This is a genomic window from Ochrobactrum sp. Marseille-Q0166 (genome assembly GCF_014397025.1).
Lineage (GTDB): Bacteria > Pseudomonadota > Alphaproteobacteria > Rhizobiales > Rhizobiaceae > Brucella.
In genome coordinates, this window is the sequence record NZ_JACJUO010000001.1 from 402,075 (window position 1) to 516,752 (window position 114,678).

The window sequence follows — 114,678 nt, forward strand, 5'->3', positions numbered from 1 at the left end:
TCCGTCAAGCGCGGAGCACTCGCGGCTCTCGGCTTCAACTATTACGACGTTGGTAAGCAGACGGGCGCTGTCGTTGTGAAAATCCTCAATGGCGAAAAGCCTGGCGATATTGCAGTCGATATCGCCAAGGGCACGGACCTCGTCATCAATCTTGCTGCTGCAAAGAAGATGGGCGTCGAGTTCCCGCAGGCTGTTATCGACCGTGCAACCAGCAAGGTCGAATAATTGCAATTTCTATCCTAAAGAAAAGGGTTCTGATGGGATGGACGCCCTCCGACGGCCTTGATGTGGCAGAATGGGTTCGTTGAGCACCATTGAGGAGGATGCGTCCATCCCATCAGAACCCTTGACCTTGCCCCTGGCGTCTTCTGCGAGTCCGTTCGCAAGCTTCGCGCTCGTCTCAAGAATCCGCCATACAGCGTCGAGGACTATCTCGGCACACTGACACAGCAGGGCCTCGTTGCTACGGCGGCCGAGCTCGAAGCGTTCGCCGCTCTCCTATGAACCCTCGTGATCCACAACCGTAGGGATTGCTATCCGCTGTCCTGGGGTCACGCGATCCGAGTGCTACCGTTTCCACATCCATTTCAACAGCATGGCTGTGGAAATGAGGAACCGCGTTGTCGGCTTCCTGGGATCGCATGTCGCCTATGGCAATGACAGTTTCTGCGCGGCAGACCAAGGCAAAGAAGCGGGAGCGAATAGCGTCCATGTTCCATGGCAACCGAGTACCTCTGGCCAATCGCGGTATCGTCTTCAAGTCGCCGACCGAAGTGCTGGCGATGATCCCGTGACCGTGCATGATGTAGATATTAGGGAAGATAACCTGAAGCTAGAAGGCAAGCAGCAAGCGAGCTGGAACGAAATTGCGCACGCCAGCCACTACTTCTTGGGCCCCGCTGAAAGGAAAATGCACGCTTACGGACCAGTGACCGGCACGTGTTGGCCCCTGTGATTACCGCTTCTAAAGAGCCAGACCCTAAAACCAACTGTGCGCTACCCACCCCATCCCAGATGATCCCAACTCAGTCTTGCTAGGGCCGCTTCGGGTTCCGACCTCCCGCAGCTCAAGTCCACGGCGTCCTTCCCTGTTCATATAGTCATGGAAAGCCCGGTAGCGCTTCTCCCAGACAGTGCCGGCGATATGGCCTCGGCCTTATCCCAGTCCGCAGTCTTCACCGAGCCGCGACAATCACGACCGGATTACGGTCCCGTGGTTGCCGCTCCTTGGTCTGGCTCGTGCTGATAAAGGGAAGAAACCGCCCTATGATAAAAAACTACAATTTATTTGACATGTGTAGTTTTAGTACTACTATCCATTTGGAACGACAAAAAGGGGGAACCAACAATGACAACCTTCCATCTAAAAACTGCTGGCTATGCGGCCGCTTTACTCCTCTCCATGGGAGTTGGCGCTCAGGCCGACAACCTGACCGTATATTGCCCCATGTCTGAAGACGACTGCACATCCGTGTTGCAGGCCTTCAAGGATGACACGGGCATCAGTTCTTCGTTTGTTCGTATGGGAGCGGGCGAGGTTCTTGCCCGCATTCGTGCTGAGGCCGCAAATCCGCAAGCGGCCCTCTGGCTTGCGGGGGCCGCAGATCTCTTCATTCAAGGCGCCACTGAAGGTCTCCTCGAGCCCTATGCATCAAAGAACATTACGAACGTCGACGCAAAATTTCTTAGTCCGGATAATGCTTGGACGCCGATTGCCGTTTCGCCCGTAGCCTTCTTTTACAATCCCGATTATCTAAAAAGGCTCGGGAAGGAGCCGCCGACAAGCTGGAAGGACTTTTCCGATCCCGCTTACAAAAGCGCCATCGTGCTGACCCACCCAGCCTCCTCCGGCACTGCCTTTGTCGTCCTGTCAACGCTCGTGCAGATCTACGGAGAGGATGAGGCATTCCAGATTCTCAAGGCAATCGATGGCAACGTCCTGCAATATGCCCGCTCGGCAGGCAGCCTGACGCAAATGGTCGCCAGTGGCGAGGTGGCAATCTCTATGGCCTACACGCACGGGCTGGAAGTGGCGATCAAGCAGGGGTATCCAGTCAAGGTGTCTTTTCCAGAAGAGGGCACGGGGTACGAACTAAACTCTGCCGCCCTCATTGCGAATGCGCCAGCAGACCAGCGCGATGCCGCTAAAGCCTTCCTTGACTGGGCAGTCTCGGAGAAAGGTCAGCATGCGCTTGGAGTCACGCATCGTGAGGCGGTGGTCGCTGGCATCTCCAACCCCGATCTCCAGATCAACACAAGTTCGGTCAAGCTGATCCGCTACAATTCCGAGTGGGCTGGGAAGAGCCGCGCCGCTCTTCTCGAACGCTACGAAAAAGACGTGCGCAACGCCTCAGCGGCAAAATAATAGGAAGTATTCATCCGGCGCGGAATGCGGTGTGTGTCTCGATGCGATCACGTCTCGCCCGTGCCGATGTCAATCCCGTTCTGACTGTCTTTCCCACGAGGAGAAAACCTGTGGCCCATGAAACGGTTCACCGACGGCTATCCGATTCAAGAGGAAAAATTCTCGCAGATCCTTGGCTTTTCGGTATTTTCCTGCTTTTGACGGCGTCTGTGCTCCTCTTTGCCGTCCTGCCGGTTCTTAGCGTATTACGGTTGGCTGTAACGACGGGAGAGGGCTCGGTTGCCCAGCTTCTCCTTCACCGCCTGCGCGCTCCCCTTCTGTGGAGGACACTTGGTAACACCCTTCTGTTGGGGGTGGCGTCCGCCGTTGTCTCGACCATTGTTGGCTTCATTCTGGCCTTTGCGTTAACCCGCACCAACTTGCGGGGAAAAGCCTTCATTCATCTCATCGCGCTATTGCCGATCATTTCCCCGCCTTTCGTAATAGCTCTTTCGATGATCCTTCTATTCGGGCGCAGCGGCCTCGTAACCAAAGAGCTTCTGGGAATTATGGGGGCGAATGTCTTCGGCTTCCACAGCCTGCTGTTCATCCAGGTGCTGGCGTTCACGCCAATTGCGTATCTGAACATGCGTGGCATGCTGATGGCGATCGACAGCACTCTCGAGGATGCTGCAGCCGTGCTCGGAAGCTCGCAATGGATGATCTTCTCGAAAATCACGCTGCCCCTCTCCGTGCCAGCGATTCTCAGTTCCATGCTACTGGTTTTCGTCAAGTCCATCGAGGATTTCGGCAACCCTCTCGTTATCGGCGGAACGTTCAGCACGCTGGCAGTGGAAGCGTATTCGCAGTTCATCGGCTATTTCAATGTCGGTGTCGGCGCCATGTTCGCCAGTATTTTGCTCTTTCCGTCACTGCTCGCCTTCATGATCCATCGGTACTGGATTAGCGCCCGCAGTTACGTGACCGTGACGGGTAAGCCCGCCGCTCAGTCCATTAGACTCGTGAGTCCGCTCCTCGTCGGGCCGCTCGGGTTGTTCTGCTACGCTTTCGTCGGCCTGATCCTGGCGCTGTACGGCACGGTCGTCGCGATCTCCTTCACCCATATACCCGGAATCGACTGGTCTTTCACCACGGAACATTACACGCGTGTGTTCACTGCGGGATTGCGGCCGCTGTGGAACTCGATGACCCTGGCGGGCGTTGCCACCCCGGTAACAGTATTCGGTGGCATCGCCATTGCCTATATTCTCACCCGCTGCTCGTTTGCAGGCAGCGCTCTGCTACGCTGGGGTACGCTGATTTCGTTTGCCGCACCGGGCACGATCATCGGCATCGGTTATGTCTCGCTATTTAACACGCCGCCTCTGGTTTTGACCGGTACCGCCCTGATCATAGTCGCAGCCATCGTCGTCAAGACGCTTCAGGTCGGTATCGAGGCCGGCTCCAACCAGCTCAGGCAGATCGATCCGGCAATGGATGAAGCGGCCCTGACACTCGGTGCATCTCGCATGAGAACCATCGGAAAGATCACCTTGCCTTTGCTCAAACCGGCGATCTTCACCGCCACGGCCTATGCCTTCACGCGGTCCCTCACGACATTAAGTGCCGTCATCTTCCTCGTTTCAGCCAACTGGACGCTGATCACGGTTACCATCCTCAATCAGGTCGAAACATTGCGCATGGGGCTTGCTGCCGCCTACAGCGTCGTTCTCATCGCCATCGTGCTCGCCCTTCTCGGGGCCCTGCAGATAGTGATGGGCCGAACCACCTACAACGACAGGTAAAGCCATGACGCGGGTCATTCTCGAGAATATCGACAAGATTTATGCCGGACGCCACGGGGCCGCCGGTCCCCATGCGGTCCGGGGGATTAACCTGACGATTGGAAGCGGTCAGCTCGTGACACTGCTTGGCCCGTCCGGTTGCGGAAAGACAACCACGCTGCGCATGCTGGCGGGCTTTGAAACTCCCACTTCCGGGCGAATCTTTATCGATGACCAAGATATAACCAACAAACCGGTTAACCAGCGCGGCATCGGAATGGTTTTCCAGAGCTATGCGCTCTTTCCGCATATGAGTGTCCGTGAAAACATCAGCTTCGGCCTCAATGTCCAGCAACTGTCCCGGGATGAAATCCACAGCCGGGTCGAGGATGTTATGGACATTATGGCGCTTCGGCGCTTTGCCGATAATGCGCCCGCTCAGCTATCTGGTGGACAGCAGCAGCGCGTGGCGCTGGCGCGGACGGTCGTGACTCGGCCCCGGGTACTGCTGTTCGATGAACCGCTGTCCAACCTCGACGCCCAGTTGCGCGAGCGCATGCGCGACGAGTTGCGCATGCTTCAGCAGCGCCTCGGTATCACCAGTCTCTACGTCACGCATGATCAGAACGAGGCCATGGCGATTTCGGACCGGGTGATCGTCATGAACGGCGGCGTTATCGAACAGGACGACGCGCCGACGAATATCTATGCTCGGCCCGCGACAGCCTTCGTCGCCGAATTCATGGGCAAGGCCAACATCCTCAAAGCCGCGGTTGAAACGACCGAAGAGGATAGACCGGGCGTTCGCATCGGAGGAGCGATGCTGCAATTGGACTGGCCGGGCCACACGCTGCGGGCGGGTGAGACGATCGATTGCGTGATCCGGCCCGAGCAGATCTCCATCGACCCCACCGGACCCGTCGAAACCTCTGTTGAACGCGTCGTCTATCAGGGCGCCTATGTTGAATATGGTGTGAGTATCGACGGTCAGCCTTGTAACGTCATCGACTATCGCTACCACGCCAACGGGATCCGCTCGCCTGGGGAAACTTTACGTCTCGGCTTTGGCGCAAGTACGCCGTGGCCTCTAGGGCCGACGAAAAGGCACGTTCACACATGAATACAGCGTTCGAAACTTTGGTTACGACAACCGCCATCCTTGCGGCTAGAACAGCCGGTGCGGCAATCCGCGACGCCTTTCTTGCGGCTGAAGGCGGCGCCAAAATTGCGATAGAAAACAAGACCAGCTACGCCGATATCGTTACCGAAGTCGACCGGGAAGCGGAAGGTATTATCGGCCGCCTTATCTTTGAAGGTGTTCCTCAATCACGAATACTAGGTGAGGAGCAAGGGTGGCAGGGCGCCTCCGACGAGGCGGTGACATGGTATGTGGACCCGATCGACGGCACGAGCAATTTTGCCTCGGGCCTCCCCATCTTCTGTGTCTCGATCGCTGCCTTTACGAACTACGGAAGACCCTTGTGCGGCGTCATCTTTGACCCGATGCGCGATGAGATGTTTGTGGCCAGCGGGGGGGAGCTGACCCTGAATGGCGTGCGGCTAGGTTTAAACGTCAGGGCGCGCTCGGATCGTGACGCGGAATTGCTGACCAATCTTCCTAGGGAGGGAAAATACCCCACATCTTCCGAGTTGGAAACCTTCGCTCGCCTAGTCGAAGCCTTCCGCGCCGTGCGCCGGATCGGCTCTTCAGCGCTGCAACTGGCTTACGTGGCCGTGGGGCGCGCCGCAATCGGTTACGACGAAGGCTGCGGTCCTTGGGACATCGCAGCGGGATTGTCGCTGGTGCAGGCGAGCGGGGGACAGATCGTTGCCTGGAATGAGAACGGCGAATGGCTTCCAGCACCGCTCACAAATCCCGCCGCCATCTCCAAACTGGTCGTGGCAAACGCTCATTTCGACATCGAAAATTCCTCCGTGCTCGGTTCAGGCAACGAACGTTTGCGGGTTAGGGGGGGGGCCTGATATGAAGGACGCATTATGGGCAAGGAATGAAGACGAACAGATGCTTGGCTTGATCAGGGGATCGTTGAACCAGTTCACCGCCGCGGAACGCAAGGTCGCAGAAACGATACTCGCCAACCCACAGGCTGCGATTGCTTGGTCGATCAATGATGCGGCCCGCTTCTCCCAGGTTAGCGAGCCGTCGATCATGCGGTTTTGTCGGCGGATGGGATTCGATGGCTATTCCGATTTCCGCATGAGGCTCGCTCAGGCGCTCGCCGTCATCACTCAGGAAACCCGGCAAAAGCCCTCCGATGAAGAGGATCCGATTACTTCGGCCATTCTGTCCCACTGCAACACGGCAATCGAATCTATCAACGATCTGAGCATGGACATAGACAGCGAAGCGATCGGCCGCGCTGTAGGGATTCTCACCGCATCGAACCGTGTTGATGTCTATGGACATGGCGGATCCGGCTTTCTAGCTGCTGAAGCGCAGCACCGTTTCGCCTTTCTCGGAATTGCCAGCGTCGCCTATTCTGACCCTGCACTCCAGATGGTTTCCGCGCTAGCTCTCTCACCAGGTGATACCGTTTTCGCCCTGTCCTTTTCGGGTGTGACAACCCATCTCATGCCGAATCTTGAACTTGCGCGCAACGCCGGGGCATCAATCGTTTCACTGGCACCCTCGGAATCGGCAATCGCACGCATGGCCAACGTCAACATTGCCATCAACGCTTATCGCCATTCGACGACGACCAGCTTTCTGCCGAACGAACGGGTGTCGATGTATGTGATGCTGGATGCGATCATGGCGCTGGTCAATGCCCGCAGAAAGCAACGCTCTAGAGGTCAGGGGAACGATCCGTTCGTTACGACATGATGCGCCGGGCCTAACGGCGTCATAAACTCCATTTCAGCGCAACTGGGAGGCTCACTTGGGTCACAAGATCATTATCGACACAGATCCCGGCCAAGACGATGCTCTGGCACTGTTGCTGGCCTTCGCCAGCCCGGAAATCGAAGTGCTTGGGGTGACGACGGTAGCAGGCAATATTCCGCTCGAACTCACACAAAAGAATGCCCGTAAAATCTGCGAGCTTGCAGGTCGATCAGGCATTAGGGTTTTTGCCGGCAGCGCCAGACCCATGGTCCGCGACCTCGTTACGGCGGAGTATGTTCATGGCCCGAGTGGTCTCGACGGCTACGATCTTCCCGATCCGCTAATGCAACTGCAATCGCAACATGCGGTGGATTTCATTGTCGACACGCTCATGGCTGCCGCGCGCGAAACCGTGACTCTATGTCCACTTGGTCCCTTGACGAATATCGGGACGGCTCTTCAGAAGGAGCCGCGCATCGTAAACGGAATCCGTGAGATTGTCCTGATGGGGGGAGGCTGTTTCGAAGGGGGCAACATCACGCCGTCGGCGGAATTCAATATCTATGTCGATCCGCATGCCGCCGACATCGTCATGCGCTCCGGCGTCCCTATCGTCATGATGCCACTCGATGTGACCCACAAGACCCTTACCACCGCGCAACGTATCTCCGCCATCCGATCCATTGGAGGGCGGATCGGTGACGCCGCGGCCGGGTGGCTCGAATTCTTTGAACGGTTCGACGAATCCAAATACGGCACTGATGGAGCCCCGCTCCACGACCCCAACGTCATCGCATATCTTATCAAACCAAGCCTATATTCCGGCCGCATGTGCAATGTTGAGATTGAACTCGGTTCACCACTCACGCTTGGGCAAACCGTTGTCGACTGGTGGGGCGTGACCGAACACACGAAGAATGCCCTCTTCATCCGCAACGTGGATGCGGACGGGTTCTTCGAATTGCTGGTGAAAAGGCTCCGCGAGCTGGTCTGATTGCATTCACGTCCCCAAACCTTCGGTAGCAGCTTGCAATATCCCGACGATTAGCTCATTCGTAAGTAGGACAGAATTGTGGGAGCCAAGTCACTCAATCGGTTCAAGGCAAACTCCGGACTTCCGGCGGATCGGGGAAATCAAGAGCGGTTCGAGCTTGCTGCTCAGGCACGAGAGCAGTGCTTCACATCTTCAGTTGAAGTCGCCTCATGTGTCGTCGACCACGAACTGCGTTACCTCGAAGTTGGGGAGAGATACGCAAAACTATTCGGTGAAAGTGCTGCCGCGATGATCGGCGGGAACATGCAGGATTTCTCGGACGGCGAGCATATAAGAGCCGCCAGGCGCTATTTTCTGGTGTTCGAGAGCGGATGGACTGTTCCCGACCATCAGCTGCTTTTTGAGCAACGTATTTTGCGTGTCTCGGTAAATCCGCTGAAACACTTCGCGACTGGAGAAGTGCGAGCGATAGCGGTTTCGATGACCGACGTAACGAGCTCGCAAAGATTCGTCGCAGACCTCGCTCCGGAGCCGCCAAAGGCTCAGGTTGATCATTCGAGCTTACCTCGTCGCGACTTACTGGCCGAGAATGTGGAAGACGCAGATGTCGGACAGAAACCAAACGGACATAAGTTTATACCTGCGCAGCAGAAGAAGATACTAGCCTATGTGAATTCACGGCTCAGCCAACCGATTACTGTTAGAGAGCTGTCCGCCTTGGTAAATCTGAGCGCTTCCCATTTCAGTCGTAAGTTTAAACTGACTTTTGGCGACCCACCCTGCACGTGGTTACTCAGTCGCAGGCTAAAACACGCCAGAAAGCTGATTGCAGAAGATGAAGCGCCTCTGAAAGTAATTGCCGCAGAGGCCGGTTTTGCAGACCAAAGTCATATGACGCGCGCATTCCAGAGCTTCGTCGGATTAACACCCGGCAGCTATCGGCAGCAGCTTGCACTGCCTAGCAACGACAGAGATCTGGCAAAATCTGGTCGCGTTTAAAGGTGTACACGCCGTCGGTGTTGTAGAGATCTGAACGTTTATGCAAGCTTATGATGGCGGCGGAGGCAGACGAGGCCCATGCACCTTTGTCCCTGTTTAGCGCCTTTCGCATAGTGAGCAGAGCTTGTAGACTACGGCCTGCGGAATGCTGGCGCTCCCCTCGTTGCATATCGCGGCGCAACGCGGCGTTTCGTTAACCAGCATGTGTCTTCTAATCGTTCGCTCCGAAACATTTAAAGTTCGAGCAACGGTCTTCAGTTCCATTCTCTGGCAGTGGATTGCGCATCGTGCTCGTTGCATGAGGTCTTCAGACAACGCCTTCGGTCGTCCAACCTGAACGCCACGCCTCTTTGCGGCAGCAATTCCTTCTCTCGTCCTTTCACTGATAAGCGAACGTTCAAACTCTGCTAGAGCTGCCATCATATGGAACATAAGCTTCCCACCGGAAGAGGCTGTATCAATGTTCTCAGTGATAGAACAAAAGTTGACGCCACGTTTGCCTAGCTGCTCCATAAGATAAACGAGCCCCGAAAGTGAGCGGCCCAACCGGTCGAGACGCCACACGACTAAAGTTTTGCCCGGCTTGAGAATGGCCATGGCAGCTTCGAGCCCGCTACGATTGAAATTTGCGCCGGATTCTCCGTGGTCGGTAAAGATCTCGTCGCATCCAATTTTCTTTAAGGCATGGATCTGTAAGTCCATTTTTTGTTCTTCGGTCGATACCCGGGCGTATCCGACTTTCATATTTTCTACACCTTGCGGAGAGCCTGACGGATGGCGGAGTACGGGGTCGTCTAGCCGCTCGATAAAATTATCAAAGTAACTAAAACAACCACCGCGAGAGTGTTGACAAAAACGGTCCTTTCTGTCGCCCAGCAGAAAACCCGGAGCGGCAAAAAAATAATCCAATGTTTTCAATGCCAACGCATTGTGTGCGATTGGCAAATCAGGCATGGTCATGAATATGTCGAAAACGACCGTTTTTGTCGCGCGTTTTTCCAATAAAATTCAATACCTTAGCGATCGTTAGCTCGTTGTCGCCCACTGATGAAGAGGGTGCGCCTCTTGGGGAGAATTCTGGCGCTTATAGTGCGGCTCAGGAAGGCGAAAGCGGCGACGTCGATCCTGATGGGCGCGGCGGGGCGGTCATCGTTTCAATGGGCCTTGGTGGTATTTCGGGCCTGATTGTGGGGCTTCTTTGCCGAGGAGAGCTTTTGCTTTCTGGAGTTGTCTGCTCCGTGGCCGTCTTCTGTGGCTTGGCGGGCTGGTGGGCAAGGGGTTTGCGATGACATCTTCAACACCTGAGATAAGCGGAGCGCCTCAAGAGCGCGCGGCAGGCGCGGCTACCCGCATCAGCATTCGTACTCTTTCGTCAGTTGCTGGAGATCATTCGTGCGGAATGGATTCCGGAGAACGCCGTGAACGCTTGAGCACAATCGGAGACGAGCTTAATCTTCTCACAGCTTATCGCATCGAAGCCGGCTCGGCATTTGCGTATCTTCGCGATTGTGGCGAACTGGCGCTGGTGCTAGGTGAGGCAATCGGCCTTGCTCTAAGTATCGAGATCGACGCGGGTTCTGGTCTATTCATTCTCTACGACGAGAGCGGACATAACGGCTGCACAATTGCTGCTGCCAGTATCGAGCGTCTGATCGATCAGGTCATCAGCATCGCCTCGACAGCCGCGAGTGAACTTACGCCGCGCACAATGGATGCCGCCATCGACGTCCTAGTTGGTCGAGCCATTGACGAGGTTGAGCGACGTCTCATCCTCGCACAATTCTTTACTTTGACTTTGATATCGCGCGCTCGGCCTTTGCACTCGGCCTCACGAAAGACTCACTTGGAGAGAAATTACATTCCTATTTGGCTGCGCGTTCCACACAGGAAACCAAGTTGGAGGATGCGCAGTGATCCCAACAATCTCGCCGAATATTGCGCGGGCTCTATCGCAGGCCGGAGGATGGCCTCGATGACAATGATGTTAAGAGTTATCATTAGGTATTCCGTCAACCGGTTTCGGCACCTCGCGTCATGGACACGATCCTACGACCTAGTGCCATTCGATAGAGCTCGATCTCCGGCAGGGTTCTTTAAATTTCCGAAATTGTGGGCTGCGCACCTGAGCTGTGTGGCAGCGTGAGAAGGATCGTACGCATGAGATTCCAGCAACAACCAGCCGCCAATAGGTACACCACGTCTAACGATGTGTCTCGAGGTTATCGTCGCCGCATCATGGCCGTATTGCGCCTTGCCTCCAGTGTGCTTGGTATGCGTCGCAAGAGGTTAGGACTTGGTTTGCTGGGTGTCAGTGGTGCCACAGCTTTGATAAGCGCACTCGGTCCCGCGTTGGCTGAAACGACGACGATACCAAACGGGGTAGTCTGCTCTCGAGCCCAGGACGGTTCAGGTAGTTGGACATGCCACGTGCCGACAACGAACGGTAGCTTCGCTACGATAAGCGGAGTTCCATCAACAGGCCCCGCAGGCATGGACGTTGATCAAGCGACGTTGACAACTCTCGTGAGCGAGAAACTTGGAGCTGGAGCGATCTTGCTTGGCAACACATCCACAACGGCTGCTGGCGAAAATGCAGTGGCGATCGGGAACGCCGCATTCGTGGGTACAGGTGCTATCGGCGGAGTGTCAGTTGGTTATGGCGCGTTGGTTCAGACTGATGCGATCAACTCAATCGCCGTCGGAAGTAATGCCCAGATCCGCAACGGCTCGACATCCTCGATAGCCATTGGGCGTTCTGCTATAGTGGGATTAGGCGGCGCCGCAGTGCCAGCCTCCTACGGCATTGCGATAGGCGATGGTGCTCTAGCGCAAAGAAATTTTGCTATCGCGCTTGGTAAGTCAGCCAAAGCAGCTGATGAGGATACGATAGCGATTGGACAAAACAGTTCAGCTGCGGGAACATATGGCATCGCGATCGGCAGAGGAGCGACCGGGAGTGGCGGCACGGCTTTTGTTGCACTGGGAGCCGAATCGAAGGCATCCAGGGAGTACGCTACAGCGGTAGGTAGAGCAGCGGCGGCGGGGGGATATCGATCTTCGGCCTTTGGTTCCAACAGCGAGGCACTGGCTGATTATTCAACAGCTATTGGCACAGGATCGAAGTCCTCTGCCCTTTATTCAACGGCGATTGGCTACCGTTCGGCGGCGAATGGACAACGAAGTCTTGCGCTCGGGAATAATGCCCAAGCGAACATCGAGAATTCTGTGGTCCTGGGACCTGATTCAGGTGTGAATGCGTCAAACGGCGGCAGCACAGAGATCGGCGCGATCTTTATTGGCTCGAGTGCCGGCAATAAATCGACAGGAACTTGGAACACCTTTATAGGCCCACAGAATGTCGGCAGCAACAGTGCAGGCCGCGCCAATGTCGCAATCGGACAGGCAAGCTTCTACAACGGACAAGGTAACCTAAATACCAATCTCGGCGGTTGGTCAGGGAATAATAGCCACGGGAGCAACAACGTCGCCGTCGGCATCTATGCCGGCGCCAACACGCAAGGCGATTTCAATGTCGTCAGCGGTGAATCGGCAGGCCGTTTCTCGGTTGGTGACCGCAATGTGTCCTCAGGGGTAGCTGCAGGTTATAGGGCCGAGGGCAGTGACAACGTGATCTCCGGGACCTCAGCTGGCATCGGCATCGCGGGCTCGGGCAACGTTGCGCTCGGCCAATCCTCGGCTACTGGATACACAGTTGATCCAAATAGCCTTGAGCTTAGAGACCGTGAGGGGAACGTGGTTAGCGATCCAGCTCTGGCCAAGGTTCGTTTAAACGACACTATCTCTCTAGGCAACAAGTCTTATGTGGCGGCGGACGGGGCCATGGCGATCGGGGCGCACGCAGAGGCGCTTGGCTTGCAGAGCATCGCCGTGGGTTACAACGCCATTGCTACAGGCTCCGTGGCAATGGGAACAGGCGCGCGGGCAGGGAACGGCGGGGCAGCCTTTGGCGACAATGCAATTGCCACATATCTCGGGGGCGCAATCACGGCCGGCACAGTCGCAGGTACGGCCCTTGGTGAGGGCTCTGCTGCGGATATCTCCGGCGCAGTTGCGCTTGGGACTGATGCGCAGGTCACCGCTGTGTCCAGTGTCGCACTTGGCGCCGGCAGCATTGCAGATGGCTCAACTCTCGCAAATGCGGCGTATTCACCGGCTGGGAATGCGAGCGCTTTAGGTGGCGTGAACCCGGATGGAGAAGTATCGATTGGAAGCGACAGCAAAGAGCGTCGCATCACGCATCTTGCCGCAGGCAGCGCTGCAACCGATGCCGTCAATGTGTCGCAGTTGAAGGCGGCGCAGACACACTACTACTCGGTAAACGACGGTGGTACCACAGGCGACAATTTCGACAACGACGGTGCTGTCGGAGTAAGCGCCCTTGCCGCAGGCGTCGAGGCGAAAGCGGCGGGGGATTACAGCACAGCAATCGGAAACAAAGTTGAGGCTGTCGGCCAGGGCTCAGTTGCTTTGGGCCAAAACAGTTCGGCAAACGACTCGCTTGGAGTAGCTATAAACGGTTTTGCGACTGGAACGCAGGCCACTGCGATCAATGGCAGCGCCAATGGTATTGGCTCGGTTGCTATTGGTGGTGTCTCCAGCGGATTGTCGCAGGCTCTTGGAGACGGCACAGTCGCAATCGGCTGGGCGTCGATTGGCGCCAATACCAGTGCAACCGCGGTCGGCTATTCCAGTAAAGCATACGGACAGAGGAGCGTTGCTCTCGGCGCAAACAATTACGCCTCAGCTGATGATAGCTTCGCTGCTGGTGTCGGCTCAACCGCATCTGCAAACTATGCAATTGCGATTGGCGGCACGGCGAGCGTTGAAAACGGCGTCTCGTTGGGTAATGGCTCTGTCGCTGACAGGGTAGCCGGAAACGCCGGTTATGATCCGCTGATTGGTACATTTTCAACAGACACATCGCCTGTTTGGAAGAGTAAATTTGCCGCCGTCTCAATCGGATCAGACGGCAATACCCGACAAATCATCAATCTTGCCGCAGGCAGTAATGACACGGATGCGGTGAACGTCGCTCAGCTCAAGGCAGCCACTGATGCAGCGAGGGTCCACTATTACTCGGTAAACGACGGCGGGACTGCGACGGGAAACTTCAATAACGACGGCGCGGTGGGTACCAATGCATTGGCCGCTGGCATCAATGCATTTGCTGAAGCGGAGTCGTCGGTGGCTGTCGGCAGGGATAACCGAGTAAGCGGCAACTCCAGCGTCAACAGCGCCTCTGTCGGCTCCTCAAATACGATCCTCGAGAGCGCAAACACTGTCGCCATTGGCGTACGCAACGATGTCGTGCAATCCTCCAGCGTCGGTGTGCTTGGAGGCGGTAACAGCATCAATGCCACTAGTGACACCACGATCAATGGCCTGAACAACACGGTAGATACGAGCTACAATAGCGGGTTCTTTGGAGGCGATAATTCAGCGACAAACGTCAACTCATCTGTAGTAGTAGGCAGCAACAACAGCCTAGCATCGTCGGGCAACGTGGGCGTGATCGGCGGCTTAAACAGCCTGAGGTCCACGCTTGCTTCCAGCGTAATCGGAATTGGCAACGCGCTCTCCAATACTAGCCTCACAAGTGTAACTGGGGTCTCGAACGAGGTGAGCAACACGAGCCAAGCAAATGTGATTGGCGTCAACAATGCGATCAGCGGGGGTGGAGAGAATACCATTATCGGTTCTCTCAACACGCTAACTGACGGAACTCGAAATTACGTTGGCGGCTTCTGGAACACGCTTGGAACAAGTCTTTCCGACAACCAGGTGCTCTCCAATCGGGGCACCATATCCGACGGGGTGTCCAATGGTGTTCTGATTGGCGTAAACGGCAGCCTTGAGGCCTCCGATAGTGTCGCTATCGGCACGAGCGCCAGCGTGAAGGTTGCAGGCGGCATTGCATTGGGGTCGCAATCTGTCGCTTATACCGGTCCGAGCGTCTCGGGCTACAATCCGTCAAGCGGCGAAGCGTCGACAGACACTTCTCCGACATGGCTGAGCACGCTCGCGGCATTATCCGTAGGCGATTCAGGCAAGGGCCTGACACGCCAGATCAACGGCGTTGCAGCGGGCACAGAAGATACAGATGCTGTCAACGTCGCACAGCTTAAGGATATAGGTGCGATCGCGAAATCAGGCTGGAAGCTACGTGTGAATGGTGACGCGGAGACGCAGGTAACGCCAGGCGAAACCGTCGAGTTTAAAAATGGCCAGAATATCAATTTGTCTCGAAACGGTTCGGAGGTGACGATTGCTACCGCCGATGACCTGATGGCAACCAGCATCACGACGGGCAATTCGAAGCTCACGACCAGCGGTCTCGTTGTAAACGATGGCGCAAATGTCACCACGATCGGCGCAGCCGGCCTCGATATTAACGGCGGTCCAAAAGTCACAATTGCAGGCATAGATGGAGGAAGCCAGCGGATTCGGAACGTCGCTGTTGGTGTGGATGATACAGATGCTGTGAATGTCAGCCAACTTCAGTCGGCCACCGGTGGCATAACAGCCAAGGGCTTGGACTTCGTCGGAAACGAAGGCTCAGCAGTACACCGCGATCTTGGACAAACCGTCAGTCTAATAGGTTCCGCAACCACCGCCGGTGTTTATAGCAGTGGCAATCTCAAAACCGTCGCGACATCTGACGGGCTCGAAATCCAGATGGCAGAATCGCCAAAGTTCGGCAACGTAACGATTAACGATGATGGAACCGGAAAAATTACTGGCGTCGCGGCTGGATCGGTGTCATCGACATCTCAGGATGCCGTCAATGGCTCGCAGCTTTTTGATGTTTCCTCAAGTATCGTCAGCCATCTAGGCGGCAGCGCAACCGTCAACGCAGACGGTACCGTTACAGGACCGGTCTATGTCATGCAGGGCGGCAACTATTCCACCGTTTACGACACTTTCGCTGCGGTCGATGGCAGCCTTACCAATATCAGCAATAGCCTGACCACCATCAATAACGGGGGTGGCATCAAGTATTTCCACGCTAACTCGACAGCAGCCGACAGCCAGGCAACGGGCATTGATAGTGTCGCGATAGGGGGGCGCGCAGAGTCTCTTGGTGCTGGCAGCATAGCGGTCGGTAACGGTGCGAGCACCAATATAATCGCGACCGGCGCTGTGGCCCTGGGGCAAGGGTCGACGGCTACGGCTGCCCAAGGCGTGGCGCTGGGTGAAGGGGCCTCTGCCTCGACAGCAAACAGCGTCGCGCTCGGCGCAGGCTCCGAAACAGGCGCGGTGATCTCGACGGCTGGAACGACGATAAACGGCAAGGACTACGCATTTGCCGGCAGCTCTGCCTTTGGCACCGTATCTGTTGGTAAGGAAGGAGGCGAGCGAACGATCTCAAACGTTGCTGCGGGCCAGATTTCCGCAAACAGTACAGACGCGGTCAACGGGTCGCAGCTCTACGCGACCAATCAAGCTGTAGAAGCCGTTGTCAGCAATGTGACCGAATTGGACAAGTTTTCCGTCAAGTACAACAATAATGGCGTAACGAAGTCAAATAGCATTACGCTGGCAGGTGGTGACCCGAACGCGCCAGTGCTCATCTCGAATGTTGCCGCTGGCCTTGCCGATAATGATGCCGTCAATGTTAAACAGTTGAAAGACACTGCTTCAAGCACGTTGGTATCAGCAAATAGTTATACCGACAACAGGACGGCTTACGCCATTACCACGGCCAACAGCTATACGGATAACGTTGCAAAGACGACCCTGAACTCGGCAAATGCTTATACGGACAACAAGTTCAATCAGCTCAATGCTGACATAGGTTCCGTTCGGAGCGAAGCGCGGCAAGCTGCAGCTATCGGTCTCGCCGCTGCCTCTCTTCGTTACGATGAGCGGCCCGGTAAACTTTCAGCGGCTGTCGGTGGAGGTTTTTGGCGTGGCGAAGGGGCAGCAGCACTTGGTCTGGGCTACACCAACGACGATCAGACGATGCGCGCCAATGTTTCTGCGACTATCGCGGACGGAAACTGGGGCCTCGGCGCTGGTCTGAGCTTCACGCTCAACTGATTGCTCAGACATGTGCCAAAGCACCCAGAGTTTTAGGGTACCCCGCATTGGGCTGCTCAGTTTCGTAGCCGTTCTCCTCGCCGGCAGCCCTTCTTTTGGAGAACAGGACCAACGAAGCGCGATGCCCTCCGCAGAGGAAGATAGTCAAACGCGGTTCGTCGTAAAACCTTCGGATGTCGAGGTTCCGAAGGACGTTGATCTGGGACACTATCGTCGCATCCTGCGTCCCTTTTTAAACTGGACGCTAATTTGCGACGAGAACCTTCAGCGGCAGCAGCGGGTTTGCAACGTGTCGCAGACGATCGTCAAAACTGATGGAACTATAGTGTTCAGTTGGTCGCTCGCGGCAACACAGGATGGTCAACCGTTTTTCATCCTGCGTGTACCACCAGTATTGGGCACGGGAGATGCAATCCATCTCGATCTTGGCGACGGAGGCTCCGTGGTTAGCGTTCCTATCACCGCGTGTGATCAGAAGATTTGCATCGGCTATCAGCGCGTCGGGCCAAGATTGAGACTAGCGATTACGAAGGGTCTCGTCGTGCATGTCTCCTACTCAGCGGTTACCTCGAGCACTCGAGTGTCGTTTATCGCTCCCTTTGAGGGACTTGCAACTGCGCTCGCTGCAATTTGACGGGCGGGCTAAGTGGGTTAGCCGTCAGTATTTCCGGAAGGACAGAGCATGGAAGAAACTACAAGCTATAGTGATCGCATACTGAGCGCACGGCGCGATGGCGCGGGAACAGCTGCCAGTACAAGTGGGAAACGAGCCGACGTTATTGCCCGTTCGGGTCGACCACGGTGGTTGATGTTTGGTGCAGGCGGTATTCTGCTTCTCTTGGTGGCAGGTTTGGGAGTGTACAACCTCCCACATCTTGCCGGCATCATTGCCCAGGCAAACGAAGGGACAGGTCGCCAGCAGTCAGACGTCGATAGCCGCGGGCAGAATCCGGAGGCGGCGGCTCGGCGCGATGATCCTTTTTTCTCACATGCCAATCAGGCGGGCGTGGAACACTGCGCAAACACATACTCTGCACTGGGACAGGCATTGGCGGCCGGAACACAGTTCATGGTGCAAACCCAAACGGCAAAAAGTGACCCGAACAAGCATGCCATCCTAGGGTTGGTGGGCATGACTTTTCCCGATCGCAAATCCGATCGCTATGTCGGACCTGCAACAGGCCTCGTTTTTGCCGCGCCAACCAGCGCGGGCTGCGAAGGTTCGATGGTACGGATTGTTCCTTTTCCAATGGGATGCGCGGAGACCGTGTCTCTGCTCCCAAAGGATAGCGCACAGCAGAAGTCTCTTTCCGGGCTTTCTGTGTACGCTCTTTCGACCGGAGGTCAGGCCGTTCTTATGCCGGCAGGAGAGGGCTGTATAGCAGTATCGATCGTACGTGCAGACGGGTGACGCCAGGTTTCTAGTGGATGGGTTGATACAATGCCAATACACATGCGATATCGAGATGAAACGGCTTCGGAGACCGTTTTTCGCATGGATCTACTCAGTCGTTGGTCTCCGCGTCTCTTTTTGATCTTTGGCTGGGTCTTACCGATGTCGGCGATTTCAGGCAATGGGCTCGCTTTTGCGATCGCGGCTGGAGGATTGTCCGCGATCGCCAACATAATCGCGTCGATCATGTGGATGCGGTTTCTCGTCTACCCTATGCAACGGGCTCGTTTTTCAGACGTAGGCTGCGCTCTGGCCCGCAGTCTTCGCGGCCTGTCTCCTGACGCGAAGATGGTTCAGGGTTGGTCTTCACCCTTTCCCGGAGCGCTTGCCGTAACCGTCGATAGCAAACTGCTTCTGATTGACCGGACCACGAACTATTTGGTTTATGAACTCCAAAGCAATCAGATCCTAGATGTTCGTATATACGCTGATTTGACCGCGAAACGTAATGAGGGCAGCAGGGTTGCTCGATCGCTGGCGGTGTTTTCCCGCCCCTCCATAGGTAGAGCAGGAGGAGCATCGTTGGAATTGCTGTATCGTGCTCCGCGCCACCATGAGGGAATGATGCTTGCGAGCTGCTCAACGGCTTCCAGAACTGTAATTGAGTTGGGTGTTAATCTGGGGCTAGCTAATACCCTTAGAGAAAGCGTAATGCGTCTTCGCACGCACGCTTCCTAATCTCGTCGTAAATGCTGTTTTGCGTCGGGTCGGGTCGGGTTGTCCATAGCGTGATTTAAGCGTCGCAATGATGAACAATTTCTTGGTCCAGGACAGATAGCGTCAGGCTATAGCAGATTTGTTCAAACCATCATGGCGTGTATTTTCAATACATAACACTTTAGGTATGGCAGAACGCACCACGATCTCGTGAACTTAATGTCTAACGACCGATATGCCGTTCGCTGCCTAGCCGTTTTGCGCACCGCGAGGATGAGGACTTAGAGAGGGGAAAGTCGCGTTCTGGCGCGGCTAAAGTTGAGTTAGAATGATAGTTGGTTACGCACGTGTCTCCACTGAGGAGCAAAAGCTGGATTTGCAACTGCGAGCCCTGAGAGACTCAGGATGTAATCGCATCTATCAGGATCATGGATGCTCCGGGCGCAGTTTTCAGCGCCGTGGCCTTGAAAGTGCTCTTGGGAGCCTCAAACCGGGTGGTACTCTTGTGGTCTGGCGGCTGGACAGGCTTGGGCGATCATTATCAGGACTGGTGCAATTTATTGACCAGCTCGGCCAGCGCGACGCAAATTTTAAGTCGGTGATGGAGAACATCGATACGAATTCCTCGAGCGGCCGATTGATGTTCCACATGATGGGAGCTTTGGCGGAATTTGAACGATCAGTTATCAGCGAACGAACCAAGGCAGGCTTGGTAGAGGCGAGGGCGCGGGGCAGGCGGCTAGGCCGCCCAAAAGCGATAACAGATGACGATGTCCATCGGGCGCTAAACGACATTGATCGCTCATGCGAGACCATGGCAAGCATCGCTGAACGTTTGGGCGTTTCTGTGCGCACTCTAGAGCGGCACTTCGTGTATGCCCGAATGGCGCAGTAAGGTTTAGCGGGCGTCTGGCAGGTTCTGTTGCAAAAATTCAATCTGAACAGAGTACGGCCTATCTCTGGACGTAGTTATGCTGCGAGTGCTTCAAACTGTTGTTTGATTGAGCGTGCATTTGCCGTTGCAAAGATGCCTTGTTGTTTATGCATCATGTGAATGAGTTCAATGCCAGAGAGCGTGATGCCGGCTGCGGTTTCTGACTTGAAACCAAGCATGGAGCGTGTGCGCCGTTTGATGCGGCGATGATCCTGCTCTATCGTGTTGTTCATATATTTGTTGGAGCGAATGGCAATAAGTTTGCCAGCCTGTCTGAGCCGGTTCTCTGTATCACATTGCAAAATAGCTATTCTGTTGGTCTCGCTTCCATCAATGGTAATGCGCACCGGCCTGCCGTGGCGGGCCAGTGCCTTGCGTATAAAACGTTTGGCAGCGCTCAAATCACGTTTCTTGCTGAGATAGAACTCAACCGTATCGCCATTGCTATCAATCGCACGATATAAGTACAGCCACTCGCCTTTGACCTTGATGTAAGTCTCATCAAGGTTCTATTTGCGTGTGACCTGACGCTTCTTCTCATTGAAACGTTCAAGCAGTTTTGGGCTAAAGCAGATAACCCAACGATGGACGGTAGAATGATCGAGATCGAGGCCACGTTCCGCCATCATGGCCATCCGATTGCGAAGGCTCAGATTGTAAGCCAGATACCACCGAACACACAGCAGAATGACTGATTTATCAAAATGGCGGCCTTTGAACATCTAAAATAGTCAGCTCTTTAAAAGCCAAGATACTACCATGCCATCTATTGACGAAAAGTTTGCAACAGAACCCATGCTGAAGCTCGGCAGCCCGACCGAACTGCCACCACGACCATTCCTCGACATTGGCGTCCGCGCACGATTTGCCTGGGAGCTATGGCGTGCACGCGGTGAAATATGAGCGAAACTGAGTGAGCTGAATGTTGTAACAGGCGCACAGACTGGTGCTTTTTGGCGCATTTGCAGCGATAATGCTTGCTTATTGGAGCTTTTGAGTTGTATCCGGAAAAAGACAGAGCCAGAACAATCGCAAGCAATAAAATTGCGCATGAAAACCGGGGAATGGTTCCAAAGGCAAATGTGTTTGGAACAAACTCAAATCAAAACCGGTCGTGATTGAAACAGGTCTTTCGGACATGAAAAGGCAAATGCCTGAATGTGCGAAAGCCAGTGAATCTATGTGCCTTGAATGGTGCGTTTTCATTTTCAATGACGGCAAAGAACAAGGAATCTCAATGTGAGTCAGATCGCCTTCTGGGGTGCGGTCGAATTGGGCCTCGTCTTCTCTTTTGTCGCCATCGGCGTTTATCTGGCTTTCCGCGTGCTCGATTTCCCTGATCTGACCGTGGATGGCTCGTTTCCGCTTGGTGCGGCCGTAACCGGTGTTCTGATCCTTGCTGGCTGGAATCCATGGCTCTCTGCTGGTGTTGCGATGATTGCAGGCTCGATTGCCGGTCTGGTGACGGCAACGCTCAACGTGCGGTTCAAGATTCTCAATCTTCTGGCCTCTATTCTGACGATGATCGCTCTGTTCTCCGTCAATCTGCGCATTATGGGTCGTCCGAACATCGCACTGATCAATCAGGATACGATGCTGTCACCGTTTTTCGGTCACGGTATTCCTGAATATTATGTGCGTCCGGCCTTCCTGTTTGTGCTGGTTGCCATCACTGTCTTCCTGGTCTGGCGCTTTCTCGAAAGCGACATGGGCCTTGCCATGCGTGCAACTGGTGCCAATCCGAAAATGGCCCGTGCTCAGGGCGTACGCACTGATCGCCACATTTACCTCGGTATGGCGCTGTCCAATGCTCTCGTAGCGCTTGGTGGCTCGCTTTTCGCCCAGACAAACGGCTTTGCAGACGTGACCTCCGGCGTGGGTACGATCGTTGTCGGCCTTGCCGCTGTGATCATCGGCGAAACATTGCTGCGCTCACGTCTGATCCTCGTCATTCTCATTGGCTGTGTTGCCGGTTCGATCATCTACCGCATCGCTATCCAGCTCGCACTTTCCAATGGTGACATTGTCGGACTTCAGGCTTCTGACCTTAACATTGCGACGGCACTTCTCGTTACCTTCGCCCTCATATTGCCGCGCCTGCGCCGTGGAGGAGCATCATCATGATCGAAGTCTCCAATCTTGAGGTCACTTTTGGTCGCGGAACACCGCTGGAAAAGCAGGTGCTCAACAAGATCAACCTGACGATGGAGCAAGGTTCCTTCGTCACAGTGATCGGTTCTAATGGTGCTGGTAAATCGACAATGCTTGGCGTGCTGGCAGGTGACGTTATCCCGACCGCTGGCAAGGTGGTAATCAGCGGACAGGACGTGACCCGCAAGTCCACTGCCGAGCGTGCTGGTCTTGTTGCACGCGTGTTTCAGGACCCGCTTGCAGGCAGCTGCGGCACCCTGACGATTGAAGAAAACCTGGCGCTGGCAGCATCGCGTGGAACACGCCGTGGCCTTACCCACGCGCTCAATTCCAAGCGTCGTGAATGGTTTCGCGAACGCGTGGCAAGCCTCAATCTCGGCCTCGAAAACCGCATGCAGGATCGCATGGAGCTTCTCTCCGGCGGTCAGCGTCAGGCGCTCTCGCTGATCATGGCAACATTGGCCGGTTCAGAAGTGCTGCTGCTTGATGAGCATACGGCAGCGCTTGATCCGGGCATGGCTGAATTCGTCATGGAACTGACCCGGACGCTGATTGCTGAAAGCAAGCTGACAGCGCTGATGGTCACGCATTCTATGCGTCAGGCACTGGATTATGGCGACCGCACCATCATGCTGCATGGCGGCAAGATTCTGCTCGACGTTACCGGCGACAAACGCAAAACGCTCGGCGTTGAAGACCTCATCGAAATGTTCCGCAAAGTGCGCGGACAGACACTCGATGACGATGCTTTGCTGATCGAATAATATTACAAACAGCTTTGTTTCACAGCCGCCGTTCAGTTTGAGCGACGGCTGTTTCGTTTGAAAACGAATTGCGCTACTTAATCCTAATGGCGCAAAAGAAAGCACATGAAGTCGATCAGTTTATTGCAAAGCCGAGCAGCTCGTTTCCGGTTGTGCTGCTCTACGGTCCTGATAAGGGGCTGGTGAGCGAACGTGCGCGTCGATACGCGCAGGCGACCAAGCTTCCGCTCGACGATCCCTTCGCCGTCATTCGCATGGAAGCCGATGAAATCGATGCCGATCCTTCAAAGCTCGCAGACGAAGCGCGGACAATTTCGATGTTCGGCGGCGAACGGCTCATCTGGATCAAGAATGCAGCCGGGCAAAAGAAGTTCGCGGATGCCGTGAAACTTCTGGTGAGTGAGCCACCGCGTGAAACCTATATTCTGGTTGAAGCAGGCGATCTCAAGAAAGGCGCAGGCCTTCGCAGTGCTGTAGAGAACGGTTCTGCCGGTATGGCGTTGCCTTGTTATTCAGACGATGCGCGCGGCATAGACGGTGTGATTGATGACGTTCTGGCTGAATGGAAAATGCAGATCACTATGGACGGGCGTCAGCTGTTGCGGGCAAGCCTTGGCGGCGATCGTCTTGCCACGCGTGGCGAGCTGGAAAAGCTCTGCCTTTATGCGCGCGGCAAGGAACGTATTGACATAGACGATGTGCGGGAAGCCGTGGGCGATGTGGCCGGGCTGTCGACGGACGAAGTGGTGGATGCAGTCCTGAATGGCGATCTGTCGCGTTTTGAGGTGACATTTGACCGCGTCGTAAAATCAGGGACTGCGCCATTTCTGGTGCTTAGTACGGCAGCACGTCAGTTTCAGCAAATACAGACTTTGCGCCATATCGCAGACAAAGAACGCAAAAGCGCCTCCATTGTTGTTGCATCTGCCCGGCCTCCGATCTTCTTCAATCGTAAGAAGCTGATTGAGAATGCGGTTAGTCGATGGAACGCTGAAAGCCTTTCGCGCGTGATGGAGCGTCTGCAACGCGCAGTGCTCGAAAGCCGTCAGAATGCGGCATTAGCTGTGCCGATCATCCGCCAGTGCCTGCTGGCGATTTCCGTCGAAGCCGTGAAGCTATCCCGCCGCTAAAACCACGGCAGATCTAGCTTTCAATTGCTTCGAAGCGTAGATAGCCCGCGATGCCAGAACCTTTGTAATTCGGATTATCGGATGGGTGGTTCACGCCATCATTGACCGGAATGACCTTAAAGTCGAAAGGTGAGACGCCGTCGAGACAGGCGGCATTGATACCGAACTGCTGCGGATTGGATCGCCGCTGATGAAAGGTGTAAATCCCGCATTTCGAGCAGAAATAATGCTTAGCCGCACCTGTATTGAATGTGTAGAGCGTCAGCGCATCTTCACCTTCCAATATTTCAACGCCATTGAGTTCGGCGGAAACCGTAACGGCTCCACGCATTCGGCAATAGGAGCAGTTACAGCGGCGTGCAGTGTTAAGCCCATCGGATAGTTTGACGCGAAAGCGCACTGTTCCGCAGTGGCAGGCTCCATAGACAACTTCAATATCGGGTTTCATTCAGATCTCCTCTGTATGGAAATTTTTATTTCCATTTTCCGAGCTTTACCATTGGTCAGACTTGATTAAATTCACTTTCAGGAGATTTGGGAGGAAATTTTATGAGTGGATTTGCAGTTGTAACCGGTGGCAGCACAGGTATTGGCAGGCATCTGGTCTCCGCATTTGCCGAGGCGGGTTACACTGTAGCTTTCAGTTATCTTGACGATCAAGAGGCTGCAGAGACGCTCATGGAAGAGATCGAGCTTTCGGGTGGCCAGGCGCTGGGTGTCGTTTGTGATGTGGGTGTTGGAAGTGAGGTTGATGCGTTTTTCGATGAGGTCTGCAGCTGGTATGGCGATGCGCCGGATGTGCTCGTCAACAATGCCGGAATTCAGACTTGGGGAGCTCTGCTGGAGCTTTCGGAAGATGATTGGGACGATGTTATTCGTACCAATATGAAGGGCTGCTTTCTCAACACACAGGCTGCTGCCAGACGCATGGTCGAAGTCGGCAAAAGCGGTGCGATCATTAATATTGGCTCTGGCTGCAACAAGCTCGCCTTTCCCGGACTTGTTTCCTATACGGCATCGAAAGGTGGTATCGAGCAGTTCACGAAAGTTTCTGCTGTTGAGCTTGGACCAAAGGGCATCAGGGTCAATTGTGTGGTACCGGGCGCGATTCTTAACGAACGCACCATGCAGGAGCAGCCCGATTATGCGGCAAGCTGGAGCGGCATTACGCCTTTGCGGCGGGTTGGAACTGCAGAAGACATAGCTGGGCCTGTGCTGTTTCTTGCATCAGATGCTGCGTGCTTTGTCACCGGCCAGACGCTATGGGTCGATGGTGGGGTATTCTCGCAGGCCAGTTGGCCTGTATGAGCCGTATCTCATATACGTTATTGTAAATAAATGATGATTTACTAGTAATCTGCTGGCTTAACGAGGAACATATCCAATGAATGCTGCATGGAAAAAATGGCTTATCAGCTTGGTTTTCGGAGTGGTGATAGCGCGTTTCGGATATGGCTTTTTCTCGCCCGCAGTGTTGGCCCAGTTTGGGGGAGCAACTCCAGTTTCAGGGAATGTTGAAACGATTATTATTGTAAGCTTTTTGTCACAGTTACTTATAATTGCTTTAGTGACTGCCTTTCTGTCACGCTTCGAAGATAATAGAAAGCGAATTGGTTGGGGGTGTTTTATACTAGGACTTGTTGTTCTGGCTGGGCTTCTCGCGACGATTTTCGTATCAGATATAAGTATTTTTGGGATTATGCAGTCCGGTACAGAGACGCGTAATGATGAGATGACTGCATTCATCTTCTGGCTAATGGTGCTGGTCTTGCCCTTTGCCATTGGGGGGCTTGTTCTGACAATTCTGGGCTGGTTTCTTATTTCAAGAAAAAGCCAGAACAAGATGAGCTGATGAAGTTTTTTTGCGAATTCGGGATACGCTTTGATTGGATGGTGATCCCGACTGGATTCGAACCAGTGGCCTCAAGATTAGGAATCTTGCGCTCTATCCTACTGAGCTACGGGACCAGCAATGCTAAATGCCGCTGTGTGGGCCTGACATTTTCCGACACATACTGTTTTTCATAGCTTTCGCCAACCCCGCAAAAAGCGGGGCAGGCGCATTTCTTTTCCACGGAAAGAAATTAAGCAGCCAACGCTGTTTCGATCACCGACACGAAATAGCTCACGCCATAGGGTATGGCGTCGTCGTTGAAGTCGTATGCCGGGTGATGCAGACCGGGAGTTTCACCATTGCCAAGGAAAATGTAAGCGCCGGGACGCGCTTCCAGCATATAGGAGAAATCTTCCGCAGCCATCATTGGGGCCACATCTGTCTTCACCTTGCTTTCGCCTGCCACATTTTTTGCAACGCGGGCTGCAAAATCGGTCTGGTCGTCGTGGTTGAAGGTGACAGGGTAGTTGTTCTTGTAGCGAACGGTGATTTCAGCGCCGGTGATGGTCGCGATACCTGCTGCTGCCTCGCGAATGCGCTTTTCAGCATAGATGCGCGTATCCTTGCTCAAGGTTCGCACTGTGCCCGAAAGCTTGGCTGTTTCAGGGATGACGTTATAGGCCTCGCCTGCGTGAAACTTCGTGACCGAGATCACGAGCGAATCAAGTGGATCGATATTGCGTGCCACAATTCCCTGAATAGCGAGATGCAGCTGTGAACCGGCAAGGATCGGATCAATCGTGCGGTGCGGCTGGGCTGCATGGCCACCGCGTCCCTTGATCGAAAGGTCGAATTCGTCGGTTGCGGCCATGATCGGGCCTTTGCACATGGCAAACTGACCGACGGGCAAGCCCGGCAGATTGTGAACACCATAGACTTCCGAAATGCCAAAACGATCCATGACGCCGTCCTGAACCATGGCCAGTGCGCCAGCACCACCTTCTTCGGCTGGTTGGAAAAGCAGAACGGCAGATCCGCGGAAATTTCGGGTTTCAGCGAGATATTGTGCGGCACCCAGCAGCATTGCCGTGTGGCCGTCATGGCCACAGGAATGTGCTTTACCCGTATTTTTCGATGTCCATTCGACTCCGCTGGTCTCGGTGATCGGCAGGGCATCCATATCGGCGCGCAGGCCAATGGCCGCACCATCACCATGTCGTCCCTTGATGACCGCGACGACGCCACTGCGGCCAATGCCGGTTTCAACAAGATCGCAGCCGAAAGATTTCAGTTTTTCTTCGACAAACCGTGCCGTTTCGTGAACGTCATAGAGCAGTTCAGGGTTCTGATGTAGATGGCGGCGCCATGCGGCGATCTCCGCCTGGGTTTCGACGACACGATTAAGCAGTGGCATTTCGGAAATATCCTGAGATTTTCAATAAGCAGAAGCATGGAGGATATGACGTTTCAGTGAAAGCGGGCAATCCCTAAAGCGCTCTGCGCTTTAGTCTTTATACCTCACGCATGCGTTATCGGAAAACCGGTTCCCACTTTTCCGCGCATGCGCTATTTGCCTTTTGGTTGCCACATGGCATAGATAAGACCAGTGTAAATCTTCCTTTTTGACTGTTGTATTCGCAAGCCGTTTACGGCTCTTGCTGATTGGAACTACAAATGATTTCGAAGTCATTGAAAATTCTGTGTGCCGCAGCGGCTCTTTCAGCCCTGACATTATCTGCTGCTCTCGCTAATCCGTCGATTGCTGTTGATGTGGCTACCGGCAAGGTATATTCCGCACAGGACCCTTTCCAGCGCTGGTACCCAGCTTCATTGACCAAGATGATGACGGCCTATGTTACATTCCGGGCCCTTCAGTCGGGCCAGTTGACGCTCGAATCTCCTGTTAAAATGACAGTTAATGCTTCGAAAGAGCCGCCGAGCAAGATGGGTTATCGCCCCGGCTCGGTGCTTACGCTTGATAACGCGCTCAAGATCATGCTGGTAAAGTCAGCCAATGACGTGGCTGTGGCTGTGGCTGAATCTGTTGGCGGTAGTGAAGCCGCTTTTGTGAAGCGCATGAATGCGGAAGCTCAGCGCCTCGGAATGACCGGATCTCGTTTTGCCAATCCGAATGGTTTGCATGATGTGAATAATTATTCTACTGCGCATGATCTGGCTGTGCTGGGTGTGCAGTTGCGCCGCGAGTTTCCGCAATATGCGCATTATTTCAATACAGAAGCCATTGATGCGGGTGACGGAAAGAAGCCGCAAGCCAATTACAACATTCTGCTCGGACGCTTTGATGGTGCCGATGGTATGAAGACCGGCTTTGTCTGTGCATCAGGCTTTAATTTAGCCAGTTCTGCAACCCGTCAGGGGCGTACGATACTGGCCGTGGTTCTTGGTGCTGATCGTCAGGAAACGCGTGCGGTTCAGGCTGCACAGTTGATGACCGATGCTTTCCGCTCCAATGGTGCCGGTGTGCCGACCCTTGGCAACATGGTTCCGCCAGCCAGCAGTGCCGTTAATCAGGCCGTCGATATGCGCAAGGCCATTTGCAGCCAGCAGGCGATGGCTGATCGCTGGGACGGACGCGATGTCGAAGGACGCTTGCAGCTTAATTCGCCCTATATTCATGCAATGACGCGTGAGCCGGTGCCGGTTCAGGTTGGGCTCGTATCCGCGCCACCCGCCAAAATTACGCGTGTTGGCCAGCTTGATATTTCGCAGGTCCCAGTGCCTATGCCTCGTCCGCAGCGCGCTGCCGCTTCAATAAATTAAGATCGTATCATGCCACATCCAATTCCTGTTTCTGTGCTCACCGGCTTTCTTGGTTCGGGCAAGACAACGCTGCTCAATCGGTTGCTGAAAGATCCGGCGCTCACCGATACCGCCGTTATCATCAATGAATTTGGTGAAGTGAGCATTGATCATCTGCTGGTTGAAAAGGCCAGCGAAGGCGTTATCGAACTTGCCGATGGTTGCCTGTGTTGCACCGTTCGCGGCGAACTGGTGGATACGCTGGCCGATCTGATCGACCGTCTCCAGACGGGGCGTATCAACGCACTGAAACGGATTATCATTGAGACTACGGGTCTTGCCGATCCGGCACCTGTGCTGCAGTCGATCATGGGACATCCGGTGCTGATGCAGGCACTCCGCCTTGACGGTGTGCTTACGACGGTTGATGCCGTCAATGGAATGGCCACACTCGACAATCATGAGGAAGCCGTTCGTCAGGCAGCGATGGCTGATCGCATCATCATCACCAAGGCTGATCTGCCGGATGCGCAAGCCGGACTTGCAGAACTCAAGACACGGCTTCGACAGCTTAATCCGGGCGCTGATATTCTTGAAGCATCCGATGGACGCACCGGCTATGCGGCCCTGTTTGAATGCGGGCTTTATAACCCGGAAACAAAGACAGCCGATGTTCAGCGCTGGCTCCGCGCTGGGGCTTTTGAAGATGATCATCACCAGCATCATCATGAGCACCACGATCATTCTCACCATGAACACGATATGCATTCCGGGAATGATCATGTCTGTGGACCGGATTGTGATCACGATCATGAACGCGACCACCACCACCATCATCATCATGATGACGCCATTCGTTCCTTCTCGTTACGCCATAAGGAACCGATCCCGTTCTCCACTTTCGAGATGTTTCTCGACCTGTTGCGCTCGACCCATGGCGAAAAGCTTCTGCGCGTAAAGGGCATTGTTCAGATCGCCGAAGACCCAGATCGTCCGCTGGTCATTCATGGTGTGCAGAAAATCTTCCATCCGCCAGCGCGCCTGCCGAAATGGCCGAAGAATGAGCACGAAACCCTGTTGGTGATGATTGTGAAGGATTTGCCGGAAACCTACGTGCGCGAGCTTTTCGATGCGTTTCTCGGCAAAGCAGGCATTGATCGTCCTGACCGCACTGCGATGATGGATAATCCGCTGGCTATTCCGGGCTATTCAGCGCGTTAGAGCGCGTGCGCCTTCTTGGGCGACAAAGGTCGCTATAAAACTCTAGAATTATGCCCTAAACCTTATTTCTTCTGGATGAGAAAACGGTGAAGGCTTTCGTCACGCTCCTGCTTGAGCAGGGCGTGGCCTTCCTGCGTACAAAAATGCGGTAGGTCGATGCCGGATAAAGGGTCGGTCGCTTCGACCCAGAGGAGCGCGCCGCTCGGCAAATCCTGGAGGCGATTGCGTGTCTTTAAAACGGGAAGAGGGCACTTAAGCCCTCTCAGATCATAGACGGGAACGTCTTTATCCATCTGGTGTTAATTACCGCTCAGCTTCCACCAGGCTTTTTTCTTTTCAGGAGCAGGTGCTGTGACAGTATCTGGGACGGTGCTTGCCGTGGTCATCGGAGAAACAGCTGCCGGATTTACCTGCGGAACAGGAATAGTGGCAGTCTGAGCCGAATTAGCAACTGCTGGCGTTGCTGCGATAGCTGTCGCTGGCTGTGCCGAGATCGGCGTTGCCGCAGGTTGGATATCCGGTGCATTTGGCGTTTCAGCGGATGCTGGCGAAAGCGACGGCGGTTCGCGCGTTACCTTTTCTCCGCGTGCACGTGCTGCACTCCATGCGGAAACCAGCTTGGCTTCTGCAATGCCTTGAATGGAAGGAGCAGGCTTCTTTTGTGCTGCGCTGAATGCGGACTGGAACGTTTTTTCATAAGAAGACGTATAGGCCATGGATTCCGCGCCGACCGAAGGCGGGCAGGCATCGGTCGCTGAAAGCGGCTGACCATCCGGCGTCGGCACGTTGAAGACATAACGCTTTTCGCAGACATCAACCTTTGGCGGAACCTTGGTTGTTTCAAAGGCATCGTAGCCTTGCTTTAGCATCTTCCAGAATGCGTAGTTCTGATCGTTTTTGTAACGCGCCATATTGGCTGCGGTCATACGAAATGGGAAAGCCTGGATCTGAAAATCGCGCTGGCCGCCCTTGAAGGCATCGCGGCCAAAGGCGTAAATCTCGCTGACACTTTCATCGGTCATCGAATAGCAGCCTGATGACGAGCAGGCGCCATGCACCATGAGATTTTGGCCGGTGCGGTTGTGGGCTCGGTCATAGGCATTCGGGAAGCCAATGTTGAAGGCAAGGTGATATTGCGAATTCGGATTCATCTGCCCCGGACGGACGGTGTAGAAACCTTCTGGCGCCTGACGATCACCTTCGATGAATTTCGGGCCGAGCTTACCGGACCATTTGCAGATTTCATAAGAGGCAATCTGGTCGTATTTGCCATTATTCTTCTGCTTCCAGACTTCAAGCACGCCTTCTTCCTTGAAAATACGCACCATGACCGGCGAAGTGCGGCTCATGCCCTTCGCTTTCATCTTGGCGACGATTTTTTCCGGAAGCGGCTTTTCAGCCCGCAGGCTGAGATCGGAAACGGACGAACCCTGACAACCCGCAAGCAGAGCGGATGCCATGAGAGTTCCAAAAAGTGCGGTTCTGATCTTCATATCGCATCAAGCCTGTTCGAAATCTGAATTTTCAGTATTCGGATGTTAACAACTAAACCTTTCGGTATCGTTGATAAATCGTTGCTCAAATACCTAAAAAACAGCGTGACCGCAATATGGCGGAAATCACGGCATGATGCAAATCCGGTGCACCAAAGGCGCACCGGAGCCAAAAACCAGGTTTTATGGTAAATTAAATGTTACGACCGATGTCGAGGAATTTCTGGCGACGTTCCTGCTTGAGCGTTTCGCCATCGACATCCTTCATCGAACGCAGCGAGGCGGTGATGATATCGCCTGTTGCCGCAATAACCGCATCCTTGCCGCGATGTGCGCCGCCCAGCGGTTCCGGGATGATGCCGTCGATGATCTTGAGATCGAACAAATCCTGTGCGGTGATGCGCATGTTGGAAGCGGCATCCTTTGCACGAGTGGAATCGTGCCAGAGGATTGAAGCTGCACCTTCTGGTGAAATCACCGAATAGATCGAATGTTCGAGCATATAGACGCGGTTTGCGACAGCAATTGCGATCGCTCCGCCAGAACCACCCTCACCGATGATGATAGAGATCACAGGCACACGCAGATTGAGGCACGCTGCTGTAGAGCGAGCAATGGCTTCTGCCTGACCGCGTTCTTCAGCGCTCACACCCGGATAGGCGCCCGCAGTATCAACGAAAGTAATCAGTGGCAGCTTAAAACGGTCTGCCATTTCCATGATGCGCACAGCCTTGCGGTAGCCTTCCGGACGGGCAGAGCCAAAATTGTGCTTGAGGCGCGTCTTGGTATCTGAGCCCTTTTCATGACCGAGGATTGCAACAGCCTGACCATTGAAACGGGCGAAGCCACCCTGAATGGCTTCATCATTGGCAAACTGACGATCACCGGCCAATGGTGTGAATTCCGTAAACAGCTTGTCGATATATTCCAGGCAGTGCGGGCGATCCGGATGGCGGGCGATCTGCGCCTTCTGCCATGGGGTGAGCTTGCGGTAGATATCCTTGAGCGCATCGCCCGAGCGTTTCTCAAGACGGCTGATCTCGTCGCTCATCTCGACGCTGCCCTGTTCCTGAGCAAGTTTTTTCAGCTCAAGAATCTGGCCTTCGAGGTCGGCGACGGGTTTTTCAAAGTCGAGATAGTTATACATCGGGCCTGACTATTGTGCGTTTCCAGAGATATCGGGCATAAAACACGCTAGATAACGGCTGTTTTACGACGCCTTACATATTTACTTCGTTCGCATCTTGCAAATTTTTCTGAAATTCTCTTAACCGCAGAGCGCTTAATCGGCAAGCGGATGATGCTCACTTACCAGCTTATGCAGCCTTTCTTCGAGAACGTGGGTGTAAATCTGGGTGGTAGAAATGTCCGAATGACCGAGCAATTGCTGCACAGTTCTTAAGTCAGCACCGTTTTGCAAAAGATGGCTGGCGAAAGCGTGGCGCAGGACATGCGGAGAGATCGAGGTGCTGGAAAGCCCAGCTCTTGCCGCAAGTGTCTTAAGCTCACGGCCAAAAACTTGACGTGCAAGATGACCACTTTCGGAGAAGGCCGGGAACAGCCACGGATTTTCATCATAACCTGGAAGAGCATCGCGTAAAGCCAGAAACACCTGCAATGCCTCGCGTGCTTTTTGCGACAAAGGCACCATACGGTCCTTTGAACCTTTGCCGCGCACAATCAGGAAACGGTGATCGGTGCGGGCGACGCTAACAGGAAGGCCGACAAGTTCGGACACACGCAAGCCTGTGGCGTAGAGCGTTTCAAGCAGTGCGTGAAGGCGCAGAGCCTTGAGGCGGTCCGAAGGTTCGGATGCTTCTTTCGCCTCAAGTTCGGCACGATCAAGCAGACGACCGACATTTTCAACGCTTAATATTTTGGGCAGCGGCTTCTGCTTTTTGGGTGCATCAATGATACTGGTGGGGTCGTCCTCCCGAAAGCCTTCCGCATAAAGAAAACGATAAAACTGTCTAAGAGCAGATAAACGGCGGGCTTGCGATGTTGCTGCGAAACCTTCATCGGCCATGACGTTGAGAACACGTCGTATGTCATCTGTTTTTGCCTCGGCGAGATTAATACCGCGTGCCGAAAGTATATCCGCTGCTGCCTCCAGATCCCTTTGATAGGATTCAAGCGTATTGAGTGCCGAACCACGTTCGGCACTCATCATTTCGAGAAAGTTTTCGATCGCCAGAGATGCCCGCATGTTTATTCCTCAGTATCCGTGTTGTTTTCTGCTACTGGTTCGGGTTGCCGGGGCGGAGCAACAACGGTCTGTTTCAGTTTTGAAGACGGAATCTCGATCGTGATTTCTCGGGTTGTCGGCTTCACAAAATTGGCAGCCAGAAACATAGCGCCATAGACTATGGCGGCAATAACAGCGAGCAAGGCGATGATGCGCGTCAGCGTGGGCATGATGCGTTTATGCTGTGCTATTGAGACGAAAGCAAGGACGGGTCATTCTGGCGCATAAAAACCCATGTCCGGTTCAATTTAGCCAATGAAAGCGATTGACGTCGAACGGTTTTTCATGTGGAACCGGAGGAAATGGATGAGGTCAATGAGCAGTACAACAAAACAGACAAAACTTAACGAGCAAGCGGATGCTGTCCGTCAGCTTCTTGGTGCGAAAGTCGTTGTTCTTGTTGGACTGATGGGCGCAGGAAAATCGACAGTCGGCCGAAAGGTCGCAACCATGCTTGGACTGCCGTTCAAGGATGCGGATAACGAGATTGAATCTGCAGCCCGTATGACCGTGCCTGAACTTTTCGACGCCTATGGCGAAGCCGAGTTTCGCGATCTGGAGCGCCGGGTTATCCTGCGGCTGCTTGAAGACGGTCCAATGGTGCTCGCTACCGGTGGCGGTGCCTACATGAATGCCGAAACTCGTGAAGCAATAGCGGCGAATGGTGTGTCCATCTGGCTGAATGCCGAGCTTGATGTGCTGATGGACCGTGTTTCGCGCCGTCAGAACCGCCCACTTCTCAAAAATGACGATCCGCGCGGTGTGATGCAGCGGCTGATGGATGTTCGTTATCCGGTTTATGCGCTGGCCGATCTGCATGTGATGACGCGGGACGATAAGAAGGAAGTGATTGCCGGAGAACTGATTGATGTTCTCACCGCGCATCTCACCAAGGGTGAAACCTAATAAAAGAGCGTGTCGCGCTTGATGATACGCATCACGCTTGCTCTATTTTGTTGTTTTTACGCATGTCTTGGAAAACCGGTTCACATTTTTCCAAGACATGCATTAGGAGGCCGTCTGCATGAATACCCCTCTAAGCGCCGACAGTGTAACAGTTCCGGTTTCGTTGGGGGACCGATCCTATGAAATTCTGATCGGAAAAGGCCTGATTGCGCGCGCTGGTGAAGAAGTTGCAAAGCGTCTGCCGGGCATTCGTGTGGCAATCGTCACCGACGAGAATGTTGCCAAGGCGCATCTCGAAGCTCTGAATACAAGTTTTGCCCGTGCCGGCATCGAATCCACACCGGTTATTGTGGCGCCTGGTGAGAAGTCCAAGTCCTTCTCGACACTGGAAACCGTGACCAATGCCGTGCTGGCTGCTCGCCTTGAACGTGGTGACGCGGTTGTCGCTTTTGGTGGCGGTGTTGTGGGTGATCTGTCCGGATTTGCTGCCGGTATCGTGCGTCGTGGCATGAATTTCGTTCAGATGCCAACCTCGTTGCTTGCACAGGTCGATTCGTCCGTTGGCGGCAAGACTGGTATCAACACCCAATTTGGCAAGAACCTTGTCGGCGTGTTTTATCAGCCGCAGCTCGTTTTGGCCGATACGGAAGTGCTTGATACGCTGAGCGAGCGTGAATTCTGTGCAGGTTATGCAGAAGTCGCAAAATATGGCCTGATAGACCGTCCAGACTTCTTCGCCTGGCTTGAAAAGAACTGGCGCGAAGTCTTTGCAGGTGGTGCAGCACGCACCGAGGCTATTGCTGAATCCTGCCGGTCAAAGGCTGCGGTCGTGGCGCGCGATGAGCGTGAGAATGGTGACCGTGCTTTGCTCAATCTCGGTCATACATTCGGTCATGCGCTTGAGACGGCGACTGGCTATGATTCGAGCCGTTTGGTGCATGGCGAAGGCGTTGCCATCGGTATGGCGCTTGCGCATCGTTTTTCGGTCAAGATGAACCTTTGTGGCGTTGAGGCTGCCGAACGCGTTGAGGCGCATCTCAAAGCCGTCGGACTGCCTATATCGTTGCACGACGTGCCGGGTGGACTGCCTGATGCTGAAAAGCTGATGGATTACGTCGCGCAGGACAAGAAGGTGGCACGGGGCGCGCTGACATTCATTCTGACGCATGGCATTGGTCAGTCCTTCATTGCCAAGGATGTTCCGCCTGAAGCAGTATTGGAGTTTCTGAAGGAACGCCTCTCCGTCTGACCCAGAAAGGAATACGGGAATGATTTTCGAGCTATGGATCATGTGTGGCATCATCCTGCTCTGCATCATCCTGTCGGGCTTTTTTTCAGGCGCAGAGACGGCATTGACCGCTGCGTCCCGCGCCCGAATGCTTACATATGAGCATAATGGCGATCAGCGTGCCACAGTTGTTCAATATCTCATTGGCAAGCGCGACAAGCTGATCGGTGTTCTTCTTATCGGCAACAACCTCGCAAATATTCTTGCCTCGTCGATTGCTGCCAACATCTTCCTGCATATGTTTGGCGATGCAGGGGTGGCTTATTCGACGCTGGCGATGACCATCGTTCTGGTCATTTTTGCTGAAGTCCTGCCAAAATCCTGGGCGATTTCCAGCCCTGACCGCTTTTCGCTGAATGTGGCACGTCCAGTTTCAGCCGTCGTGACTTTGGTTGGCCCTGTTTCTGGTCTCGTAAACTGGATTGTGCGTAAAATTCTTGGTCTTTTTGGTGTCAGTCTGGCTTCTGATCAGTCGATGCTCTCAGCGCAGGAAGAATTACGCGGTGCCGTCGAAGTGTTGCATCGCGACAAATCTCTAATCAAAGAAGACCGCGATCAGCTTGGCGGGCTGCTGGATCTCAAAGAACTGGAAGTCAGCGATGTCATGGTGCATCGCACATCTATGGGCACGATCAATGCCGATGCGCCTGCCGATCAAATTGTTGGCGATATCCTTGCGAGTCCACACACACGTATGCCGGTCTGGCGTGATGAGATCGATAATATAGTCGGTATCATTCATACCAAGGATTTGCTGCGCGCGCTTTACAAGCTCGATAATGACTTTTCCCGAATCGACATCATGAAAGTGGTGCGCAAACCGTGGTTCGTCCCTGATACGACCACGCTTCAAGACCAGCTTAACGCTTTTCTGCGTCGTAAAGCGCATATTGCTGTTGTTGTCGACGAGTATGGCGATGTGCAGGGGCTCGTTACGCTGGAAGACATTCTTGAAGAGATTGTCGGCGATATATCTGATGAACACGATATCGACATCGAGGGGCTGCGGCTGCAACCGGATGGGGCTGTAATTGTTGATGGCTCTTTGCCAGTGCGTGATCTCAACCGCGCCCTTAGCTGGGACCTTCCTGATGAGGAAGCGACCACGGTTGCCGGTCTGGTGATCCATGAAACACAGACGATTCCAGAAGTGAAACAGGCCTTTACCTTCCATGGAAAACGCTTTTCGGTGCTCAAGAAAGAAAAGAATCGCCTTACGCGTCTGCGTATTTTGCCGCTTGATACCGACGGAAAGCCGGTTTCAAGTGTTTCGGTTGCAAAGGTGTCTACGTAATGTCTGTACCTTCCAACAAGCAGGAACTGCTGATAGCAATTGAAACGAGCTATACTCGGCTTGTTTCCGATCTTGCACGTGTGACGCCGGAGCAGGCCAAATCGAAAACGATGGAGGGCCATGCCAAAGGCACAATGATGAGTGTGCATGATCTGGTTGCCTATCTGGCGGGATGGAACGAGCTGGTACTCAAATGGTGCGAGCGACGCGATAAGGGCCTCGTCGTTGATTTCCCTGAAACGGGCTTCAAATGGAATGAACTGGGGAGACTCGCTTCAAAATTTTACCGCGATTACGAAACGCTATCGTTTCATGCACTTCTGGAGCGGTTTGAAAGAGCAAAAAATGCGCTGGTCACACTTATCGAGTCGCGAACGGATACGGAGCTTTATGGCGTTGCTTGGTATGAGAAATATACGCTTGGCCGCATGATCCAGTTCAATACGTCTTCGCCCTACGCCAATGCACGTGGTCGTCTCCGAAAATGGCTTAAAGCGAATGAAACGGGCGCAGTGATCAAAGTGCTCGCTTAAGGCGAATACATACTTACATGACAGGCGCTCTAATTTTTTTAAATATAGACCGGCATTGCTGCTGGCAATTCTAGCGATAGATCAAAGCGTCATATCCGGCGAGGATTGAGCAACTGCGGCAACGCAACTGTGCACCGTCTCCAAAATCGTTCCCATGCATAGTCCATACAGAACCAGCATCAAGGGTTGCGCGCTTGCCGCACTTGCAGCAGCAGGCAAAGCTATTATATCTGGCTAGCGACGTTGCTGATACCGTATTCATTGGTTTCTCCTTTCGGAGTGGCCTCAAGGGGTTCAGAGAATGTTTCAGTCCGTTTTGATTATGAGCTCGCCTGATAGCTTTTTCGCGGCATTCGGAGTTTGTATCGAAACAATCAAGCCGATTGATGGTTTAATCGAACGCCCAACAGGCTTACTCTCTTTGCTCTTCAATCTTAACAGCCTCAGCCCGCGCCGAAACCCCAGAAATTGGGAAGCTTGTTAAAAAATCACCGACGCGTGGCTTCGCCGGGTGCCGAAGGTTCAAGTGCGAGTGCGTGAACACCGGTTTCAAGCTCTTCTTTGAGAAGATCATTAATGGCTCGATGACGGGCGATGCGACTCATACCATCAAACTTGGCAGATACAATGCGCACGCGAAAATGTGTCTCGCCGGTGCCATCATAAACCTCATGATGGCCACGATCTTCGTGATGATGTCCAGCATGGAGATGGCTTTCATTGATGATTTCAAGCTTTTCAGGGGCGAATTCAGCAATGAGTTTTTCTTTCATGGAAGATTGTTTGCTATTGTGAATGGACATTTTGGCCAGTTCTCCCCATATAGACGCTGTGCTTCATATAGACGTCGCCTCGGCGACAATGCGTGGGGCAAATCCGCACAGGAATTGCAATCTGCATCAAAGTTTCGTCCTGAAACCATGGCCAAAACCATTCGGGATGAAATGTCAATTCTTGTTTAATCACTCTTAATTCGCATAATCCGATTCGATGACAACGCACTCAAAACTTTTCGACAGCATCCGCATCCGTCCCAAGAAGGAAGCGGAAAAGAAGTCCAGCGGTCCCTGCTGCCAGTGGGACGGTTGCGATAAGCCGGGCACACATCGTGCGCCAGTCGGGCGCATGCGCGAGGGTGAATACCTTCATTTCTGCGTGGATCACGTCCGCGAATACAATAAGAATTTCAATTATTTCTCGGGTCTTTCCGACGGAGAAATCTCGAAGTTCCAGAAGGATGCGATCACCGGAAATCGTCCGACATGGTCGACCGCATCCAATAGAACCGGTGCTGCACGCACATCGCCGGATATGGCGACACGCCGTTCCGGTTCAGCAGCCTACCAGAACCGAATGCGCGATCCGTTTGGTTTCGTAAAGGATGCGAAAAATAATCCGGGTACTGCCAAAGCTGTGCAGCGCAAACCGCGCACTTTGGAAGTAAAGGCGCTTGCAACGCTTGGTCTTGATGCAAATTCAACTAGCGATCTTATCAAGTCACGTTATAAAGAACTTGTGAAGCAACACCATCCCGATGCAAATGGTGGTGACCGCGGATCTGAAGAAAGATTTCGCGAGGTCATTCAGGCTTATCAATTGCTCAAGACAGCAGGTTTTTGCTAAAGGCCTGTATGGGCTTTTGGAGGTCGAGTATCAGGGCATGTTACATGCTCTGACGGACATTCATCTGCTGTGCTTTTGCGCAGAAGCGATTACGGATGCCCGCAACTGAACTCAAGGGCGCCATCCGGCTCACCGAAAGGCTCCCTGATCGAATTTGAATGTCGCGGCCGGAAAGTCCTGCCGCTCTGGAGGCATGATGAACAAGGTTGAGCGGGATATAGCCAATTTGCCGGATACAACGGTTTCGGTGCGTGAAGTGTTCGGAATTGATTCCGACATGCGGGTGCCAGCCTATGCGGCAGGCGATTCCTATGTGCCGGAAAAAGACCCGGATTATATTTTCGACCGTCAGACGACGCTCGCGATTCTCGCAGGTTTTGCATACAATCGCCGCGTGATGGTTTCCGGTTATCACGGAACGGGTAAGTCGACTCATATTGAACAGGTTGCAGCCCGTCTCAACTGGCCTTGTGTCCGTATCAACCTCGACAGCCATGTCAGTCGTATCGATCTCGTCGGTAAAGACGCGATCGTCGTCAAGGATGGTGTGCAGGTTACCGAATTTAAAGACGGCATTCTGCCTTGGGCCTATCAGCATAATGTTGCACTGGTTTTCGACGAATATGACGCGGGTCGCCCGGACGTGATGTTCGTGATCCAGCGCGTTCTGGAAACCTCTGGCCGTCTGACGCTGCTTGATCAGAGCCGCGTTATCCGTCCGCATCCTGCTTTCCGCCTGTTTGCGACCGCCAACACGGTTGGCCTTGGCGATACGACCGGCCTTTATCATGGCACCCAGCAGATTAACCAGGCACAGATGGACCGCTGGTCGATCGTGACCACGCTGAATTATCTGCCACACGACAATGAAGTGAATATTATTCTCGCCAAGTCCAAGCATTACCAGAATGCTGAAGGCCGCGAGATCGTCAACAAGATGGTTCGCGTTGCCGACATGACCCGTCAGGCTTTCATCAATGGCGATCTCTCGACCGTGATGAGCCCGCGTACAGTCATTACATGGTCTGAAAATGCCGCGATCTTTAACGATGTCGGTTTTGCATTCCGCCTGACCTTCCTCAACAAGTGCGACGAGCTTGAGCGCCAGACAGTAGCTGAGTTCTATCAGCGCGCTTTCGGTGAGGAACTTCCAGAATCGGCTGCCAATATCGTTTTGGCATAAAACTGGATGATGCCTGCCGCCCATAACGGGCGGCGGTGCTTTAGAGCATAATTCGATCGGAGTGAAACGAGGATCGATAACATTATGCTTAAAGTAAAAGAGTTTAGAGCGCGGATCTGATTCAATCAGATCGAAACGCACTCTATACAAAATCAGGATAGGCAGATGTCGGGCCAGAAGTCAGGAATTGGCGATAATTCGCGCGAGCGCAAAAACGGACCTGTGGATTCTGAGCCGTTCAAGCGGGCGATGACGGCGACCATGCGCGCTATTTCCGGCGAGAACGAGCTGGAAGTCGCGTTCAGCAATGATCGTCCTGCGCTGACCGGCAATCGCGCCCGCCTGCCTGATCTTCCGAAGCGTCCGACCGCCCATGATGTAGCCGTTACGCGTGGCTTGGGTGACTCTATGGCGCTGCGTCAGGCACGCCATAATGCCCGCATTCACGCAAGCCTTGCGCCGGAAGGCAAGCAGGCCCGCGCAATCTATGATGCTGTGGAACAGGCGCGCGTGGAATCGATCGGCGCCCGCGCAATGGCCGGTGTCGCTGAAAATCTCTCTGTCATGCTGGCCGACAAGTATGCCCGCGCCAATTTCACCGCCGTGACAGACAAGGAAGATGCACCGCTTGAAGAAGCTGTGTCGCTTTTGCTGCGCGAGAAACTGACAGGACGCAAAGCACCTGCTGAGGCTGGGCCTGTACTTGATCTCTGGCGCGAGTGGATTGAGCAGAAGGCAGGTGCCGAGCTTGCCCGTCTCAGCGATAATCTGGAAGATCAGCAGGCTTTTGCGCGCACCGTGCGCGATATGCTGGCTTCAATGGATATGGCCGAGGAGCTTTCTCAGGAAGAGCAGAGCGACGAGCAGGACGAAGAGAACGAACAGACACCTGATTCGGACGAAAACGAGGATGGTGGCGAAGAAAGTCAGGAAGGCTCTGATTCTGCTGAAAGCGAAGAATCAGACAGCTCCAGCGAAGAAGGCGAGCAGGGCGAGATGGAAGCCACTGACGCCGCTTCCGATGATATGGATGACAGCGAAGACGTCGACGCGGAAACGCCGGGTGACACACGCCGTCAAAACCAGCCTTTCGCGAATTTTGCCGAACATGTTGACTATAATGTCTTCACGCGTGAATTCGATGAAGAGGTTGAGGCGGCTGACCTTTGTGATGAAGCAGAGCTTAGCCGTTTGCGCGGTTTTCTTGATAAGCAGCTTGCCAATCTGCAAGGCGTGGTCGGAAGGCTTGCCAACCGTTTACAGCGCCGGTTGATGGCGCAGCAGAACCGCTCATGGGATTTTGATTTGGAGGAGGGTTATCTCGACAGCGCGCGTCTGGTGCGCATCGTGATCGATCCGACGCAGCCGCTTTCCTACAAAATGGAGCGTGATACTGACTTCCGCGATACGGTTGTGACGCTGGTGATCGATAATTCGGGCTCCATGCGTGGTCGCCCGATTACGGTTGCAGCGACCTGCGCCGATATTCTGGCCCGTACGCTGGAGCGTTGCGGTGTAAAGGTCGAAATTTTGGGCTTCACAACCAAAGCCTGGAAAGGCGGTCAGTCACGCGAAGCATGGCTTGGACGCGGCAAACCATCCAACCCGGGTCGTCTCAATGATTTGCGCCACATTGTTTATAAGCGCGCAGATGCGCCGTGGCGCCGCGCACGCAACAATCTCGGCCTGATGATGCGTGAAGGCTTGCTGAAAGAAAATATCGACGGTGAAGCGCTGATCTGGGCGCATCAGCGCCTGCTGGCACGTCCTGAACAGCGCAAGATTCTGATGATGATTTCCGACGGTGCGCCGGTGGATGATTCAACCCTTTCGGTCAATCCGGGCAATTATCTCGAGCGTCACTTACGCGCCGTTATCGAAGAGATCGAAACTCGCTCGCCGGTTGAGCTGATTGCGATTGGTATCGGCCATGACGTGACCCGCTATTATCAGCGCGCCGTGACCATTGTGGATGCGGAAGAACTGGCCGGCGCAATGACCGAGCAGCTTGCATCCCTGTTTGAAGAACAGGGTGCTGGCGGGGCAAGGCAAGGCCGCCGCAGCGCGGGTAGAAGATAAGATAAAGGGTCTTTGGATCAACGATTTAAGTGCTTGTTTTTACGCATTATCCCGCGCTGCATTTCTATGCAGTTTTTCAGGGAATGCTTTGGATCGATGTTCTCTAGCATATTAGTCTTAGTCCTACCCGCTAGTCTGATCAAGACTGCTTGGGGTCAGTGCTTCGCAGTGTCTGCGCGGCCCGGCGCATAAAGCGCCGGCGCGAAAATCGCAAGAATCGCGCCGTAAGGCACCAGCATCAGCGTTCCCATCACAACCTTCACAAAGAAGTCGCCGAACGCCAGTGAAGCCCAGAGCGGGACGCCAAGTCCAAGGAGTGTGGCAGGCTCTGCAAGCGACGAATCTGGCATGCCCGTCATTGTGTCAATCCATGCAAATTGTGCAGCAAATGCGATCGAGAAGAACAGCACCGTATCGACAACAGATCCGAACATGGCGGCAGCAAATGGCGCTTTCCACCATGTCTTCTGACGCAGACGGTTGAAGACGGTAATGTCCATCAGCTGTGCGATGAGAAAGGCCGAGCCGGAGGCGATGGCAATGCGCGGCGTTGCAAGCCAGATCGACATCAGCACACCCAGCACGAAGCCCGCATAAACGACTTTGCGCGCAGCGGCAGGACCGAAGCGGCGATTGGTCAGATCATTGACGAGAAAGGCCACCGGATAGGTGAAGGCACCGTAGGTGAGCAGCTCACCGAGGCCAAAATGTTCAAACGGATACTGGACAAGGATGTTCGAGGCAGCAACGGCTGCACACATACCTATGACGGCCAGCCAGAGACGGGCAAAAGAAGAGCCTGTATTGGGCATTTTTTTATCCTGGGTGATGGAACCAGCAAAAAAGGCTGACGCGAGTCAGCCTTTTTTGTCGAACTTTAAAAAGCTGATTGCTTATGCAGCAGCTTCAGCCTGCTTTTTAGCGATCTGACGCTTCAGCAGGCGAGCGCGCTGCGAAAGTTCCTTGTCGTCAGACTTGACGAGGAATGCATCGAGACCACCGCGATGTTCAACCGAACGCAGAGCAGAAGCGGAGATGCGCAGACGATAGCTCTGGCCGAGAACTTCGGACATCAGCGTAACGTTGCAGAGGTTTGGCAGAAAGCGACGACGCGTACGGTTGTTCGCGTGGCTGACATTGTTGCCGTACTGGACCGAGGTGCCGGTCAATTCACAAGCGCGGGACATTTTGGTCTCACCTTCAAATTTTTGTTTCTCAGGCCCCGACCCGAAAGTCCGAATTCAAAGCTATCATAGCAGTTTGCTGCTGCTGGCGCGCGATTTCGGACAGGCGGCCTTTTGGGAAAGTCGCGTTTCTATAGTGACAGGAGCGAAAACAGTCAAGACAGATTCCGCCGTGAAGCTCCAAAGCCGCGCATTTACGGCCTTTTGTCCGGTCGAAAGGCCCTTCAGATCATAACTTTGCCAGCTTTTGCTGTTCGAGAGAAGATATAAATCGGGAATCTTAAGTAGATTTGGAGCCATTGATAGTCGAAATCTCAAAGACAATCACGGTATCTGGCAAAAAAGACAGAATCGTTTGCGAGGGTTTTTGAGCATGTCATTCTTGCGGGCGAATGGTGTGGGTTGACAAAGTGAAAGGACATTCTGGCATGATCGAGCAATCGCATATCCGGCGAATAGTTAAGAAGCGGGTTTCGGGACGGGGTGTTGTTTTTCTTACCGGACTGACGATTGCAACCATGTCAGCAATGAGTTCCTCTCGGGCTGATGATCTTTATCGCACAGAATATGAAATCTCGATGTTCGGGCTGTCTATTGCCCGATCAGCCATTGAAACGACGGTCAAAGGTGCCAATTATGGCGTTAATGGTCGCTTTAAAACCTCCGGCATTGCGCGGGTTTTTGATGATACGGACGGCACTGTCTATGTGAGCGGCAGTTCCACGCCAAGCAAAGTAACGCCTTCCGCCTTTGATCTGGCCTATAAGCATGGCCGCAAAAACAAGAGCACAAAGATACGGTTTTCCGGTGGCAATGTGACATCTTCTGAAAATCTGCCGCCGGTAAAAAAGCGCGATCCGTGGGTGGAGCTGACACCGCAGGATCTTATCAATGTCAGTGACCCGCTTAGTGCGCTGATGATTCCCACCAAAGACCCGAAAGCAGTCTGCAATCGCACTTTGAGAGTTTTTGATGGCCAGACCCGTGCAGATATTCGGTTGAGCTTCAACGGTACTGAATCTTTCACCACAAAAGGTTTTACCGGCGAATCGGTGATTTGTTCGGCGAAGTTTATTCCGCTGGCAGGCTATCAAAAGGGCAAGAAGGCTATCGACTATCTAGCCAATCGCAGCAAGATCACGATTTCTTTTGCTTCGCTTGGCAATTCCGGCATCTATGCGCCGGTTGTTGCCCGCATAGGCACCCAGCTCGGGACTTTGAAAATCGAAGCAACCCGATTCGAAAAGAATCAGTAAGCCAGAATTTTCGTTGGTTTAATGTTTGGGGTGCACACATTCATCGTGATTGCCGAGGATTTCGATAACGCGGCACTGGTCGATACGGCCATGGGCCGTGCAATCGAGCATCCGCAAAAGCTCAGTTTTCAAAGACAATAGTTTTGCGATGCGATGCTCAACATCAATCAGGCGTGCACGCGCAATAGAATCAGCTGCGGCGCACGATTGTCCGGGATTGTCCTGAAGGTCGAGAAGCGTGCGGATCGCATCCACTTCAAAGCCAAGATCGCGCGCATGACGGATAAATAATAGCCGCTGAATATCGGCATCATCATAAAGGCGGCGATTGCCTTCCGTGCGTGGAGGCACCGGAAGAAGCCCGATTTGCTCGTAATAACGAATAGTTGGTACTTTCACACCACTGGCTTTTGATGCTTCGCCAATTGGAACATTGGTAATCATTTTTTCACTTGCTCCTCTAGTCACTAGAGGATGTAGACCTTGTTTCAGACAATTCAAGAGTGGTCTTGAAGGGGCAGGTTATGAACGAAATTTTGAAACAGAACCGGTTTCGCGTGGAAGGCATGGATTGCGCTTCCTGCGCAACGAAAATCGATACGGCCGTTCGCCGTGTTTCTGGTGTTGAAGATGTTTCCGTATCGGTGACGACGGGCATGATGACGGTGCGCCATGATGGTAGCAGCGATCTGGAAAGCGTTGCCAAAAAGGTCCGTAGCCTCGGCTATGACATCGAACCATTGGCTGACGAAAAAGCGTCTGCCAAGCATGTACATCACCATCACGACCATGCAGGCTGCAGTGGCCATGATCATGAACACAAGCACGACCACGATCATCATGATCACACTCATGACGAACCTGAAGTAAAGCAGATCGTAACGGGTGCCGACAGTTTACGCTTCAGCGTGGAGGGTATGGATTGTGCTTCCTGTGCGGCCAAGATCGACACGGCTGTTCGTCGCGTTCGCGGGGTGCAGGATGTTTCTGTTTCCGTGACAAATGGCACCATGACCGTCAATCATGATGGCTCGGCCAGCGTTGACGAGATTGCCGCGAAGGTTACGGCACTTGGTTACAAAGCCAGCGCGCAATCGACAGGGGCGCTAAAAGTCCAGCCAAAGGTGCCTGCAAAACCAAAGCGCTGGTGGCAGAGCGGCAAAGGCCAGATGATGCTCGCCTGTGGTGGTGGTCTGGTCGTTGCCTATATTGTTGGCCATCTTTATCCGCCGATTGAATTATTGGCTTTCACCGCAGCCATGCTGATTGGTCTCATACCGATTGCAAAGCGTGCTTATTCCGCAGCCATCAATGGTACGCCGTTCTCAATCGAAATGCTGATGACCATTGCAGCCATTGGCGCTGTCGTCATCGGTGCAACAGAAGAAGCTGCGGCTGTGGTTTTCCTGTTTCTGGTTGGTGAACTGCTGGAAGGTGTGGCCGCAGGCAAGGCGCGGGACAGTATTCAGTCGTTGACAGCACTGGTGCCGAAGACCGCCTTTTTAGAAAGCAACGGCTCCACAAAAGAAGTGCCAGCGGAAGAGCTGAGTGTGGGCGATGTGATTGTGGTGCGCCCCGGTGATCGTATGCCTGCTGATGGCGAGATCAATTCAGGCGAAAGTGCAATCGATGAAGCGCCGGTCACGGGGGAAAGCACGCCTGTCGGCAAAGTTGTCGGCGACAGTGTCTTTGCAGGAACCATCAATGGTGATGGGTTGCTACGGGTCCAAGTGACAGCCGCAGCGCAGGACAACACGATTGCGCGTGTTGTGCGTCTGGTCGAAGAAGCACAGGAAGCCAAAGCCCCAACCGAACGCTTCATCAATCGCTTCTCGACCTATTATACGCCGGGCGTGGTTGTCGTGGCTGCTTTGGTTGCTATTCTGCCGCCGCTGGTCGCGGGTGCCGAATGGGGCGAGTGGATCTACAAAGGTCTGGCCATTCTGCTGATCGGTTGCCCCTGTGCGCTTGTTATTTCGACGCCTGCTGCCATTGCGGCATCGCTTTCGGCGGGTGCGCGGCGCGGCCTGTTGCTGAAAGGTGGCGCAGTTCTTGAAACCATAGGCAAGATTACGACTGCCTGTTTCGACAAAACCGGCACGCTGACAGAAGGCAAGCCGCAGGTAACAGATGTTCTGTCTGGCGCACTTTCGGAAGGAGAAGTCTTGCGTCTGGCGGCATCACTTGATGCAGGTTCAAGCCATCCGTTGGCCTTAGCGATTGTCGGTGCATCTGATACGCGAGGCCTGAAACTTTCAGCCGTTTCGGCAGGTAAGGCACATGGCGGCAAGGGTGTGTCAGGTAAAGCTGATGGGGTCGAGCTCTTCCTTGGTTCGCGCAAGGCAGCCAATGAAATCTCTGCCATTCCGGACGATCTGGCGGCGCAGATTGCTGTCTGCAATGATGAAGGGAAGACGGTTTCTGTTCTGGTTGCAGACGGCAAGATTGCGGGTGCCATAGCTATGCGTGATGAGCCGCGCGCCGATGCGATTGCAGGGCTTAAGACGCTGAAAGCTGCCGGTATTCGTACCGTTATGCTGACCGGCGATAATCGTCGCACAGCAGAGGCAATCGGCAAGGATCTCGATATTGAGGTGCGTGCCGAACTCCTGCCGGAAGACAAGCAGCGGATCGTTGGCGAGTTCCGCAAAGAAGGTCAGATCGTGGCCAAGGTTGGCGACGGCATTAATGATGCACCAGCCCTTGCAGCGGCTGATGTTGGCATCGCCATGGGTGGCGGTACCGATGTGGCGCTTGAAACCGCGGATGCTGCCGTGCTGCATGGCCGAGTGGGTGATGTAGCGGCAATGGTCGAACTGTCGAAGCGGACCATGCGTAATATTCATCAGAATATTGCAATCGCGCTTGGGCTGAAAGCTGTGTTTCTCGTGACGACAGTTCTGGGGATCACCGGTTTGTGGCCTGCAATTCTGGCTGATACGGGCGCAACGGTTCTCGTGACAATCAATGCGTTGCGGCTCTTAAGGCAATCATCCTGAAAGAAAAACCGGCGAAGGAAACTTCGCCGGTTTTTCATTGATGCTCTATTCGCCGATCAGTTCGCGAATGCGCTCGCCGTATTGCTTTGCGAAGGTCACATGCTCGGGATTAATTTGTTTTACTTCATCGACAAGCTGATCTTCTTCTTCCGCATCTGCGGCTGCAAGCGCGCTCATCATGGCGAAATAGGCGAGCAGATAATCACGTGGAGCGATATTTTCAGCCTTCATCACTTCAACCACTTGCGGACGCGATTCAATGCTTTTGACCATGGAATCCATGGAGGGACGGGCATCCTGACCTTCTTCCGCCGTAGGTGAAAGCTGCATTTCTTCCAGCTTGTTATGGATTTTTTCCATTCGGGTCAGCAGATCTTCGCTGAGTTTAAAATTGTTGATTTCTTCCGGCGTTTTCAGCGGCGTGGCGATCGCAATAATATCTTCGGCGTAAGTAATGTTCACGGATTGCGGAAGGACCACAAGCGAAAGGCCAAAGATAGCGGCTGCTTTAAGTTTTTTGATGTGTGAAAAGATCGTCATGGTCGTATCCTAGAACAGGTCTTTGCGCTTGCGGATTTCTGCGAAAACGGCTTCATCAGTTGCGCCCTGCATCCCAAGCCGCGTGCGAATGCGGCCATCGTGGCAGCGAAGAAATGGATTGGTTGCCATTTCAAGCGCGATGCTGGTGGGCAGGGTCATCTTATCAGCCGCACGCAACCGCGCAATCTCTGCTGCTCGCTCTTTCAGTGCCGAATTATCGGGGTCGATAGTCAATGCAAAGCGTGCATTGCTCTGCGTATATTCATGGCCGCAATAAACTGCCGTGTCGCCCGGTAGCGCCACAAGTTTTTGCAGCGAATTGAACATTGTACCCGGCGTTCCCTCAAACAGACGACCACAGCCCAGGGCAAAGAGTGTGTCGCCTGTGAATACGACTTTTGCTTCCGGCAGATAGAAGGAAATCTCACCAGCGGTATGGCCGGGCGTGGAAATCACTTTCACATTGAAAAGCCCGAAGGTGAACTCATCGCCGTCCTGAACGGTACGGTCAAGTGTCGGGATTTTGCTTAGCTCAGCCTTTGGGCCGATGATGCTGACGCCGAACTTGGCTTTGAGCGCTGCATTGCCTTCGACGTGATCAAGGTGATGGTGTGTTGTTAAAATGAAGTCGAGTGTCCAGCCACGGCGTTTTAGAGCTGCTTCGATTGCGTGTGCATCCGGTGCATCGATTGCTGCAGTCAGGTCGCTTTCGGGATCATGAATGAGAACGCCATAATTATCGCTGCGGCAGATGAATTGTTCAATGTCCAAGCGTAACATGGTGTCCTCCTCGATATGTCAGTCTTTTTTGGTTTCAGGCAATGTATGTTTCTGGATAAGCGGCATTTGTGAAAGGGTGAAGACAATGGTGATCGGCATGATACCCCAGACCTTGAAGGACACCCAGGCATCGGTCGAAAAATTGCGCCATACGACTTCATTCACAACAGCTAGAAAGATGAAAAACAGGCCCCAGCGCAAAGTCAGCTTCCGCCAGCCTTGTGCATCAAGCCTGAATGCCGAATCAAACACGTAACCGAGCAAAGATTTACCGAACAAAAGTCCGCCCAGCAGGATCACGCCGAACAGCGTGTTCACGATGGTCGGCTTCATTTTGATGAAGGTGTCGTTGTGCAACCAGAGCGTCAGCGCACCAAACACCAGAACTACGATGCCGGAAATGAGCGGCATCATCGGCAGCGTTCGCGTCATCGACCATGAAACAGCAAGTGCGATAACGGTTGCAACCATGAACAGCGCCGTTGCCAGAAAGATCGGCTCGCCAATCTGTGCAAGCACCGGAAAGCGCTCGATCAGGCTGTCACCACGTGCATTGGCAAAAAAGAAAACCAGCAGCGGTCCGAGTTCCAGCGCAAGCTTGAGCAGCGGCGGGACTTCCTTGCGTTCGGCTTCGGTTTTTTGCGAGGGATCGCGTTCGAAAACGGGATGCTCCATCAGGCAACTCCTGCGATGGCGCGGGCAAAATCCTTGGCCGCAAATGGTTCAAGATCGTCGACACCTTCGCCGACGCCGATGAAATAGATCGGAAGCTTATGCTTGGCAGAAATGGCCACCAGAATGCCGCCGCGTGCTGTGCCGTCAAGCTTGGTCATGACGAGGCCGTTGACGCCAGCAATATTCTTGAAAATCTCGACCTGATTGAGCGCATTCTGGCCGGTGGTGGCATCCAAGGTCTGTAGAACCGTGTGCGGGGCTTCCGGATCGTGTTTGCCAAGCACGCGCACGATCTTGGCGAGTTCGTCCATCAGTTCGGCCTTGTTCTGTAAACGGCCTGCAGTGTCGATGATAAGAACATCGCTGCCCGCATCTTTGGCCTGCTTCCATGCATCATAGGCAAGGCCTGCTGCATCGGCGCCAAGCTTGCTTGAGATAACCGGGGAACCGGTGCGCTCGCCCCAGATATGGAGCTGTTCGATGGCGGCTGCGCGGAAAGTATCACCTGCCGCAAGCATGACTTTGAGGCCGCCAGCGGTCAGTTTTGCGGCAAGCTTGCCGATGGTCGTGGTCTTGCCGGTGCCATTGACGCCGACAACCAGAATGACATGCGGCTTATGCGAGAGATCAAGCTCCAAAGGCTTTGCGACGGGCCCAAGCACCTTTTCGATTTCCGCGCCCATGATATTGCGCACTTCTTCGCCAGTCACGTCCTTGCCATAACGACCGGACGACAGCGCATCGGTCACACGCATAGCCGTTTCAAGGCCGAGATCGGCCTGAATGAGCACGTCTTCAAGATCCTGTAACGTGTCTTCATCGAGCTTGCGCTTGGTGAAGATACCGCTGATGGAATCGCTCAATGAATTCGATGAACGCAGCAGGCCGCGACGCAGGCGCTCAAACCATGAAAGCTTTGGCTCAGGCGCGGCCTCGACCGGCGCTTCTTCCTGATGTTCTTCAACGGCCTTTGCGACCTTGACCTTTTTGGGCTTTACCGGCTCTGGCTGAGGTGCGGGCTCGACTATTTCCTCAACAACGGGTGCCTCTGAAACTTCAGGAGCTTTCGCGACTTCAACCTGTTCGGGTTCAGCAGCAGGCTCTGGCTCAACAACGCGCTCGGGCGCAAATGCTTCAACCACGATCGGTTCCATCACCGGTGGCTGTTCAATCGGGATTTCGATCTCGGCAACCGGATGCTCCGGTTCTGCCTTTTCTTCCTCAACCGGTTCAGCGGCAGGCTCTTCAATCTGTTCAGGCTCTGGCTCACTGGCGATCACTGGTACTTCCGGTTCGGAAATAACCACTTCAACGACGGTGTTTTCGGTTTCTGCAGGCGCTTCGACGGTTTCAGGAAGCTGTGTTTCTAAAGCCGTTTCCACAGCATCAGGAGCGGGCTGTTCGACCGGCTTTTCTTCAACCTCCTTCTTGCCGAAGGAGAACATTTTCTTGATGAAACCCATTGCCATGAAATCTGATGCCCTTAAGCTTTAAGCCGCTTGCGGCTCTGTCTGACGGGTGAGGAGTTTTTCACCGTCATGCCCCGTCACAATTCGTTCGATAATTTCACCAGCGTTACCCTGATCAACAGCGGCCAGCGTAAAGCCTTCCGTGCGGGCAATGCCTTCCTTCTCGATCAACAGGCGCTGCACAGTGCCATTGAGAGAAGCGAGGTGTTTTTCATAAGCCCGGTCACCAACGGCGCGTAATCGTGCGGCACGTTCTTTGACTATTTCGCGCCTGACCTGCGGCATACGCGCAGCCGGTGTGCCTTCGCGTGCGCTGTATGGGAAGACGTGCAGATGCGTCAGGCCGCATTCCTCGACGATCTTCATCGAGTTTGCAAACATTTCTTCAGTCTCGGTTGGGAAACCGGCAATGATGTCGGCACCGAACACGATGTCGGGGCGAAGGCTGCGTACATCTTCGCAGAAGCGGATGGAATCATCGCGTAAATGACGGCGCTTCATGCGCTTTAAAATCATGTCATCGCCTGCCTGAAGTGACAGATGCAGATGCGGCATCAGGCGCTTTTCATTGGCGATTGCTTCCATCAGGTCTTCGTCGGCCTCAATGGAATCAATGGATGAGAGACGCAGGCGCTGCAAATCCGGAACCTGGCTGAGAACGGTTTTGACCAGTTTACCAAGACGCAGGCTGCCCGGCAGATCGGGACCGTAAGAGGTCATATCGACGCCGGTCAGAACCACCTCAGCATAGCCATTATCGACGAGGCGCTTGACCTGATCGACCACGCCGCCCATCGGCACCGAACGCGAATTGCCACGACCATAAGGAATAATGCAGAAGGTGCAGCGGTGATCACAGCCATTCTGCACCTGCACAAATGCGCGCGCGCGGCCTTCAATCGCATCGACCATATGGCTCGCGGTTTCGCGCACTTCCATAATGTCGTTGACGCGCACCTTTTCGAACTGGTTCACGCCGAAATCGGGCAACATGCGATAGGAGTTGGCCTTGAGCTTTTCCTCATTACCCAGAATGAGGTCGACTTCATCCATGGCCTCGAATTTGGCCGATTCCGTCTGCGCAGCACAACCGGTGACGATGATGCGCGCTTCCGGGTTGTCGCGGCGTGCTTTGCGGATGGCCTGACGTGCCTGACGTACGGCTTCTGCCGTAACGGCGCAGGTGTTGAAGATGATCGCGCCATCTTTGAGTTCGCCAAGGCCGGCGCTGTCTGCCTCGCGCTTCATCACCTCGGATTCATAGGTGTTGAGGCGGCATCCGAAAGTTACGACTTCAACGGCCATCAGGCAGCACCTCTGCTCTGATTAGGGGCGTACTCCCATTCGCCGGTTGCGGGATCGAATGTACCATCAAATTCCCATTGTGCGGGGCCGGTCATCATGACGTGATCGTCGTCGCGCCATTCAATCTTGAGCGGGCCGCCGGGGACATTGACCGTGACGCTGCGTTCGGTACGGCCTGTGCGTGCGCCTGAGACGGCGGCAGCGCAGGCGGCAGAACCACATGCGAGGGTGAGGCCCGCACCACGTTCCCATGTGCGCAGGTACATGCTGTCGCGCGATGTGACCTGAGCGATGGAAATATTGGCGCGCTCCGGGAAAATCGGATCATGTTCCAGCTCCGGCCCATATTGATCGAGCGCATAAGACCAGACATCGTTTTCGACCCAGAAGATCGCGTGCGGATTGCCCATGGATGCAATCGACGGCGCTTGAAGAACAGGTGCATCGGCAGGGCCAGCAGACAGATCAATGGCGCGGGTGTCGTCCACTTCATGGGCGAGGGGGATTTCGTTCCAGCCGAAATGCGGCTTGCCCATATCGACTGTAATCAACCCGTCTTCGTGCTCATTGGCGGTCAGGGTGCCAGCCAGTGTCTGGAAAGTATAATCCTGTTTTCCGCTTTCATGGGAAAGCCACTGCACAACGCAGCGCGTGCCATTGCCACAGGCCTGCGCCTGTGTGCCATCGCAATTGATGATCTCGATATAGTGATCTGTGCCGGGCGTCTTTGGATCATGAATCGCCATGATCTGATCAAAAGACGTTGCCTCTTCACCAGCCAGACGGGTGGCAGCGCTTGGAGCGATGTGATCGCTGCGTCCGCGCATATCTGCAACAATGATCTTGTTGCCCAGTCCGTTCATCTTGGCGAAGATGGCCTTGCTCATTGTTGGTTCCGGGTCCTGTCTATTTCGGAGAGGCTCTGGAGCGTGTTTCGTTCTGACTTGGATCAGATCGTCGTTCCGAGCATTTGTTTAACGCGTATCTTAGTCCGAAAACCGTTTCACACTTTTCGGGATGCGCTCTATATGGCGGAAAAGCCCACAAATTGCCAGTACCGGCGCGTTATTGGCTCAAGCCCGGTCTGATTACTGAATTTGTGGATCGGTGTTTACCTAAAAACTGTGTCCTTCCTGCGCCATTTTGAAAATTTCTAAGCTATTTCAAGCCTTCTATGGATGCTTTTGCAAAGATTCACGGTAGCCTGCTGTTGATTTTTTAACCATATCGCCATTTTATCGGTGCAATATTGTTTTAGGTCGAGCTTTCAAACTCGACGGTGCGAGGGGCACTCCCCCAATAGCCAGCCCCACGAACACTAAGGAATTGGAGAACCAGATGGGAATTTCAAAAGCAAGTTTGCTCAGCATTGCTGCAGCGGGCGCTATTCTGGCCGGTTGCCAGAGCTCCCGGGTTGGAGGCTTTGACAACACTGTATCGCCGCCGCCGCCAGCACCGCTGCGTTCTGCTCCTGTGAGTTCCGTACAGTCTGGTAATCTGAGCACTCCAAACTCTTTCCCGACCGCGCCCACGACGGATACGTCGATGCCAGCGGCTGGCACACAGGTTGCAAGCCTTCCGCCCGAATCAGCGCCTGATCTGACGCCGGGCGCTGTCGCAGGCGTATGGAATGCATCGCTTGCAGGCCAGAATTGTAAGATCGCAACGCCACAGACCAAATATGGTCAGGGTTTCCGCGCTGGTCCACTGCGCTGCCCGGGCGAACTCGGAAGCCTCGCTTCATGGTCGGTCAGCGGCAAGCAGCTTTCGCTCTATGATGCCAATGGCGGCACGGTCGCAACGCTTTATTCGTCCGGTCAGGGCCGTTTCGATGGTCAGACCACGAGCGGCCAGTCCGTTTCGCTGTCGCGCTAATCAGACAACTGAGCTAAAGACAGGCGGGGCAGTCGCGAGACGCTCCGCCTTTTTGCAATTAAATGGTTGAACGGAAGCTATCATGTCTTTCGACGGTAATTTGAAGGCGTTCCCCTCGGTTCACGAGCATTATGACGCGCTGGTCAAAGCAGGGGAGGTTGAAGCCGACCCTGCGCAGCTTGAACTGACTGCACGCTATGACCGGCTGATCGAGGAGGTTTGCAGCAAACGCCTGTCGCGCAAATCGAGCGCGCTGGGCTGGCTGTTTGGCAAGCGCAAGGAAGTTGCCGCCGTCAAAGGACTTTATGTTCATGGCGAAGTTGGTCGCGGCAAGACCATGCTGATGGATATGTTCTTTCAGCTTTTGCCGGTCGAACGCAAACGCCGTGCGCATTTCAATGATTTCATGGCTGACGCGCATGAGCGCATTAATGCGCATCGTCAGGCCTTGAAGCGTGGCGAAACCAAGCAGGAAGATCCGATCCCGCCGGTTGCTGAAGCTTTGGCCGAACAGGCGTGGGTGCTTTGCTTCGACGAGTTTACTGTGACTGACATTGCCGATGCGATGATCCTGTCACGCCTGTTCAATGCATTGTTTGCGCGGGGCGTGGTGCTGATCGCGACATCCAACGTGGCGCCCGATAATCTTTATCGCGACGGGTTGAACCGTCAGCTGTTTTTGCCCTTTGTCGATATCCTCAAACAGCATGTCGATGTGATCAATCTCGATTCGCGCACCGATTACCGGCTGGAAAAGCTTGACCGTCAGCCGGTTTATCTGACACCGCTTGGTTCTGAAACGGCCAAGCGCATGGATGCCGCATGGACCGTGCATAAGGATGGTCGGCAAGAAAAACCAGACGTGGTGCATATCAAGGGACGCGATATTCCCGTGCGTCGTGCAGTGCCGGGGGCCGCACGTTTCACCTTCGATGAACTGTGCACGCAGCCGCTTGCAGCCAACGACTATATCGCCATCGTTACCCGCTATCAGACGCTGTTTGTTGAAGATGTGCCGTTGCTCGATTATTCGCGCCGCAATGAGGCCAAGCGCTTCATTTTGCTGATCGATGTGCTCTATGATCATCATGCGCGTCTGTTTATCTCGGCCCAAGCCCAGCCTGAAAAGCTTTATCAGGCAAGCCAAGGCGTAGAAGCCTTCGAGTTTGACCGTACAGCCTCGCGCCTGTTTGAAATGCAGAGCGCTGAATATCTGGAAGCATTTGCAGAAAAAACGGAAGGTTGAGACAGTTCGCATTCCTCCCCTTTTGAGATGCGATCCATCATCGAACTGCCACAGACTCGACTTATAGAAGTCAAGGGCTATGTTGCTCAGACAAGAGCTTGGTTGGAATGTGGTTGTTCGCTGAATGTGTTTACCTTGTAAAAGTGTATGGCCTGTAAAAATGAACGGCGGCCCGGCTGGCGTACTGAGAGTGTGCAAAATTGCTGGACGATGGGGCTCAATTGCCTTTGTTTCGCCAAATTAAATTACGTTTACGTAAGAACATATAAATCTAACCGATTGAAAACATTAGTCGCAAAATAATGAGTTGAGTTTTTTTGCAAAGAGTCCTATCGAACCCAGGCAGCGCAGACGCGTTTTCCGGGAGGAAACCGGATAGCTTCATGCGTTTCTGGATCAAACTTGAGGAAAGAAACAATCATGGCACGCAACAAGATTGCCCTCATCGGCTCCGGCATGATCGGCGGCACGCTCGCTCATCTTGCTGGTCTGAAGGAACTCGGCGACGTCGTCCTTTTCGATATTGCGGAAGGTACTCCGCAGGGCAAGGGACTGGATATTGCAGAATCTTCACCGGTTGATGGTTTTGATGCGAAGTTCACCGGTGCAAACGACTATGCCGCAATCGAAGGCGCAGACGTTGTCATCGTCACCGCAGGCGTGCCGCGTAAGCCGGGCATGAGCCGCGACGATCTTCTGGGTATCAACCTGAAGGTCATGGAACAGGTCGGCGCAGGCATCAAGAAATACGCTCCTGAAGCTTTCGTCATCTGCATCACCAACCCGCTTGATGCGATGGTCTGGGCTTTGCAGAAGTTCTCCGGTCTGCCAGCACACAAGGTTGTCGGCATGGCTGGTGTTTTGGACAGCGCTCGTTTCCGCTACTTCCTGTCGGAAGAATTCAACGTGTCGGTTGAAGACGTCACTGCATTTGTGCTTGGTGGCCACGGCGACAGCATGGTTCCGCTGGCTCGTTACTCGACCGTTGCCGGCATTCCGCTGCCAGACCTCGTCAAGATGGGCTGGACCAGCCAGGAAAAGCTCGACAAGATCATTCAGCGCACCCGTGATGGTGGCGCAGAAATCGTCGGCCTGCTCAAGACCGGCTCTGCTTTCTACGCTCCTGCTTCTTCGGCAATCGCGATGGCTGAATCCTACCTCAAGGACAAGAAGCGCGTTCTGCCAGTCGCGGCACAGCTTTCCGGTCAGTATGGCGTCAAGGACATGTATGTCGGCGTTCCAACGGTTATTGGTGCCAACGGCGTTGAACGTATTATCGAGATCGATCTCGATAAGGACGAAAAGGCCGAGTTCGAAAAGTCGGTCGCATCTGTTGCCGGTCTTTGCGAAGCCTGCGTCGGAATTGCTCCGTCACTGAAATAAGTTCCAGACAAGGCCGGGATGCTTTTGAGAGCAGCCCGGCCTTTTCCGGCTGTTAATCCGCAAAGGACAACCAGATGAATATTCATGAATATCAGGCCAAGCGCCTGCTCCACACTTTCGGCGCACCGATCGCCAATGGTGTGGCTGTTTATTCCGTCGAACAGGCGGAAGAATGGGCAAAAACGCTTCCGGGCCCGCTTTATGTCGTCAAGAGCCAGATCCATGCTGGTGGACGCGGCAAGGGCAAGTTCAAGGAACTCGGTCCTGATGCCAAGGGCGGCGTTCGCCTTGCAAAGTCCATTGAAGAAGTCGTTTCCCATGCAAAGGAAATGCTCGGCAACACACTCGTGACCAAGCAGACCGGTGAAGCTGGCAAGCAGGTCAACCGTCTTTACATCGAAGATGGTGCAGACATTGAGCGCGAGCTTTATCTCTCGATTCTCATTGACCGCACCGTTGGCCGTCCTGCTTTCGTCGTTTCGACCGAAGGCGGCATGGACATTGAAGCTGTTGCCGAAGAAACTCCTGAGAAGATCATCACCGTTGCTATCGATCCGGCCAAAGGCGTGACCGATGAAGACGCCAACAAGCTCGCCGACGCATTGAAGCTTGAAGGTGCAGCGCGTGAAGACGGCCTCAAGCTGTTTCCGATCCTCTACAAAGCGTTTACCGAGAAGGACATGAGCCTTCTGGAAATCAACCCGCTTATCGTCATGACCGATGGTCACGTGCGCGTTCTCGATGCCAAGGTATCGTTCGACGGCAACGCACTGTTCCGCCATCCTGACATTCAGGAACTGCGCGATCTGTCGGAAGAAGACGAAAAGGAAATCGAAGCTTCCAAGCACGATCTCGCTTACGTCGCTCTCGACGGCAACATCGGCTGCATGGTCAATGGTGCAGGCCTTGCCATGGCAACCATGGACATCATCAAGCTCTACGGAGCTGAGCCAGCTAACTTCCTCGACGTTGGTGGCGGCGCTTCCAAGGAAAAGGTTACGGCTGCGTTCAAGATCATCACAGCTGATCCGGCTGTTCAGGGTATTCTGGTCAATATCTTCGGCGGCATCATGAAGTGTGATGTCATCGCTGAAGGCGTTATCGCTGCCGTTAAGGAAGTCGGTCTCAAGGTTCCTCTGGTTGTCCGTCTTGAAGGCACCAATGTTGAACTCGGCAAGAAGATCATCAACGAGAGCGGCCTGAATGTTATTTCGGCCGATGATCTCGACGATGCGGCACAGAAAATCGTCGCTGCAGTGAAGGGAAACTAAGGCATGTCCATTCTCGTTAACAAGGACACCAAGGTTCTCGTACAGGGCCTGACCGGCAAGACCGGTACTTTCCACACCGAACAGGCGCTTGCTTATTACGGCACGCAGATGGTCGGTGGTATTCACCCGAAAAAGGGTGGCGAAACCTGGGAAGGTTCGAAAGGCGAAAAGCTTCCGATCTTCGCAACTGTTGCAGAAGCCAAGGAACGTACAGGTGCAGACGCATCGGTGATCTACGTTCCGCCAGCAGGTGCAGCCGATGCAATCATCGAAGCGATTGAAGCTGAAGTCGGCTTCATCGTCTGCATCACCGAAGGCATTCCGGTCATGGACATGGTTCGCGTCAAGGAGCGTCTGGAACGCTCAAAATCGCGCCTGCTCGGACCAAACTGCCCAGGCATCCTGACCCCTGAAGAATGCAAGATCGGCATTATGCCGGGCAATATCTTCAAGAAGGGTTCTGTGGGTGTTGTTTCCCGCTCCGGCACACTTACCTATGAAGCAGTGTTCCAGACCTCAAATGAAGGCCTCGGCCAGACAACTGCTGTTGGTATCGGCGGCGATCCGGTCAAGGGTACCGAGTTCATCGACGTGTTGGAAATGTTCCTGGCCGACGACGAAACCAAGTCGATCGTTATGATTGGTGAAATCGGTGGCTCCGCTGAAGAAGACGCAGCGCAGTTCCTGAAAGACGAAGCCAAGCGCGGTCGCAAGAAGCCAATGGTTGGCTTTATCGCCGGCCGTACGGCTCCTGCGGGACGTACCATGGGCCACGCGGGTGCTGTGATCTCCGGTGGCAAGGGCGGCGCAGAAGACAAGATTGCAGCCATGGAATCGGCTGGAATTCGCGTGTCTCCTTCGCCAGCACAGCTCGGCAAGACGCTGGTTGAAGTCCTCAAGGGCTGAGCCTGCGTAGTCGATTGAAATGAACCGGCAGTGGCGAAAGCTGCTGCCTGGTTTAACATACCAACCGCGGCGGTCGGTTTAAGGGAATGTCAGGCTTTGGCCATCATTCTTCCGCAAGAATAGAGTTCGCGATTGAGTTATGCCGGGGTCTGTTGTGGTTCCTCCCCGGCGGCGTGAGGGATGAAGGTCAAAAGCTTCCGGCCCGCGCATGATGAGCCACTACAAGGAGACGGAGCGGAGGCTCCGGATTAGGTTATGGCAAGGCAAGAACAAGCCAACGACGTTTTCGCCCTTACCTCGTTTCTCTACGGCGGCAATGCCGACTATATTGAGGAGCTCTATGCCAAGTACGAGGATGATCCCAACTCGGTCGATGCCGAGTGGCGCGACTTCTTCGCACAGCTGAAGGACGACGCTGACGATGTGCGTAAAAACGCACAGGGCGCAAGCTGGACCCGCAAGAACTGGCCGATTCAGGCCAATGGTGAGCTGATTTCAGCACTCGACGGTAACTGGGCCGAGGTCGAAAAGCATGTCACTGACAAGCTCAAGGGTAAGGCTGCAAAAGGCGATGCCAAGTCCGCTTCTGCTGCCGCACTGACTTCGGAAGAGATTGCACAGGCTGCACGCGATAGCGTTCGCGCCATCATGATGATCCGCGCTTATCGTATGCGTGGCCATCTTCATGCCAATCTCGATCCGCTCGGTCTTGCTGAAAAGCCAAACGACTTTAGCGAACTTGATCCGGCAACTTATGGCTTTACGCCTGCCGATTACGATCGCAAGATTTTCATTGATAATGTTCTTGGTCTTGAATACGCGACCGTTCCGCAGATGCTTGAAATTCTCAAGCGCACCTATTGCGGCAATATCGGTGTTGAATTCATGCACATTTCCGATCCGGTCGAAAAGGCATGGATTCAGGAACGCATCGAAGGCCCGGATAAAGGTTATGCGTTCACCGCTGAAGGCAAGAAAGCAATTCTGTCGAAGCTGATCGAAGCCGAAGGCTTTGAGCAGTTCATCGATGTCAAGTACAAGGGCACCAAGCGTTTCGGTCTTGATGGCGGTGAATCGCTGATCCCGGCGTTGGAACAGATCGTCAAGCGCGGCGGTCAGATGGGCCTCAAGGAAGTCGTGCTTGGCATGGCGCACCGCGGTCGTTTGAACGTGCTTTCCCAGGTTATGGGCAAGCCGCACCGCGCAATCTTCCACGAGTTCAAGGGCGGTTCCTATGCGCCTGACGATGTGGAAGGTTCGGGCGACGTGAAGTACCATCTTGGTGCCTCGTCGGACCGCGAGTTCGACGGCAACAAGGTTCACCTTTCGCTGACTGCAAACCCGTCACACCTTGAAATCGTCAACCCGGTTGTCATGGGCAAAGCACGCGCCAAGCAGGATCTGCTTGTTGGCCGTACCCGCGACGACATGGTGCCGCTGACGGAACGCGCCAAGGTTCTGCCGCTGCTTCTGCACGGCGATGCTGCTTTCGCAGGTCAGGGTGTTGTTGCCGAGTGCCTCGGTCTTTCGGGTCTGAAGGGCCACCGCGTTGGTGGTACACTGCACTTCATCATCAACAACCAGATCGGCTTCACTACCAATCCGGCCTTCTCGCGTTCGTCGCCCTATCCATCGGATGTGGCCAAGATGATCGAAGCGCCGATCTTCCACGTCAATGGCGATGATCCTGAGGCGGTTGTTTTTGCTGCCAAGGTTGCGATGGAATTCCGCATGACCTTCCACAAGCCCGTCGTTGTGGACATGTTCTGCTATCGTAGATTTGGCCACAATGAGGGTGACGAACCTTCATTCACTCAGCCACTGATGTATAAGGAAATCCGCGCTCACAAGACAACTGTTCAGCTTTACAGTGACAGGCTGATTGCTGAAGGCCTGCTTGCGCAGGGCGACATCGACAAGATGAAGGCCGACTGGCGCGAAAAGCTTGAGCAGGAATTCGAAGCTGGTCAGAGCTACAAGCCAAACAAGGCTGACTGGTTCGATGGTGCATGGAGCGGTCTGCGCACAGCTGACAATGCTGATGAGCAGCGTCGCGGCAAGACCGGCGTTCCAATCAAGACGCTGAAAGAAATCGGCAAGAAGCTTGTTGAAGTGCCAAAGGACTTTAACGTCCATCGCACCATTCAGCGCTTCCTCGATAACCGTGCGAAAATGATTGAAACCGGTGAAGGTATCGATTGGGCAACCGCTGAATCACTGGCATTCGGCTCGCTGGTTTCCGAAGGAAGCCCGATCCGCCTGTCCGGTCAGGACGTGGAACGCGGCACCTTCTCGCAGCGCCATACGGTTCTCTATGATCAGGAAAACCAGAACCGCTATATCCCGCTGAATAACATTCAGAAGGGACAGGCGATCTACGAAGCCATCAACTCGATGCTGTCGGAAGAAGCCGTGCTCGGCTACGAATATGGCTATTCGCTATCCGATCCGCGCGCGCTGGTTCTCTGGGAAGCCCAGTTTGGCGACTTCGCCAACGGTGCTCAGGTTGTTTTCGACCAGTTCATCTCGTCGGGGGAACGCAAGTGGCTGCGTATGTCGGGTCTCGTCTGCCTTCTGCCACATGGCTATGAAGGTCAGGGTCCAGAGCATTCGTCGGCGCGTCTTGAGCGTTATCTTCAGCTTTGTGCCGAGGATAATATGCAGGTTGCCAATGTTACGACGCCGGCTAACTACTTCCACATCCTGCGCCGTCAGATGAAGCGTGACTTCCGCAAGCCGCTCATCATGATGACGCCGAAGTCGCTGCTGCGCCACAAGCGTGCGGTGTCGAGCCTCAACGAACTGTCGGGCGATTCATCGTTCCACCGTCTACTTTGGGATGACGCACAGTACAACAAGGGCGATGAAGGCATTAAGCTTCAGAAGGATGCCAAGATTCGCCGCGTCGTTCTTTGCTCGGGTAAGGTTTATTATGATCTTTACGAAGAGCGCGAAAAGCGTGGCATCGATGATGTCTACCTGCTTCGTGTTGAACAGCTGTATCCGTTCCCGGCAAAGGCGCTGATCAATGAGTTGTCGCGCTTCCGTCAGGCAGAAATCGTCTGGTGTCAGGAAGAGCCGAAGAACATGGGTGCGTGGTCGTTCATCGATCCGTATCTGGAATGGGTTCTTGCACATATCGACGCCAAGCATCAGCGCGTTCGCTACACGGGCCGTCCGGCAGCGGCTTCGCCTGCGACAGGTCTGATGTCAAAGCATCTTGCACAGCTGGCCGCATTCCTTGAGGATGCGTTGGGCAGCTAATTTAATTTGCAAGTCTGGAGCGGTTTCAGAAGACCGCTTCCAGCTTGAACAGAAGTCAAATCTAAAGATCGAAGATCAACGGAAGAAAAAAACCATGGCTACCGAAATTCGCGTTCCCACGCTTGGGGAGTCCGTTACTGAGGCAACCATCGGAAAGTGGTTCAAAAAGGTCGGCGACGCTGTCGCTGTCGATGAACCTCTGGTGGAACTGGAAACCGACAAGGTAACAGTGGAAGTTCCAGCTGCGGCTGCGGGCGTACTGGCCGAAATCGTGGCTCAGGAAGGCGACACGGTTGAAGTGAACGCACTGCTCGGCCAGATTTCTGGCGCAGGTGCGGCACTTGCTCCTAAGAAGGAAGAAGCCAAGCCAGCAGCGGCAACCCCGGCTGCCGCAGCCCCTGTTGTGTCGACATCGTCGGGCCCAGCAATGCAGCCAGCACCTGCAGCCTCGAAGCTTCTTTCTGAAAATGGCCTTTCGGCTGATCAGGTTGAAGGTTCGGGCAAGCGCGGTCAGGTTCTCAAGGGTGACGTTCTTGACGCTATCGCAAAAGGCGTTTCGGCAACACCTGCAGCAGCTGCCCCTGCTGCCGCTCGTCCGGCTTCGTCGGCTGATGACGCACCACGCGAAGAACGCGTGAAGATGACCCGTCTGCGCCAGACCATTGCCAAGCGCCTCAAGGACGCGCAGAACACCGCTGCGATGCTGACGACTTACAACGAAGTCGATATGTCTGCGGTGATGGAACTGCGTTCGCGTTACAAGGACATCTTCGAGAAGAAGCATGGCGTCAAGCTCGGCTTCATGGGCTTCTTCACGAAGGCCGTGACCCATGCGCTGAAGGAAATCCCGGCTGTTAACGCCGAGATCGACGGCACTGACATCATCTACAAGAACTTTGCGCATGTCGGCATGGCTGTCGGCACCGACAAGGGCCTTGTTGTTCCTGTCATCCGCGATGCTGATCAGCTTTCGATCGCTGGCGTTGAAAAGGAACTGGGTCGTCTTGCAAAAGCTGCACGCGACGGTTCGCTCTCAATGGCTGATATGCAGGGTGGTACCTTCACCATCACCAATGGTGGTGTTTACGGCTCGCTGATGTCTTCGCCGATCCTCAACTCACCGCAGTCGGGCATTCTCGGCATGCACAAGATTCAGGATCGTCCGGTTGTCGTCGGCGGTCAGATCGTCATCCGTCCGATGATGTATCTGGCTCTCAGCTACGATCACCGCATCGTTGACGGCAAGGAAGCAGTGACCTTCCTCGTTCGCGTCAAGGAAAGCCTGGAAGATCCAGAGCGTCTGGTTCTTGACCTGTAAGGAATAGAGCTATGGAGCCGGGTATCTTTTCCGCTTCGCCTTTTCTCCCGCTCATCGGCTGGAGTGTCGTTCTGCTGGTGGTTCACATCCTCTTGCAGGGCTGGGCGGCGACGAAGGAACTCGGCTCCAAATGGAATGCGGGCCCTCGCGATGAAGGGCGTAAGCCTTCTGGCCATCTGGCTGGTCGCGCGGAACGTGCTTCCGCCAATTTCCGCGAGACCTATCCCGCATTTATCGCACTTGCGCTTGCACTTGTGTTCAAGGGGGAAGCAGCAGGGTTTGGACTTTATGGTGCATGGATTTGGTTTATCTGCCGCATCCTCTATGTGCCGCTTTATCTTGCGGGTATTCCCTATATTCGTTCGCTCGTCTGGATCGGTTCGCTGATCGGACTTGCACTCATGTTTTTCAATCTGGTTTTTTGACGGCTGCCTGCATCGCTGAGATGCGGGGTGAAGGAAAAGCGATGCATCCCTATCTGTTTGAACTTGCATCTCTGATGGCGATTTTCGTCTTTGCCATTGTTTCACCGGGCGCTGATCTGGCGATGGTTATTCGTCAGTCGCTCATGCATGGCCGTCGCGAGGCAATCATTACCAGCTTCGGTATCGGTGCAGCGCTCATGATGCATGTCACCTATACGGTCCTTGGCCTCGGTCTGATCATTTCCAAGTCGATCTATCTGTTTAATATCGTTAAGTGGTGCGGTGTTGCCTATCTGGTCTATATTGGCATTAAAGCGTTGCGAGCGGGCACAACGAAGGTTGATGTGGACATGAGCGCAGAGGATCAGCGGCAAAGGCAGAGCGCGCTAAAGGCTTTCAGTCTGGGCTTCGCCGCCAATGCGCTCAACCCCAAGGCAGTATTCTTCTTCCTGTCCATTTTTTCGACGGTTGTGAGCCTTTATACTCCGACTGAAGTGAAGCTTGGCTATGGCGTGGTAATGGCCACGGCATTGATTTCATGGTTTATCGGTGTCAGCCTTTTTATGACGACCCCAAAGATGCGCGCAGTTTTCTCGCGCGCCTCCAAATGGATCGACAGAACAAGCGGTGTCGTTTTCATTGCACTTGGTCTGAAACTTGCCATCGCGAAAGCGCAGTGACAGGGCGAAGGCACAGTAATCGCTGCCGGATAGTCGAGGAGAACCGACAGATGCATGACATTAAGAAGCTCTTTAAAGTGATTACGGCATCAGCCCTTGCCGTGACGGTTTTCTCAAGCGCGGTTCAGGCTGCCTGCACGCAGAACCGTGCAGTCTATCGCGATCAGGGCGATGCATACACACTGACTTTCAATGCCGTGCAATCCAATGCGCTCAAGATGACCCCGGCACCGACCAATGAATTCACGATTACCGCTGACGACAAGCCGGAGTTCAAACTCTCAGGCCTCGTCATCTGGCCGGAAGAGGGGGTGGCTCGCCCCTATGCGCTCATTACCTATAACTGCAAGAACGGTGGTACCGATCCCGAAGACCTCGATGACTGCAGCCTCTGGCAGAGCGTCGTCTATGCGCTGAAGGAAGGCGCGGAAGCGGATGTGCTGCCAAAGGCCGATGAGCCGGCCGCGCAGGCAATCCTGTTTCCCGATCTGGCGACAGCGCTTGACGGATATGATTTTGGCGCAGCGAAGCCAGAAAAGGCGCTTCAATTTGAAACGTTCCGTTTCAAGTCATGCTCACCTGAAGAAGAATGATCGGATTGCCGATCTCATGAAAGTTTAATGGCCATTGCTGGTCATCCTGGATCAGAATGAAGAAGGATAGTTCAATGTCTTACGATGTGGTTGTCATCGGTACCGGCCCTGGCGGTTATGTAGCCGCAATCAAGGCCGCACAGCTTGGCCTTTCGGTGGCCGTGGTGGAAAAGCGCAAGACCTTTGGCGGCACCTGTCTCAATGTTGGCTGCATTCCTTCCAAGGCGCTGCTTCATGCGTCCGAAGTGTTTGCCGAAGCTGGTCACTCATTTGATGCACTGGGCGTTGAAATCAGCAAGCCGAAGCTCAACCTCGAAAAGATGTTGGCGCATAAGGATGCGACGGTTAAGTCGAATGTCACAGGTGTAGAATTCCTGTTTAAGAAGAACAAGATCACGCCTTACATCGGCACCGGCAAGATCGTTGCCAAGGGCAAGGTTTCGGTGACTGCCGAAGACGGCAGCGTGCAGGAAATCGAAGCCAAGAACATCATTATCGCAACAGGTTCTGATGTTGCTGGTATTCCGGGCGTCAAGGTCGATATTGACGAAAAGGTCATCGTGTCTTCGACCGGCGCGATTGCTTTCGACAAGGTTCCGGAGCGTCTAGTCGTTGTCGGCGGCGGTGTGATTGGGCTGGAACTTGGTTCCGTCTGGTCGCGCCTCGGCTCGAAAGTGACCGTTGTCGAATATCTCGACAAGGTTCTGGGTGCGATGGATGGCGAAGTGTCCAAGCAGTTCCAGCGTCTGCTGGAAAAGCAGGGCATTGCTTTCAAGCTGAGTGCGAAAGTTACTGGCGTTGAAAAGGCTGGTAAGGGCGCGAAAGTGACCTTTGAGCCAGTCAAGGGCGGCGATGCAGAAGTGCTTGAAGCCGATGCGGTTCTGATCGCGACGGGCCGTCGTCCTTACACGGATGGCCTTGGTCTTGCAGAAGCAGGTGTTAATGTTGATGAGCGTGGTCGCGTGGCAATCGATAGTCACTGGCGCACCAATGTCGAAGGCATCTATGCCATCGGTGACGTGGTTCAGGGCCCGATGCTTGCGCACAAGGCCGAAGATGAAGGCATTGCTGTTGCTGAAATCATCGCCGGTCAGGCTGGTCACGTAAACTTCGAAGTCATTCCAAGCGTTGTTTACACGCAGCCGGAAGTAGCCTCCGTTGGCAAGACTGAAGAAGAACTGAAAGCTGCTGGCATTGAATACAAGATCGGCAAGTTTCCTTTCACTGCAAACGGTCGTGCACGCGCCATGCTGCACACAGACGGCTTTGTGAAGATCCTCGCCGACAAGGCAACGGATCGCGTTCTGGGTGCGCATATTCTCGGCTACAATGCCGGTGAAATGATCCATGAACTGGCCGTTCTGATGGAGTTTGGTGGTTCGTCCGAAGATTTGGCACGTACCTGCCACGCGCATCCAACCATGTCGGAAGCCGTTCGTGAATCGGCACTGGCAACCTTTGCCAAGCCAATTCACATGTAATCGTGATCACACGTAATTTCCGGGTTGATCCCGATGCAGAAAGGCCCGCGCAAGCGGGCCTTTTTCGTAAGCTTAGTTCTGTGCCGGCGGGGTTGCAGGCGGCGCTGCCGGTGGCGTTGTTGTTTCGCCCTGTGATGCGGGGGGCGGCGGCGGTGCAGTCGTATCTCTGGAGCCGCCGCCTCTATAGAAGAAATAGCCGAGGATCAGAATTGCAGCGATCAGGATAACCGCAAGAAAAATACCGCTGCTGCCTCTGGGTTGTGGCGGTCTGCCAACGGGGTCCGCCATTGGATCAGCATGACGCGGGTTGTTTAGTGGATCGTTGCGTGGATCGAGTGGGTCAACCATTAGCTCTCCTCCAGTTGGTTGCAACCATTGGAAAGTCTAACGCGAGCAGGCCAGGATGGTTCCACTTTTGGGTATGCGCTTACATTGCTGTTAGCCTATAGCCCTGCGCACGCAGCAGTTCTACCAGTCCTTCCTTGCCGGGCAGATGCAGGGCACCGACGGCGATAAAGACGTCGCCATTGGCGAGGACTGGGGCGACCCGTTGCGCCATGATGTGGTTGCGGTCTGTGAGCAAGACTTTCTGGAAAAGGTCGTAGTCTTCCTTGGATAGACTGTCCGGCACGATTTTCCGCAATGCGGGCATAATCATTCCGATTTCACCCTGAAGATAGAGCACAATCGTGGTTTCCATGGCGTCTTCGATGCTGTCGCCATATTGGGCGGCTGATATCAGGTTGCGAATATGGAAATCAAGCGGGAGCCGGTTCATCGCCTCAAGCTGCTCAACCGCGCTTTCAAGACCGATGACGGTCCTGCCTTGATCCTGCGCTTGCGTAATCAGATGGCCGTCGAGAAAGTCTGCTCCTTCCAGCTTTCTTTGCCGTTCGCATTTGGGCAGGGCCAACAGACTGGTGATGATCCACGGCTTCATCTTGCCGACAGCACCCAGAATAATGCCGCGCGCTTCCAGCTTTTTCTCGATCTCCTCCAGCTGATCCTGCGGCAGATGCGATTGCAGTGTTGAGCCATCGGTGAACTGGATAAGCTCAGGCTGTTCAACTTTAACCCGCAGAAAGGCCTTCTGATCGACAATGTCCGTTGCTTCGACCACGAGCTTGTCGGCGTCGTCATAGGCTTTCGTCACAGCGTCGGGCAGGGCCATGACGCGCGGATCGCTCAAATGGATGGTCCCGAACAGATAAGACGGTTCAAGGCCGTCTTTCTCGATTTTCCAGAAGATGCCCTTTTGATTAGGCATTTCTTCTGCTTCTGCCTGAAGCTCGGACCAGAGCTTGGGGTCTTTTTTGTCCAGACCATCGATCAGATTGACCCCGTGTGGGGAACAGCTGGCGTCAGTGCTTTGCGCACGCGCATTGGCTGAGCTGACGATGAGGGCACAGGCAAAAAGGAAGAACAGCTTTTTCATGAAGTGAATATAGGATGGTTAGTGTCGGATGGCACCCCTGATTAAGCGCGAGGATGCGCTTTGTCGTAAACATCAAGAAGCCGAGCCGTATCGACGCCCGTATAGACCTGCGTTGTTGAGAGGCTCGCATGGCCAAGCAATTCCTGAATGGTGCGCAGATCACCGCCGCGGCCAAGCAGATGCGTTGCAAAGGAATGGCGGAGCGCATGCGGCGTGGCAGTGTCGGGAAGACCAAGGCCTGCACGCAATTTCTGCATCTCACGCTGAATAATGGCGGCGTGAAGTTCTCCACCCTTGGCGCCTCTGAACAAAGGTTTGTCGGCAGAGAGATCAAACGGGCACAGCGCACGATATTGGGCGACGGCGCGATGCACCGCTGGCAGCAGCGGTACCATGCGGGACTTGCCGCCTTTACCGGTGATGGTGATCGAAAGCACAGATGCGTCGTTTAACGCATCACCTGCAAGGCCGAGTGCTTCTGAAATGCGAAGACCACAACCATAGAGCAGCGTGAGAACGGCAGCATTGCGGGCTGCGATCCATGGCTCCTCCGCCATCTGACCATCGCCGGACACAACGCGGCGGGCATCTTCGGCCGTCAACGGCTTTGGCAGTGATTTTGGCTGGCGCGGCGCACGTATAGCACTTGCTCCTGCGGCATTTATCAATCCGCGTCTTTCAAGATGGCGAAGCAGGGAGCGAACGCCCGCAAGCCCGCGTCCCAATGTGCGTGGGCCGGCGCCGTCATTACGGCGGTTGGCCAGATAAGAGCGCAAATCCGCGACACGCAGATTACCAACGTCTTTGATCGAAGGCGACTCACCAAGATGCCTGGTCATGAATTGCAGAAACTGGCGCGTATCACGTTCATACGCCTCAAGAGTGTTTTCCGACAGACGGCGCATGTCTTTGAGCGATTTCAGCCATTCTTCGCGAGCGGCCGCAAGGTCGGCACGGGCAGGAATGAGAAACTCGGCTTGGCTGGTCATGATCGGATTCGCTGGTCTGGTTGTGTTGAAAGCAGTCTGCCAGCGATTGGTTGCCGGGCAGTAAAGATGCTGCTTTTCGTTTTTCTTGGCGTTTTTGCTGGAAATTGAGTAAGCGATTAGAAATTGTATCTAATCGCGGAAATTTTCATGCCACGTCCAGAAAATCCGATCCAGCTTGCCGTCGTGGGTGCCGCTCATGGCATACGTGGCGAAGTTCGGGTCAAGACATTTACCGACGATCCTCTGGCAATTGCTGACTATGGTCATCTTTATGATGAACAAGGCAAAGCTTATGAAGTACTTGAAGCGCGCGCAGCCAAAACGGTTGTTGTTGTGCGGTTCAAAGGCGTTAATGACCGTAATGCAGCTGAGGCGCTGAATGGCACCGAACTCTTCATTGACCGCTCGCAATTGCATGATGACGAACTTGATGAAGACGAGTTTTTCCAGACTGATCTGATTGGTCTTGAAGCATTTGATGCTGATGGCAAATCTTATGGTACTGTCAGTGCTCTTTTTGATTTTGGTGGTGGCGATCTGATTGAGCTCAGCCTCAAGGGTAAGCGCCCGATGCTGATCCCATTTACAGAAGCAGCGGTGCCGGAGATCGACTTTGAAAAGGGAACGATAACAGTTGAGCCATATGCTGCGGGTCTTATTTCTGATGAGGACGACAATCCGGTTCATGAGCGCAACAAGTCGCAAAACGAAAAGAAGCGACCAAGCAAGTCATGAGCGATCTGCCTTATACCGATAAAGCACGACAGGGATTTCATGCCTCGGTGCTGACTCTTTACCCCGAGATGTTTCCTGGTCCTCTGGGTGTCTCTCTTGCTGGCAAGGCGCTTGCTGAGAACACCTGGTCGCTTGATACGGTGCAGATTCGCGATTTTGCTGAAGGCAAGCATCGGATGGTCGACGACACGCCATCAGGCGGTGGTGCAGGCATGGTGATGAAGGCCGATGTCGTGGCACGTGCACTCGATTCGGTTGCGGATGACCGCCCCATGCTGCTGATGAGTCCGCGTGGCGCACCACTCACTCAAAAGCGCGTGCGTGAACTGGCTGATGGTCCGGGCGCTATCATTCTGTGCGGACGCTTTGAAGGCGTCGATGAACGGGTGATTGAAGGACGCGCGCTCGAAGAGATTTCGATTGGCGATTATATTCTTTCGGGTGGCGAGACTGCGGCTATTGTTCTGTTGGATGCCATCGTGCGGCTTTTGCCAGGGGTGATGGGCAATCACGAATCGGGCGAGACGGAGAGCTTTGAAACCGGGCTTCTTGAGCACCCGCATTATACCCGCCCACAGGTTTGGGAAGAGCGCGCTATTCCGGATGTCCTGACATCAGGCAACCATGGCGCCATCGCAAAATGGCGTCACGCGCAGGCTGAACGCATTACAAAGGAACGGCGTCCTGATCTTTGGGAAGCTTATCGTGAGAGCAAGCGCAAATGATCTGAAACGCGTTGCGATTTCGCTGTGCTGATATTGATTCATTTGCAGCAATAGTGTATTGCCGCGCCAGTTCGGGAAAACCCGACATCTTTAAACCAATAAATGGTGTACCGCTCCTGCCTGACTTTTCGGGCATAACCACAAGGCCTTAATCGCTTGGTGGTAAGTGCAGAGCGCTCTGACTGTTTGAGAAGAATTCAGAAGGAGTCAGATGATGACCGACATCATTCGTCAGCTTGAAGCTGAGCAGGCAGCTAAGATCGAAGAAAAGCGCAAGCTTCCAGATTTCCAGCCAGGCGACACAGTTCGTGTTCAGGTTCGCGTTACTGAAGGTACGCGTACCCGTGTACAGGCCTATGAAGGCGTTTGCATTGCACGTTCCGGCGCTGGCATCAACGAAAGCTTCACTGTTCGCAAGATTTCTTACGGCGAAGGCGTAGAGCGCGTATTCCCAGTTTATTCGCCGATCGTAGAAGGCGTTGAACTCGTTCGCCGCGGTAAAGTCCGTCGCGCGAAGCTTTACTATCTTCGTGGCCTTACCGGTAAGGCAGCACGTATTGCTGAGAAGAAAGACAACCGCTCCAAGGCAGAACGCGAAGCCGACAAGATCGCTGCTGCTAAGGCAGAAGCTGCGAAGACGGCTGCTGAATAAGCCATTTCTCGCAAGAATCTGAAAAAGGCGGTCTTCGGACCGCCTTTTTATTTGCAAAAGCAAAAAGCCTGCGTAACATATTGCATAATTCTGCCAATATTCCGCAAGATTGTTACTGCGACACCCTGTTGCGGTTTGTGTTTCTTGACGAAATGCGGCGGTGGGTGCATATGACAGCTCAAATTAAGAACTATTCAAAGGAACTCTCGCAATGAGCGCGCCGCGTACACTTTATGACAAGATTTGGGACGACCATGTAGTGGATCAGCAGGACGATGGTACCTGCCTCCTTTATATTGATCGCCATCTTGTGCACGAAGTGACAAGCCCGCAGGCCTTTGAAGGTCTGCGCATGGCTGGACGTCAGGTGCGTCATCCAGAGAAGACGCTGGCCGTGGTCGATCATAATGTTCCGACATCGCCGGACCGTATCAACGGAATCAAGAACGAGGAAAGCCGCATTCAGGTTGAGGCGCTCGCTAAGAATGCAGCCGATTTCGGCGTTGAGTATTATTCAGAGCGTGACCGCCGTCAGGGCGTCGTGCACATTGTTGGGCCGGAACAGGGCTTCACGCTTCCCGGCATGACGATTGTTTGTGGCGACAGCCATACCTCGACGCATGGGGCTTTCGGCTCTCTGGCACATGGCATCGGTACGTCGGAAGTTGAGCACGTGCTTGCAACCCAGACGCTAATCCAGAAAAAAGCAAAGAATATGCTGGTGCGCGTTGAGGGTGAACTGGCTCCGGGCGTCACTGCCAAGGACATCACGCTCGCTATTATCGGCGAAATTGGTACGGCAGGCGGCACCGGCTACGTGATCGAATATGCAGGCAGCGCCATTCGTTCGCTGTCGATGGAAGGTCGCATGACAGTCTGCAACATGTCGATTGAAGGCGGCGCACGCGCTGGTCTGATTGCGCCGGATGAAACGACTTTCGCTTATGTACGTGGCAAGCCACGCGCACCAAAGGGCGATGCGCTTGAACAGGCGATTGGCTACTGGAAGACGCTGCATTCGGATGAAGGTGCGCATTTCGACAAGATCGTCGAGCTGGATGCTGCCAAGATTTCGCCAGTCGTTTCCTGGGGCTCATCGCCTGAAGATGTCGTCTTCGTCACTGATATTGTTCCTAATCCGGACGAGATCAAGGATGAAACCAAGCGTGCATCCAAGTGGCGTGCTCTTGATTATATGGGCCTGAAGCCAGGCACCAAGATGACTGACATCAAGATCGACCGCGTTTTCATCGGCTCGTGCACCAATGGACGTATCGAAGATCTGCGCGATGCAGCGCGCATGGCTGCTGGCAAGAAGGTCGCTGATGGTGTCAACGCCATGATCGTTCCGGGCTCGGGTCTTGTGAAGGAGCAGGCGGAAGCTGAAGGCCTCGACAAGATTTTCATTGAAGCAGGTTTTGATTGGCGCGAGCCGGGCTGCTCGATGTGCCTTGCCATGAATGACGACCGCTTGAAGCCGGGTGAACGTTGCGCTTCCACCTCGAACCGTAATTTCGAAGGCCGTCAGGGCTTCAAGGGCCGCACACATCTGGTATCGCCAGCTATGGCAGCGGCAGCGGCAATTGCCGGTCATTTCGTGGATATTCGTGACTGGAACTGATATCCGCCAAGAGACGATTTAAAAAAACCGCCGGGGCGATCCGGCGGTTTTTATGTTTCATAAAGAACGCGTAAGGTTTGCATCTAAATTAGATGCTTTTTCACCATTTTAATCTAATATGTTTCAAACACATGGTGTGCGGCTTCAAGCACCTGTAGGCATGTGTGCCGGGATGGATGGATGGACGGTGCAGAGTTCATACTGCTGATCAACATGACCGTATCCGGTCTGTTTGCATTTACGTTTCTTGGTATTGCTGCCTATGCGCGTGATAATGCTGCTGCTCCGGTTTTTGCCTTGGGCTTCGTTTTTGCGATGCTCTATTTCTTAACCGAATTGCTTATTCCGTCGATACCAAACCAGAAGCTTGGCTACATGCTCGGTTTCACGGCTTACCTGATAACGCTTGCTTGTTTGGTGATAGGTCTCGCTCGGATGTACTCATCACCTGTGCCATGGTGGCAACTCGGATTTCTGCTTGCCGCGTCGCTGGCGTTAATCTTCGGTATATATGACATTGCCCGTAGCAAAATGGTGGGGCGAATTCTTTATCAGCTGCCATACTGTGTGATGTTACTGCTGGCTGTATGGGTGATAGTGCGCGGACGATCAAACAGCCGCGTGCAAACGCGACCGTTTGGTCGGTCATGGGGCGCATTTGATGGCTTAATGGCAGGATTATTTTCGATCAGTGCTCTTCATTTTTTGATGAAGCCTGTTCTCGCTACACTTGTCGGTGGAGTGGGAGCCAACCCCAACGACTATATTCAGACTGACTATGCCCTGCTGGTGCAGTCTATTGGTGCTGGACTTTCGGTTGCTGCCGGTCTTTTGCTGTTACTGAGCTTGATGGGCGAACTGATTTCGGATGTCACTTTGCGCTCGGAGACCGATCAGCTTTCCGGTCTTCTCAACCGGCGCGGCTTTGAGTTTCGCGCTGAAGCAGCTATCGAAAAATCCAAACGCATGCGGCAGGCTCTCTCACTGATTGTTTGCGATATCGATTTTTTCAAGGCCATCAACGACACCCACGGACATTCTTTAGGCGATCGGGTGATTGCTATTTTTGCGGATGAGTTGCGGCGCTCTGCCGTAACAAAAGGTGGGATTGCTGCTCGTATGGGCGGTGAAGAGTTTGCGGTTTTGTTACCAGGCCATACAATTCAATCGGCATGGCGCTTTGCGGAACGTGTTCGATTGGCATGTGCCGATCTGGCGCTTCCCACCGCTCGTGGTGATGTCCCTTTCACGGTCAGTTTCGGTGTAACGGAGATGGAGTTCGATGACTTTTTCTCCGATGTCTACAAGCGTGCCGATGGTGCGTTGTATGAAGCCAAGAAAAATGGTCGCAATTGTGTTCGTACGGCGCTTCCAATGATGCTTGATGACAATGTAGTAGAGTTTCGAGGAACTGGCAGCGGGCGCAAGCTTATCTGAATTGCGTGCTATGTGCTTTACCTTTGGGCGGGCTGTTGTTTACAATTGCAGGACTACCTTTTGGGGAAATATGTTTTGGAGGAAAGATTGCTCATGAGCACAGATCATGCCGTCGATATTGCACTTTTGCACCTGCGTGATGCTCATGAGTTTGCACCACTGTTGGCAAGCTATGCGCAGGCATTGAAGCGGGGTGCGCCCCGCCGTCCGGACGAGTTTTATGCCGAACATCTTTTGCAGGATCGCGCCACCGAGATTCTAGGTGCTCGTGTTGATGGCAATCTGGTCGGCTTCGTAATCTTCTACGACCTTCCGGAACCGGTTTCAGGTCTGCGCGCCGGTCAGGTGGACCATATTTATGTGCATCATGATCATCGTGGCAAAGGCATAGCGAAGGCCCTGATCGATCTGCTCGCCGACAAGGCAGAAGAGCGCAGCTGGTCCAAGCTCGTCCTCAATGCGCCCCGCGTACCGGAAGATGGCCGCAAGCTCTATGAGCAGGTTGCAGCTGCTGCCGACTGGTCAAGCTACGTGATTCGCTTCGGCAACTAACTTCAGCTACAAAAGTGGATGAAATTACACATGTTTTTCGGGATTGCGGACTTCAATCGTTTAAAATCCGGAATCACGCGAAAGTGTGGTAGAGGTGCGACCAATTGTTAGTCTTTTGGTGAAAAAGCTTCTTTGACGTAGTGGTAAAAGCGCAGTAGAAAGCGCCACATAGGGTCGTACGACACGATCCAGCCACATTTTCTGGGTCGTGTCGGCGCAGGATCGAAGATTTTGTTTCCTGCGTTGTGAGCGACATCGAACTCGGTTTTACCGCATCGCTCCGAAAATCGTTTCTGATTTTTGGAAAGTATGATGCGCAGATTAAAGAAGTTGGAGCGTTCTTCGTGAGTCCATTCGGACACAAGAAGCTCCAAATGAACCGGCCATTCGTTTCATTGTGCCAGTAAGAGACTGGCAAGATGAAATGGGTAGAAACGTCAGGGAAGCCCACGAGAGCCATGACACAACCGACCGCTACGCGTCAGCGTCCTTTGTCGCCACATTTGTCGATTTATCGACCAAAGATCACGATGACGATGTCAATCATCCATCGTATAACCGGCGGCACGCTTTATTTCGGAACCCTCCTGCTCGCTGCATGGCTAATTGCCGCTGCTATCGGAGAAGATGCCTTCAACATGGTGAGCTGGGTCTATAGTTCATGGATCGGCTATCTGGTTCTGTTCGGCTATACTTGGGCGCTTCTGCACCATCTGGCCGGCGGCGTACGCCATTTCATCTGGGACATGGGTGCCGGACTTGAAAAGCATACAGCCAGCAAGATCGCTTGGCTGACGCTGGCCTTCTCGCTGCCTGCGACGATCCTTGTTTGGGTTGTTGCTTTCGCAGTGCGCTGAAAGGAGTTCTGACATGAACGATATGCGTACACCTCTCGGCAAAGTTCGTGGTCTTGGTTCGGCCAAAGAAGGCACTGGCCATTTCTGGTTTCAGCGTATGAGTGCTGTCGCACTTGTCCCGCTGGTCCTGTTTTTCATAGGTCTGGTTATTTCACTTCATGGCGCCAGCTACGCGGAAGTGAAAGCTGTTCTTGCACAGCCGTTTACAGCTCTGGTGATGGCGCTGTTCGTGCTGACCGGCGTTTACCACATGCGTCTTGGCATGCAGGTTATTATTGAAGATTACATTCACGGCGAAGGCCTGAAGGTCCTGCTCGTCATGCTCAACACCTTCTTCACCGTTGTTGTTGGTGTGGCTTGCGTCTATGCGATCCTCAAGCTGAGCTTCGGAGGTTGATAGCCCGATGGCTAGTGCAGAAAAAAACGCGGCCAGTGCTGCGGGCGAAAAGAACTACAAGTTTGTAGATCACAAGTTCGACGTTGTTGTTGTTGGTGCCGGTGGCGCGGGTCTTCGCGCAACGCTCGGCATGGCTGAGCAGGGGTTTAAAACCGCCTGTATCACCAAGGTTTTCCCAACGCGTTCGCACACGGTTGCAGCGCAGGGCGGCATTGCCGCTTCGTTGAAAAATATGGGGCCGGATAGCTGGCAGTGGCATATGTACGACACCGTCAAGGGGTCTGACTGGCTGGGCGATACGGATGCCATGGAATATCTGGCGCGTGAAGCGCCGGCTGCGGTTTATGAGCTGGAACATTACGGCGTTCCGTTCTCGCGTACCGAAGAAGGCAAAATCTATCAGCGCCCATTCGGCGGCCACATGCAGAATTTTGGCGATGGTCCACCCGTACAGCGCACCTGTGCGGCCGCTGACCGTACCGGTCATGCGATCCTGCACACGCTTTACGGCCAGTCGCTGAAAAACAATGCGCAGTTTTTCATCGAATATTTTGCGCTTGATCTGATCATGACTGACGGTGTGTGCACCGGCGTTGTTGCCTGGAATCTTGATGACGGCACGATCCATCGCTTCTCTGCCAAGATGGTGGTTCTGGCGACGGGTGGTTACGGCCGTTCGTATTTCTCGGCAACCTCGGCTCATACGTGTACCGGCGATGGTGGTGGCATGGCAGCACGCGCCGGCCTCCCGCTTCAGGACATGGAATTTGTTCAGTTCCATCCAACCGGCATTTATGGCGCAGGTTGCCTGATTACTGAAGGTGCACGCGGTGAAGGCGGCTATCTCGTCAATTCCGAAGGTGAACGCTTCATGGAGCGTTATGCACCTTCCGCCAAGGACCTTGCTTCGCGTGACGTTGTTTCGCGCTGCATGACCATGGAAATCCGCGCTGGTCGCGGCGTTGGCAAGAATAAGGATCACATTTATCTACATCTCGACCATCTTGATCCAGCTGTTCTGCATGAACGCCTGCCGGGTATTTCGGAGTCGGCCAAGATTTTCGCAGGCGTCGATGTGACAAAGGAGCCGATTCCGGTTCTGCCAACCGTTCACTACAATATGGGCGGCATTCCAACCAATTATTGGGGCGAAGTGCTGAATCCGACGAAAGAAGATCCTGACCGTGTTCAGCCAGGCCTGATGGCTGTGGGTGAAGCAGGGTGTGCTTCGGTACATGGTGCCAACCGTCTTGGCTCCAACTCGCTGATTGATCTTGTGGTGTTTGGCCGTGCGGCTGCAATCCGCGCTGGCGAAGTCATCGACCGCGCTGCGAAAATTCCTGACATCAACGAAGCAGCCGTCGATAAGATCATGGATCGCTTCCATCGCCTGCGTTATGCCAACGGCTCGACACCAACCGCAGAACTGCGCGAGAAAATGCAGCGTACCATGCAGGAAGATGCAGCCGTTTTCCGTACTTCTGAATCGCTCAAGCAAGGCGTCGAGCGTATGTCCGCAATCTGGAAAGAACTGCCTGACGTTAAGGTCAGTGACCGTTCGATGATCTGGAATTCGGATCTCGTTGAAACGCTGGAACTGGAAAATCTGATGGCAAACGCGATGGTGACAGTCGTTTCGGCTGAAGCCCGTCAAGAAAGCCGCGGTGCGCATGCGCATGAGGATTTCCCGGACCGTAACGACGCCGAATGGCGTAAACACACTCTGTCCTGGTTGTCGCCAAATGGCGATGTGAAGCTGGATTATCGCCCTGTTCATCTCGATCCACTGACGACCGAGGAAGAGGGCGGCATCAGCCTGGCCAAGATTGCGCCTAAGAAGCGCGTTTACTGATCGAGGGGATGAGCAATGGTTGAACTCGCACTTCCCAAGAATTCCCGTATGCAGGAAGGCAAGACCTGGCCGCGTCCAGATGGCGCCAAGAATGTGACGGAATTCCGCATTTATCGCTGGTCGCCGGATGACGACGCAAATCCAAGCATCGATACCTATTATATCGATCGCGATGATTGCGGCCCGATGGTGCTCGATGGTCTGCTCTACATCAAGAACAAGATCGATCCGACGCTGACGCTGCGCCGTTCATGCCGTGAGGGCATTTGCGGTTCCTGCGCAATGAACATCGATGGTGCTAACACGCTCGCCTGTACCAAAGGCATGGATGAGATCAAGGGTTCCATTAAGGTCTACCCGCTGCCGCATATGCCGGTAGTGAAGGATCTGGTGCCTGATCTGAGCAACTTCTATGCTCAGCACCGTTCGATTGAGCCTTGGCTCAAGACGGTTTCGCCAGAGCCGCAGAAGGAGTGGCTTCAAAGCCACGAAGATCGTCAGAAGCTCGATGGTCTTTACGAGTGCATTCTCTGCGCTTGCTGCTCGACCTCGTGCCCAAGCTACTGGTGGAATGGCGACCGTTACCTTGGACCAGCTGTGCTGCTTCAGGCCTATCGCTGGCTGATCGATAGCCGCGATGAAGCGAAGGGCGAACGTCTCGATAACCTCGAAGATCCGTTCCGCCTGTATCGCTGCCACACGATCATGAACTGCGCGCAAACTTGCCCGAAGGGTCTTAACCCGGCCAAGGCGATTGCCGAAATCAAGAAGATGATGGTCGAGCGCCGTGTTTAATCGCGACCGCTTCTTGCTGAATTAAAGGGAGGTCTTGCTTCCCTTTTCTTTTGCGGAGACTTGATTTTTCTGAGTTGGCAATATTAGATCTGGAAGCAGAAACTTACCGCTGTTTCAAAGGTCCATTATGCTTGATCATATCGGCTTCAATATTTCCAGCATGCCCAGATCCTGCGCTTTCTATGATGCGGCACTTGCACCGCTCGGTATTACGCGAGCAATGGAGTTCGGTGATTGGATCGGTTATGGTCGCAATGGCAAACCGGAATTCTGGATCGGAAAGCAAAAAGGCTCAAAGCTGGAAGGTGTGCTGCACGTCGCTTTTTCAACGGGCACCCGTTCCGAAGTGGACCGCTTCTATGAAGCGGCAATGGCTGCAGGCGGGCGTGACAATGGCAAACCGGGGATACGTGAACATTATCACCCGGATTATTATGCAGCGTTTGTAACCGATCCTGACGGGCATAATATCGAAGCCGTCTGCCATCTGCCGGAATGAAAGAAGCGGGCATTGCCCGCTTTTTTTTGATCAGACCAGCTTCGCGTCGAGCGTGACTTCTATCGCACCGAGTGCTTTTGAAAGTGGACACGTCTTTTCAGCCGTTTCCGCCAATTTTTGAAAATCGCTATCCGTAATTCCTGGAATAGTCGCATTGAGTGATAATGCGCTGCGGGTAATCTCAAAACCACCGCCACTGGCAGGAACGACTGTTACTGTAGCGGTAGCTTCCAGTTTTTCAGCAGGTGTGCCGTTTTGGGTGAGTAGCGCGGAGAGGTTCATTGCAAAGCACCCCGCATGGGCCGCCCCCAGCAGTTCCTCGGGATTTGTACCAGCGCGCCCGCTTTCATCCTCAAAGCGCGCCTTGAAATCATAGGGGAGGTCTTTGAGCGCGCCGCTCTGCGTATTGAGCGTGCCTTTACCCTCCTTGAGTGTACCTTTCCAGACTGCGGTTGCTTTTCTGTCCATGGGGAAGCTCCTCTCGATTGGTTTCTTTCAACCAGATAGGGCAGCTTCCCATGGTTTCCAGTGTCAGTTTTGGGGAAACCTACGGTTCGTATCGACCGCCCATGCCAGCGAAAGCATCAGAACAATGATGATGATCATATTGAAGAAAAAGCGATCATAGGGCATCGGAAAGTAAACAAATTTGCCGAGAATTCCGATGACCATCGCAAAGACGATACCATTCAAGCGTGGTATATCGGTTTTGATCCCCGCCTTCGCCATCGCTGCCCAGGCAACGGCTGCCACCAAAAGAATGGAGGGCCAGCTTTCAAGATAAAGCGCCAGAATGATCCCACGAATATAGGCTTTGACGAGCAGGACGATCGAAAAATCTGGCTTAAATTCAGTCATGGAACTCTGCATCTCGATGCAGGTGAAATAAAGATGCGCCCACCAGCCGGGATGTCCGGCAGCTTTCTCCATCATCAGACCTGCTACGATGCAGACGACAAAGGCGGTCAGCAATGGAAGTTTCCGCCAGCGAAACAGGACAGCCGTAATCAGTAGAGCAAATATCATGATGATGTTGTCTGGACGGATTGCGAAAGAAAGCACGAGCAGCAAGGCACCGAGCCAGTCACGCTCGCGCAGAATAGCGAAAATGGCAGCGAAAGAAAGCGCTGCCATAGCGATATCCGGAAACACCGCTGATGTTATCGGGCCATAACCGGCCAGCAAAAGTGCGGGTCCAACCAGCAGCCCTGCCTGAAGCGCATTATAGCTACTGAGCAGCCAAAGCATAAGCAGCCCGGTGGCAAACGCCGACGCAATACTGATCAGATGTCCACCACGGACCAGCCCGGTATAGGGCTCAATCCAGCGCAGCAGTTGAATATAGCCTGCTTTGACGCGGTACATGACGAGTTGAGATTTGAAATTATCGGGGCTTGTCCACTGATCACTTCGATAGCCCTCACCGTATTTCAGCGCTTGCAGCTCGCCTTCTGTCGTTACTTCTGCGACTTGTCGCCATGTTTCTGTATGCAACTCGACCGCATCTGGATATCGGTTTTCCAGTGCAGTCGCGATATAGGGGATCATGTCCCAATTATGATCGGGCTTTATGACTGTATAGATTATGGCGGTTGCCATAGCGGCAATAATGGCCAGCGCGCCGGCGATTTTGGATAGTTTGTGAACGCATTTCGTTGACCACAGTCCTGCCTGTATCTGCAGGATTTGGTCGATCAATCGCTCATTGGTATGCATGCGCTGAGGCCCCCACGCCTATGTTAAGTCTTACTTTTTTTAACAGACGCGAAAGCTTTTTCCAGTATGCGTGTGATACTTAAATTGCTTCGCCTTGTAGTAGACGTGGCGTGTCGCCGGAAAGACCCGCTGCCTGCTTGATGAAGAAGGACTTGAGGCTCGGTACGCGATCAACAAGGCCGAGGCCAATGTCACGAATGGTACGGATGGCCGGATTATCATTGGAGAACATTTTTGTCAGTACGTCGGTTGTGACGCCCATTTGCACCGTATCGAAACGCCGCCACGCCTGATAGCGCTCAAGCGCTGCGAACGATCCTATATCCAAGCCAAGGCGATCGGTTTCGACAATGACTTGTGCAATGGCTGCCGCATCACGAAAACCCAGATTGAGGCCCTGACCGGCAATCGGGTGGACGCGGTGGGCTGCGTCGCCTACAAGTGCAAAGCGTGGTCTCACGAATTCGCGAGCCAGTGTCAGGCCAAGCGGGAAGGCGCGGCGCGGCCCTTCAACAGTCAGCGCTCCAAGGCGATGACCGAAACGCTGCTCAAGTTCAGCTTCAAAGATGAAATCGTCTTCGCGGATCAGACGTTCAGCATCAGCCGTGCGTTCCGTCCAGACGAGCGAGCTGCGATTGCCTTTAAGTGGCAGGATGGCAAATGGTCCCGCAGGCAGGAAATGTTCATCGGCACGACCGCCATGCGGACGCTCATGGGCGACGTTGCACACGATGCCAGACTGGTCATAGTCCCAGTTGACGGTCTTGATGCCTGCAATGTCGCGCAGGCGCGATTTTGCACCATCTGCGGCAATCAACAGACGGGTCGCAATTGTCTCGCCGTTCGCCAAAGTGACGCTAACGCTTTCAGGATTCGTTTCAAAATTCTCGACGCTCATGCCGGCAATGAAGGTGATGCCAAGTGCATCTGCTTGTCTGTGAAGGGCAGTGTTAAGCACGCGATTCTCAACCATGTGCGCAAAAGGCTCGCCCGGGTTCACATCTCCAGAAAAGGTGAGAAAGACCGGGCGCACAGGATCGGACGTTCGGGAATCCGTGATCACCATTTCAGTGATCGGTTGCGCGTCGGCGAGGATCTCCTGCCAACATCCCAGCTTATCGAGCATACGCGAGGCAGCCGCTGCAATGGAGGATGCCCGCGGATCGCTCTTCCAGGCGCCTTCTGGTGCGCCGTCGATCACAGTAACCGAAAGGTGGGGAGCAGCCGCCTTGACCGCCACGGCAGTAACGAGGCCGACATAGCCGCCGCCTGCGATCACCAGATCGTTCTTACCCGTGGTTCCTTGCTTGCTTGCGGCAGACATCTTTTCTTCCTCTCGGATATTTAGATCACCCTTCGGTGAAGTGTGTGAGGCTGCGACTTGACAGTTTCTGTGGTCCAGGCACAAACAGTTCACCGAGAACATAGTTCCTATATAAGATTGCAGGAGACAGGCTGTCCATGTCCGACGACAAAAAGACCGGTGCATTTGAACGTAAGCAGACTGACGCCATGCAACAGCTTCTGAAGACACTTGATCTTGAGACACTAGAAATGGATCTTTTTCGCGGAAATAGTCCGCAGGTCGGCTGGCAACGCGTTTTTGGCGGACAAGTCATTGGTCAGGCGCTGATTGCAGCGCAGCGCACGGTTGATGCGGACCGGCACGTTCATTCCTTGCATGGCTATTTCGTGCGTCCGGGCGATCCGGCGATCCCGATTATCTATGAAGTTGATCGTATCCGTGATGGTTCAAGCTTCAACACGCGCCGCGTTCTTGCGAAACAGCATGGCAAGGCGATTTTCACGCTGTCTGCGTCATTCCAGATCGATGAAGCCGGGCTCGATCATCAAATTGATATGCCTGAAGGCCTTCCCATGCCCGAGCAGTTGGTCGGCGATCACGACCTTAAGGAAGAATATCTGCATCTGGCACCGGCTGGCGTACGCAAATACTGGGAGCAAGAGCGGCCTATCGAGATCAAGCCGGTATCGCTCAAACATTATTTCTCGCGCGAGAAATTGGCTCCCAGTCAGCATGTTTGGGTGCGGGCGCGCGGTATTGTGTCGGATGATCGCGCGCTTCAGGCGGCTATTCTTGCGTATCTTTCCGATATGACTTTGCTCGATACATCACTGCATCCGCATGGGCTTACGATTTTTGACCGTGATTTGCAGGTGGCAAGCCTCGATCATGCGATGTGGTTCCATCGCCCGTGCAGGCTCGATGATTGGCTCCTTTACACGCAGGATACGCCAAGCGCATCGGGTGCGCGTGGGTTTAATCGCGGTGCGCTCTATACGCGCGAAGGGCTTTTGATTGCCTCGGTCGCACAGGAAGGCCTCATTCGTGTGCATCAAAAAGAGAAATGATTATATTTTAATCATCAGAAAGCTTAGCGATTAAATTTTATGCAAATACTCTTTGAGTTATAAGGCTTCGAACGCAAAAGCTGAATCGGATGAATCACTTAAAGCGGTTTTGTCTCTTTCGGGAAAAGCCGCTTAATATTTTTATGACAAGATTCTCCTCGGGCTGGACACTGCATTCCGTTTATTGAAAAGCCCGCATTTTGGGCGGAAATACCGTTTCGATCTTCGGATTTTTCTTCAATGGCGAATGTCAAAAATCAGGAAAATTGCATCCCTTTTGTTCGATCGCGCGCAACTGGCACGATTTTTGTTTCTGTAGGCCTGAACCGGTCTTTTCAGCGCAGACGCGTTTGAAGCCGCCATTCGACGGAGATACTCGATGCTCATAACTGGAAGATACAAGCAAACGGCTCTCGCCACCCTGCCTGTGCTGCTTGCTCTGGCTGGAACAGCTTTTGCACAGGATGCAGCTGCACCAACCCCCACTCTGGATACCGGCGATACCGCCTGGATGCTGACTTCAACGGCGCTTGTGTTGATGATGACTATTCCAGGCCTGGCGCTGTTCTACGGCGGCATGGTGCGCAAGAAGAACGTGCTTTCTACCGTCATGCAGAGCTTTGCAATTACCTGCCTGATGTCGGTATTGTGGATGTTCTTCGGCTATTCGCTTGCTTTTACCGATGGCGGTTCCATGAACGCCTATATTGGTGGCTTCGATAAGGCATTCCTTGCTGGCGTGACGATGGATTCGCTCACCGGAACCATCCCCGAATACCTCTTCATCGTTTTCCAGATGACCTTTGCGGTTATCACGCCAGCGCTGATTGCTGGTTCGTTTGCAGAACGCATGAAGTTCTCGTCCATGCTCGTCTTCATGGTTCTGTGGCTCTTCATCGTCTATGTGCCGGTTGCGCACTGGGTCTGGGGCGGCGGCTTCCTCGGTTCTGACGGCGTTCTGGATTTTGCTGGCGGTACAGTTGTCCACATCAATGCCGGTGTCGCTGGTCTCGTTGCAGCGCTGGTCATTGGCAAGCGCGACGGTTACGGTCATGTCAACATGGCGCCGCACAACCTCGTTCTCTCTGTTATCGGTGCAGCCCTGCTATGGGTGGGCTGGTTTGGCTTCAACGCAGGTTCTGCTGCTGGCGCAAATTCACTCGCTGCTGTCGCTATGCTTAATACGCAGGTTGCAACGGCTGGAGCAGCTCTTGCCTGGATGTTTGCTGAATGGGCAATCGCCGGCAAGCCAAGCGTTCTCGGCATTATCTCAGGTGCGGTTGCTGGTCTGGTCGCTGTTACCCCTGCAGCAGGCTTCGTCAACCCAACTGGTGCGTTGATCATCGGTATCATTGCAGGCGTTATCTGCTACTTCGCCGCTGTTAAGCTCAAGCACGCACTTGGCTATGATGACTCGCTCGATGCGTTCGGCGTACACGGTGTTGGCGGTTTTGTGGGTGCGATCCTGACCGGCTTCTTTGCCGATGTTGCAATCAACGCTGCTGGTGAAGGCGCAACCATGGGCAAGCAGTTCTTCGGTGCTGCTGTGACAATCGTTTACACCGCAGTTGCGACCGCCATTATTCTCTATGTCATCAAGGCCATCATGGGACTCCGCCCAACGAAGCAGGAAGAAATGGAAGGCCTTGATATCGCGTTGCACGGCGAGTCTGTTCAGTAGAACAGGGTTGTCTCAAGAAGGAAAAAGGCGCGGGTAACTGCGCCTTTTTCATTTCTCCACATAAGCGGCCGCATGGTTAATGCGGAATTAACCATCGCAAGGATAGGATCACACCGATTCATTGCGCCCGAGGCTTTAAAAGCCGCAGGGCACCAAAACATGGTTCGGGACAGGCTTTATGCGGCAAGGATATTCGCCCTCATACCCGCTGCGTGACGAGCGGATTTCGGAAGACAGGCTGAGACTGGCCAATATTTTCCGCAGGCAATTCTATATCCTGTTTGGTCTAGGATTGCTTGCGTTTACGAGTGCTGCGGTGGGCGCTCTTGCGACATGGAATGTTGCAGATCCAAGCCTCAGCCATGCAACGGACAATCCTGTCACCAATGCGCTGGGCTATCCGGGCGCTGTTTTCTCTGACATTGCGATGCAGTTCTTTGGTCTGGCAAGTGTGCCAGCCCTTCTGCCGCTTGCCGTGTGGTCACTGCTGTTGATGACGCGCGGAGGTATTGGCCGGATTGCGAAGCGCAGCTTTGCATGGCTTGGTGCCGCGCTTTTGTTTGCAGCGATTGCAAGCTGCTTTGCTGTGCCGGAAAGCTGGCCGATGCCGATTGGTCTGGGCGGCGTGTTTGGCGATCTGATGTTGCGCATTCCGGGCGTGTTCATTGGTGCATTCCCGCAAGGGGCGATTGCATCTGGCATTGCGCTGGTGCTGGCTTTTCCAGCACTCTGGCTGTGCCTTTTTGCAAGCGGAATCATCGGCCGACGCGACGCGCTGGTCAATGCCCCAGCTGGGCGGGAATCGTCTTCTGAGGACGACTATTCGGATGATGATGAGGCTGAGGAAGAAGCCTCTTCCGGTGGACTTGCTGCGTTCGTTGGTTCGCTCACCCACACTATTTATAGCGTATCGGCGACATTTAAGCGTTTGACTGGTATGAACCGCCGCAAGCCGCCAGAAGATGAATATGGTGATATGCGTCAGGTTCGTCGCAGTGCGGAAGCGCGCGATAGTTCCCGTCGGGAACCGGGCTTTGGCGCGGCATCGCAGGAACCGCCATTTGATATGGATGAGGGCTATGATGATGCGCCGCTGGCTGGGGAAGAATGGCACGATGCACCTCCGCAGCGTTTAAAAGCGCGCGTAGGCGAACGTGCCGCTGCCCCGAAACCGGGTGCACGCATTCAGCGCGAAGCGCAGGCATCGTTCCTGAAAGACGGCGGCGCATTTGAAATGCCATCCCTGCATTATCTGGCAGAGCCGAAGCTTGTGCAGCGCGATGCATCGCTTTCCAAGGATGCGCTCGAACAGAATGCACGTCTACTTGAGGGCGTTCTCGAAGATTTCGGTGTGCGCGGCGAGATCATCAATGTGAAGCCGGGTCCGGTCGTGACACTTTACGAACTGGAACCAGCGCCGGGTATCAAATCGTCCCGCGTGATTGGTCTGGCTGACGATATTGCCCGCTCGATGAGCGCGATTGCAGCGCGTGTGGCTGTGGTACCGGGTCGCAATGTGATTGGTATCGAACTGCCGAACCAGAAGCGCGAAATGGTTTATCTCCGCGAAATGCTGGCAAGCCGCGATTTTGAGCAAACCAAAGCAAAGCTTGCACTGGCGCTGGGCAAGACCATTAATGGCGAGCCGGTCATTGCCGATATAGCAAAGATGCCGCATGTTCTGGTGGCAGGTACAACGGGTTCCGGTAAATCGGTTGCGATCAATACGATGATTTTGTCGCTCGTTTATCGCATGACGCCAAAAGAATGTCGTCTGATCATGATTGACCCAAAAATGCTGGAACTTTCAATCTATGATGGCATTCCGCATCTGCTAACGCCCGTTGTGACCGATCCCAAGAAAGCTGTTGTCGCGCTCAAATGGACTGTTCGCGAGATGGAAGACCGATATCGCAAAATGTCCAAGGTTGGCGTGCGTAACATTGACGGTTTCAATCAGCGTATTGGGGAAGCCCAGAAGAAGGGCGAACAGATCGCCCGTACCGTTCAGACAGGCTTCGACCGCAATACCGGTGAAGCGATCTATGAAACCGAGCAGCTCGATCTGGAGCCAATGCCATATATCGTCGTAATCATAGACGAAATGGCCGACCTGATGATGGTGGCTGGCAAGGATATTGAAGGCACGGTGCAGCGTCTGGCGCAGATGGCGCGTGCCGCAGGCATCCATGTCATCATGGCAACGCAGCGCCCATCGGTCGATGTTATTACCGGTACGATCAAGGCCAACTTCCCGACGCGTATTTCCTTCCAGGTGACGTCGAAGATCGACAGCCGAACGATCCTCGGTGAGCAGGGTGCAGAGCAGCTGCTTGGTCAGGGCGACATGTTGTTCATGGCGGGTGGCGGACGCATTCAGCGTGTGCATGGTCCATTCGTGGGCGATGACGAGGTTGAACGCATTGTTCAGCATCTCAAGCTTCAGGGCGTGCCGGAATATCTGGATGCGATCACTGAGGATGAAGAAGAGGACGAGGGCGGCTCTCCGGCCGGAACATCGAACCTCGAAAACTCCGACGATCCTTATGATCAGGCTGTGGCCGTGGTGCTGCGCGACAAGAAGGCTTCGACTTCCTATATCCAGCGCCGCTTGGGCATCGGTTATAACCGTGCTGCATCGATTATTGAGCGCATGGAAGAGGAAGGCATTGTCGGCCCAGCCAATCACGCTGGCAAGCGCGAGATACTGGTGCCAACAGAAGACGACTACTAAAGCCGCGATATTTCGGCTCATCATAGCCAAAATCTCATAGGCTTTAATTGCCATACTCGTGCCTAACTGCCCGATTATTTTAAGAGAATGAAGAAACAAGAGAGTCTGACGATGATGATCTCCCGTATTGCCAAGCTCGTGAAAGCAAGCCGTTTTGCTGCCGTACTCGGATTGGGAGCAATCGGGCTTGGGGGGCTTGGCGTCGTTGCTACGGCCTTGCTGCCAGTTGCAGCGCAGGCGCAAGGCGCAAGTGGGGCTGCGGCTGCACAGCAGATTGCGGATCATTTTTCATCACTGCGCACGCTCACCGGTGAGTTCGTTCAGTTTGGCCCCAAGGGCGAACAGACTGGCGGCACGTTTTATCTGGAACGTCCGGGCAAAATCCGCTTCAACTATGATAAGTCGCCGATCCGCGTGATTTCCGATGGCAATCAGGTGGTCATCAACAATCGCAAGCTCGACACGTGGGATATGTATGCGCTGAATACCACGCCTTTGCGGATGCTTCTTGCTGATCGTATTGATCTGGGTGGCGGTCGCCTTCAGAGCGTGAAGCAGGACCCGGACATGACCACGCTGGTCGTTGGTGACAAATCAGCTTTCGGCAACTCAAAAATCACCATGATGTTTGAGCCAAAGACCATGGATCTCAAGCAATGGACCATCACTGACGCGCAGGGGCTCGACACAACGATCATGGTGTTCAATGTTCGTAGTGGCGTTCGCTTCACGGATGACATGTTCAAGATCGATTACCAGCGCATCGCGATGAAACGCAAAGGCCAGTAATTCTCTGTTTAATTGCTGCCTTACATTTGCATTTGCCGGATAAATGGTTAGGTTCGCGGCCATCTTTTGGTGACTGCGAGTCTTATCCCCATGACCTTTTCTGTTGCTACCTGGAACATTAACTCTGTTCGTCTGCGCATGCCGCTGGTCGAGCAGTTTTTAAGCGATTATCAGCCGGATGTTCTTTGCCTTCAGGAAACCAAATGTCCTGACGATCAGTTTCCTACAAAGGGCTTTCGCGCGCTCGGTTATGAGCATATCGCGATCAGTGGTCAGAAAGGCTATCACGGTGTTGCAACGATCTCAAAGCGTCCACTCAGCGATGTCGAGAAGATTGGCTTTTGCGAGATGGGCGATTGCCGGCATCTGAGCGCAGTGATTGAAGCGGGCAGCAAAAAACTCCGCATTCATAATTTCTATGTGCCCGCCGGCGGTGATGAGCCAGATCCCGCAATCAATCCAAAATTCGCTCATAAGCTCGGTTTCCTTGAGGAAATGCGTTCGATTGTGGCTGACAGGCAGGATGGGAACTCATCCATCCTCGTTGGCGATCTGAATATCGCGCCGCTTGAAAACGATGTGTGGTCGCACAAGCAATTGCTTAAAATCGTAAGCCACACGCCAATTGAAACCACAACGCTTGAAGACCTGCGCGTCAAAGGTGGTTGGAGCGATTTGATGCGTCAGGTCATTCCGGCGGATCAGAAAATCTATACGTGGTGGAGCTATCGCGCCAAGGATTGGGATGCTGCTGATCGTGGCCGCAGGCTTGATCACATATGGGGTTCGGCTGATCTGGAAGCGCATATGCACGGTCTGCAAATCTTGCGCGAAGCGCGTGGCTGGGATCGTCCGTCCGATCATGTGCCAGTAATTGCGACATTCGATCTGGATTAATCGAACGCTCAAGCCTATATAAAGCGAAGTTCAGAAGAGGAGAAAAGAGCAATGGATCGTGCGGCACTGTTTCAGATGACCAGTGTTTTCAATGTTTCCGGGGCTCTTCATGTCTTCTCTTCTCACTCTTCAGGATATTTCCTACGTCACGGCTGATGGCCGTACTCTCTTTTCAGCCATCAATTTCAGCATAACCGAAGGTCGCATCGGCCTTGTCGGGCGTAATGGTATTGGCAAATCCACGCTTTTGAAAATCATGAGCGGTGATTTGTTAGCATCCAGCGGAACGGTCTCGCACACGGGCCGGATTGGTATGCTTGCGCAGAATATCGGCAGCGATGTGCAACAGACGCTGGCCGATCTGTTTGATGTGCGGGATGCTTTTGAAATGCTTGCGCGCATCGAGGCAGGTGAGGGCGGTGACGCTGATTTCGAGCAGGCTGACTGGTTGTTGCCGCAGCGTTTTGATGAAGCTTTGCTGTCGTTCGGGTTTTCGCTTTCGCCGCAAGCCCCGCTCTCCGAGTTGAGCGGCGGGCAGCAGACGCGAGCAGCGCTTGCAGCACTACTGTTTCAGAAGCCCGATCTCATTTTGCTGGATGAGCCCACCAATAATCTTGATCACGATGGCCGTCAGGCTGTCGGCGACATGCTTGCGAAATGGCAGGGGGCTGCAGTTGTCGTCAGCCACGACCGCGAATTGTTGCGGAGAATGGACGCGATAGCCGAGCTTTCGCAAGGGGCGCTGACGCTTTATGGCGGCAACTGGGATTTCTATCATGAGCGCAAAGAACGCGAGCGGGAAGGGGCCGCGCGCGAGCTGGAGCTTGCACAGCGTGATGTGAAGCAGGTTCGGCTCAAGGCACAGGAAGCCGCCGAGCGGCAGGCAAAGAGGGATGCGCGCGGAAAAAAATCGCGTGCTGATGCTGGCATGAGCAAATTGATGCTGGATGCGCGTGAGGACCGCGCGCAAAAGACCGGCGGTCGCGGCGATATGCTGGCTGAGCGCAATGCAGAGCGCGCCCAGAACCAGTTGCGTGAAGCAGAAGCAAAAGTCGAGCGCGTAAAATCTATGCGCTTTAACATTGATGCATCGCTGTCGCCTTCCGGGCGTGTGGTGCTGGAAATGCTTAATGTTTCGGGCGGGCCAGTGCCAGAACATCCAGTCATTCGCGACTTCTCGCTGAAAATTGTCGGTCCTGAACGCATCGTCATTCGCGGCGCAAATGGTGCGGGCAAAACATCACTGTTGCGGTTGATTTCTGGCGATTTGCAGCCGGTTTCGGGCGAGGTCAGACGCTTCGTGCCGATTGCTATGTTTGATCAGCAGATGAGCCTGATGGATCGCGAGGCGACGCTCTACGAGAATTTCCGTAAGCTGAACAAAGGTGCCAGCGATAATGATGCGCATGCGGCACTGGCGCGTTTTTCATTTCGTGGTGATCGTGCGTCGCGTGTTGCCGGAGACTTAAGTGGTGGCGAGTTGCTTCGTGCAGCCCTTGCCTGTGTGCTGGGTGGAACGATTAGGCCCGAATTGCTTATTCTAGACGAGCCGACCAATCATCTCGACCTTGATTCAATTCAGGCGCTGGAAACGGCGCTCAATGAGTATGAAGGTGGATTATCGCTGGTAAGCCATGATCAGGCGTTTCTCGATGCCATCGGTATCGATCGGGTCATTGAATTATAATTCTAGTCTTTATCGCCAAATTGTGGCGCGACTTTTTCAATGTCGGCAATCAGTTGCAGCAGGTTTTTGCTGATATGCGCGTGAAGCGACGCTGCAGCTTCCGGATATTCTTCCAGAATGCGGCGGAACACCGAACGGCTGATACGAATAACTTCGGTTTCTTCCTCAGCCAGCGCACCCGTCAGGCGCGTGGTCTGCGCAATCAGCGCCATTTCACCCAGCATCGCGCCGGGGCCAACGGGGCGGATCGTAATCCGCCCTTCATCCGCTTCGTGAAACAGGGTGATTTTGCCTGATACGACGATATAGCCACAATCCGCGCTCTGACCTTCGCGGAACAGTTCACGACCAGCACGCAGCACAAGGCGTTCTGCGCCGAAGGCAAGCAGACGCAACTGTTCGGGTGAGAATGACTCGAACAGGCCTACTGAGCCAAGAATGCGAATATCGTCATCGAGCGCCATGACTTGTCATTACACCCGTAACAGGCGCTGTCCATCATGGGACAAGTTTGTATCCCCCGCTTTCTGTAACCAGAAGCGATGCGTTGGACGGATCCTTCTCGATTTTCTGGCGCAGACGGTAGACATGGGTTTCCAGCGTGTGGGTCGTGACGCCCGAATTATAGCCCCAGACTTCCTCAAGCAACACATCGCGGCTGATGACCTTGTCGCCAGCACGATAAAGATACTTGATGATTGCGGCCTCCTTTTCTGTCAGACGGATCTTGCTGCCTTTTTCGTCAAGAAGCAGCTTCTGGCCCGGCTTGAACGTGTATGGACCGACGATGAATGTCGCGTCTTCGCTCTGCTCGTGCTGGCGAAGCTGCGCGCGGATACGGGCAAGCAGAACCGCAAACTTGAACGGCTTGGTGACATAATCATTCGCACCTGACTCAAGACCGAGAATCGTGTCCGATTCGGTGTCGTGTCCGGTCAGCATGATGATTGGCGCTTTGAAGCCCCCCTTACGCAGAAGTTTTACAGCTTCGCGTCCATCCATATCCGGCAGGCCGACATCCATGATCAGCAGATCGATGAGACCATTGCGGGCCGTCTGGATGCCCTTTGTGGCATTGTCTTCCTGAAGAATCTGAAATTCTTCGCAAAGCTCAAGCTGTTCGACGAGGATAGAACGGAGATCTTCGTCATCGTCCACAACCAGTATTGTACGACCTGTCATGCCTGTCCTCGTTACTCTTTGATTCAAATAGTGCTTCGTGTTTTATGACACTTAATGGCGATAAGTTGAAGCCGTGAAAAAACAGAGCAGATTTTCTGGCTATCACCTAATCTTTATCAGCAGACAGAAAACGGAGGCGGGATTGACCAGAAATCAAAAAAACCGTGGCATTGGCATTATCGATGTAAGGGCAAAACCCGGTCATAAGACGCGTGGTCTGCTTGCTGCTGGCAATCTGGTGCTCCAATGTGCGCTTGGCAAGGGGGGAATCAGTGCTTTCAAGCGCGAAGGAGACGGTGCAACGCCGCTTTCGTCGATGCGGTTGCTGTATGGCTATCGTCGCGGCGATGCCGGAGCCTGGCCACTATCGCCTTTGTCGCTGCGCCGTGTGCGTAAGCTTGATGGCTGGTGCGATGCCCCGAAAGACGCGAATTATAATCGGCCTGTTCATCTGCCTTTTAAGGCAAGTCACGAGAAGATGTGGCGTAATGACGATGTTTATGATGTCTGTATCGTGATGGACTGGAATATCAGCCCACGCAAACGAGGCTGTGGCAGCGCGATTTTCTTTCATCTGGCACGACCGGGTTATACGCCGACCGAGGGCTGTATAGCATTGAAGCGCGCCGATATGGCGCGCCTCTTGCCGTATTTGAGCAATCGAACGGTTATTCGCGTATTGCGTTAACTAATGCACGCTAGCCGGGATAATTTTCACTTCATTGCCTTCGACATCGAAGAGTTTGCCGTTCTGAACGTAATCGCCATCATGGAGTTCTGCGATCTGATGGTGGCGAATGATGCGCTCTGCACCTTCGGCAAAGACAGACATCTGGTCTGAATTGCCCGTCTTGAACTCATTGAACATCAGATTGAGTGCAATTGCCATGACCGCAGCCGAGCTGATGCCTGAATGGAAGATCGTCTCAAACCATGTTGGGAAATGGTGATAAAAGTCGGGTGTTGCTATCGGAATCATGCCGAAGCCGATGGAAGTGGCGACAATGATCAGGTTGATATTGTTCTGATAATTGACCTTTGACAGCGTCCGGATGCCGCTCGCTGCAACCGTTCCGAACAAGACAATTCCAGCACCACCAAGCACCGATGGCGGCACACAGGCAATTACACGACCCATCACCGGCAAAAGTCCAAGCGTGATGAGAATGAGGCCGCCCGTCGCAACCACGTAGCGGCTTTTCACGCCCGTCACGGCTACAAGTCCGACATTCTGTGCAAAGGCGCTTTGCGTGAATGAGCCGACGACGGGTGCGAGAATACTAGACGCCATATCTGCGCGCAATCCATCGCCCAGACGGCGGGAATCGACTTTGGTTCCCAGAATTTCTCCGACGGCCAAAATATCGGCGGAGGTTTCGACCAGTGTCACGACAATCACGATAAACATCGACAGCGTGGCAGCGATGCTGAAAATCGGCCATCCAAAATGGAAGATGTCGGGCAAAGCCATAACCGGGCCTTCTGCGACCCGCGAGAAGTCCGTCATGCCGAGCGACCATGCAATCCCTGTTCCGATCACCATGGCGAGCAGGATGGACAGACGAGAAATCGTGGCATTGCCGACTTTGCTCAAGAGCAGCACGATTATCAATGTCAGTCCGGCCAACCCGATATTGGCCATGCTGCCATAATCTTGCGCTTTGCTGTTGCCACCCATGGCCCAGCGCGCAGCAACTGGCATCAAGGTGAGGCCAATGGTTGTGATTACAATGCCAGTCACAAGCGGCGGGAAAAAGCGGGTGACACGCGAAAAGATTGGCGTGATGAGAAAGCCTATCAGCGATGCCGCCATGACAGCACCAAGCACGACCTGAATTCCGGCCTCTCCTGTTTCGGCTGATGTAACAATCGCAACCATCGTGGCGACACCAGCGAAGGAAACGCCCTGTACCAATGGCAGCTGACAGCCGAAAAAGGGGATGCCGATTGTTTGCAGGAGTGTTGCAATGCCGCCTGCAAAAAGCGAGGCGGTCACCAGCATGCCGATTTCGCTCGCACTTAGTCCCGCTGCCTGACCGATGATCAGTGGAACGGCGACGATGCCGCCATACATGGTCAACACATGCTGAAATCCATAAGCCAGATTGGCTGTAACGGATAGTTTTTCGTCTTCGGGACGTGGGGTTGCCACCATCCCGCTTGGGCGTGTATTCACGGTTATCCCTCCCGATGTCTCTCCTCAAAGACAGGGGACGAGTATATCTCTCATGCGCAAACTGACTGCATGGCTTTTGATTGAAGTTGTTTTCGATGCGAATGGGCTAATAAATCTCACGCATTGCATCGCTCAGTGCGGCAAAAATAGTGGGTTCTGTCGATTGTGCCACGTTGAAACGCAGATAGCGTGTCGCATTGCGTGAAGGGCTGAAAACATCGCCCGGGGCGAGCAGAACATTTCTTTCAAGCGCGTAGCTCGAGATCGCGCCAGAATCCATCCCCTCCGGCAGACGCGCCCATAGAAACATGCCGCCCTGTGGTTCGGTCCAGAGTTCCAGTCCGGCAGCTTTCAATCGCTTTGCAGCCATTGTCATGGCATCGGCAAGCTTTGCGCGCATCTGGTCGATATGGCGTCTGTAAGTGCCATCAGTCAGAAGAATATGCACGATCTGCGCCGAGAGCGTATTGCCTGCAAAGGTACTGGCGAGTTTCAAATCTGTCAGGCCGTCGATCCAGTCGCGACGACCGGCAATATAGCCAACGCGCGCTGCAGCGGAGAGTGTTTTGGAGAAGCTGCCAATATGCAGCACCCGGTCAAACCCATCAAGTTCGGCAAGAAGTGGCGCGGGCGAAGGATGAAAATCGCCAAAGATATTGTCTTCGACGAGTTTGATGTCATGGATTTCTGCGAGTTTCAGCAGGCGGTGTGCCGTGGCGGGGGACATGATGCCGCCGGTTGGATTATGCAGGCCCGCATTGGAAATATAGAGCTTTGGCGCATGTTCTGCCGCAGCATTCGCAAAGGCTTCGAGATCGGGGCCGGATAGCGTGTAAGGAATGCCGACGAGTTTGACGCGGTGCGAAAGAAGCGCTGCCTGAAAATTGAAATAGCAGGGATCATCGACCAGCACTGTGTCGCCGGGTTGCAGCAGAAAGCGGCAGATGAGATCGATGGCATGGGTGCCGGAATCGGTCAGCAGAATATCGCCGCCTGACAGGTCTATGCCCTGTTCAGATAATTTGCGCGCCAGATGATTGCGCAACGGGCGAAAGCCCAGCGGTTCGCCATAGGTGGTGAGATTGCTGCTTTCATCGCGTGCAATGGCGCGCATTGCCCGGCGAATGCCTTCAAGTGGCAGCCATTCATCGGGCAACCACCCACAGCCGGGCTTATAGGTCTGATCATCCGCTTCAAGTGACTGGCGCATGACCCAAAACGGATCAATCTGTCTGTCCTTTTGCGGGATGGCGGCTGCCAGCGTGAATGGCTGGCGGCCCCGCTCAGAAACATAAAAGCCTGCACCACGACGCGACTGGATTATGCCTTCCGCTACCAGGCGGTCATAAGCTTCAACGACCGTTGATTTCGATACATTCATCGTCTCTGCCAGGCGGCGGATTGATGGCAGGCGCGCACCGGGAGCAAGGCTCATAGCTGCGATACGGTCGCGAATGATCGTCATGACCTTCTCTACGAGCGGCATCTTATCATGTGCTGTTTTATCGTCGCTCGGGCTGCCAAGATAGGCCGCTTCAACGGCTTCAAGACTGCGTAAAAGGCCTGTTGAAATCATCTGTATTATCCTTTGTATCAGTACAGTTTAGCAAAACTGTCCGCAAACTGTCTCTAATCAATTTGGTCTTTCCGGTGCAATTATCAGTAATCACCTATATAAACTGACGAAGGTCGAAAAGACGCAATGAGCAAGACGGCGGGTTGGATTAACGGATTTCTGGGAGTTCTGATTTTCAGTGGGTCGCTTCCCGCCACACGTTTGGCGGTGATCGATATCGACCCGACTTTCCTGACGATGGCACGCGCATCCATTGCCGGATTGATAGGCCTTACCCTGCTGCTTGGCTTCCGTGCGCCGTTGCCGCGTGGTAGTGACGTTATTTCGCTGATTGTTGTAGCGCTTGGCGTTGTGGTGGGTTTCCCACTGCTGACGGGTATCGCGCTGCAACATATGACCTCCGCCCACGCGATTGTCTTTATCGGCCTGCTGCCGCTTGCAACCGCTTTGTTTGCCGTGCTGCGCGGTGGAGAAAGACCCCGCCCTTTGTTCTGGCTGTTTTCAGTCGTGGGTAGCGTGATTGTTGCGTCCTATGCTTATGGACAGGGCACTCAGTCAACATTGCTTGGCGATATGCTGATGCTCGGCGCAATCATCGCCTGTGGACTTGGTTATGCAGAAGGGGCAAGCCTTTCGCGCAGGCTTGGTGGCTGGCAGGTGATTTGCTGGGCGCTGGTGTTCTCGCTTCCTGTCATGCTGCCGCTCAGTATTCTGACGCGTCCTGAAACATGGGAGCATATCGGTGCCATGGCGTGGGGCGGGCTTGCTTATGTCACGCTGTTTTCGATGTTGATCGGCTTTTTCTTCTGGTATCGCGGACTTGCCCAGGGTGGCGCTGCAACCGTTGGCCAGTTACAATTGTTACAGCCATTTTTCGGCCTGATGCTGGCTGCATCTATTGCTGGTGAACCGGTGAGCATAGGGATGGTGATGACTGCGGGCGTCGTGGTTCTGTGCGTCGCAGGAGCTAAACGGTTTGCCTAGCTAAATCTCCAAACTGTTGTGCGTTTGACTTCTGCATCCTCAAGCGCACGCGTAACTGGCACAGAGTAAACGGCAAGCTGTTCAAGCCGGTGTTTGGGCAGATAGGAGCGGCCCGGATCGCCAACGATGATGCGGGCACCGCGTGCGGCAAGCTTTGAAAACCACGGGATCAGACGATCTGCGAGCGGCTTTTCATAGAACACGTCGCCCGCAAGCACGACCTCCCAACCATGATCCTGATCGATCAGATCGGTAAGTGTCGGGGTGATGGCGACATCGTTTGCGCCTGCGTTGATTTCGATTGCCGGGAGCGTGAAAGGATCGATGTCAGATGCGATGACGCTTTTTGCACCCGCCTTCATAGCTGCGATGGCGACGAGACCCGAGCCGGAGGCAAAATCCAGCACGGCTTTGTCTTTAACGGTGTCGGGATGATCGAGAATATAGCGCGCGACTCCCTGACCGCCTGCCCAGGCAAAGGCCCAGAAGGGTGGGGGCAGGCCGATGGTTGCCAGTTCTTCCTCGGTTTTATGCCAGAGATCGTGGGCTTCATCGGCCAGATAGAGGTTTATTTCCGGCACATGCGGCGGCGCTTGCAGGCCCGTATTGGCCAGTATGAAATCACGCGTGCCTTTGTGCGCCGGATCAAGCATCAGATATTTTTCGCGTCCAGTCCGCCCATGCGGCAGACTTCGATCCACTCGTCTTCCGTCACCGGCTGTACTGAGAGACGCATCGAGGTGACCAGCGCCATTTTTTCGAGCTTCGGATTGGCTTTGACATCTTTGAGTGTGACGGGTTTCGGCATGTCGCGTACAGCCTTGATGTCCACGCAATCCCAGCGCGGATCGTCCGTAGTGCTGTCAGGATGCGAAAGGGCGCAGACCTCGACGATGCCCACGACTTCCAGACCTTCGTTGGAATGATAGAAAAAGCCTTTGTCTCCAAGTTTCATGGCCCGCATGTTATTGCGTGCGAGATAATTGCGTACGCCGTCCCATTGTTCGCCTTGTTCGCCACGGGCTTTCTGCATTTCCCAGGACCATTTGAAGGGTTCGGACTTGAACAGCCAGTAAGCCATGATCAATCCTTATGCGTTGGCGGGATTGTTGATGGCCCAGTTCCATGGGCGCACGGTCACATCAGCAAAAAGGCCGGCCAGCGCGTAAGGGTCATTCGCGCCGATCTTTTCGGCTTCTGCCTTGTCGGCTGCTTCAACCACAACGAGGCTGCCATTTGGTTTGCCGTCTTCACCGAGGAAAGGGCCTGCAAATTTCAACACGTCGCCAAGACCCTTAAGGTATTCGAGATGGGCCGGGCGTGTATCGAGGCGCACTTGCAGATGGTTGGGCTTGTCGTTGCAAAGAAGAGCAAAAAGCATATTATTCTAACCTTTTCGTTCATGCATGATCTGGTCCGAAAACCGATTCCCACTTTTCGGGATCATGCTTAATCCTCAGTCTTGAGCGGTCTGTTAAGAAGCGCGGTCACGGCTTCATCTATCGTAATATGTCCGGCAAGAAGCGCTGCAACCGCTGTGATGATGGGCGCAGGCACGTCATGTTGTTTGCAAAGTTCAGCTGCGATGGGGGCTGTTGCCACGCCTTCAGCCAGCGGGCGATTGGTGAGATCTTCGTTGCGTCCGATCGCAAGTCCGTATGAATAGTTGCGCGATTGTGATGACGAGCAGGTCAGCATCAGATCACCAAGACCCGACAGCCCCATGATCGTTTCAGGCTTTGCACCCATGGCTTGTGCTACACGGCGCAGTTCGGCAAAGCCGCGCGTAACAAGTGCTGCCTGAGCACTCGCGCCATATCCGCGTCCAATGGCGGCCCCTGCTGCAAGAGCCAGCACGTTTTTCAGCGCGCCTCCAATTTCCACGCCCTTGATGTCGGTTGTTGAATAGCAGCGGAATGCGGGGCCAGAAAGCATTGCGGCAAGCTGATCAGCAATGGCCGCATCCTCGCAGGCAATCGTCACCGCTGTTGGCAGGCCTCGTGCCACGTCGGTGGCAAAGCTCGGCCCAGAAAGTGCGCTGATAGTATGGTTAGGCAAAACTTCCGCCACCACTTCCGACATAAGCCTTCCGGTTTCGCGCTCAATGCCCTTGGCACAGAGAATAACGGGTGCTGATTGTGGAATAAGGCTGCTCAATTCCAGAAGACCTTTGCGCATCGCCTGCGCGGGAACAACAACGAGAACTGCATCGGCATTTTCAAGTACAGCTTTGGCATCCGTACTTGCGCGAATGCCTTCGGGCAGTTCGATCTCGCCAAGATAAGCAGGGTTGCGGCGCTGGTCGTTCACATGAGCCACAGTTTCAGCATCGCGGGCATAAAGCCATGTGTCGTGCTGGCCGATGGCGCTCATGGCCGCCAGAGCCGTTCCCCATGCACCGCCGCCAAGAACGGCAATTTTTGCGCGTTTGCTCATGCCTTTGCTCCGCGACGTCCGGTGCCGAACACGGGTGCTGATTTTTCATCAAGCGGCCAGCGTGAGCGGGGAGCAAGATTGAGCGAATCAGGACCTTTTGTTGCAGCCCGCTCGGCACCTACCCAGGCGATCATGGCCGCATTGTCGGTGCAAAGATTGAGCGGTGGTGCGATGAAGCTGAAACCATGCTTTGCGCAAAGCTTTTCCAGCGATGCGCGCAAGGTCTTATTGGCGGCAACACCGCCAGCAACAATGAGTGACGGCGTGTCGCAATCCGGAAACTCTTCCTTAAAACGCTCAAGCGACCGCTTCACACGATCCGACAGAGTGTCTGCAACCGCATCCTGAAACGAAGCGCAAATATCAGAAACATCCTGATCGGAAAGGGGGGCAAGCTCTGTCGCAGTCTGCCGTACAGCGGTCTTGAGACCCGAAAAGGAGAAGTCGAGTCGGGCTTCGCCCTTGAGTGGCCGTGGCAGCGGAAAACGCTTCGGGTCGCCCTTTAATGCCATGCGTTCAACGGCTGGACCGCCCGGATAGGGCAGGCCGAGCAGCTTGGCAGTCTTGTCGAAAGCTTCGCCCAGCGCGTCGTCGATTGTCGTGCCAAGACGTTCATAATCACCAAGGCCGCGCACAAGCACCATCTGCGTGTGGCCGCCGGATACCAGTAGCAGCAGATAAGGAAACGGTAGATCATCCGTCAGTCGTGCGGTAAGCGCATGGCCTTCCAGATGATTGACCGCATAAAACGGCTTGTTTGCAGCCATCGCCATGGCTTTGGCGGTCATCAGGCCAACAATCAGCCCGCCGATGAGGCCGGGACCAGCGGTCGCAGCAATCGCATCCACGTCATCAAGTTTGAGATTGGCATCTTTCAGCGCGCGTTCCACCAGCCGGTCGAGCGCTTCCACATGAGCGCGGGCGGCGATTTCGGGCACCACACCACCATAAGGTTCGTGTTCGGCTATCTGGCTGAGTACGACATTGGACAAAATATGACCTTTGCCGCTATCGTCGCGTTCAACGATGGCGGCGGCTGTTTCGTCGCAACTTGTCTCTATTCCAAGAATGCGCATTTACGGTTAGACCCTGCCTGTCTTGTAATCTGACGTAAAATATTTGAGAAACCCGGTATCATGGACGGCGCGATATGCAAACAGCATCCTTGAAGATTGGCACAAGAGGCAGCAAGCTTGCGCTCGCACAGGCCTATGAAACGCGTGACCGTCTGATAGCTGCGCATGGTCTGAGCGAAGACGCTATCGAAATCGTGCCTATGTCCACTGCCGGTGATCGTATTCAGGATCGCCCGCTGTCGCAGGTTGGCGGCAAGGGGCTGTTTACCGAAGAGATTGAAGCAGCGCTGAAGGATGGCCGTATCGATCTGGCTGTACATTCCACCAAGGATATGCCGACTGTTCTGCCGGAAGGTCTTCATCTTTCTACATTTCTTGAGCGCGAAGATCCGCGCGACGCTTTTGTTGGCCGCACCTCGAAGCGTTTTCTCGATCTGCCGCAGGGTGCCGTCGTCGGCTCTTCATCGCTGCGCCGTCAGGCAATGATCAAGCGCCTTCGTCCTGACCTTCAGGTGGTAATGTTCCGTGGCAATGTCCAGACACGTCTGCGTAAACTTGAAGAAGGCGAAGTGGATGGCACATTCCTCGCCTGTGCCGGTTTGAAGCGCCTTGACCTGGCTGACGTGATCACCGATCTGCTTGATCCTACGATATTTCTACCAGCTCCAGGACAGGGTGCAATCGGCATTGAAAGCCGTATTGGCGATGAAAAAATCGATGCGCTGCTCAAGCCATTGGCTCATCGTGAAACGCATATAGCTCTTGCCTGTGAACGGGCATTTCTGGCGACGCTTGATGGCTCGTGCCGCACACCGATTGCCGGGCTCGCACTTGTTACTGGTGACAAGGTTTCGTTCCGTGGGATGATCCTGACGCCGGATGGGCGCGAGGCACATGAAGTAACGGCAGAAGGCGCAGCTTCTGACGCAGCCGAACTCGGCTCTGATGCAGCCAAGCGCGTACGGGCAGAAGCTGGCGCGGATTTCTTTGAGGGCTGGGAGTAGCATTGGCGAAAGAGCGAAATGCACCAATCGGTGGCCCTGTTCTGATCACACGGCCGCAACCGTCAGCTTCAATGACGGCGGAAAAGCTTGTAGCTCTCGGCTTTTCGCCCGTTTCCCTACCTGTAAGCCGCACTTTTACGCTTCCATTTCATATCGGCGATCAATCGTTTGACGCTTTGGCTGTCACCAGCGCTAATGCATTTCGGCATGTGCCCAGTGAAATTCTTCAATCGTTGAAGGCATTGCCGCTTTTTGCTGTTGGTGAAGGCACAGCCAGGGCTGCACAAGAAGCAGGTTTTCAGACTGTGATCGAAGGTGGCGGTGATGCGACGCGCCTGGCTGCAACAATTGCTGAACATCTGCCGAAAAATGCGAGGCTTCTTTATCTTGCCGGTCGCGTGCGCCAGTCGATATTTGAGGACAAAGTGTCAGAGGCTGGGCTCAATATGGAAGTCCGTGACGTCTACGATGTCGAGTCGATTAACTATTCAGTCAATGAAATCAAAGCTACTTTCGACCAAGGGCCTTTTGTCGCGGTACTGCTCTATTCAGCAATTGCAGCACAGGCTTTTGTTGAAACGATGCAAAAACTTCACATACATTTTGACGCTGAAACCCGGTTTTTCTGCATTTCCGAGCGGGTTTGTCGTGAGTTGCCAGAGCAATGGCGAGTAAGGGCGCTTGTCGCACATCATCCGGATGAGAGTGGTATTTTTCGTTTGTTTTCCAAACTTTGACTCTTTTTGTAGCAACTTTCCTTCATCTGATGATTTTATCTGGTAAGCTTTGAACCATCTGTTATGCGAATACGAGAGGACCCATGGCGAAATCCGGCACTCCGCGACATTCCAAACCGGCCCGCACGCCCGTGACGATCAATCTCGATCCGTCTGATGTAAAACGCGTAGATGAACGTGCTGCGTCTCAATCAACACCGAAGGCCGAACCCGTCGGGGATTTCGCTCAGAAAGCCGCTACAAAACCGGAAGCTCCAAAAGCTGAGCCTAAAGCGGAGAAGCCACCCTTTGCTGCCGGTGTTAAGCCCGAAGCAACCAAGGAAATGCCTCGTTCCACTGCATCTGTGCCGCCGGTGATTGAAAAGAAATCCGGTTCGACCGGCGCTTATTTTCTGACGGGTGTTGCAGGCGGGGTTATCGCTTTGGGCGGTCTTCTTGCTTTGCAATGGGGCAATGTGGTGCCGTCACCGGGATCGCGCGTGACCGCAGAACAGCTTGCACATATTGAACAGCAGATTGCGGATTTACGAAGTAATCCTGTGCCTGCGCCGCTTGACGAGGCGAGCAAGGCGCAGTTTGTCGATTTGCAGAAGAGTGTCGAAGCCGCTGAAATCAAGGCGGAGGCCGTTGCCGGAACTTTGACAGACATTCAGCAACAGATTGCGGCGTTGCCAAAGGCAGGCGAGGGCGATGCTGCTCCCGCGGATGTGTCTGCTTTGACCGAGCGTTTAGTATCGCTTGAGCAGCAATTGAGTGATGCAAAGAATCAGGCCGATCAGGCCGCAGCCGGAGTTTCCGGTAATAGCGGTACAATTTCGAGCCTTGAACAGAAGCTGGTTTCGCTTCAGGACAAGGTGAGCGAAAGCGCACGCCAGCCTGATGCATCCGCACTGATCGCTGCCAATGCGTTGAAGACAGCGATTGATCGCGGTGGTTCATTCAAGGCTGAACTCGACACCTATGCATCGGTTGCACCACAGGACACGTCAATTGAAGGGCTGAAGACCTTTGCCGACAAGGGCGTACCGACCATTGCCGATCTCAATGCATGGTTCGGGCCTGTCGCCAACAAGATCGTTGCCACTGAAAACAAGCTCCCAGCAGACGCAGGTGTCTGGGATCAGCTCGTCGCAAGCGCCAAGGGGCTTGTCAGCGTGCGTCCTGTTGCAGGCAATGTCAGCGGAACAGGTGTAGGCCCGACTACGGCACGCATGGAAGCAGCTCTGCATGCTGGCGACCTTGAGCGGGCGGTTTCCGAATGGGAACAGTTACCAACCGATGCGAAGACTGTTTCGGAAGAATTTGCAGGGCAGATGAAGGCGCGACGCGATGCCGATGCGCTCATCCAGCGTCTTGTGACCGAAAGCCTCAAGCCAAAGACCGCAACAGACGCCACGGCGCCAAACTAAGGAGGCGTCCATGCTGCATGTAATTTTTTACTTCGCTATCGTTGTAGTTCTCGGATTTGGCTTCTCGTGGCTTGCCGATCGTCCGGGCGAGCTTGATGTTACATTCGGCGGCAATCATTACAACGTGCCACTGATTACGGCTGCTGCTGGTGTTGTCGCAATTGTTGCGGCGATCCTGCTTGTCTGGTGGCTGATCAAGAGCATTATCCAGTCGCCCTACACACTGCGCCGCCATTTCCGTGCGCGCAAACGTGACCGGGGCTATCAGTCACTGTCGACAGGGTTGATTGCAGCTGGTGCTGGCGACGCAGAGGCAGCCCGCCGCATGGCGGCTCAGGCAGGCAAACTACTTAACTCCGATCAGGAACCGCTCATCAAGCTTCTTGAAGCACAGACCGCCATGCTTGAAGGTCGCTCAGACGACGCCCGTAAGGGCTTTGAAGCCATGATCGAAGACCCGGAAACCAAGCTGCTTGGACTGCGTGGGCTTTATATCGAAGCGCAACGGGTTGGTGCGCGTGAGGCTGCTCGTCATTATGCGGTGGAAGCAGCCAAGGAAGCGCCACAGCTTGAATGGGCATCATCGGCCGTCATGGGGCAGCTTTGCTCTGAAGGCGACTGGGATGGTGCCTTGAAGCTCGTTGAAGCCCGCAAACAGGCGCTCGCACACAGCAAGGACGTAGTGAAGAAGGAACGCGCAGCGCTTTTGACTGCCAAGGCCATTGCGACAGTCGATGTGGATCATGCAAATGCAAAAGCTATTGCGCTGGAAGCGAACAAGCTTGCTCCTGATCTGGTGCCTGCGGCTGTTGTTGCGGCCCGCGCATTGTTTGCTGATGGCGAAGTTCGCAAAGGCTCCAAAATCCTTGAAGCTGCATGGAGACGCTCGCCGCATCCAGATATTGCTTCGGCCTATGTTTATGCTCGCGCTGGTGACACCGTGCAGGACCGCCTGAAACGGGCAAAACATCTGGTCACGCTCAGGTCCAATAATCCGGAAGGCAGTCTGGCTGTGGCGCGTGCTGCCTATGAGGCGGGCGATTATCGTTTGGCGCGTGATAATGCCGAACAGGTGTTACGTGGATCGCCGCGTGAAAGCGCTTATCTGTTGCTTGCGGATATTGAAGAGGCTGAAACTGGTGATCAGGGGAAGGTCCGGCAGTGGTTGGCACAGGCAGTTAAAGCCCCGCGCGATCCAGCATGGACAGCAGACGGTTATGTATCCGAGCAATGGTCGCCGGTGTCTCCGGTCACAGGTCGTCTCAACAGCTTTGAATGGAAAGTGCCAGTTGAGCAGCTTTCGCCTGTGATCGAAGTTGAAAAGCCAGAAGTGGCAGAAGTTATCCCTGATCGTATTCCGGAAAACACGGCAATCGTTCCGGTCGAGAATCACGCGTCAAAGCCGAAATTTGACGATATTGTTGAAGCGAAAGTTGTGCTACCGAAGGTGGAACCCGTCAAGGCAAAGCAGGAGCCTGCTAAACCTGAAATCAGGCACGTTGACAAGCCAGCTGTTCTGGATGCAGCAGAGCCGGAAACCGAAGATGACAACAAGGAACGTCCTGGTCATATTATCGTTGACGATCCCGGTGTTGATGAGCGCAAAGCCTCACAGAAGAGCCAAAACAGCGGTTTGCGCCTATTCTGAGCCTATAATTGTTGCCTAAAGACCACGCAAGCACCGTCTTGAGCTGCTGAAAACCGGCCAAGGCGGTTTGTCGCCTTGCCTCATATTTTGATCCCGCTAGTTTCAGATTTTCTAAAGAACGGCAGTCTGCCGATATATTTGTTTCTGTGGCGAGGGTGAATGTTCGAGCGTTTGCTGGATTTTCTGAAAGAGTTGCCGGGTAACGCTTTACGCGAACGGGGCGGAAAGTTTGCCGATGATGATCCAAGACTGGCTGCCGCAGCTTTGATGTTTCACATCATGGATGCGGATGGTGATGCGCGTGAAGTCGAGCGGACCAAGCTTTCCACCATGCTTTCACAGAAATATGGCCTGAAGGGGGATGCACTAAAACAGCTTATCCGTGCCGCTGAAGAGGCCGATCAGGAATCAATCAGTCTGTCGGATTTCACATCTGTCCTCAAACGCCATCTGGATTATCAGGCACGTCTCGATTTCATAGCGCTGATGTGGGACATCGTTTATGCCGACGGCATTGCGAGTGAGGTTGAGGTGGACGTAATGTGGCGCGTTGCTGATCTGGTTGGCATCACAGCTGCTGATCGCGACCAGATCGAAGTGCGTGTACAAGCGGGTAATAAACCTGCGCCAGAAGCCTGACGCAGCTTTGCACATTGAATTTAAGTGCGTCCTTGTAAATTGCGCGCTTTGCGTAATTGCGGGAACATGGCGGCCCATGCGGCTGCTACGACGATTGATCCCACGCCACCGATAACGACGGCAGGTACGGCACCGATGGCTGCTGCCATGAGACCAGCACGGAATTCGCCCAGCTCGTTTGAAGCACCGACAAAGACCATGTTGACGGCATTCACACGGCCACGAACATGGTCAGGCGTCCAGAGCTGCATCAGTGTTTCGCGGATATAGACGCTGATCATGTCGGCAGCACCGGCCAGAGCAAGCGCGATGATCGACAGCCATGTGAGGGTAGAGACGCCGAAAATGATGTTAAAGAAGCCGAACAGGGCGACGAAGACAAACATCACGCGGCCTGCGTGATCGCGGATTGGGTGGCCTGCGAGCCAGATAGCCGTGAGAACAGCGCCGATACCGGGCGCAGAGCGCAGAAGGCCCAAGCCCCATGGACCAAGATCGAGAATATCGCGTGCATAGATCGGTAGAAGCGCAACCGTACCGCCCAGCAGAACGGCAAACAAATCGAGCGAGATTGCCCCCAGAACGATCTTTTCTTTCCAGATATAGCGGAAGCCCGCAAGCATGGTTGAGAGCGATCGCTCTTCCGTCATTGTATGCTGCTTCGGCTTTGGAATGGAGAAAATCAGAATAGAACCCGCAACCAGAAACACAGTTGCTACGCCATAAGCAGCGATATGCGAGATGCCGTAGAGCAGGCCGCCAGCAACCGGGCCTACAATGGTTGCTACCTGCCAGGCTGATGAGTTCCACGAAACAGCATTGGCAAAGTCTTCTGTCGGAACGAGATTGACCACAAGCGAAGCGGAAGATGGTCCGAGAAAAGCGCGCGCTATGCCGAAGACCAGCAATGCACCAAAGACGACAATAGGTTCGAAGTCGCCAAACAAGGTGAGCAGCAACAGAAAGGCTGTGACGCCTGCTTCCAATACCAGCGACAGTCCCATGACAAGGCGCCGGCCAAAACGGTCAGCTGCAGCACCCGTAAAAAGAACAAGCAAAAGCGCTGGAAGAAACTGGACGAGGCCAACCATACCAAGATTGAATGCATCACGGGTCTGGTCATAAATCTGCCAGCCAACAGCCACGCTGACGATCTGAACGGCAAAGGCGCTCAGGAAACGTGCGGCCCAATATTTTTTAAAGGAAACATGGCGAAATGCGGCATAACGATCCGCATGGGAAGCATCGGTACTGGGGGACATTGCTCAAGACATCTGTAAAAGGGAACTTCTTCTTACAGCAATTTTTAGCTGGAAAGTATCACATTAATTAGAGAATCTAACGCTTGTGCACCAAACCGGGAGCGTGCTTCTTTAGAGCCTGAGCAGGCGATAGCCAAGCAGCAGAAAAAGGCCGGTTTTAAACCGGCCTTCTGTTAAATATCTTTCGTGAGTGCTCATCAATCCTTGCCGAGAAGGCCTTTCCAGATAATGGCGCCGATAGCAGCCCCTACCAACGGAGCCACCCAAAACAGCCAGAGCTGACCAAGCGCGCCGGTTTCTGCAAACAGGGCTGCCGCTGCAGATCGTGCCGGGTTGACCGAGGTATTTGTTACCGGGATTGAGACCAGATGGATCAGCGTCAGCCCAAGACCGATTGCAATAGGTGCGAAGCCTGCTGGTGCTGACGAGGATGTCGAGCCCAATATGACGATCAAGAAGAAGGCCGTCAGCACAATTTCAACGAGGAGTGCCGAGGTCAGGCCGTAGCCGCCTGGTGAGAGTTCACCATAGCCGTTGGATGCGAAGCCTGCCGCTGTAAAGCCGCTTTTCCCGGTTGCGATGAGGTAAAGAATTGCTGCTGCAGCGATGCCGCCCAATACCTGTGCAATCCAATAAGGGATGAGGTCTTTCGCGGGGAAACGTCCTGCAATCAGAAGACCCAACGAAACGGCGGGGTTAAAATGGCCACCCGAAATCCCGCCTACAGCATAGGCCATTGTAAGGACGGTCAGACCGAAGGCAAGGGCAACGCCTGCAAAGCCGATGCCCAGTTCAGGATAGGCGGCTGCAAAGATCGCGCTGCCGCAACCACCAAAAACAAGCCAGAATGTTCCGAAAAATTCTGCAGACAGTTTATTCAACATGGAAGTCCCCAGTGTTGGTGCCGTGATATTGCTACATGAGAATCAATTTCATAAATATATATAAATGTCTATATTTGATCAAATTTGTTTTTATTTATATAAATAACTAATTTATAATTGTTTTATAATAATGGGAATCGTAGGATTTTTATTTTACTAAATGGTTAGATTTTTAATTTTCGGAATATCTAATTTTAAAAATAAACAAGAAAAAAGCGTGTATTAGCCGTTTTTATGCCTCAATTTAAACCACTCTGATTTTTGTCTGGCATATTGCCGTAACAGTCAAAAGCACGCTATAAGAAACTTGTTCGTGTAGATATTTGCCATGAAAACCATCTTGGCAAGTGGGTGTTTCGTGGGGCGTTATTGGGAGTTGCCAGCCTTGAATATTCAATTTCAGGCGCGAACATGCAGATGGGTTCTGCAATCCGCTATATGGGTGGGCTTCAGTGCAGTCCTTTCAGGCTGCACAGCGACAGCATGGTCGGAAACTGTCAGGATCGACAGCAAGCCACCAATGCCAACGGAATGTGCAGGCTGGCAGAGGATAGATCTAAAACAGCGCACGACAATGGTTTTGCTTCGCGAAGATGCACGCCTCGTTACCGACATTGATTCCCACAATCTAAAAGGCCGTAATCTGGGCTGTTGGGAATAATACCTATCAATAATGCTTAACTTTTAAGCGATTGCAGCCGCGAATGTGGTGGATTTTTAATTCGTATTATTGTGGCTGTATTCACGCTTAGGAACTTCAAAACCCGGAACAACAACGGATTCAATATTTTACTGGTACGAAGCAACCGAAGTTCGCTTTTGTAGTTGCTTCACTGTGATACGAATTTTAGTTTCACCATACCCGTTTTTGTATGAGCATCCCAATATTTGCCTGATTGCCCTGCCTTATAAAAATCCAATGCTCTCGTAATTTTTACAAGTGATTCCGATAGAATTAACCTCACATTAACCATGGGGGTTAATGGTCTTTTTATATGGCTCCATCCGCAGCACCGACTGGTGCAAGGACAATTTAGAGAAATACAGCGGTGATACGTTTTGAGAATGTCGGCCTGAGATATGGTATGGGACCCGAGATCCTGAAGGATGTCAGCTTCCATATTCCGCCGCGCTCATTCCAGTTTCTGACTGGCCCTTCAGGTGCCGGAAAGACGTCGCTTTTGCGATTGCTTTTTATGGCGCTCAAGCCAACGCGAGGACTTATCAATATTTTTGGCAAGGATGTTGCGCGACTTGACCATAAGGAAATTCCGCTATTGCGTCGGCGCGTTGGAATTGTATTTCAGGATTTTCGCCTTCTTGATCATTTAACTACTTATGAGAATGTTGCACTTCCGCTGCGTGTCCGTGGTAAGGAAGAAGCCACTTATCGTCATGAAGTTGAAGAACTTCTGCACTGGGTGGGGCTTGGTGATCGCATGAACGTGTTGCCGCCGGTGCTTTCGGGTGGTGAAAAACAGCGCGCAGCGATTGCACGTGCGCTGATTGATCAGCCGGAACTGCTGTTGGCGGACGAACCGACAGGCAATGTTGATCCACCGCTCGCAAAGCGTTTGTTGCGGCTTTTCACAGAGCTTAATCGGTCTGGCACTGCTGTTGTCATTGCGACGCATGATCTGTCTCTGATGGATCAGGTTAATGCACGTCGCATGATCCTCGAACATGGGCGGCTCGATATTTATGAATAATACGAGCGGAAACAGACAAAACACTTTTGCCAAAGTCAGCGAAGACGTGCGCATACGCTTTGAAGACCTCAAGGATATGCTCCTCGTACGTATTGGGAAACGCAGAAAGCGCCAAGGACCTAATCCAATCGTTCCGGATGGAAGTGTCACTGGAACGGCTTTGGTCATAGTGATTGCAATTATGACCTTTCTCGCCTGTCTAACCCTTGGCGGCGTTACACTTGTGCGTACATCAGCTGCGCAATGGCAAAGCCAGATTGCCCGCGAGGCAACCATCCAGATCAGGCCCGTCGACGGCTTGGACATGGAAAAAGCACTGTTGGATGCAAGTGCTATCGCACGCGGCTTCGCGGGCGTGAAGGACACCAGTATTGTTGACAAGGATGCAACCGCACGCCTGCTCGAGCCTTGGCTTGGAAGTGGCCTCGACATCGATGAATTGCCGGTGCCGCGTCTCGTGGTTGTAACCATTGATGAAAACGCACCACCTGATTTTGAAACCATGCGTGCTGAGATTTCACGCGCTATACCGAGCGCTAGTTTTGATGACCATCGGACATGGGTCGACAGGCTTGTTTCCATGGCTAATACGACTGTGCTGATCGGTACTGGTGTTTTGTCGCTGGTGATAGCCGCAACGGTTTTAACGGTGATTTTTGCCACGCGTGGTGCGATGTCCGGCAATGGTCATATCATCGAGGTTTTGCATTTCATCGGTGCAGAATCAAAGTTTGTTGCACGTGAGTTCGAATGGCACTTCTTTCGGACCGCTCTCAAGGGGGCATTGTTCGGCGGGGGAGCAGCTATGCTGGTATTTTTGGGATTTTCATGGTGGGCATCACGTCGCATGGGAACGCCTGCTGGCGATCAGGCAGCTGCAATGTTTGGTAACTTTGCCATTGGTCGTGATGGCTATATTGGTGCTGCCGCAATCATCATTCTGGTGAGCTTTCTGACGATGCTGACAAGCCGTTTGACGGTTGTCCGTCAACTCGCGACAATGGATGGTCCTGGAGTGCGTGGTGAATGACAGCGTTTTTTGCCAATTCCGACCGGAAATCACGACTTCCTCGCAGGTTTTCGATTTATCGCCGCAATAATAGCTATGATAATGAGGCGAAGGAAAATCAGATTCGGCGTATAACTTCGGCGGAATATCTGGAAGGTAATGATGCAGCGACAGGCAAAGAACCTAGGTTGCATAGGGGCGCTGTGGTATGGCGACGTAGCGGCGCTGTGGACGCATCATCGGGTATTGCTTTGGCGGGCGCTAAATTTCTATGGTCACTTTTAATGCGTGTATACCGTCGACTTCAGCCCGTTTCCATTTTTCTCTTCCTGTTGCTTCTTGCCTTTCTTATTGGCTTTGTTTGGTTCAGTGAAAAAGTCACGAGTATGCAGTCGCCAGCGTTGGACGCGCCAGCGGATGCCATTGTCGTTTTAACGGGAGGCCAGTCGCGTATTCAGGCTGCACTTGATCTTCTGAAAGATAAACAAGGCAAGAGGTTGCTGATCAGCGGTGTGCATCCATCGACCAATGAGAGAGATTTGCAGCGCGCCACGCATACCGACGCCAGCCTGTTTAACTGTTGTGTCGATCTGGATCGTTCCGCACTCAATACGGTAGGAAATGCAACGGAAAGCGAACGCTGGATTCGTGCCAACGGTTATCATCGAGTGATTGTGGTCACCAATAATTACCATATCCCACGCAGTATTCTCGAAATGTCTTCTCGCATGCAGGATGTCGAGTTCGTCCCATATCCGGTTGTGAATGGTGAAAAGCGCACGCATAGCTGGGTGGCTGAAAGCGATACGCTCCGAGTCCTTTTCATCGAATATGTCAAATATATTGGTGCAGCTATCCGTGTGGGTGGTGCGAAGATTTTTGGTAATACGTCTGCACCCTCATAGGCCTAAAGCCGTGATTATAGTTCGGACTGACTGAATCAGAATGGCACGAAGATTTCTTTATGGAAAAACTCGAACTTCCTGATATATCGGTTGCCGCTGCCTTTTAGATGCAGCTCTCAGTTTCTTTTGCCTGATCAATTCTCACGATGACATGGGATGGGGGGCATAACCAAGGTCTTCGCCGATACGATGCTTCTCTATCTGCGCTCCATTTTATTCAATATCGCATTCTACATCAGTACCTTCGTGCAGATGGTACTTTACACGCCGTTTTACTTTCTGCTTCCACGCAAGAAAGCATGGATAGTTCCAAAGACATGGGCGCGGGTTAATTTGTGGCTGCAAAAATATATTGCGGGCACTGATTATGTGATCGAAGGTCTCGAAAATATTCCGGAAGGTGCATATATCGTCGCACCGAAACATCAGTCCGCATGGGATACTTATGCTTTTCTACCTCAGCTCGATGATCCTGTTCTGATCCTCAAGCGTGAGTTGATGCGGATACCGCTGTTCGGCTGGTATGTTGCAAAGATGGAAATGATTCCTGTTGACCGCGGATCGCGGGTCAAAGCACTGCATTCCATTACCTTCGGTGCCCAGAAAGCGATTGCTGAAGGTCGTCAGATTCTTATCTATCCTGAAGGTACACGTCGTTCACCAGGCGCGCCACCGCAATATAAGTATGGCATTGTTCATCTTTATGACGCACTGAAACTTCCGGTTTTGCCAATAGCACATAATGCCGGACTCTACTGGCCTCGCCGCAGGTTCCTGCGTTTTCCGGGCACAATTCGCTGTCGTGTGCTGCCGCCCATTCCTGCAGGGTTAGAGAAAGAAGAATTTCTACGTCGTCTGATCGAGACGACAGAAACCGCGTGTGATGACCTGCTCGTTGCAGCAAGCCGTGACGTTAACGCTCCGCCTATGCCACCGACAGCCGTGCAACGGTTGAAGGAACTCAATGAAATAACGACTGTTGTTAAATGAACCGATAGCGCTCTGCTTCGCAAGAAAGAACGGCAAAACTTCATGTTTTGTTAAACTTTCGTTTTTCTTGCGCGAAAACATGAAACCCGTTATCAGAGCGCGATACGAAAGGACCCATCATGAATATCGATGCTATCTCGATTGGTAAAAATCCGCCAGAAGACATCAACGTAATCATCGAAGTGCCAGTTGGCGGACAGCCGATCAAGTACGAGATGGACAAAGAAGCTGGTGCTCTGATTGTGGACCGCTTTCTTTATACGCCGATGACCTATCCGGGCAATTACGGCTTTGTTCCGCATACGCTTTCAGAAGATGGCGACCCAATCGACGTTTTGGTTTGCAATACGCGCCCACTGATCCCTGGTTGTGTTATCAATTGTCGTCCAATTGGCGTCTTAGTCATGGAAGACAACTCCGGTAAAGATGAAAAGATCATCGCCGTTCCTTCGCCAAAACTTACACAACGTTATGAAAAGGTGCATGATTATTCGGATCTTCCCGAGATCACGCTTAAGCAGATTGCGCACTTCTTCGAACATTACAAAGATCTGGAACCTGGTAAGTGGGTCAAGATCGGTGACTGGGGTGATGAAGATTACGCACGCAAGTTCATTGTCGAAGCAATTGAACGCGCTAAGAGCAAGTAATTATTTTTATAGTTTATTTAAAAAAGTGCCCGGATAAAAATCCGGGCACTTTTGTTTATAGTCTATTTTGCTATCTGCTCAGAGCAGAGCGGGGAGTAGCGTCGTCCACATGAACTGACGGATAAAGAAGATAATCAGCAGCAAAACGATTGGCGAAATATCTATACCGCCAAGATTCGGCAGAATATTGCGGATCGGGCGCAGAACCGGCTCGGTAACTTTGTAAAGAAACTCGCCAATTGAAGCCACGAAACGGTTGGAAGAATTGACGACGTTGAACGCATAGAGCCATGAGAAAATGGCGCTTGCGATGATGATCCAGGTATAGATATCGAGCGCCAGATCAATGGTGCGAAACAATGCGATCATAAAACCTTCTCCTTGAGAATTTTCCGAGATGTAGCGGTTGCATTCGTCAAGAACAAGGGCAGAGATGGCTGTTTCTTTAACCCAAGGCATTCAATAGAGCCGGTGACAGCAGCAACGGTGCTGTGTATCAATTACGCTGGGAACAGAACCATCCGCATTGTCTGCCATTCGTTCTGTGTGCCGTACAACGTCTTTTGCAGGCTGCGAAACTGCGATGAAGCTTTTTGGAATCTGGCCACTGGTCACAGAAAGAATTTACAAGTTGCATGGTGCCAAAGTTATTTGGCTGGCCAGAATGCAACGTAAAGGACTGAGGTTTAAGTCTGGAGATATTGGTTCCTCGCAAGTGCCTTTCTGGCAGACGCAGAGTTATAATGCCAATATT

112 protein-coding genes, 1 tRNA gene and 1 pseudogene (2 of these 114 running past the window's edge) are annotated in these 114,678 nt (G+C 53.7%); 75 read left to right on the forward strand and 39 right to left on the reverse strand.

The features are described 5' to 3' along the window. From H5024_RS01865 to H5024_RS21590, 9 genes are all read left to right on the forward strand, one after another. Positions 1-225: the 3' end of an ABC transporter substrate-binding protein gene (locus H5024_RS01865; protein ID WP_187543764.1), read on the forward strand. Its footprint begins 729 nt before the window's first position; the window shows 225 of its 954 coding nt (coding positions 730-954); its start codon lies off the left edge, out of view; it ends in the stop codon at positions 223-225. 395 nt (positions 226-620) lie between these two features. Beyond that, complete coding sequence (locus H5024_RS01870; RefSeq protein WP_187543765.1) at positions 621-794, forward strand: hypothetical protein; 174 nt, start codon at positions 621-623, stop codon at positions 792-794. Between the two features lie 554 nt (positions 795-1,348). After that, the gene (locus H5024_RS01875; protein ID WP_210309578.1) at positions 1,349-2,365 is read left to right on the forward strand and encodes an ABC transporter substrate-binding protein; all 1,017 of its coding nucleotides are present in this window, start codon (positions 1,349-1,351) and stop codon (positions 2,363-2,365) included. Between the two features lie 110 nt (positions 2,366-2,475). Beyond that, the gene (locus tag H5024_RS01880; RefSeq protein WP_210309579.1) at positions 2,476-4,149 is read left to right on the forward strand and encodes an iron ABC transporter permease; all 1,674 of its coding nucleotides are present in this window, start codon (positions 2,476-2,478) and stop codon (positions 4,147-4,149) included. Positions 4,150-4,153: 4 nt separating this feature from the next. Continuing rightward, entirely contained in the window at positions 4,154-5,248 is a 1,095-nt protein-coding gene (locus H5024_RS01885; protein WP_187543767.1) for an ABC transporter ATP-binding protein, read from the forward strand. After that, entirely contained in the window at positions 5,245-6,111 is an 867-nt protein-coding gene (locus H5024_RS01890; RefSeq protein WP_187543768.1) for an inositol monophosphatase family protein, read from the forward strand. The genes H5024_RS01885 and H5024_RS01890 overlap by 4 nt, the downstream gene beginning before the upstream one ends. Before the next feature lies 1 nt (position 6,112). Then, entirely contained in the window at positions 6,113-6,973 is an 861-nt protein-coding gene (locus H5024_RS01895; protein ID WP_187543769.1) for a MurR/RpiR family transcriptional regulator, read from the forward strand. 55 nt (positions 6,974-7,028) lie between these two features. Then, positions 7,029-7,967 carry a nucleoside hydrolase gene (locus tag H5024_RS01900; protein WP_187543770.1) on the forward strand — a complete coding sequence of 313 codons (939 nt, stop codon included), beginning with the start codon at positions 7,029-7,031 and terminating at the stop codon, positions 7,965-7,967. 78 nt (positions 7,968-8,045) lie between these two features. Beyond that, positions 8,046-8,966 carry a helix-turn-helix domain-containing protein gene (locus tag H5024_RS21590; RefSeq protein ID WP_187543771.1) on the forward strand — a complete coding sequence of 307 codons (921 nt, stop codon included), beginning with the start codon at positions 8,046-8,048 and terminating at the stop codon, positions 8,964-8,966. Between the two features lie 96 nt (positions 8,967-9,062). Here H5024_RS21590 and H5024_RS01910 read toward each other — a convergent pair whose 3' ends face one another. Then, on the reverse strand, positions 9,063-9,968 hold the full coding sequence (locus tag H5024_RS01910; RefSeq protein ID WP_247875199.1) for a recombinase family protein: 906 nt from the start codon (positions 9,966-9,968) through the stop codon (positions 9,063-9,065). A 32-nt stretch (positions 9,969-10,000) separates the two neighbouring features. Here H5024_RS01910 and H5024_RS01915 point away from each other — a divergent pair, with 32 nt between their 5' ends. The 7 genes from H5024_RS01915 (at position 10,001) to H5024_RS01945 (ending at position 20,032) form a co-directional block, all read left to right on the forward strand. Continuing rightward, positions 10,001-10,255 carry a hypothetical protein gene (locus H5024_RS01915; RefSeq protein ID WP_187543772.1) on the forward strand — a complete coding sequence of 85 codons (255 nt, stop codon included), beginning with the start codon at positions 10,001-10,003 and terminating at the stop codon, positions 10,253-10,255. Continuing rightward, positions 10,252-11,109, forward strand: a complete 858-nt coding sequence (locus H5024_RS01920) for a hypothetical protein (protein WP_187543773.1) — start codon at positions 10,252-10,254, stop codon at positions 11,107-11,109. Before H5024_RS01915 ends, H5024_RS01920 begins: the two co-directional genes overlap by 4 nt. A gap of 14 nt (positions 11,110-11,123) precedes the next feature. Then, positions 11,124-17,027, forward strand: coding sequence for a YadA-like family protein (locus H5024_RS01925; RefSeq protein ID WP_187543774.1), 5,904 nt, complete (start codon positions 11,124-11,126; stop codon positions 17,025-17,027). A gap of 121 nt (positions 17,028-17,148) precedes the next feature. Then, positions 17,149-17,661 carry an invasion associated locus B family protein gene (locus H5024_RS01930; protein ID WP_247875200.1) on the forward strand — a complete coding sequence of 171 codons (513 nt, stop codon included), beginning with the start codon at positions 17,149-17,151 and terminating at the stop codon, positions 17,659-17,661. 48 nt (positions 17,662-17,709) lie between these two features. Beyond that, on the forward strand, positions 17,710-18,438 hold the full coding sequence (locus H5024_RS01935) for a hypothetical protein (RefSeq protein ID WP_187543776.1): 729 nt from the start codon (positions 17,710-17,712) through the stop codon (positions 18,436-18,438). 84 nt (positions 18,439-18,522) lie between these two features. Continuing rightward, a complete protein-coding gene (locus tag H5024_RS01940) occupies positions 18,523-19,158 on the forward strand; it encodes a hypothetical protein (RefSeq protein WP_187543777.1) in 636 nt (211 codons plus the stop codon). 307 nt (positions 19,159-19,465) lie between these two features. Continuing rightward, a complete protein-coding gene (locus H5024_RS01945) occupies positions 19,466-20,032 on the forward strand; it encodes a recombinase family protein (protein ID WP_187543778.1) in 567 nt (188 codons plus the stop codon). A gap of 74 nt (positions 20,033-20,106) precedes the next feature. Here H5024_RS01945 and H5024_RS01950 read toward each other — a convergent pair. Next, positions 20,107-20,793: pseudogene (locus H5024_RS01950) on the reverse strand (IS6 family transposase). Positions 20,794-20,830: 37 nt separating this feature from the next. Here H5024_RS01950 and H5024_RS01955 point away from each other — a divergent pair. The 4 genes from H5024_RS01955 (at position 20,831) to holA (ending at position 24,116) form a co-directional block, all read left to right on the forward strand. Next, positions 20,831-20,974, forward strand: a complete 144-nt coding sequence (locus H5024_RS01955) for a hypothetical protein (protein WP_187546789.1) — start codon at positions 20,831-20,833, stop codon at positions 20,972-20,974. Positions 20,975-21,310: 336 nt separating this feature from the next. Next, on the forward strand, positions 21,311-22,195 hold the full coding sequence (locus H5024_RS01960; RefSeq protein ID WP_187543779.1) for an ABC transporter permease: 885 nt from the start codon (positions 21,311-21,313) through the stop codon (positions 22,193-22,195). Next, a complete protein-coding gene (locus tag H5024_RS01965) occupies positions 22,192-22,986 on the forward strand; it encodes an ABC transporter ATP-binding protein (protein ID WP_187543780.1) in 795 nt (264 codons plus the stop codon). The genes H5024_RS01960 and H5024_RS01965 overlap by 4 nt, the downstream gene beginning before the upstream one ends. A gap of 86 nt (positions 22,987-23,072) precedes the next feature. Further along, positions 23,073-24,116: a DNA polymerase III subunit delta gene (gene holA, locus H5024_RS01970; RefSeq protein WP_187543781.1), complete on the forward strand. Its 1,044-nt coding sequence runs from the start codon at positions 23,073-23,075 to the stop codon at positions 24,114-24,116. Between the two features lie 13 nt (positions 24,117-24,129). Here the strand turns inward: holA and H5024_RS01975 are convergent, their stop codons facing one another. Next, on the reverse strand, positions 24,130-24,564 hold the full coding sequence (locus tag H5024_RS01975; RefSeq protein ID WP_187543782.1) for a GFA family protein: 435 nt from the start codon (positions 24,562-24,564) through the stop codon (positions 24,130-24,132). A 101-nt stretch (positions 24,565-24,665) separates the two neighbouring features. Here H5024_RS01975 and H5024_RS01980 point away from each other — a divergent pair, with 101 nt between their 5' ends. Both H5024_RS01980 and H5024_RS01985 read left to right on the forward strand, forming a co-directional pair. After that, positions 24,666-25,424 (forward strand): SDR family oxidoreductase, encoded by a 759-nt coding sequence (locus tag H5024_RS01980; protein ID WP_187543783.1) that lies wholly within the window; start codon positions 24,666-24,668, stop codon positions 25,422-25,424. Positions 25,425-25,500: 76 nt separating this feature from the next. Further along, the gene (locus tag H5024_RS01985) at positions 25,501-25,968 is read left to right on the forward strand and encodes a hypothetical protein (protein ID WP_187543784.1); all 468 of its coding nucleotides are present in this window, start codon (positions 25,501-25,503) and stop codon (positions 25,966-25,968) included. Between the two features lie 39 nt (positions 25,969-26,007). On the opposite strand, the gene H5024_RS01990 is transcribed toward H5024_RS01985, so the two are convergent. Beyond that, positions 26,008-26,084: transfer RNA gene (locus tag H5024_RS01990), tRNA-Arg, on the reverse strand. Between the two features lie 116 nt (positions 26,085-26,200). Beyond that, entirely contained in the window at positions 26,201-27,364 is a 1,164-nt protein-coding gene (locus H5024_RS01995) for a M20 aminoacylase family protein (RefSeq protein ID WP_187543785.1), read from the reverse strand. 260 nt (positions 27,365-27,624) lie between these two features. Here H5024_RS01995 and H5024_RS02000 point away from each other — a divergent pair, with 260 nt between their 5' ends. Together H5024_RS02000 and H5024_RS02005 are read left to right on the forward strand one after the other, a co-directional pair. Next, positions 27,625-28,731, forward strand: coding sequence for a D-alanyl-D-alanine carboxypeptidase family protein (locus H5024_RS02000; RefSeq protein ID WP_187543786.1), 1,107 nt, complete (start codon positions 27,625-27,627; stop codon positions 28,729-28,731). A 9-nt stretch (positions 28,732-28,740) separates the two neighbouring features. Further along, positions 28,741-29,931, forward strand: a complete 1,191-nt coding sequence (locus H5024_RS02005) for a GTP-binding protein (RefSeq protein ID WP_187543787.1) — start codon at positions 28,741-28,743, stop codon at positions 29,929-29,931. A 62-nt stretch (positions 29,932-29,993) separates the two neighbouring features. Here H5024_RS02005 and H5024_RS02010 read toward each other — a convergent pair whose 3' ends face one another. From H5024_RS02010 to H5024_RS02030, 5 genes are all read right to left on the reverse strand, one after another. Then, positions 29,994-30,224 (reverse strand): sulfurtransferase TusA family protein, encoded by a 231-nt coding sequence (locus H5024_RS02010; RefSeq protein WP_187543788.1) that lies wholly within the window; start codon positions 30,222-30,224, stop codon positions 29,994-29,996. Positions 30,225-30,230: 6 nt separating this feature from the next. Next, positions 30,231-31,424 carry a murein L,D-transpeptidase family protein gene (locus tag H5024_RS02015; protein WP_187543789.1) on the reverse strand — a complete coding sequence of 398 codons (1,194 nt, stop codon included), beginning with the start codon at positions 31,422-31,424 and terminating at the stop codon, positions 30,231-30,233. A 193-nt stretch (positions 31,425-31,617) separates the two neighbouring features. Beyond that, positions 31,618-32,571 (reverse strand): acetyl-CoA carboxylase carboxyltransferase subunit alpha, encoded by a 954-nt coding sequence (locus H5024_RS02020; protein ID WP_187543790.1) that lies wholly within the window; start codon positions 32,569-32,571, stop codon positions 31,618-31,620. Between the two features lie 135 nt (positions 32,572-32,706). Beyond that, entirely contained in the window at positions 32,707-33,630 is a 924-nt protein-coding gene (gene xerD / locus H5024_RS02025; protein ID WP_187543791.1) for a site-specific tyrosine recombinase XerD, read from the reverse strand. 2 nt (positions 33,631-33,632) lie between these two features. Further along, positions 33,633-33,839, reverse strand: coding sequence for a hypothetical protein (locus tag H5024_RS02030; protein WP_187543792.1), 207 nt, complete (start codon positions 33,837-33,839; stop codon positions 33,633-33,635). Between the two features lie 145 nt (positions 33,840-33,984). Here H5024_RS02030 and H5024_RS02035 point away from each other — a divergent pair, with 145 nt between their 5' ends. From H5024_RS02035 to H5024_RS02050, 4 genes are all read left to right on the forward strand, one after another. Continuing rightward, positions 33,985-34,575: a shikimate kinase gene (locus H5024_RS02035; protein WP_187543793.1), complete on the forward strand. Its 591-nt coding sequence runs from the start codon at positions 33,985-33,987 to the stop codon at positions 34,573-34,575. A gap of 118 nt (positions 34,576-34,693) precedes the next feature. After that, positions 34,694-35,824 (forward strand): 3-dehydroquinate synthase, encoded by a 1,131-nt coding sequence (gene aroB, locus H5024_RS02040; protein WP_187543794.1) that lies wholly within the window; start codon positions 34,694-34,696, stop codon positions 35,822-35,824. A 19-nt stretch (positions 35,825-35,843) separates the two neighbouring features. Then, positions 35,844-37,157 carry an HlyC/CorC family transporter gene (locus tag H5024_RS02045; RefSeq protein WP_187543795.1) on the forward strand — a complete coding sequence of 438 codons (1,314 nt, stop codon included), beginning with the start codon at positions 35,844-35,846 and terminating at the stop codon, positions 37,155-37,157. After that, positions 37,157-37,690, forward strand: coding sequence for a ClbS/DfsB family four-helix bundle protein (locus tag H5024_RS02050; protein ID WP_187543796.1), 534 nt, complete (start codon positions 37,157-37,159; stop codon positions 37,688-37,690). Before H5024_RS02045 ends, H5024_RS02050 begins: the two co-directional genes overlap by 1 nt. 488 nt (positions 37,691-38,178) lie before the next feature. Here the strand turns inward: H5024_RS02050 and H5024_RS02055 are convergent, their stop codons facing one another. Next, entirely contained in the window at positions 38,179-38,493 is a 315-nt protein-coding gene (locus H5024_RS02055) for a BolA family protein (RefSeq protein WP_187543797.1), read from the reverse strand. 187 nt (positions 38,494-38,680) lie between these two features. On the opposite strand from H5024_RS02055, the gene H5024_RS02060 reads away from it, so the two are divergent. From H5024_RS02060 to cobT, 3 genes are all read left to right on the forward strand, one after another. Then, complete coding sequence (locus H5024_RS02060; RefSeq protein WP_187543798.1) at positions 38,681-39,313, forward strand: J domain-containing protein; 633 nt, start codon at positions 38,681-38,683, stop codon at positions 39,311-39,313. Between the two features lie 196 nt (positions 39,314-39,509). Continuing rightward, on the forward strand, positions 39,510-40,496 hold the full coding sequence (gene cobS / locus H5024_RS02065; protein WP_187546530.1) for a cobaltochelatase subunit CobS: 987 nt from the start codon (positions 39,510-39,512) through the stop codon (positions 40,494-40,496). Positions 40,497-40,661: 165 nt separating this feature from the next. Then, the gene (cobT, locus tag H5024_RS02070) at positions 40,662-42,575 is read left to right on the forward strand and encodes a cobaltochelatase subunit CobT (protein ID WP_187543799.1); all 1,914 of its coding nucleotides are present in this window, start codon (positions 40,662-40,664) and stop codon (positions 42,573-42,575) included. Positions 42,576-42,730: 155 nt separating this feature from the next. Here cobT and H5024_RS02075 read toward each other — a convergent pair whose 3' ends face one another. After that, positions 42,731-43,387 (reverse strand): queuosine precursor transporter, encoded by a 657-nt coding sequence (locus tag H5024_RS02075; RefSeq protein WP_187543800.1) that lies wholly within the window; start codon positions 43,385-43,387, stop codon positions 42,731-42,733. A gap of 81 nt (positions 43,388-43,468) precedes the next feature. Further along, positions 43,469-43,762, reverse strand: coding sequence for a 50S ribosomal protein L28 (gene rpmB, locus H5024_RS02080; RefSeq protein WP_007872272.1), 294 nt, complete (start codon positions 43,760-43,762; stop codon positions 43,469-43,471). A gap of 425 nt (positions 43,763-44,187) precedes the next feature. On the opposite strand from rpmB, the gene H5024_RS02085 reads away from it, so the two are divergent. Next, a complete protein-coding gene (locus tag H5024_RS02085; protein ID WP_187543801.1) occupies positions 44,188-45,015 on the forward strand; it encodes a DUF3108 domain-containing protein in 828 nt (275 codons plus the stop codon). Between the two features lie 18 nt (positions 45,016-45,033). Here the strand turns inward: H5024_RS02085 and H5024_RS02090 are convergent, their stop codons facing one another. Further along, entirely contained in the window at positions 45,034-45,456 is a 423-nt protein-coding gene (locus H5024_RS02090) for a helix-turn-helix domain-containing protein (protein WP_187546532.1), read from the reverse strand. A gap of 83 nt (positions 45,457-45,539) precedes the next feature. On the opposite strand from H5024_RS02090, the gene H5024_RS02095 reads away from it, so the two are divergent. Further along, on the forward strand, positions 45,540-48,014 hold the full coding sequence (locus tag H5024_RS02095; RefSeq protein ID WP_187543802.1) for a heavy metal translocating P-type ATPase: 2,475 nt from the start codon (positions 45,540-45,542) through the stop codon (positions 48,012-48,014). Between the two features lie 45 nt (positions 48,015-48,059). Here H5024_RS02095 and H5024_RS02100 read toward each other — a convergent pair whose 3' ends face one another. Genes H5024_RS02100 through dapF form a run of 6 tightly spaced genes read right to left on the reverse strand, consistent with a single transcriptional unit; the run spans position 48,060 to position 53,670 of the window. Further along, positions 48,060-48,554: a hypothetical protein gene (locus tag H5024_RS02100; RefSeq protein ID WP_187543803.1), complete on the reverse strand. Its 495-nt coding sequence runs from the start codon at positions 48,552-48,554 to the stop codon at positions 48,060-48,062. A 9-nt stretch (positions 48,555-48,563) separates the two neighbouring features. Then, complete coding sequence (gene gloB / locus H5024_RS02105) at positions 48,564-49,334, reverse strand: hydroxyacylglutathione hydrolase (RefSeq protein WP_187543804.1); 771 nt, start codon at positions 49,332-49,334, stop codon at positions 48,564-48,566. Positions 49,335-49,352: 18 nt separating this feature from the next. Further along, a complete protein-coding gene (locus tag H5024_RS02110; RefSeq protein WP_187543805.1) occupies positions 49,353-50,009 on the reverse strand; it encodes a septation protein A in 657 nt (218 codons plus the stop codon). Next, complete coding sequence (gene ftsY, locus H5024_RS02115; RefSeq protein ID WP_187543806.1) at positions 50,009-51,478, reverse strand: signal recognition particle-docking protein FtsY; 1,470 nt, start codon at positions 51,476-51,478, stop codon at positions 50,009-50,011. The genes H5024_RS02110 and ftsY overlap by 1 nt, the downstream gene beginning before the upstream one ends. Before the next feature lie 21 nt (positions 51,479-51,499). Further along, positions 51,500-52,783, reverse strand: coding sequence for a tRNA (N(6)-L-threonylcarbamoyladenosine(37)-C(2))-methylthiotransferase MtaB (gene mtaB, locus H5024_RS02120; RefSeq protein ID WP_187543807.1), 1,284 nt, complete (start codon positions 52,781-52,783; stop codon positions 51,500-51,502). Then, a complete protein-coding gene (gene dapF / locus H5024_RS02125) occupies positions 52,783-53,670 on the reverse strand; it encodes a diaminopimelate epimerase (protein ID WP_187543808.1) in 888 nt (295 codons plus the stop codon). Before dapF ends, mtaB begins: the two co-directional genes overlap by 1 nt. A gap of 451 nt (positions 53,671-54,121) precedes the next feature. Here dapF and H5024_RS02130 point away from each other — a divergent pair, with 451 nt between their 5' ends. The 11 genes from H5024_RS02130 to lpdA all read left to right on the forward strand — a co-directional run bounded on the left by H5024_RS02130 (position 54,122) and on the right by lpdA (position 67,225). Next, positions 54,122-54,658: a protease inhibitor Inh/omp19 family protein gene (locus tag H5024_RS02130; RefSeq protein ID WP_187543809.1), complete on the forward strand. Its 537-nt coding sequence runs from the start codon at positions 54,122-54,124 to the stop codon at positions 54,656-54,658. An 82-nt stretch (positions 54,659-54,740) separates the two neighbouring features. Further along, complete coding sequence (zapE, locus tag H5024_RS02135; protein WP_187543810.1) at positions 54,741-55,904, forward strand: cell division protein ZapE; 1,164 nt, start codon at positions 54,741-54,743, stop codon at positions 55,902-55,904. A 420-nt stretch (positions 55,905-56,324) separates the two neighbouring features. After that, complete coding sequence (gene mdh, locus H5024_RS02140; protein WP_187543811.1) at positions 56,325-57,287, forward strand: malate dehydrogenase; 963 nt, start codon at positions 56,325-56,327, stop codon at positions 57,285-57,287. 74 nt (positions 57,288-57,361) lie between these two features. Further along, complete coding sequence (gene sucC, locus H5024_RS02145; protein WP_187543812.1) at positions 57,362-58,558, forward strand: ADP-forming succinate--CoA ligase subunit beta; 1,197 nt, start codon at positions 57,362-57,364, stop codon at positions 58,556-58,558. Positions 58,559-58,561: 3 nt separating this feature from the next. Next, positions 58,562-59,464 carry a succinate--CoA ligase subunit alpha gene (sucD, locus tag H5024_RS02150; protein WP_187543813.1) on the forward strand — a complete coding sequence of 301 codons (903 nt, stop codon included), beginning with the start codon at positions 58,562-58,564 and terminating at the stop codon, positions 59,462-59,464. Positions 59,465-59,719: 255 nt separating this feature from the next. After that, positions 59,720-62,728, forward strand: a complete 3,009-nt coding sequence (locus H5024_RS02155) for a 2-oxoglutarate dehydrogenase E1 component (protein WP_187543814.1) — start codon at positions 59,720-59,722, stop codon at positions 62,726-62,728. Positions 62,729-62,822: 94 nt separating this feature from the next. Further along, positions 62,823-64,046 (forward strand): 2-oxoglutarate dehydrogenase complex dihydrolipoyllysine-residue succinyltransferase, encoded by a 1,224-nt coding sequence (gene odhB / locus H5024_RS02160; RefSeq protein WP_187543815.1) that lies wholly within the window; start codon positions 62,823-62,825, stop codon positions 64,044-64,046. Positions 64,047-64,057: 11 nt separating this feature from the next. Beyond that, positions 64,058-64,471 carry an MAPEG family protein gene (locus H5024_RS02165; RefSeq protein ID WP_187543816.1) on the forward strand — a complete coding sequence of 138 codons (414 nt, stop codon included), beginning with the start codon at positions 64,058-64,060 and terminating at the stop codon, positions 64,469-64,471. 41 nt (positions 64,472-64,512) lie between these two features. Then, entirely contained in the window at positions 64,513-65,151 is a 639-nt protein-coding gene (locus H5024_RS02170; protein WP_187543817.1) for a LysE family translocator, read from the forward strand. A gap of 50 nt (positions 65,152-65,201) precedes the next feature. Beyond that, entirely contained in the window at positions 65,202-65,744 is a 543-nt protein-coding gene (locus H5024_RS02175; protein ID WP_187543818.1) for a hypothetical protein, read from the forward strand. 74 nt (positions 65,745-65,818) lie between these two features. Then, the gene (gene lpdA, locus H5024_RS02180; protein ID WP_187543819.1) at positions 65,819-67,225 is read left to right on the forward strand and encodes a dihydrolipoyl dehydrogenase; all 1,407 of its coding nucleotides are present in this window, start codon (positions 65,819-65,821) and stop codon (positions 67,223-67,225) included. 72 nt (positions 67,226-67,297) lie between these two features. On the opposite strand, the gene H5024_RS02185 is transcribed toward lpdA, so the two are convergent. The 3 genes from H5024_RS02185 to H5024_RS02195 all read right to left on the reverse strand — a co-directional run bounded on the left by H5024_RS02185 (position 67,298) and on the right by H5024_RS02195 (position 69,649). Beyond that, positions 67,298-67,573 carry a hypothetical protein gene (locus H5024_RS02185; protein ID WP_187543820.1) on the reverse strand — a complete coding sequence of 92 codons (276 nt, stop codon included), beginning with the start codon at positions 67,571-67,573 and terminating at the stop codon, positions 67,298-67,300. A 79-nt stretch (positions 67,574-67,652) separates the two neighbouring features. Next, on the reverse strand, positions 67,653-68,660 hold the full coding sequence (locus H5024_RS02190) for a TraB/GumN family protein (RefSeq protein WP_187543821.1): 1,008 nt from the start codon (positions 68,658-68,660) through the stop codon (positions 67,653-67,655). Positions 68,661-68,701: 41 nt separating this feature from the next. Then, positions 68,702-69,649, reverse strand: coding sequence for a tyrosine recombinase XerC (locus H5024_RS02195; RefSeq protein ID WP_187543822.1), 948 nt, complete (start codon positions 69,647-69,649; stop codon positions 68,702-68,704). A gap of 147 nt (positions 69,650-69,796) precedes the next feature. On the opposite strand from H5024_RS02195, the gene rimM reads away from it, so the two are divergent. The 6 genes from rimM (at position 69,797) to H5024_RS02225 (ending at position 75,371) form a co-directional block, all read left to right on the forward strand. After that, positions 69,797-70,384 (forward strand): ribosome maturation factor RimM, encoded by a 588-nt coding sequence (gene rimM / locus H5024_RS02200; protein WP_187543823.1) that lies wholly within the window; start codon positions 69,797-69,799, stop codon positions 70,382-70,384. After that, positions 70,381-71,109, forward strand: coding sequence for a tRNA (guanosine(37)-N1)-methyltransferase TrmD (trmD, locus tag H5024_RS02205; protein ID WP_187543824.1), 729 nt, complete (start codon positions 70,381-70,383; stop codon positions 71,107-71,109). The genes rimM and trmD overlap by 4 nt, the downstream gene beginning before the upstream one ends. Positions 71,110-71,323: 214 nt before the next feature. Beyond that, positions 71,324-71,761 carry a 50S ribosomal protein L19 gene (rplS, locus tag H5024_RS02210; RefSeq protein WP_187546534.1) on the forward strand — a complete coding sequence of 146 codons (438 nt, stop codon included), beginning with the start codon at positions 71,324-71,326 and terminating at the stop codon, positions 71,759-71,761. 211 nt (positions 71,762-71,972) lie between these two features. Further along, the gene (gene leuC / locus H5024_RS02215; protein WP_187543825.1) at positions 71,973-73,382 is read left to right on the forward strand and encodes a 3-isopropylmalate dehydratase large subunit; all 1,410 of its coding nucleotides are present in this window, start codon (positions 71,973-71,975) and stop codon (positions 73,380-73,382) included. 180 nt (positions 73,383-73,562) lie between these two features. Further along, positions 73,563-74,819 carry a GGDEF domain-containing protein gene (locus H5024_RS02220; protein WP_187543826.1) on the forward strand — a complete coding sequence of 419 codons (1,257 nt, stop codon included), beginning with the start codon at positions 73,563-73,565 and terminating at the stop codon, positions 74,817-74,819. 93 nt (positions 74,820-74,912) lie between these two features. Then, positions 74,913-75,371 (forward strand): GNAT family N-acetyltransferase, encoded by a 459-nt coding sequence (locus tag H5024_RS02225; protein WP_187543827.1) that lies wholly within the window; start codon positions 74,913-74,915, stop codon positions 75,369-75,371. Between the two features lie 107 nt (positions 75,372-75,478). Here H5024_RS02225 and H5024_RS02230 read toward each other — a convergent pair whose 3' ends face one another. Further along, positions 75,479-75,733, reverse strand: coding sequence for a hypothetical protein (locus tag H5024_RS02230; RefSeq protein ID WP_247875201.1), 255 nt, complete (start codon positions 75,731-75,733; stop codon positions 75,479-75,481). Between the two features lie 96 nt (positions 75,734-75,829). On the opposite strand from H5024_RS02230, the gene sdhC reads away from it, so the two are divergent. The 5 genes from sdhC (at position 75,830) to H5024_RS02255 (ending at position 79,771) form a co-directional block, all read left to right on the forward strand. Next, positions 75,830-76,228, forward strand: coding sequence for a succinate dehydrogenase, cytochrome b556 subunit (sdhC, locus tag H5024_RS02235; protein WP_187543828.1), 399 nt, complete (start codon positions 75,830-75,832; stop codon positions 76,226-76,228). Between the two features lie 13 nt (positions 76,229-76,241). Beyond that, positions 76,242-76,625 (forward strand): succinate dehydrogenase, hydrophobic membrane anchor protein, encoded by a 384-nt coding sequence (gene sdhD, locus H5024_RS02240; RefSeq protein ID WP_187543829.1) that lies wholly within the window; start codon positions 76,242-76,244, stop codon positions 76,623-76,625. A 7-nt stretch (positions 76,626-76,632) separates the two neighbouring features. Further along, positions 76,633-78,477 (forward strand): succinate dehydrogenase flavoprotein subunit, encoded by a 1,845-nt coding sequence (sdhA, locus tag H5024_RS02245; protein ID WP_187543830.1) that lies wholly within the window; start codon positions 76,633-76,635, stop codon positions 78,475-78,477. Positions 78,478-78,492: 15 nt separating this feature from the next. Then, on the forward strand, positions 78,493-79,272 hold the full coding sequence (locus tag H5024_RS02250) for a succinate dehydrogenase iron-sulfur subunit (RefSeq protein WP_007872174.1): 780 nt from the start codon (positions 78,493-78,495) through the stop codon (positions 79,270-79,272). 127 nt (positions 79,273-79,399) lie between these two features. Then, positions 79,400-79,771 carry a VOC family protein gene (locus H5024_RS02255; RefSeq protein ID WP_187543831.1) on the forward strand — a complete coding sequence of 124 codons (372 nt, stop codon included), beginning with the start codon at positions 79,400-79,402 and terminating at the stop codon, positions 79,769-79,771. A gap of 30 nt (positions 79,772-79,801) precedes the next feature. On the opposite strand, the gene H5024_RS02260 is transcribed toward H5024_RS02255, so the two are convergent. The 3 genes from H5024_RS02260 to H5024_RS02270 all read right to left on the reverse strand — a co-directional run bounded on the left by H5024_RS02260 (position 79,802) and on the right by H5024_RS02270 (position 82,811). Next, positions 79,802-80,239: an OsmC family protein gene (locus tag H5024_RS02260; RefSeq protein WP_187543832.1), complete on the reverse strand. Its 438-nt coding sequence runs from the start codon at positions 80,237-80,239 to the stop codon at positions 79,802-79,804. A 63-nt stretch (positions 80,240-80,302) separates the two neighbouring features. Further along, entirely contained in the window at positions 80,303-81,487 is a 1,185-nt protein-coding gene (locus H5024_RS02265) for a hypothetical protein (protein ID WP_187543833.1), read from the reverse strand. A gap of 79 nt (positions 81,488-81,566) precedes the next feature. Next, positions 81,567-82,811, reverse strand: coding sequence for a ubiquinone biosynthesis hydroxylase (locus H5024_RS02270; RefSeq protein WP_187543834.1), 1,245 nt, complete (start codon positions 82,809-82,811; stop codon positions 81,567-81,569). Between the two features lie 137 nt (positions 82,812-82,948). Between H5024_RS02270 and tesB the strand changes: the two genes are divergently transcribed. From tesB to H5024_RS02300, 6 genes are all read left to right on the forward strand, one after another. Beyond that, on the forward strand, positions 82,949-83,860 hold the full coding sequence (gene tesB, locus H5024_RS02275) for an acyl-CoA thioesterase II (protein ID WP_187543835.1): 912 nt from the start codon (positions 82,949-82,951) through the stop codon (positions 83,858-83,860). 379 nt (positions 83,861-84,239) lie between these two features. Continuing rightward, positions 84,240-85,541 carry an ammonium transporter gene (locus tag H5024_RS02280; RefSeq protein WP_187543836.1) on the forward strand — a complete coding sequence of 434 codons (1,302 nt, stop codon included), beginning with the start codon at positions 84,240-84,242 and terminating at the stop codon, positions 85,539-85,541. A gap of 178 nt (positions 85,542-85,719) precedes the next feature. Next, positions 85,720-88,275, forward strand: a complete 2,556-nt coding sequence (locus tag H5024_RS02285) for a DNA translocase FtsK (protein ID WP_187543837.1) — start codon at positions 85,720-85,722, stop codon at positions 88,273-88,275. 111 nt (positions 88,276-88,386) lie between these two features. Continuing rightward, entirely contained in the window at positions 88,387-89,064 is a 678-nt protein-coding gene (locus H5024_RS02290) for an outer membrane lipoprotein carrier protein LolA (protein ID WP_187546538.1), read from the forward strand. A 90-nt stretch (positions 89,065-89,154) separates the two neighbouring features. After that, positions 89,155-89,961, forward strand: a complete 807-nt coding sequence (locus H5024_RS02295; RefSeq protein ID WP_187543838.1) for an exodeoxyribonuclease III — start codon at positions 89,155-89,157, stop codon at positions 89,959-89,961. Positions 89,962-90,070: 109 nt separating this feature from the next. Continuing rightward, positions 90,071-91,648: an ABC-F family ATP-binding cassette domain-containing protein gene (locus H5024_RS02300; RefSeq protein ID WP_187543839.1), complete on the forward strand. Its 1,578-nt coding sequence runs from the start codon at positions 90,071-90,073 to the stop codon at positions 91,646-91,648. A 2-nt stretch (positions 91,649-91,650) separates the two neighbouring features. On the opposite strand, the gene H5024_RS02305 is transcribed toward H5024_RS02300, so the two are convergent. Further along, entirely contained in the window at positions 91,651-92,112 is a 462-nt protein-coding gene (locus H5024_RS02305) for a cyclic nucleotide-binding domain-containing protein (RefSeq protein ID WP_187543840.1), read from the reverse strand. 34 nt (positions 92,113-92,146) lie between these two features. Then, on the reverse strand, positions 92,147-92,830 hold the full coding sequence (locus tag H5024_RS02310) for a response regulator transcription factor (protein WP_187543841.1): 684 nt from the start codon (positions 92,828-92,830) through the stop codon (positions 92,147-92,149). 142 nt (positions 92,831-92,972) lie between these two features. Between H5024_RS02310 and H5024_RS02315 the strand changes: the two genes are divergently transcribed. Next, positions 92,973-93,518, forward strand: coding sequence for a L,D-transpeptidase (locus H5024_RS02315; RefSeq protein WP_187543842.1), 546 nt, complete (start codon positions 92,973-92,975; stop codon positions 93,516-93,518). On the opposite strand, the gene H5024_RS02320 is transcribed toward H5024_RS02315, so the two are convergent. Both H5024_RS02320 and H5024_RS02325 read right to left on the reverse strand, forming a co-directional pair. Next, positions 93,519-94,985, reverse strand: coding sequence for a nucleobase:cation symporter-2 family protein (locus tag H5024_RS02320; protein ID WP_187546540.1), 1,467 nt, complete (start codon positions 94,983-94,985; stop codon positions 93,519-93,521). 127 nt (positions 94,986-95,112) lie between these two features. Further along, the gene (locus H5024_RS02325) at positions 95,113-96,582 is read right to left on the reverse strand and encodes a PLP-dependent aminotransferase family protein (protein WP_187543843.1); all 1,470 of its coding nucleotides are present in this window, start codon (positions 96,580-96,582) and stop codon (positions 95,113-95,115) included. Between the two features lie 126 nt (positions 96,583-96,708). On the opposite strand from H5024_RS02325, the gene H5024_RS02330 reads away from it, so the two are divergent. Next, positions 96,709-97,566 (forward strand): DMT family transporter, encoded by an 858-nt coding sequence (locus tag H5024_RS02330; RefSeq protein WP_187543844.1) that lies wholly within the window; start codon positions 96,709-96,711, stop codon positions 97,564-97,566. Here the strand turns inward: H5024_RS02330 and H5024_RS02335 are convergent. The 5 genes from H5024_RS02335 to tsaD form a co-directional block, all read right to left on the reverse strand. Further along, on the reverse strand, positions 97,563-98,219 hold the full coding sequence (locus H5024_RS02335) for a methyltransferase (protein WP_187546542.1): 657 nt from the start codon (positions 98,217-98,219) through the stop codon (positions 97,563-97,565). The genes H5024_RS02330 and H5024_RS02335 overlap by 4 nt on opposite strands. Then, on the reverse strand, positions 98,219-98,647 hold the full coding sequence (locus tag H5024_RS02340) for an EVE domain-containing protein (protein WP_187543845.1): 429 nt from the start codon (positions 98,645-98,647) through the stop codon (positions 98,219-98,221). Before H5024_RS02340 ends, H5024_RS02335 begins: the two co-directional genes overlap by 1 nt. A 9-nt stretch (positions 98,648-98,656) precedes the next feature. Further along, the gene (locus tag H5024_RS02345; RefSeq protein ID WP_187543846.1) at positions 98,657-98,947 is read right to left on the reverse strand and encodes a YciI-like protein; all 291 of its coding nucleotides are present in this window, start codon (positions 98,945-98,947) and stop codon (positions 98,657-98,659) included. Positions 98,948-99,015: 68 nt separating this feature from the next. Further along, positions 99,016-100,002, reverse strand: coding sequence for an NAD(P)H-dependent glycerol-3-phosphate dehydrogenase (locus tag H5024_RS02350; protein ID WP_187543847.1), 987 nt, complete (start codon positions 100,000-100,002; stop codon positions 99,016-99,018). Continuing rightward, positions 99,999-101,078, reverse strand: coding sequence for a tRNA (adenosine(37)-N6)-threonylcarbamoyltransferase complex transferase subunit TsaD (gene tsaD, locus H5024_RS02355; protein ID WP_187543848.1), 1,080 nt, complete (start codon positions 101,076-101,078; stop codon positions 99,999-100,001). Before tsaD ends, H5024_RS02350 begins: the two co-directional genes overlap by 4 nt. A 74-nt stretch (positions 101,079-101,152) precedes the next feature. Here tsaD and hemC point away from each other — a divergent pair, with 74 nt between their 5' ends. The 5 genes from hemC (at position 101,153) to H5024_RS02380 (ending at position 106,515) form a co-directional block, all read left to right on the forward strand. Next, positions 101,153-102,082 carry a hydroxymethylbilane synthase gene (hemC, locus tag H5024_RS02360; RefSeq protein WP_187543849.1) on the forward strand — a complete coding sequence of 310 codons (930 nt, stop codon included), beginning with the start codon at positions 101,153-101,155 and terminating at the stop codon, positions 102,080-102,082. Positions 102,083-102,084: 2 nt separating this feature from the next. After that, positions 102,085-102,819: a uroporphyrinogen-III synthase gene (locus tag H5024_RS02365; protein WP_187543850.1), complete on the forward strand. Its 735-nt coding sequence runs from the start codon at positions 102,085-102,087 to the stop codon at positions 102,817-102,819. Between the two features lie 83 nt (positions 102,820-102,902). Then, the gene (locus H5024_RS02370) at positions 102,903-104,228 is read left to right on the forward strand and encodes a mitofilin family membrane protein (protein WP_187543851.1); all 1,326 of its coding nucleotides are present in this window, start codon (positions 102,903-102,905) and stop codon (positions 104,226-104,228) included. A 10-nt stretch (positions 104,229-104,238) separates the two neighbouring features. Next, positions 104,239-105,876 (forward strand): heme biosynthesis protein HemY, encoded by a 1,638-nt coding sequence (locus H5024_RS02375; RefSeq protein ID WP_187543852.1) that lies wholly within the window; start codon positions 104,239-104,241, stop codon positions 105,874-105,876. Between the two features lie 159 nt (positions 105,877-106,035). Further along, a complete protein-coding gene (locus H5024_RS02380; protein ID WP_187543853.1) occupies positions 106,036-106,515 on the forward strand; it encodes a TerB family tellurite resistance protein in 480 nt (159 codons plus the stop codon). A 20-nt stretch (positions 106,516-106,535) separates the two neighbouring features. Here the strand turns inward: H5024_RS02380 and H5024_RS02385 are convergent, their stop codons facing one another. Together H5024_RS02385 and aqpZ are read right to left on the reverse strand one after the other, a co-directional pair. Further along, on the reverse strand, positions 106,536-107,777 hold the full coding sequence (locus H5024_RS02385; protein WP_187543854.1) for an MFS transporter: 1,242 nt from the start codon (positions 107,775-107,777) through the stop codon (positions 106,536-106,538). A gap of 197 nt (positions 107,778-107,974) precedes the next feature. Continuing rightward, on the reverse strand, positions 107,975-108,661 hold the full coding sequence (gene aqpZ / locus H5024_RS02390; RefSeq protein WP_187543855.1) for an aquaporin Z: 687 nt from the start codon (positions 108,659-108,661) through the stop codon (positions 107,975-107,977). 385 nt (positions 108,662-109,046) lie between these two features. Here aqpZ and H5024_RS02395 point away from each other — a divergent pair, with 385 nt between their 5' ends. From H5024_RS02395 to ppa, 6 genes are all read left to right on the forward strand, one after another. Continuing rightward, entirely contained in the window at positions 109,047-109,322 is a 276-nt protein-coding gene (locus H5024_RS02395; RefSeq protein ID WP_187543856.1) for a hypothetical protein, read from the forward strand. Positions 109,323-109,746: 424 nt separating this feature from the next. Then, entirely contained in the window at positions 109,747-110,370 is a 624-nt protein-coding gene (gene ftsE / locus H5024_RS02400) for a cell division ATP-binding protein FtsE (RefSeq protein ID WP_210309581.1), read from the forward strand. Then, the gene (locus tag H5024_RS02405) at positions 110,345-111,400 is read left to right on the forward strand and encodes an ABC transporter permease (protein ID WP_187543858.1); all 1,056 of its coding nucleotides are present in this window, start codon (positions 110,345-110,347) and stop codon (positions 111,398-111,400) included. Before ftsE ends, H5024_RS02405 begins: the two co-directional genes overlap by 26 nt. After that, positions 111,397-112,284: a YdcF family protein gene (locus H5024_RS02410; RefSeq protein ID WP_187543859.1), complete on the forward strand. Its 888-nt coding sequence runs from the start codon at positions 111,397-111,399 to the stop codon at positions 112,282-112,284. The genes H5024_RS02405 and H5024_RS02410 overlap by 4 nt, the downstream gene beginning before the upstream one ends. Positions 112,285-112,473: 189 nt before the next feature. Continuing rightward, complete coding sequence (locus tag H5024_RS02415; protein ID WP_187546544.1) at positions 112,474-113,274, forward strand: 1-acyl-sn-glycerol-3-phosphate acyltransferase; 801 nt, start codon at positions 112,474-112,476, stop codon at positions 113,272-113,274. 119 nt (positions 113,275-113,393) lie between these two features. Then, positions 113,394-113,924: an inorganic diphosphatase gene (gene ppa / locus H5024_RS02420; RefSeq protein ID WP_187543860.1), complete on the forward strand. Its 531-nt coding sequence runs from the start codon at positions 113,394-113,396 to the stop codon at positions 113,922-113,924. Positions 113,925-114,002: 78 nt separating this feature from the next. On the opposite strand, the gene H5024_RS02425 is transcribed toward ppa, so the two are convergent. After that, the gene (locus H5024_RS02425) at positions 114,003-114,293 is read right to left on the reverse strand and encodes a YggT family protein (protein ID WP_187543861.1); all 291 of its coding nucleotides are present in this window, start codon (positions 114,291-114,293) and stop codon (positions 114,003-114,005) included. A gap of 214 nt (positions 114,294-114,507) precedes the next feature. Here H5024_RS02425 and H5024_RS02430 point away from each other — a divergent pair, with 214 nt between their 5' ends. Beyond that, positions 114,508-114,678 carry the beginning of a hypothetical protein gene (locus H5024_RS02430; protein ID WP_187543862.1) on the forward strand. 648 nt of this gene lie beyond the right edge of the window, so the window shows 171 of its 819 coding nt (coding positions 1-171); its start codon is at positions 114,508-114,510; the stop codon falls past the right edge of the window.

Excerpts from the sequence above, each read along its gene's own strand:
- H5024_RS01875 (WP_210309578.1), top strand. The coding sequence starts at position 1,349 with ATGACAACCTTCCATCTAAAAACTGCTGGCTATGCGGCCGCTTTACTC.
- H5024_RS01885 (WP_187543767.1), top strand. The coding sequence starts at position 4,154 with ATGACGCGGGTCATTCTCGAGAATATCGACAAGATTTATGCCGGACGC.
- H5024_RS01890 (WP_187543768.1), top strand. The coding sequence starts at position 5,245 with ATGAATACAGCGTTCGAAACTTTGGTTACGACAACCGCCATCCTTGCG.
- H5024_RS01895 (WP_187543769.1), top strand. The coding sequence starts at position 6,113 with ATGAAGGACGCATTATGGGCAAGGAATGAAGACGAACAGATGCTTGGC.
- H5024_RS01920 (WP_187543773.1), top strand. The coding sequence starts at position 10,252 with ATGACATCTTCAACACCTGAGATAAGCGGAGCGCCTCAAGAGCGCGCG.
- H5024_RS01925 (WP_187543774.1), top strand. The coding sequence starts at position 11,124 with ATGAGATTCCAGCAACAACCAGCCGCCAATAGGTACACCACGTCTAAC.
- H5024_RS01930 (WP_247875200.1), top strand. The coding sequence starts at position 17,149 with ATGCCCTCCGCAGAGGAAGATAGTCAAACGCGGTTCGTCGTAAAACCT.
- H5024_RS01935 (WP_187543776.1), top strand. The coding sequence starts at position 17,710 with ATGGAAGAAACTACAAGCTATAGTGATCGCATACTGAGCGCACGGCGC.
- H5024_RS01940 (WP_187543777.1), top strand. The coding sequence starts at position 18,523 with ATGGATCTACTCAGTCGTTGGTCTCCGCGTCTCTTTTTGATCTTTGGC.
- H5024_RS01945 (WP_187543778.1), top strand. The coding sequence starts at position 19,466 with ATGATAGTTGGTTACGCACGTGTCTCCACTGAGGAGCAAAAGCTGGAT.
- H5024_RS01955 (WP_187546789.1), top strand. The coding sequence starts at position 20,831 with ATGCCATCTATTGACGAAAAGTTTGCAACAGAACCCATGCTGAAGCTC.
- H5024_RS01965 (WP_187543780.1), top strand. The coding sequence starts at position 22,192 with ATGATCGAAGTCTCCAATCTTGAGGTCACTTTTGGTCGCGGAACACCG.
- holA (WP_187543781.1), top strand. The coding sequence starts at position 23,073 with ATGGCGCAAAAGAAAGCACATGAAGTCGATCAGTTTATTGCAAAGCCG.
- H5024_RS01975 (WP_187543782.1), bottom strand. The coding sequence starts at position 24,564 with ATGAAACCCGATATTGAAGTTGTCTATGGAGCCTGCCACTGCGGAACA.
- H5024_RS01980 (WP_187543783.1), top strand. The coding sequence starts at position 24,666 with ATGAGTGGATTTGCAGTTGTAACCGGTGGCAGCACAGGTATTGGCAGG.
- H5024_RS01985 (WP_187543784.1), top strand. The coding sequence starts at position 25,501 with ATGAATGCTGCATGGAAAAAATGGCTTATCAGCTTGGTTTTCGGAGTG.
- H5024_RS01995 (WP_187543785.1), bottom strand. The coding sequence starts at position 27,364 with ATGCCACTGCTTAATCGTGTCGTCGAAACCCAGGCGGAGATCGCCGCA.
- H5024_RS02000 (WP_187543786.1), top strand. The coding sequence starts at position 27,625 with ATGATTTCGAAGTCATTGAAAATTCTGTGTGCCGCAGCGGCTCTTTCA.
- H5024_RS02005 (WP_187543787.1), top strand. The coding sequence starts at position 28,741 with ATGCCACATCCAATTCCTGTTTCTGTGCTCACCGGCTTTCTTGGTTCG.
- H5024_RS02010 (WP_187543788.1), bottom strand. The coding sequence starts at position 30,224 with ATGGATAAAGACGTTCCCGTCTATGATCTGAGAGGGCTTAAGTGCCCT.
- H5024_RS02015 (WP_187543789.1), bottom strand. The coding sequence starts at position 31,424 with ATGAAGATCAGAACCGCACTTTTTGGAACTCTCATGGCATCCGCTCTG.
- H5024_RS02020 (WP_187543790.1), bottom strand. The coding sequence starts at position 32,571 with ATGTATAACTATCTCGACTTTGAAAAACCCGTCGCCGACCTCGAAGGC.
- xerD (WP_187543791.1), bottom strand. The coding sequence starts at position 33,630 with ATGCGGGCATCTCTGGCGATCGAAAACTTTCTCGAAATGATGAGTGCC.
- H5024_RS02030 (WP_187543792.1), bottom strand. The coding sequence starts at position 33,839 with ATGCCCACGCTGACGCGCATCATCGCCTTGCTCGCTGTTATTGCCGCC.
- H5024_RS02035 (WP_187543793.1), top strand. The coding sequence starts at position 33,985 with ATGAGCAGTACAACAAAACAGACAAAACTTAACGAGCAAGCGGATGCT.
- aroB (WP_187543794.1), top strand. The coding sequence starts at position 34,694 with ATGAATACCCCTCTAAGCGCCGACAGTGTAACAGTTCCGGTTTCGTTG.
- H5024_RS02045 (WP_187543795.1), top strand. The coding sequence starts at position 35,844 with ATGATTTTCGAGCTATGGATCATGTGTGGCATCATCCTGCTCTGCATC.
- H5024_RS02050 (WP_187543796.1), top strand. The coding sequence starts at position 37,157 with ATGTCTGTACCTTCCAACAAGCAGGAACTGCTGATAGCAATTGAAACG.
- H5024_RS02055 (WP_187543797.1), bottom strand. The coding sequence starts at position 38,493 with ATGTCCATTCACAATAGCAAACAATCTTCCATGAAAGAAAAACTCATT.
- H5024_RS02060 (WP_187543798.1), top strand. The coding sequence starts at position 38,681 with ATGACAACGCACTCAAAACTTTTCGACAGCATCCGCATCCGTCCCAAG.
- cobS (WP_187546530.1), top strand. The coding sequence starts at position 39,510 with ATGAACAAGGTTGAGCGGGATATAGCCAATTTGCCGGATACAACGGTT.
- cobT (WP_187543799.1), top strand. The coding sequence starts at position 40,662 with ATGTCGGGCCAGAAGTCAGGAATTGGCGATAATTCGCGCGAGCGCAAA.
- H5024_RS02075 (WP_187543800.1), bottom strand. The coding sequence starts at position 43,387 with ATGCCCAATACAGGCTCTTCTTTTGCCCGTCTCTGGCTGGCCGTCATA.
- rpmB (WP_007872272.1), bottom strand. The coding sequence starts at position 43,762 with ATGTCCCGCGCTTGTGAATTGACCGGCACCTCGGTCCAGTACGGCAAC.
- H5024_RS02085 (WP_187543801.1), top strand. The coding sequence starts at position 44,188 with ATGATCGAGCAATCGCATATCCGGCGAATAGTTAAGAAGCGGGTTTCG.
- H5024_RS02095 (WP_187543802.1), top strand. The coding sequence starts at position 45,540 with ATGAACGAAATTTTGAAACAGAACCGGTTTCGCGTGGAAGGCATGGAT.
- H5024_RS02100 (WP_187543803.1), bottom strand. The coding sequence starts at position 48,554 with ATGACGATCTTTTCACACATCAAAAAACTTAAAGCAGCCGCTATCTTT.
- gloB (WP_187543804.1), bottom strand. The coding sequence starts at position 49,334 with ATGTTACGCTTGGACATTGAACAATTCATCTGCCGCAGCGATAATTAT.
- H5024_RS02110 (WP_187543805.1), bottom strand. The coding sequence starts at position 50,009 with ATGGAGCATCCCGTTTTCGAACGCGATCCCTCGCAAAAAACCGAAGCC.
- ftsY (WP_187543806.1), bottom strand. The coding sequence starts at position 51,478 with ATGGCAATGGGTTTCATCAAGAAAATGTTCTCCTTCGGCAAGAAGGAG.
- mtaB (WP_187543807.1), bottom strand. The coding sequence starts at position 52,783 with ATGGCCGTTGAAGTCGTAACTTTCGGATGCCGCCTCAACACCTATGAA.
- dapF (WP_187543808.1), bottom strand. The coding sequence starts at position 53,670 with ATGAGCAAGGCCATCTTCGCCAAGATGAACGGACTGGGCAACAAGATC.
- H5024_RS02130 (WP_187543809.1), top strand. The coding sequence starts at position 54,122 with ATGGGAATTTCAAAAGCAAGTTTGCTCAGCATTGCTGCAGCGGGCGCT.
- zapE (WP_187543810.1), top strand. The coding sequence starts at position 54,741 with ATGTCTTTCGACGGTAATTTGAAGGCGTTCCCCTCGGTTCACGAGCAT.
- mdh (WP_187543811.1), top strand. The coding sequence starts at position 56,325 with ATGGCACGCAACAAGATTGCCCTCATCGGCTCCGGCATGATCGGCGGC.
- sucC (WP_187543812.1), top strand. The coding sequence starts at position 57,362 with ATGAATATTCATGAATATCAGGCCAAGCGCCTGCTCCACACTTTCGGC.
- sucD (WP_187543813.1), top strand. The coding sequence starts at position 58,562 with ATGTCCATTCTCGTTAACAAGGACACCAAGGTTCTCGTACAGGGCCTG.
- H5024_RS02155 (WP_187543814.1), top strand. The coding sequence starts at position 59,720 with ATGGCAAGGCAAGAACAAGCCAACGACGTTTTCGCCCTTACCTCGTTT.
- odhB (WP_187543815.1), top strand. The coding sequence starts at position 62,823 with ATGGCTACCGAAATTCGCGTTCCCACGCTTGGGGAGTCCGTTACTGAG.
- H5024_RS02165 (WP_187543816.1), top strand. The coding sequence starts at position 64,058 with ATGGAGCCGGGTATCTTTTCCGCTTCGCCTTTTCTCCCGCTCATCGGC.
- H5024_RS02170 (WP_187543817.1), top strand. The coding sequence starts at position 64,513 with ATGCATCCCTATCTGTTTGAACTTGCATCTCTGATGGCGATTTTCGTC.
- H5024_RS02175 (WP_187543818.1), top strand. The coding sequence starts at position 65,202 with ATGCATGACATTAAGAAGCTCTTTAAAGTGATTACGGCATCAGCCCTT.
- lpdA (WP_187543819.1), top strand. The coding sequence starts at position 65,819 with ATGTCTTACGATGTGGTTGTCATCGGTACCGGCCCTGGCGGTTATGTA.
- H5024_RS02185 (WP_187543820.1), bottom strand. The coding sequence starts at position 67,573 with ATGGTTGACCCACTCGATCCACGCAACGATCCACTAAACAACCCGCGT.
- H5024_RS02190 (WP_187543821.1), bottom strand. The coding sequence starts at position 68,660 with ATGAAAAAGCTGTTCTTCCTTTTTGCCTGTGCCCTCATCGTCAGCTCA.
- H5024_RS02195 (WP_187543822.1), bottom strand. The coding sequence starts at position 69,649 with ATGACCAGCCAAGCCGAGTTTCTCATTCCTGCCCGTGCCGACCTTGCG.
- rimM (WP_187543823.1), top strand. The coding sequence starts at position 69,797 with ATGCCACGTCCAGAAAATCCGATCCAGCTTGCCGTCGTGGGTGCCGCT.
- trmD (WP_187543824.1), top strand. The coding sequence starts at position 70,381 with ATGAGCGATCTGCCTTATACCGATAAAGCACGACAGGGATTTCATGCC.
- rplS (WP_187546534.1), top strand. The coding sequence starts at position 71,324 with ATGACCGACATCATTCGTCAGCTTGAAGCTGAGCAGGCAGCTAAGATC.
- leuC (WP_187543825.1), top strand. The coding sequence starts at position 71,973 with ATGAGCGCGCCGCGTACACTTTATGACAAGATTTGGGACGACCATGTA.
- H5024_RS02220 (WP_187543826.1), top strand. The coding sequence starts at position 73,563 with ATGGACGGTGCAGAGTTCATACTGCTGATCAACATGACCGTATCCGGT.
- H5024_RS02225 (WP_187543827.1), top strand. The coding sequence starts at position 74,913 with ATGAGCACAGATCATGCCGTCGATATTGCACTTTTGCACCTGCGTGAT.
- sdhC (WP_187543828.1), top strand. The coding sequence starts at position 75,830 with ATGACACAACCGACCGCTACGCGTCAGCGTCCTTTGTCGCCACATTTG.
- sdhD (WP_187543829.1), top strand. The coding sequence starts at position 76,242 with ATGAACGATATGCGTACACCTCTCGGCAAAGTTCGTGGTCTTGGTTCG.
- sdhA (WP_187543830.1), top strand. The coding sequence starts at position 76,633 with ATGGCTAGTGCAGAAAAAAACGCGGCCAGTGCTGCGGGCGAAAAGAAC.
- H5024_RS02250 (WP_007872174.1), top strand. The coding sequence starts at position 78,493 with ATGGTTGAACTCGCACTTCCCAAGAATTCCCGTATGCAGGAAGGCAAG.
- H5024_RS02255 (WP_187543831.1), top strand. The coding sequence starts at position 79,400 with ATGCTTGATCATATCGGCTTCAATATTTCCAGCATGCCCAGATCCTGC.
- H5024_RS02260 (WP_187543832.1), bottom strand. The coding sequence starts at position 80,239 with ATGGACAGAAAAGCAACCGCAGTCTGGAAAGGTACACTCAAGGAGGGT.
- H5024_RS02265 (WP_187543833.1), bottom strand. The coding sequence starts at position 81,487 with ATGCATACCAATGAGCGATTGATCGACCAAATCCTGCAGATACAGGCA.
- H5024_RS02270 (WP_187543834.1), bottom strand. The coding sequence starts at position 82,811 with ATGTCTGCCGCAAGCAAGCAAGGAACCACGGGTAAGAACGATCTGGTG.
- tesB (WP_187543835.1), top strand. The coding sequence starts at position 82,949 with ATGTCCGACGACAAAAAGACCGGTGCATTTGAACGTAAGCAGACTGAC.
- H5024_RS02280 (WP_187543836.1), top strand. The coding sequence starts at position 84,240 with ATGCTCATAACTGGAAGATACAAGCAAACGGCTCTCGCCACCCTGCCT.
- H5024_RS02285 (WP_187543837.1), top strand. The coding sequence starts at position 85,720 with ATGCGGCAAGGATATTCGCCCTCATACCCGCTGCGTGACGAGCGGATT.
- H5024_RS02290 (WP_187546538.1), top strand. The coding sequence starts at position 88,387 with ATGATGATCTCCCGTATTGCCAAGCTCGTGAAAGCAAGCCGTTTTGCT.
- H5024_RS02295 (WP_187543838.1), top strand. The coding sequence starts at position 89,155 with ATGACCTTTTCTGTTGCTACCTGGAACATTAACTCTGTTCGTCTGCGC.
- H5024_RS02300 (WP_187543839.1), top strand. The coding sequence starts at position 90,071 with ATGTCTTCTCTTCTCACTCTTCAGGATATTTCCTACGTCACGGCTGAT.
- H5024_RS02305 (WP_187543840.1), bottom strand. The coding sequence starts at position 92,112 with ATGGCGCTCGATGACGATATTCGCATTCTTGGCTCAGTAGGCCTGTTC.
- H5024_RS02310 (WP_187543841.1), bottom strand. The coding sequence starts at position 92,830 with ATGACAGGTCGTACAATACTGGTTGTGGACGATGACGAAGATCTCCGT.
- H5024_RS02320 (WP_187546540.1), bottom strand. The coding sequence starts at position 94,985 with ATGGTGGCAACCCCACGTCCCGAAGACGAAAAACTATCCGTTACAGCC.
- H5024_RS02325 (WP_187543843.1), bottom strand. The coding sequence starts at position 96,582 with ATGATTTCAACAGGCCTTTTACGCAGTCTTGAAGCCGTTGAAGCGGCC.
- H5024_RS02330 (WP_187543844.1), top strand. The coding sequence starts at position 96,709 with ATGAGCAAGACGGCGGGTTGGATTAACGGATTTCTGGGAGTTCTGATT.
- H5024_RS02335 (WP_187546542.1), bottom strand. The coding sequence starts at position 98,219 with ATGCTTGATCCGGCGCACAAAGGCACGCGTGATTTCATACTGGCCAAT.
- H5024_RS02340 (WP_187543845.1), bottom strand. The coding sequence starts at position 98,647 with ATGGCTTACTGGCTGTTCAAGTCCGAACCCTTCAAATGGTCCTGGGAA.
- H5024_RS02345 (WP_187543846.1), bottom strand. The coding sequence starts at position 98,947 with ATGCTTTTTGCTCTTCTTTGCAACGACAAGCCCAACCATCTGCAAGTG.
- H5024_RS02350 (WP_187543847.1), bottom strand. The coding sequence starts at position 100,002 with ATGAGCAAACGCGCAAAAATTGCCGTTCTTGGCGGCGGTGCATGGGGA.
- tsaD (WP_187543848.1), bottom strand. The coding sequence starts at position 101,078 with ATGCGCATTCTTGGAATAGAGACAAGTTGCGACGAAACAGCCGCCGCC.
- hemC (WP_187543849.1), top strand. The coding sequence starts at position 101,153 with ATGCAAACAGCATCCTTGAAGATTGGCACAAGAGGCAGCAAGCTTGCG.
- H5024_RS02370 (WP_187543851.1), top strand. The coding sequence starts at position 102,903 with ATGGCGAAATCCGGCACTCCGCGACATTCCAAACCGGCCCGCACGCCC.
- H5024_RS02375 (WP_187543852.1), top strand. The coding sequence starts at position 104,239 with ATGCTGCATGTAATTTTTTACTTCGCTATCGTTGTAGTTCTCGGATTT.
- H5024_RS02380 (WP_187543853.1), top strand. The coding sequence starts at position 106,036 with ATGTTCGAGCGTTTGCTGGATTTTCTGAAAGAGTTGCCGGGTAACGCT.
- H5024_RS02385 (WP_187543854.1), bottom strand. The coding sequence starts at position 107,777 with ATGTCCCCCAGTACCGATGCTTCCCATGCGGATCGTTATGCCGCATTT.
- aqpZ (WP_187543855.1), bottom strand. The coding sequence starts at position 108,661 with ATGTTGAATAAACTGTCTGCAGAATTTTTCGGAACATTCTGGCTTGTT.
- ftsE (WP_210309581.1), top strand. The coding sequence starts at position 109,747 with ATGGGACCCGAGATCCTGAAGGATGTCAGCTTCCATATTCCGCCGCGC.
- H5024_RS02405 (WP_187543858.1), top strand. The coding sequence starts at position 110,345 with ATGGGCGGCTCGATATTTATGAATAATACGAGCGGAAACAGACAAAAC.
- H5024_RS02410 (WP_187543859.1), top strand. The coding sequence starts at position 111,397 with ATGACAGCGTTTTTTGCCAATTCCGACCGGAAATCACGACTTCCTCGC.
- H5024_RS02415 (WP_187546544.1), top strand. The coding sequence starts at position 112,474 with ATGCTTCTCTATCTGCGCTCCATTTTATTCAATATCGCATTCTACATC.
- ppa (WP_187543860.1), top strand. The coding sequence starts at position 113,394 with ATGAATATCGATGCTATCTCGATTGGTAAAAATCCGCCAGAAGACATC.
- H5024_RS02425 (WP_187543861.1), bottom strand. The coding sequence starts at position 114,293 with ATGATCGCATTGTTTCGCACCATTGATCTGGCGCTCGATATCTATACC.